Genomic DNA, 109,014 nt, shown 5'->3' on the forward strand with positions numbered 1-109,014 from the left:
ATCTGGCCGACATAGCCAAGGTCGAAGCCAGGCGCTTCGCCGGGGCGATAATCTCGCGCGTTAAAGGCAATGGTCGCTTCCAGCCCATCGATCTTGTTTCGCGCCGACAGCCAGGTGAAGAGCGTCAGAGCCGATGTGATCGTGACCTCCGCCGCCGCGGGGGCAGCGGGCAGCAATGGAGCGAACGCCTGCTGCACGGTCGCCTCGCGCCCCGGCCCGCGTTCGGTCCAGGTCGAGCGCGAACCGACCTCGCCGTCGGGACCACCATCGCGGATCGTCTGGGTGCGGTCGGCTGTCTCGAAGGTGGTCTTGCCGCCTTCGGGCGAGGTGACGGTGTGCCGCTCGTCCCAGTCGTTCCTGCGGTCGGCCTCGGCGAACTCGGAGTGGATGGTCGAGCCGTCGCGGTTGACGACGGCGCGTTCGGCCAGCAGGCCGTCGGGGCGCATGGCGTCCTGATAGAAGGCCCAGCTCTCCTCGCCGCTGGTATCGGCGACGACATCGCCGAAGTTCAGCGCACTCGACAGGGCAGCGCCAAGGTCGCTCAGAAAATCCGTTCCGGCCAACGCTGGGCCGCCCCCGCCTCCACCGCTGGTCCACTGCCCGCCATCGGCATTGCCAGCCGGCACGCGCGGCTGGTCGGGATTGTATTTGCGGGCGAGCTCATGGCGCAGCAGCCGCGTCTGGCCTTCAGCGAAACGAGCCCGCGGCGCAAAAGGACGATCTCGCGCCAGCGCGCGCTATCACTGGGTGAACGATACGGCTGATCCGGCATGGCGTGCTCCCCTGTCTTGAGCGCGCCATTCTCAGGCCGCCGGAAGCGCGGGGGATAAGATCGCCGCCCATCCCCGCCGGCACTTCGGCTACCATGCCTTCCCGCGCATGCAGGCTCTGCCCCTGCGTGGATTGCGGAACGCTCGTTCGAGGCGCTAGCCTTCCCGGCGATTCGGTTCCGGAGCCGTCATGTCCAGCGATTTCGCCTTGCCGCCCGGCCTCAGGCACCGCCAAGTTGTCGTGCGGGACACCGTTCTCCACGTCGCCGAGGTCGGCGACGGGCCAGCAGTCCTTCTGCTGCATGGCTGGCCGGAATTCTGGATGAGCTGGCTGCCGGTGATGAACCGGCTGCACGGTGAGTTCCGTCTGATCGCGCCCGATCTGCGCGGCTTCGGCGACAGCGGCAAGTCAGCGACGCCGCGCAGCGATGTCGGCGCCAACGCCCATGCCGACGACATCGCGGCGCTATTGGACGCGCTCGGCACCGGGCCGGTCGGCGTCGTCGGCCACGATGTCGGCGCCTATGTTGCGCAGGGGCTGGCGCGGCGTCATCCGCAACGGGTCGAGAAGCTCCTGTTCTTCAACTGCCCGACGCCGAGTGTAGGCTCGGCCTGGGTCCGCGATGGCCATGTCAACGAGATCTGGTACCAGTCCTTCCAGCAATTGCCGCTGGCGGAGCAGTTGATCGGCTCCAGTCGCGAGGCCTGCGCGCTCTATCTCGGGCATTTCCTGACGCATTGGTGCCATCGCAAGGATGCCTTCGCGCCGGTCTTCGACACTTACGTCGAGAACTTCATGAAGCCCGGCAATCTGCGCGGCGGCTTCGACTGGTATCGGAGCCAGAACGCGGCGCGGATCGCCGCGATCGACGGGCACCCGGCTCCCTCCGTGCCGATCCATCAGCGCACGAGGGTCCATTGGGGCCGGCACGACCCGATCCTGAAATCGGAGTGGGCGAGCTTCCTGTCGCATTATTTCGACGATGTGGAGGTGAGCTTTTGCGAGGGCGCCGGCCATTTCGTCCATGTCGAGGCGCCGGATGAGGCGGCGCAGGTCGTGGCCGATGTGTTCGCGGATTAACTGGCGGCTTATTGTCTACCGTATTCCTCGGAGTCCTCTCGCGTTCTGGCGCACAACACCTACATGAGCGAAAGCGGCCCTCGCGCGCGCAAGTCGGCGAAGGATGAAGAATGAGGGCGATTCAAAATCTTGTGGTTTTTGAATCGCTTGCCGCAATATCTCGCCGTGAACGAAACCTGATTCTGTGGGAGTCAGCGATTCGGCCCCGCTTCGTTCCGGACTCGTTCTGTTCACGGATCGGGTTGCCTTCAGGCGGCTCGACCCGGTAGGGCTTGCCCCGCCCGGGCTGCAGGAAAGCTCCAGCGTCTTGATCCAAACCCGTTCCCTTCCGCCTTCGCTCCGCGCTCGCGGCGTCACGGCGGTGCTCGGACCGACCAATACCGGCAAGACCCATCTCGCCATCGAGCGGATGGTCGCGCATCCCACGGGCATGATCGGCCTGCCGCTGCGCCTCCTGGCGCGCGAGGTCTATCAACGCGTCGTCGACAAGGTTGGGCCACACGCCGTCGCGCTCGTCACCGGCGAGGAGAAGATCAAGCCGGAGCGGCCGAGCTTCTGGGTCTGCACGGTCGAGGCGATGCCGCGCGACCTTGCGGTCGATTTCGTCGCCATCGACGAGATCCAGCTCGCCGCCGATCTTGATCGCGGCCATGTCTTCGCCGACCGGCTGCTCAATCATCGCGGCCGCGAAGAGACGATGCTGATCGGCGCCGGCACGATGAAGCCGCTGGTCGAGCAGCTCATCCCCGGCGTCAACGTCGTCTCGCGGCCGCGCCTGTCCAACCTGTCCTTTGCCGGCGACCGCAAGATCACCCGCCTGCCGCGGCGCTCGGCGATCGTCGCCTTCTCGGCCGAGGAGGTCTACGCCATCGCCGAGCTGATCCGCCGGCAGAAGGGCGGAGCGGCGGTGGTGCTGGGGGCGCTCAGCCCACGCACGCGCAATGCCCAGGTCGAGATCTACCAGTCGGGCGATGTCGACTATCTCGTCGCCACCGACGCGATCGGCATGGGGCTCAATCTCGATGTCGACCACATCGCCTTCGCCGGCGACAGCAAGTTCGACGGCCATCACTATCGCAAGCTCAACCCGGCCGAGTTCGGCCAGATCGCCGGCCGGGCCGGGCGGCATCTGCGCGACGGCACCTTCGGCACCACCGGGCGCGCGCCGCCCTTCGATCAGGACCTGGTCCAGGCGATCGAGGATCATCGCTTCGACTCGGTGCGGCAGGTGCAGTGGCGCAACTCCGATCTCGACCTGCGCTCGATCCCGGGGCTGCTCGACAGCCTCAATATCCAGCCGCAGGAGCCGGGGCTGACCCGGGCCCTGATCGCCGAGGACATGACGACGCTGGAGATCCTGGCGCGCGATCATGACGTCTCGCGGCTGGCGCAGGGCAAGCCGGCGGTGTCGCGGCTCTGGGAGGTCTGCGGCCTGCCCGATTATCGCAAGATCGCACCGATGCAGCATGCCGAACTGGCGACGACGCTCTATCTGCGCCTGATGCGCCATGGCCGGCTCGATCCGGACTGGTATGCCGGCCAATTGGCTGCGCTCGACCGGGTCGATGGCGAGATCGACACCCTCTCGGCCCGCATCGCCCAGGTGCGGACCTGGACCTATGTCGCGAACCGTCCGGACTGGTTGCCTGATCCTGAGCATTGGCAGGGGGTGGCGCGTCTTGTAGAGGACAGGCTGTCGGACGCTTTGCACGAACGGCTTGCCAGCCGATTCGTCGATCGGCGCACGAGCGTGTTGATGCGTCGCCTGCGGGAGAATGCAATGTTGGAGGCCGAAGTCACCGCGACCGGCGATGTCCTGGTCGAGGGTCAGCATGTCGGATTGCTGCAAGGCTTCCGTTTCACGGCGGACCCGAAGGCGGGTGGTCCGGAAGCGAAAGCTTTGAACGCTGCGGCGCTGAAGGCGCTGGCTGGCGAGCTCGAGGCCCGCGCCTCGCGCGTCGTACTGGCCGGCGACGATGCCTTCGTGCTCTCGCATGATGGGTTGGTGCGCTGGATCGGCGAGCCCGTGGCACGCCTGGCCGCTGGCGATAAGGTGCTTGAGCCGCGCCTGCGCCTGATGATCGACGATCACCTGCCGGCGCAGGCCCGCGAGCAGATCGAGACGAGGCTGGCCGCCTGGCTGAAGCATCACGTCACCAAGCTGCTCGGCCCACTCCAGATCCTGGAGAACGCCGAGAGCGTCAGCGGCATCGCCCGCGGCATCGCCTATCAGGCGGCCGAAGCGCTCGGCGTGCTCGAGCGCAGCAAAGTCGCCGAGGAGATGAAGACGCTCGATCAGGAAGGGCGGGCGGGCCTGCGCCAGCTCGGCATCCGCTTCGGCGCCTTCCACCTCTATGTCCCGGCGCTGCTGAAGCCGGCACCGCGGGCGCTCGCCGCCCAGCTCTGGGCGCTGAAGCACGGCAATCCGGAGACCGCCGGGCTCGACGACATCTCGCATCTCGCCTCCTCCGGCCGGACCTCGTTCCCGGCCAACAAAGAGATCCCGAAGGGACTCTATCGCGCCGCCGGCTACCGCGTCTGCGGCGAGCGGGCGGTGCGCGTCGATATCCTCGAACGCCTCGCCGACCTCATCCGTCCGGCGATCGCCTATCGACCTGGCGTGACGCTCGGCCAGCCGCCGGTTGGCGCTGCCGATCAGGACGGCTTCGTCGCCACCGGCGCGATGACCTCGCTCGTCGGCTGCGCCGGCGAGGATTTCGCTTCGATCCTGCGCTCGCTCGGTTATGTCTCGCAGAAGCGCCCGGGCCCGGCCATCACGGTGCCGCTCGCTGTTGCGCCCGCGCCGGCCGCGACCACGCCGGCAGTCCCGGTGGAGGCCGTGGCCGAGGCGACTGACGCGCTTGATGAAGCGCATTCCGTCGACGTCGAAGGTGCGGTCGAAAGCACGGAAAGCGTCGCTGCCGCGGGTGAAACCCCGGATGCTCCGATCCTGACCGATGCCGAGGTCGCTGCCGCTCCGACGGAAGACGACGTCGCCAGCCCGGCCGAGCCGGTGCCGGCCGATGCGATGTCGATCCTGGCCCTGCCGAGCGACAAGCCGGTGGCGGAAGCCGCGTCCCCGCCCCAAACCGAGACGGCCGAGCCTGTCGTTGCCGCCGAGGCGGCAGGCGAGCTTGCCGCTGCGGTCGAGGTGACTGCGCCTGCCGAGCCCGAGCTGATCGAGATCTGGCGGCCGCATCGCCATCAGGGCGGCCGTCGTCCCGAGCAGGGGCAGCGTGGACGCCGGCCCGACCGCCGCGCCGGTGCTGCCGAGGCCGCTCCCGTCACGGGAAGCGGCGAGGGCAAGCCGAGCGGGCAGCGTCCGCCGAATCGCAACCGCTGGCGCGAAGGTGGCTGGAACGGCCCGCGCCCGGCCGGCGGCGAGCCTGCAGCGCAGGAAGGTGCTGGTCGCAATGCCCAGGGGCGTGACGGGCGCCCCGAGCGTGGTCCCCGGCCCGAGTTCAAGCGCGATGGCGCCCGCCCCGGTGGTGGTCCGCGTCGCGAGGAGCGTGGCGGCAAGGAGCAGCGCTTCCAGCAGCCGGCGCGGCCGCGCCCGGCCGAGCGCCAGCCCGATCCGGATTCGCCCTTCGCCAAGCTGCTCGCCCTCAAGGCCCAGCTCGAGGGCAATGACGGGCGCAAGCGCTGACGCAGCGTAGGGAGGCTGCTTGCGGGACGATCGGCAACGCCTCGACAAATGGCTCTGGTTCGCGCGCTTCGCGCGGACCCGCCCCGCCGCTGTGCAGCTGGTGGAGGACGGCCATGTCCGCATTGCAAGTAAGCGCGTCGAGAACCCGGCGCTCGGGGTGAAGCCGGGGGATGTCCTGACGCTGGCTTTGCCGCATGCGACGCTGGTGGTGCGCGTCACTGCCTTCGCCGAGCGGCGAGGCTCCTACGAGCAGGCGCAGACGCTGTATGAGGTCCTGAGCGGCGGCGAACGCGGCGTTCCGCCGCTTGCGCCGGAGGAGCCGAAGCGATAACGCGAAGGCTGCGCGGGACGTGTCAGCGTGCCTGCGAAAAATCTTCTCGAAACGGTTGTTTCGATGGAAGTTTGATCTCGTTTCCGGTCGTGACAGGGCCTTGAAACATTCTCTCGACCGGCTCTAAAGAAGCGCCGGCCGATTGGAAGGACAGCGCCATGACCTATGTGGTCACCGAGAACTGCATCAAGTGCAAGTACATGGACTGCGTCGAAGTCTGTCCGGTCGACTGTTTCTATGAAGGCGAGAACTTCCTCGTCATTCATCCCGACGAGTGCATCGACTGCGGCGTCTGCGAGCCGGAATGCCCGGCCGAGGCGATCAAGCCGGACACCGAGCCCGGCCTCGACAGCTGGCTGCAGCTCAATGCGAAGTTCGCTGCGAGTTGGCCCAACATCACGCAGAAGAAGGACTCGCCGGCCGACGCCAAGGAGTTCGACGGCGTGCCGAACAAGCTCGAGCTTCTGTCGCCGGAGCCCGGCGAAGGCGACTGACGTTACCCTTCGTCAGAGCCTGATCGAGGTTAACCATGGCCGGCCGCAACGCGGCCCGGCGGCATTCGCATTCCGTTTACCTTTGATTCGGCGCGAATTTTGTGGTATCCACAAGCCACAGTCGAGTTCTTTCCGCCTGCCCCTGCGAGGTTACACAAACGGGGCACTCCCAGAGACGACAGCAGGCCCGACCGGTCAGAATGCCCGGCGTGTTGCTGTCTTCGTGTCTGGTGGCCAGCAAGAAACAACTGACTGAGGGAGCATGTTGTGTCGGGAGAAGAGCCAGAAGGCTTGCCCGTCACGTCAGGCAGAGTGCCGCCGGTCATCCCGGCCAGCGGCTGAAAGTCGCGTCTCCGCTCCGGCGGAGAGATGCAGGAGTCGAAACGGCATGTCCATTGCGAAGAAGACTGTTGTGCGCCAGGGCTTCAAGACGGGCGAGTTCGTCGTCTATCCGTCCCATGGCGTCGGTCAGATCACGGCGATCGAGGAGCAGGAAGTCGCGGGCTTCAAGCTCGAACTCTTCGTCGTCAGCTTCGCCAAGGACAAGATGACCCTGCGCGTCCCCACCGCCAAGGCGGCGAGCGTCGGCCTGCGCAAGCTCGCCGATGCCGACATCGTCGGCAAGGCGCTCTCGACCCTGACCGGCCGCGCCCGTGTCAAGCGCACCATGTGGTCGCGCCGCGCCCAGGAATACGAAGCCAAGATCAATTCGGGCGATCTCGTCGCCATTGCCGAGGTGGTGCGCGATCTCTATCGCTCCGAAGCCCAGCCCGAGCAGTCCTACTCCGAGCGCCAGCTCTATGAGGCGGCGATCGACCGGATGACCCGCGAGATCGCGGCCGTCGAGGAGATCACCGAGACCGAGGCGCTGAAGAAGATCGAGGGTCAGCTCGCCAAGTCGCCGCGCCGCGCCGGCAAGGGCGAGGCCGCCGAGGCGGCCGATGCCGAGGAAGGCGACGAGGACCTGCAGGAGGAGGCTGCCTGAGGCAGCTTTCCGCTATCGGATAGCAAGAGCCCGGCGGATCGCCCCGCCGGGCTTTTTCGTATCAGGCCGCACCGGTCTCTGCCGCCAGGAAAGCCACGGTCCGCTCCCAGGCGAGCTTGGCGGCCGCGGCATTGTAGCGTTCGGCGCTGGTGTCGTTGAGGAAGGCGTGGTCGACGTCCGGATAGACGATCGCCTGGTAAGTGATGCCGGCCGCCTTCAGCGCCGCCTCATAGGCCGGCAGCCCCTCGACCAGGCGCGTATCGCGAGCGGCGTGCTGGATCAGCAGCCGGGCCTTGATCTGCGGCACCTTGGAAAGATCCGGCGAGCGCCCATAGAAGACGACGCCGGCATTGAGCTCCGGCGCGCTGACGGCGAGATCGTTGACCGCGCCGCCGCCCCAGCAGAAGCCGACCGCCCCGACCTTGCCGGTCGTGTCCGGCCGGGACTTGAGGAAGGCCAGAGCCGCGCGCCCCTGCGCAACGACATCCTCGGGCTTGAGCTGCGCGAACAGGGCACGCGCCGCGTCGGCATCGGCCGGCGTGCCGCCGAGGGGAGTGAGGAAATCGACGCCGAGCGCAGTGAAGCCGGCGAGCGCGGCGCGGCGGGTGACGTCCTCGATATGCGGATTGAGGCCGCGGTTCTCATGGATGACGAGGACACCGCCCCGCTTCGCCTGGGCCTTCGGGGTGACGAGGTAGCCCTTGAGCCTGACTCCGCCGACCGTCTCATCGATGCGCCTGCTCTTGATGCGGGCGTCGTCGGCCGCGACCTGCTGGGCCTGGGCGTAGTTCGGCTCCAGCAAGGCGAGCGCAGCTTCCGCCGCGGCGGCCGAGCCGGCGATGGCGATCAGCCGGTTCATGAAGCTGCGGCGGTCGAGCGGCTTGTGGGTGTATTCGTCGTAGAGTTCGACGATGCGGCGATCGAGCGCCATGGCTGCCTCCCTGTCCTGACGACGGCCGGGAGGCTAGCACAGGGCGCGCCGAAAGCAGCCGGCGCGCTGCGCGCTATTCGCTCACGATCTTGTAACGCTGGCCGGGCGTCAGCTTGGCGTTGCGCTCCAGCCCATTGAGAATCAGGAACTGCTCCAATGGCCGATCGGTCGAGGCCATGCGCTCGGCCAGGCTGGCGGGCGTGTCGCCGGCGCCGGCCGTGACGAGCCGGATCCTCAGGGGGCTGACCGATTGCGCGTCGCTGGCACTGAGATTGCGGAAGCTGTCGAGCAGAGCGCGCATGGCGCGTTCGGGATCGTTCTGGCCCTTGGCGGCGAGGATGAAGCGGTAGACGCGCGGCCCGGCCTGGACCGCCGCGAGGCGGAAGGTCCAGTCGGCGCCCTTGCCGGAGGTCACAGCCGCCGGCAGGCCGCCGACGGTCAGCGACTGCACCTCGGCCGTGGCGACCCCGTCGATCCAGCCCGACGCCACGTAGGATTCCAGCGTCTGGCCGGCCTTCAGCGCGACCGAATCGAAGCGCAGCGCTTGCGAGCCGTCATTGCTGACGCCGACGACCATCTCGCGCGCGGCCTCCAGTTCGAAGCCATCCGGCGCGGTGAAGGCGATACGCAGGGCGCTGTTGAGGTAGCGGCGGCCCCGCACGACGCCATCGGCCGGGTCGTCGCCGAAGGCGACGCCGTCGACCACGGCGAGCCAGCGCGCGGCGTCGCGTTCGCCGAGGCCCGGTGCACCGATCTGACGCGCGCCATTGGTGACGGCAGCGACGCGCTCGGGCGTCGAGGGGTGGCTGGAGAGAATGTCGAGCTTCTTGTCGCCGCCGCCCTGCTGGCCGGCGCGGAAGCTGGTGTTGCGGCCGAGCGAGACCAGGAAGCGGCCGGCGCCATAGGGGTCGTAGCCGGCGCGGGCGATGTTGCGCACGCTGATCTGGTCGGCGGTGAGCTCCTGCTGGCGCGAGAAGCGGGCGAGCGAGAGCTTGGAGCTCTGCTGCACCGCCGCCCCCGTCGTCGGATCGTTCAGCACCTGCGCCACCACCTGGCTGACCAGCGCCGATTCCGCCTCCATCTCGGCGCGCTCGACGGCGTGGCGTGCGGTGACATGCGCGATCTCGTGCGCCATCACCGAGGCGATCTCGGAGGAATCGTTGGCCAGCGCAAGCAGCCCGCGGGTGACGTAGAGCCGCCCGGTCGGCAAAGCGAAGGCGTTGACGATCGGCGAATTCAGGATCGTCACCTCATAGGTGCCGATCTGGCCCTCGCCGGCCTTGGCGAGGCGGGCGATGATCGCTTCCAGCTCGGCCTTGACCTGAGGGGCGCGGTATTCGCCGCCGAAGGCCGCAAGCAGGCGCTGGTGCTCGCGGTCGGTGCCTCGCTGCAGGCTGGCGACGCGGGGCGCCGGCTCGCCGCCCGGCTGGTTGAGCGGTGCCAGGACGGAATTCTGGTCACCGAAGCAGGCCGCCAGCAGCAAGGCCGGCAGCACCGCGGCGACGAGACGCCCCCGGATCGGCTGACGATGTCGCTGAACGTTCCGCATCGGCCCCTAGTCGATCAATTCCAGTGCACTACGCGTCTGCGCCTCGATCAGGAGGCCATCGCGCCCCTCGACCACACCGCTGACGCGCACGCGTTTACCTGTCAGCGCCGACGCGGTCCAGCCGCTGCGCTGCAAGTCACGCCAGAGCGCGCGCGACAGAACGATGCTGCCACCCGCGCCACGCCGCCGTTCGAAGTTGAGATAGGTCCGCTGTGCCCGTTCGCCCACGGCAGCGATACGCCCCTCGACCACGACGATCCGCCCCGCCTGCGCTTTCATTGCGGAGGCATCATGGCCGTCGATGACGGGCAAGGCCACTGCGGCAAAATTGCCCTGGGTTGCGGCTGGCGCGAGGCTGCCGGCCTTGCCTGCGACCGCCGGCCGTGGCTCGGCCTTGCGCCAGAGCTCGTTGCAGGAAGCAAGGCCGGGCTCTGGCAGCCGCCGCGCCGCGCCTGCGGCGAGAAGGGCGGCGCTCAGGTCGGGCTGGCCGGCGAGCGCATCCGTCCCCTCGGCTGCGAGCAATCGGGCCGGCACACGCCCCCAGCGATCGGGGCCGCCGAGCGGTGCCAGCCGGAACTCGCGCCCATGCCAGCGTCCCAGCTGCGCGGCGAAATGCTCGCGCTCGGTCTCGTTCTGCCGTGGCGCCAGTCCGGCCAGCCTGATAGTCCGTCCATCGGCGAGCTGCGGGTCGCCATGCCGGTCGAGGCCGGCGAGGCGGACCTGCTCGGCCGTTTCCCCCGGCGCGCAAGCGTCATCTGCCGCCCGCGCCATCGAGGCGCATGCGGCCATGACAGCGAGTACGCAGATAATCACTGCAAAGGAAGGCTTCACCTGCATCGGCTTTATGCTAAACGCAAGGACGTGCGTCCCGGTAGCTCAGCAGGATAGAGCAACGGTTTCCTAAACCGTAGGTCAGGGGTTCGAATCCCTTCCGGGACGCCAAAATTAGCCTAAATCAACGACTTACAAGGTGGGTCGCCAGGGTGGTTCGCCACCGGGTTAGCCACTGGCCTTCTTGCTGGCATTGTGAAGCAGCGTGACTTTGTCGAGCCCCGCGCGCGCGAGTCGCTCCTGGTTCGCCGATTTTGTGTAGAGCTCGGCGTGCTTCAGGTTTGTGTGACCGAGCGTATCCATGATCTCGCGGGTGGTCGCGCCGCTGTCGGCGAGCATGCCGCCGAGCGTCTTGCGCAGGCCGTGCAGGGTGCAGCCTTCTGGGAGCCCGGCCGACTTCGTCCAGTCGCGCATGCGACCGGTGAGCGACTTCGGGGAGAACGGTTCGCCGTACGCGGTCTTCAGGATTGTCGGGCCCGAAAGATCGGTTTGTGCGAGAGCTTCCTGCAGCATCGGCGTGATCGACAGCCGCAGATCCCGGCCGGTCTTCACCTGGGTCAGAACGATTCGGTCGCCCCGGATCGCCGAAACCGGGAGCGCGGCGACGTCGCTGCGCCGGTTCCCCAGCCAGAGCGCTAGAGCGTAGACGAGCCGTGGCGTCGTCCCGAGGGGCCAGCGCTCCTCGAACTTGGCCCGCTCTGCGTCCGTCCAGGCGCGCCACCCCTTGGTCTCCGGCCGGTATCTGAGCCGGTAGCTCGGATCGGTATCGATCCATTCCTCGTCGAGGCCGGCGAGAATCATCTTCCGGATGACGACCAGGAGATGCCGCGCCGCGTGCGGCTTGTCGCTGCGATCGGCCAGTAGCGCCTTCAGATGCCGGCGACGCAGATCCGCGATCGGCACCTCTCCCCAAGTCGTCTTGCTGCTCTCGGCGATCTTCGAATCGAGGAAAGCCTCGGCGATCGCCGTCTGCTTCTCACGGGTGACGGTGTCGAGCTGCTTCCACTCGAAGCTGCTGGTGACGACTGTGCGCCACGCCGCCCGCATCGAGCGCGGCGCAGCAGCTGTCGGCAATGGCCGGACGTCCGCCTTGCGCGGCGCACGGCCTTCGACAGCGGCGCGATAGGCTTCCTCGAACTGCGGATGACCGGGCTGATGCGGCAACGCGACCGTCTTGCCGGCGCGCCGGAAGCGCCAGCGCTCGCGGCCGTGGCGATCGGTATAGGGGCTGGCGTTCGGGTGCTCGGTGGTCATGAGCGGAGACGCTAGCCGCCTCGGCCGCCCTTCTGCAAGGCGGCGTCGATCGCATTCTCGCTGACATGCGCGAGATCGCTGAACGCCATATCAAGCTCGACGCGATCCCAGACGAGGCGGCTGTCGATCTTTCGAGCCCGAGGCATGCGACGGCTGGCGACCAGTTCGTCAAATTTCGTAGTGCCGACGCCGACATAATAGGCGGCCTCCTCGCGGCACAGGCCACGAGGAACCCAAGCGACGGAATCGAGGCGGCCGGAGGCGCGTGGCATCAGCTGCGGGCCCCTTCCTCTTCAATAAAACGGATCGCGCGCTTGGCGGCCCATTTCATCTTGCCGCAGCTATCCGCGGCGGCGTTGTCGCGGCAGCTGCAACCGCTGTAGTGGATCGCGGCGCATATCTCGCGCGCCAGCTGTTCCTCGCGCTCAAGGACCCGCTCGGCGCTCTTGCGCGCCGCGATACGCCGTTGACGCGCTCGTCGCCAGGCTGTCACGCCGTCGTCTCCGGATCTTCGTCAAGGAACGGCGCAAGACTGCCGCCCGCGAGAATGCGGGTGAGAAGACGTGCAGCAAGGTCATGCGGGGAAACGCCCCGACTTTCCGCTTCCTGCCGGAGCTTCGTTGCGGTCTCGGGTGAGAGGTAGAGAGCTACCCTCGGAGCATCGCGGCGCTTCCCGCCTAAGCCGTGCTGTCGCTTGTATCGTTGGGCCGCCCCCCGAATCGAGTCTGGGTTCAGTTCCGGGTGCAGCGCCCGAATGGCGCCCTCGCTCAAGCCACGCTGCAGCAAGGGCTCGACCACGGCTTTTACACGCAGCTTCATGCGCCAGTCTCCATCAACGGCGACAGTTTAGCAGATGGATGATCCCGCCCTCGGGTGTGCGCCGGCAGGGCCAGATCGGGTCGCTCAGCCAGACGATGCTGAAGGCGACGCCGAAGACGGCGAGCGCGAGCAGGGTCCAGCCGGCGCGGATGGCGCGCCGCCGGAAGGCCTCGAGCGGGCAGCCTTCGCCGCCCGGGAAGGGATCGAGCGGCCGGCTCATGCCGCGGCCCTGGGCAGGCGCAGCTTGCGGCCGAGGAAGGCCTCGACCTCGTCTGCGAGGAGCCGCCAGCGGTGCTGCCCGCGGTTCAGCTGCGATCGCTGCATGCTGACGAAGGCCTCCTGCAGGTCGAAGTCGTCGAGCGCGTCGATCAGGCCCGGGTGGTCGCGCAGGTCCTGCCTGCCCTCGAACAGCCCGCAATAGGCCGAGACGACGTTGGCGCGGACCAGGCCGACGTTGCCGTCGCCGACCTGGATGATGGCTTCGAGGGCGCGCTGCAGCGTGCCCTCGCTATAGCTCTCCATCATCTTGTAGAGCGTCGCCGCGGCGAAGGTGTCGCCGCGTTTCAGCTCCGACTGCGCGCGCGGCGTGACGATCCTGCAGCCGGCCTCATCGCAGACCGCCTGTAGCTGCACCGCCTTGTGTTCGCCGGCGACGACTCGCGACTTGTGCAGCACGGCGCCGGTCACTGCGAGCTGCTGCGTGTTGATCTCGGCGAAGGCCTCGGCCTGCTCGGCCGTGTCGACGATCACCACCATGCAGGGCACGCTCTTGATGCCGCGCAGCCTGGCGGCATGGCCGCGGTGCTGGCCGTCGATCACCGCATAGAGCCCGCCCTCGATGGGAGCGACGATCAGTGGCGCGAAGCGCGACCAGCGGAAGCGCTCGGCGATGCGGCGGACCTGCATCTTGCCGCGCTGGCTGATCGGCCGCTGATAGCGGTCGTCGATGCGCAGCGATGCGACCTCGATCCACTGGACCTGTGGCGCCGGCCCGGGTTGGCCGGCCCAGCTGACGCCGGCGAAGTCGCTGACGTCGATCTCGCGAAGCGCTTCCATCAGGCGGCCTCCTCGACGCTCGAGTCGGGATCGCCATGCTGCAGGGCCAGCTCGATCAGCTGCATCTTGGTCGAGCCGAAGGGAATCGAGACGCCGCGCTCCTTCAGCAGCTCGCGCAGCTCCGGCGCTTTCATCGCGACCAGTCTGGTGCGTTCCTGGCCGAGCCAGATCTGCAGGGCGGCCTCGGCCGCGGTCGCCGGCGTCTCGGGCTCGGCCGGCTCCTCGTCGCCGCCGGCATCTTCCTCCTGATCGTCGCCTTCCGGCTCCTCGGCCGACAGCACGGCGTCGAAGATGCCGCCGCGCAGGATCTCGGGCAGCCAGTGCCGCTCAGTGGCGAGGCGGGTGGCGACGGCGCCGAGGTCGGCCTTTTTCAGCTTGGCGTGCTTGCCGGGATCGTCGCCGCAGTCGCGGATCGCGGTGATCGCCTCCTGCTTCGGCGCCTTGCTGAAATACTCGGCCGGGTCGAAGGCCTGGACCAGGGCGGCGCGATGATCGACGGCCGGAAGCGCGGCGCGGACCGCCTGGGCGGCCTCCGGCGTGAGCGCGTCCATGTTGTAGCCGTTCATCGCCTTGCTGGTGAAATCCAGCATGTGCGCCACGCACTTCGCGGTATGGACCTGCAGCTCGTCGATCGAGAGGAGCTGTGTCCGTTTGAAGACGTCGACGAAAGTCGTGGTCTTCTTGGACTCGTAGCTGCGGCCCTCCCACGGCAGGCCGGGGCCCTCGCTGCGTCCCTCGGAGCGGAACCGGACGGGGCTGCCAAGCGTGGCGGCCGACGCCACGAAGAGCGCCAGCGCGAGGCGGGGCTGGGCTGCAACGACATGCGCAGCAGCGCGGGTCGCGGTGAGCGCCAGTTCGTCCATCTGCGCGGCGGACAGGCGGGCAGGCTCCGGCGCTTCCTCGCCGGCCGGCGACGGCTTCGGCGCAGGCGTCGAGAGGGCGGTCGGCTTCGGCTCCGGCCTCGGCTTTTGATCCTTCATGAAGCCGCGGGCGATGGTGACCTTGCCCTCGCGATCGATGTCGAGCACGGCGACGGCCTTGGCGCGCTTCTCTGCCGACAGGGTCAACCAGGCCTGGCTTTCCGTAAGCTGTTCGAGCTCGGCCTCGAGCCGGTCGTACTCGTCGTCGAGCGCGTCATGCTCTTTCGAGAGGGCGTCGACGAGCCCATCAGTTTCGTCTGCACCCTCGGGCCCGTCCGGTTCGGCGCCGATGACGCCGGTATCGTTGATCTCATCGAGCCGTGTTGTAATTGCCTGCTGCCGCTGCTCGATCTCGATCACGCGCGCCGGCTTGGCGTCGTCCGGCAGAGCTGGCTTGATCATGCGATGCCAGCGATACTTGTCCGCGGCTGCCTCGCCGAAGAGGACTTCGCCCCAGCCCTCAACCTCGCGCAGGTCCTCGGCCTTCGCCTGCAAGAGTTGATCGGCGAGGAAGGTGAGAAGCTTCCCGTCGGCGAAGTCTGGCTCTTCGGCGAAGAGGTCGGGCACGAAGGTGCCGCCGGCGTTGCGATAGGCCTCGACGCCGACGAAGCGAGCCAGGCCGCTTGACGCGGGCACAGTCTCCTTTGTGAAGGATCGGCGGATATGCCCTTCCTGCAGCTCATCCGGATAGGTGACCTTGAACAGGTAAGCCGCCTGATCCGCCGGCGAGGCGATCGTGAATGCCCGCGCCGCATTGCCGTTGATGCGGCCCTCCAGCCACGCCAGCCGCACGTCTGCATGCAGCCGGCCGAGCGCGAGACGCTGCTCGACAGCGCGAAGCGGGATGCCGAAATGATCGGCGACCGCCTGCTTGTCCTTGCCCTTGTCGATCAGGGCAGCGAAGGCTTCGAACTCGGCAACCGGATGCAGCTGGCGGCGCAGGATGTTGGCGGCCAGCGAGATCTCGAACGCGTCGGCGTCGGCTTCCTGGTCGCGCAGCATGACCGGGACCTTCTCGCGCAGCTTGCCCTCGTCGAAGAGCTGCTTCAGCGCCTTCAGGCGGCGGTTGCCGTCGATGATCTCGACGGTCTCGTCTTCGCGCGTGCGGCCGACGAGCGGCTGCAGCAGGCCATGGGCGGCGATCGAGCCGAGGAGGTCGCTGACATCCTCGTCGCCCGGGCGAACATTGACGGCCTCGCCGGCGACAAGGTCGTGCGGCCAGAACTGCTGAAACTCCTGCGTCATGATGACGGGCTTCCTTCCTGGTTGAAGAGGTCGGCCGCGGCGCAGCCGTAGACGGTGACCTCGAGCGAGGCCGGATCGGGAAAGGCGAAGGCCGGATCGGGTGGATCGGGCGGCTGGCAGGCCTCGCGCAGGACGCGCCAGAGGCGGTTCGCCAGCTCCTGGTCCGAAACGTGAGCCGGCACGGCGATCGCGACGATCGCGGTGCGGGGCGTATTCACTCGACCGCCTCGCGCAGGCGGCTGGCGATCAGCGAGGTCTGGTCGGCGACGCGCTCGGCGTGGACCCGGGCGCTCCATTGGTCGAAGCGCAGAATCCACTGCTCCGACGCCACCGCCGGCTTCTGCACCTTGATGCGGTGGCGCAGGTTCAGCGGCTGCAGGCGCTCAATGCCGTCATCCCAAGGCCGCGGCGGGTGTGCGAGCAGGTGATCGCGCTCGGTCCGAAGCATGCGCCGGTCCATGACGTGCACGAGCTCGCGCACGTGCCGCGGCAGCGGCCAGGGCAGGCCGGCCAGCGCATGAACATAGCGATCGATCGGCTCGGCCAAACGCCGCTTGATCTCGCGGATCGAGATGCGTGGCACCAGGCCGGCGCCGGCGGCTTCCCGCATGGCGTCGAGCTCGACCTGCATCGCCTCGACCACCGGCTCGGTCCAGTCGCCGAGCGGGCCTTCGTGCGCCTCGTGCAGCAGGAAGGCGAGCGCGAGGCCGTAGTCGTTGTGCTGCGCCAGCAGAAGGTCGGCGCCGATGGTGCAGTGCTGCGCCACCGGATAGAGCACGCCGGTCGGCATCTGATTGGCGAAGCGCCCGGTGTTGCCGAGCGGAATCGCGATATCGCGCCGGATGTCGAGCATGCCGGGCTCGATCGCACGGCCGAGCGGCAAGGCCCGGCCGGTCGCGGTCTGGGCCCAGGGCGCCGCTCGGGCGGGCTCGGTATCGCCGGGCTTCATGACGCATCTCCCACGCGTTCGCGCCGGCGCCGGAACAGGCGATTGGCCTCGGCCTCGATCGCGTCGACCTGGGCGAGGTCGGCATGATCGAAGCCGGTGTCGCCGTTGACCCGCTTGGCGCGGTACATGGCGTCGAAAAGGATGGTGCGCGTGGTGCGCTGTGTCGCTTCCTCCTCGCTCGCCCTTTGCCGTGCCGTCTCGGCCTGCGCCTCCGCATCGTTGTCGGATGCCTCGGAAGCGCGCTGAAGGGCGCCTGACAGGCCGCGGCTGTCAGGCTGCTCGCGCGGCACGATGCCGCCGGTCTCGCGGGTGCGGATCACCGGCCGCCTCCCTGCGCAATCGCGGCCGGCATAGGCGGCTTGCCGGAGAGGCGCGCCTCGGCCGCGAGCAGGGTCGAAAGCGACAGGCTGCGCAGGCTGGCCGAGTCGACCGTGCCCGGCTCGCCAATGGCCTTGATCATGCTCGGCGAGCGCATGCCGCCCTCGGCCTGGATCAGCGCCGCCTGTGCATTCATCCAGCCGGCGCGAGCCGCGATGGCGAGCGGCGAGAGCGCGACGTTGTCGCTGCTGCTCGCCTGCCGGAGCTGGGTCCTGAGCCAGTCCATCTCGATCGCGACCCGCTCCAGGCGGCGGATCGCGGCAGTGCGCCGATCATAATCGGCGGGGCTGAGGGCGAAGGCGTCCATCTAGGCCACCTCCGCAATGTCGTCCTGGGCGTCGCGGCGATCTGCGACGCGGCGGGCCAGTAGCTTCGCCGCCTCAGGGCCGAGCACGCTGCAGGTGTCTTCGGGATAGCCGGCGCGCTTCAGGTCGTAGATCTCGGCGAAGCCGCGCTGCACGCGGGCTTCGTCCATGATCTCGACCATGTCGGCGACGATGACCTCGCGGACCTCGCCGGTCGGCGTGTCCAGCGGCATGCACTTGCGGGCAGCCAGGGCCGTGCCCGGGCAGGCAAGGCGGGTTCTCAGCAGCGCGGCGTTGAGCGGCTCGATCGGCGTCGGCCGGCCGGGCTGGGGACGTTCGTGACGCATGACGCGCCCTCCATCGTGGTTGCGATGGAGGGCAGCATTTCTACAAAATAGAAATATGTCAACTAGCTCGCGAGCGATAATGGGTATTGTCAGATCGTGTCAGCAGGCCGATTCGCGGCGAATTGACTCACCGACGACCGTGAACACAATGAGAACCAAATAACGGAGGCGACCATGAGTATCGCGTTTAAGGTCTACGTCCACTGCGCCAACTGCCAGAAGAATTACGGCACGCGGCTGGAGCCGCCCGAGGCGGAGGATGCGCCGCAGGACATCGATGAGCTGCTCGAAAGCAATTTCCTGCGCGAGCAGAAGTTCTTCTGCCGGGAGTGCGAGTCGCCGATCGGCATCATCACCGACATCAAGGAACTGCGAAACGAGCAGCTCGTCGATGTCAGAAGACTGGAACCCTGTTCTTGATCTCACGTACGAGTGCCAGGATCTTCACCTGGCGCCCGTCGTCGGCGCGCAGATCCCGCGGCACGATGATCGGCTTGTGCCGCGGGTTGCTGGAGCGAGGATGAAAGACGATGTGCTCATCCTGCAGCTCAATCTGCTTAATCGACCATTCGCGCAGATGGCCAGCATCGCGCTCCTGCTGCACGACGACGACCATGTTGTCGCGTAACGGGATGCCGATATCGTCGTAGTTGACGCCGATTACCTTCGAGCCCGGCAGGATGGGGGACGGCTCAAGCCGGTTCATCGAGTCGCCAATGACATCGAAGGCGGTCCGGCGCGCCCGCGGAAACTCAGGATCGGCCGGCTCGTAAAAGACCTCGGGCTCGCTCTGGTCGAACTCGTCGATCGGGATGAAGGCGCCCGCCTGGACCGGCCCCACAGTGGTGACTGGCAAGAGCCGGCTCTCGCGGATCTCCTCGACTTCCTGCTTCAACCTGAAGTCCATGCCCGGAATTGCGGGCGGCGGCTCCTCCAAATAGGCGGCGATTATCGGCAGCTCGTGTGTCTTGATATCGCGATCGCCCTTAAGCAGCTTGGTGACGGCCGAGGGAAATCGGCCCATGGCTGCGGCGAGGTCTTTCTTGGACTTTCCGGGCTTCTTGAGCCCCTGGTCAATCCATCTGATCAGTTCGTCGTTCATGCCGCATTTTCTGTTTTTCAGAACTGGCTGGCCACGAACAAAGTGGGTAATGGCGCTTGACAGTGAATTGCGAAAAATAGAAATTGCGCCGCTATGGAACCGGCGACGACAATCATCCTCCGCCTCGGCGGCGAACGAAAAGTCAGCGAGATCACTGGGCGGGCGTATACCGCGCCTTATCGCTGGCAGCAGCCCGTCGAAAAGGGCGGCACCGGGGGGTTGATCCCGCAGCGGCTGCATCAGCGGCTGCTCGACTATGCCCGCGCGAACGGGATTCCGCTCGTACCCGCCGACTTCCTGCCCGTCCATCAGCCTAGCCCAGAGGCTCCCCAGCCAGAGGCCACGCCGGCCTCGGTGGCTCCTTCCTAACCCGCCGGCCGCAACGGCGCTCCGAGAAAGGGGCGCGGGAATTCTCTCAGGCGAGGCGCGGACATGAACAAGCGGGATACCTGGTTCAACAGGATGAAGGCCGCGCAGCGGGACTTGATCAAGGCCTGCGGCGGCATCGAGCGGTCGGCCGAGGTCGGCGAGCAATCGACGGCCCAGATCGGCCGCTGCAACAACACCGAGACCGACGATCTCCTCAACGCCCGGACCAAGGCCAAACTCGAAGCCGATTGCGGCTATCCCTGGGTGACGCGGGCCGAGCTGCAGATGCTCGGCTACGACATCCATCAGACCGCCGTAGCCGGCGGAGATCGCGCTGGCGATGTGCACAGCACGACCTCGCGCGTGGTTGCCGAGGCCTCTGATGTGATGCGCGCTTACTCGGAGGCGCTGGCAGACGGGAAGATCACGCCCGCCGATATCGCCATCCTGCAGAAGGAACTCGGCGAGCTGGCGCATGCCGTCGAAGAGGCCCGCATGGCGGGCGCGGCGTCGATCGCGGTGCACAAGGGCCTTCGCCATGAGTGAGGGCTGGACCGACGGGAAAGTCGCCCGCCTCAAGGCCATGGTCGACGACGGGGCGACCGCGCAGGAGATTGCGGACACGCTCGGCGGCGTTACCCGTCCGGCCGTGATAGGCAAGTGCCATCGGCTCGGACTGCAGTTGAAGACGCCGCGGGGACAAAGTAGCCCCGCGGCGATCGCACGCGGCCGTGGACGTAAGCTGGTCGACGCGGGCGGTCATGCAGCTCCGACGCGACACAAGCCTGCGGCGCCGAAGGCCGCGAAGCCGGCGCCGGTACCGGCTCCACTGCCGATCGCCGTCGAGCCCGAAGTCGACCCGACGCCGAAGCGCTGGCCGAAGCCGGCCGGACCGGAAGCGGTGACGATCCAGGAGCTGAAGGCAGGCCGCTGCAGCATGCCGCTCTGGGGCGACGAGGCCAGGTCCGGCCTCTATTGCGGCAAGCCGGTGCGGAGAGAAGGTGAGAGCTGGTGCGCCGCCTGCGCCAAGCTGGTGTTCGAGCGCCGGCCGATCCGCGAGCGCGAGATGCGCGAGATGCAGCAGGCCCGCATGGCGAAGCAGAGCCGGGCGGGAGCCTTCGCATGACGGGCCGCCCGATCAGCTTCGACGAGCTCGCCGCCCGGCTCAAGACCGCGGCCGATGTCGAGCTCTTCGCGATCAACCAACTCGAGCTGCAGGCATCGCGCGCCAGCACCCGCGAACCGGCGAACCCGGCGATTTATCAGCTCACCGTCGGCGAGGCGCGGCGGCAAGCCGCAGCGCTCGGCCTCGCGCATCAGATCGCCAGGGCGCTGGCGCGCCGGCCGGACCTCGCGCTCGGCCTCGAACTGACGGTCGCCGGCGAGGTGCTGGGATGAGCGATGCCATCGACAAGGTCGTGAGATATGGCATCGACCTGTTTGTGCAGGCGCAGAGCCTGCCGCGAGGGCCGGTGCGCGAGGCCAAGATCGCCCGTGCAGCGAGCTTCCTGCGCCGCGCTGGCGATCGTCGAAAGGACCCGCGGCAAGGGCGCGATGGCTACGGTGTCCCGTTCGAAGCCGTGAACTTCTATGCCCTCGCCGACCTGGTCGCGGCCGATGAGGGCTGCTTCGGGCCGGTCCTGCTATGACGGTGCCGGCGCATAACGACGCCGTCGACGCCTGGATCGAGCGGGCCAAGGGCCACAGTACGATCAATGTGGCGCTGCGGCTCGGCTTCCGGCCGAAGGGAAACGCGAAGAGCATCGGCGCTGAGGCGACCGGGCCATGCCCGCGTTGTGGCGGGGTCGACCGCTTCTCGGTCAAGATCAAGGAAGGGCTGTGGAACTGCCGCGGCTGTGGCAAGGGCGGCGGCGACGCGATCGGGCTGGCACGGTGGGTGCCGCATGAGCGCACCTTCTATGAGGCGGTCGAGTTCATCACCGGCGAAGCGAAGCCCGATGCGGCGCCGGCGAGCGAGGAAGAGAAGGCAGCGATCGCCGCCAAGCGCGCCAAGGAAGCTGCCGAGATCGACAAGGCCCGCGCGGCCGAGGCGCAGCAGCAGAATCAGTTCCGCGAGGACGAACGCCGGCGCTGCCGCCAACTCTGGGAGCATGGCCGGCCGATCGCCGGGACGTTGGTCGAGGCGTATCTGCGCCATCGCGGCGTCGGCCGAATTCCGGAGGGGGCGAAGCTGCGCTTCCACCCGGAGATGCATCTGCGGCACCCATCGGGCCCGGGCGGCAAGGTGGTGTGGACCGGGCCGGCGATGCTCTCGCCGATCGCAGGCAATGACGGCCGCTTCATGGGGCTGCACACGACCTGGCTCGATCCGCGCCTCGGCACGCCGGCCATGCCTGCCATCGACGAGAACGGCAAGCCGACCAAGGGCAAGCTGGTCTTCGTCAGCGAGGATGGCGAGGTCCTGGACGTCAAGCGCTCGCGCGGGACGAAGGCCGGCGGCCACCTGGTGCTAGCGCCGGCGCTGGACACAATCTTCGGCGGGCCGCGCCGCCTCGTCATCGGCGAGGGGATCGAGACGGTGCTCGCGGTCTGGATCACCATGGTCGAGGCCGGCGCCGATATGCGCCTGACCGCGTTCTGGTCGGCGATCGACCTCGGCAATCTCGGCGGCAAGGCGCTGGAATCGGTGTTTCATCCGACGCTGAAGCGGCCGGATGCACGCGGCCGGATGCTGCGCGTGCGCCTGCCCGGGCCGGTGCCGGATGTCAGCCGGCCGGAACGCTCGATCGCGATCCCGGAGACCGTGCGGGAGGTCCTGGTCCTTGCCGACGGCGACAGCGATCGCACCCAGGTCGAATACACGCTCGCCCGCGCCACGGCGCGATGGGCCCGGCCGGACCTGATCGTCCGCGGCGCCTGGCCGGAAGAGGGCGGCGATTTCAGCGACATGCGGATGCGCAAGGTGCGCGAGAGGGAGGCGGCTTGATGAAAGTCCTGGTCGATATCGAATTCGGCATCATCGCCAACAACTACCGATCGGCGTGCGAGACCGCCGCTGCGATGGGCATCCCGAAGAGCGGGTGGTTTCACGCGACGCCCGAGAACCTGATGGGGCGCGGCATCGCGCTGATCATCGAGGGCAAGGGCGCTGCGGATTACGAGCGGTTTGCAGAGGTCGAGCACCTGCGCCGCGGCTGCTCGATCGTCTTCGAATGCCGTATCGCAGAGGCGATGAAGCTCACCTCGCGCGCGATGGGGATGGCGTTCCCGCCGCCGCCCGATATCGCAGCCCTGCCGAGGGGGGGCCTGATCCTGGACAAAGCACCCGCCGGCCTTCTTGCCCGTCTGCGGGCCCGCCTATCAGCGGCTTGGGCGGGGCTGCGGTCATGAGCGCGATCAGGTACGCCAACGCCGGGGCGATTGATCAAAGCCCATCCTCCGTCGGGTCCGTCCTGGATCGGTTGGACGCGCGTGCCCACGAGGGGGCGCTCTTCCGCGATGCTGCTCGCGTGATTCGCCGCCTGACGGAACAAGTCTCCACAGTCGAAGCCGAGCTGATCGAAGCAGAGCTGAGCCGTTTCGCCCACGCCGTCGAAATCGACCGCATGAACGACCATCGCCGGGCTTTTGCTGAGCGACGAGCGGCGAAGGCGGGTGCGCGATGAGGACTGACGAGCAAAAGGCAAAACACCGCGAGGAGCAGCGGCTCTATCGCGCGCGCTATCCCGAAAAGGTGAAGGAGCGAAATCGCAAGTATCTGGCGAAGCACGGCAATAGCGACGGCACTGCGTTCCGCAAGTTCGTCTGGCGCCAAGAAAATAGAGAGCACGTCGCCGCGACGCTAAAGGCATGGAAGGCGGCCAATCCTGGGCACGATGCTAATCGGGCCCGATGGAAGACGAGCGCCGCAGCACGCGAAAAGCAGAAGCAGCGCTGGCGGTGCCGGTATCTTGCGAGTGTTGTCGATCGCGAAGCCTTGGCGTCGCGCATCGCAGCCAACATTGAGGCAGTCGTACCGCGCACCCTGCCGGCGGACGCCAGGAGCGCTGTAATCGCCGCCATGGCTGAAGCCATCTACAACGGCGCGATCACGACCCGACCAACCAAAGACGACGCGAAGCATCATATCGCCTCGTATTTCCGCACGTTCACCAGGTTCGGCCCTGTCTCGCTCGACGCGCCGCGCTTCGACGACGGCCGGGGCTCCTACCACGATGTCGTCAGCGAGGGGCTCTGGCAGTGAAGCTCGCGACGCTGACGGCGCTTTCCTGGTCCGGCGATTTGCCGCGCTTCGGCGACTTCATCATGGCGCAGCGTGGCCGCACCGCTTTCCGCGTCGTCGAGATCCGCATGCCGATGAAGCCAGGCGCTCAGTATGTCGCCCGCTTCGGTTGCGAGCGCGTGGCGCGCGTCGGGCTGCCGGCCGACGCGATTGTCCACGGCTGGGAATGGGGGAAGCGAGGTTAGGGCGATGGCGACGATTCCGAAACTGGCTCCCTGCCCGGGATGCGGCGAGACCGATGGTCTCGACGTCTACAAGTACGAGAGCGGCTGGCGGTACGTCGAATGCGACCTCTGTTGGTATCACGGCCCGGGCGAAGGCAGCATCCGCGAGGCCGTGAAATCGCATAACGACCGGGTCGCGGATCTCGCCGTAAGGCGCGCTGCGCTGGCGGCCGAGTACGGACCCTTTGTCAGGCACACCCAGCCGAGGGTTAGGCGCGCATCGTGAGCTCGGCCGACGACATACCTCCAGACGATCCGATTCTCGGCGCGGTGCAGCAGGCGAAGGAAATCTCCTCCGCGCCTCCCGCCGCCGATCCAGACGAAGACCATGGCCTCGACGAGGGCGAAGGCGATGTGCCGGAGATCTCGGCCGAGGGCTGGGAGCTGCTGAAGGAATGCGTCAAGCAGGGCTGCCACGATATCGGCAACTCGCGCCGCTTCCGCCTGCGCTGCGGCGCCGCGGTGATCCACATCCAGAATGTCGGCTGGCACGTCTATGACGGGCGGCGCTGGGTCGAGGATATCGACGGCGTGCGGATCTCGCCGCTCACCCATGACACGGTCGAAGCGATCGCATTCGAGGCGCTGCTGATCAAGCCGACGCCGGCCGAGCAGGCTAAGATCGACGCGGGCGAAACGGCGGTGCTGGAGAAGGCCTCGATCAGCTTGTCGGAGGCGACGGCGTCGCAGAAGGTGCAGCTCGCCGCGCTCAATGAGGCGATCGCCGCGGCCTCGCGTGCGAAGAAGGCCGTCCAGGGCAGGCGAGCCCAGCGCCGGCGCTTCGCCAACTCCTCCTGCAACACCGGCAAGATCGATGGCATGCTGAAGCAGGCGATCGGCTTCCTGTCGCGCCCGCTGGCCGATTTCGACATTGACCCGCTGGCGCTCAATCTTGAAAACGGCACCCTGCGGATCTCGAAGCAGACGACTGAGGACGAGGAGTCGGACCCGGCCGAGCCGCGCTTTCGAACGTCCGTCAAGGTGACGCTAGATCAGCACCGGCGCGAGGACTGGATCTGCAAGCTGGCGCCGGTGGCTTTTGATCCGAAGGCGACCTGCCCGGTCTTCGACACCTTCTTCGAGCGCATCCTGCCGCACCCGCAGATCCGCGCCTATGTGCTGCGCTATTTCGGCTACGCGCTGACGGCGCTGACGACCGAGCAGGTCTTCGTGCTGCTGCATGGCGAGGGCTCGAACGGCAAATCCACGCTCGTCGACGTGATCTCGCGGCTGATGGGCGATTACGCGACATCGCTACCGATCGCGACCTTGACCGGCGAGGACCGGCGCAAGGGTGCCGAGGCGACGCCGGACCTGGTCCGCACGCCCGGCGCGCGCCTGGTCCGCTCGGCCGAGCCGAAGGAGGGCATGCCCTTCGACGAATCGCTGATCAAGTCGCTGACCTCGAGCGAGCCAATCCTGGTGCGCCGGCTCAATCACGAGTTCAACGAGGTCTATCCCAAGTTCAAGCTGGCGATCTCGGCCAACCGCAAGCCGGTGATCAAGGGCAATGACGACGGCATCTGGCGGCGCGTCGTGCTGATCCCGTTCGACGTGCAGATCCCGGATGAGGAGAAGGACAAGAGCCTTCCCGACAAGCTCTGGGCCGAGCGCGCGGGCATCCTCAACCGGCTGCTGCAGGGACTTGAAGACTTCCTGATCCTGGGTTCCCTCTCCCCTCCCACCGAGATCAGGGCGGCAAGCCAGGAGTACCGGAACGAAAGCGACCTTATGGGCGCGTTCGTGCGCGAGGCGATCGAGGTCACCCGCGACGAGAACGACAGCGAGATGGTCGGCGCGCTCTTCGAGGGCTTCCTCGTCTGGTGCCAGCGCGCGGCGCGAACGCCGGTCAAACGCGAGACCTTCACTCGGCGCCTGCCCAAGACCGCGCACGATTTCGGGTTTGTGAAGGGCAAAGCCTCCTCGTCGATCTACGTCGGCGTGCGCGTCAAATCCGAGTACCGGCCGGCGCCCTCCGAGCGCGCTCCCTCTCGCACCCACAACGACGACTGACGGGAGGCTAGGGAGGCTAGCTGTCGGGCCCGCTTGCTAGGCTCCCAAAGGGGCGCGGGGAAAAGGTACGCCAGATCAAAGTGTTGCAGCGGCAGCGGGAGGCTAGGGAGCGTAGGGAGGCAAGCCGGCGATGCCACGCGCGCGTTCCATGGGGAGCGGGGAGGTTGTGGCTGATGACGGCGAGGCGAAGATCGTTGTGGCGTCATTGCCATTTACCCTCCCTAGCCTCCCTACACTCCCATACGAGAGAGAAAGAGCAAGGATTGCAAAAGGTTAGTGAGAAGGTGGTTTTGGGCGGCAAGCGGTCTTCCGGTTTGCTTGCCTCCCTAGCCTCCCATGAAAGGGTCGAATGAATGCGGACGATCGGAATCGAGGCGTTCCTGGGCTGGGTGTACCGGGAGGAGCTGCCGAAGGCGGAAGCGCCCGGCACCGGCGCTGGCCTGTCGTCGGCCATGTTCGGCGCCGGCGGCTGGGATGCGGTGTCGCGCCAGGGCGAGCTGATGGCCGACATGGTCAGCGATGGCCGGGTCAACAGCTACGGCGTCGTGCCGCTCTCGGCCTGGTACGGCGCGCCGCCACATGAGGACGCGTTCACGGCCCATCGCTTCGTCGGTGAGCTGGCGCAGATGGATCTCGTCTTGCCTGACGACTGGTCGCCTCTGCAGGGCCTCGGCCTCTCCCCCCAGGAGGAGCGGGCCGCCGTTGCCCGCGCCATGCCGCGCATTGCGGTCGAGCATGGCGACCGCTGGCGGCTGCACTTCAAGCCGGTCGAGCTGGTGCGCCGCTACGCCATCCTCGGCGGCTGCCCGCCCTGGGAAGCGCAGGTGCCGAAGGCGCGCTTCGTCGAGCTGCACGGCAAGCCGCAATGGTTCCGCATCATCATGGTCGAGGGTGCGTTCGGGCGGCTCTATGAGCGGGAGGTGGATGGGTACAATGCCCGGTCGAAGCGGCCGTATCCGGGCGCCTATCGCAAGACCTATCTGGAGCCCGATCCTATGGGCGCGGTGATAGAGCGTGCCGAATACGAGGTCTGGCATGCGGCGCTGGCCGGCCTGACCGAGGACCTCAACGCCTCGGGCGAGCTGATCGACCACCGAATCTCCATGTCGGACAGGTCGGCCCGTCCATGGGCTCCCTGATTATTTTCAATGGGGGCTTGCAATGCGGCAGTTGCTTGACTTAGCCTGTGCATGGATAAAAAGGTTTCCAGACGCCGCCCGGTTCGCCGAGGCGGCGTTTTCGTTTGGGGTGGGCGCGGGTATCATCGAGCTGTGGCGGTTGCGCGAGTGCGGGGTTAATCCGCTAGGCAGAAATGCCGGGCTCAAGCGTGACCAATCTACAGGCTTCGCAGGGGTGATTGGACCAATGCTGCGGAGCCCATGGGTTCGAATCCCATACCGTCACTGATCATTGGGGGCATGGCTTGCCGGAGCGCGTCGGCTTCTTCCGCACCGCCCGAGAGATCGAGGCGGCAAGGGAAGCGGAGCGGGACTATGACCGCAGGCGCAACGCCGAGAGCGAGACGCGCTGGCTCTATGGGACTGCCCGGTGGAAGGCCAAGCGGGCCGATCAGCTGAGGCGGGAGCCGCTCTGCTGCCGATGCAGGGAAAACGGGCTGGTCACTCCGGCCACGATTGCCAACCATCAGTGGCGTCATGACGGCGATCCCGTCCTGTTCTGGTCGATCCCGCTCGAAAGCACCTGCCAGCCCTGCCACGACGGGCCGATCCAGGCCGAGGAGCGCGCGGCGGCCCGGGTAGGGGGGGTGGTCGAAAGTCCAGGGGGCTAACCGCCTCTACCGGTCAGGGAAGCGCGGCCGTGGCGGCGCGGTATTCCGCCGGAATTATTTTTTTTGGAGGTGTGGGGTGGGTCGCAGAAAGGACGCGCCCGCCCATCAGGCGGCGAAGGGTTATCCGGGCCGGCGGAAGTCGCGCGAGCAGAAGGCGGCGATCGAGCTCGCGGCGAAAGCGCAGCAGGCGGCCGACCAGGTTGCCGGACAGCGCGATCCGTTCGCGGCGCCGGCGATGTTTCGGCAGGCGCCGGCCTACTACGCCCGGGCGCTTGAGGTGTGGAACGACACGATCCGCGGGCTCAAGCTGATGGGCCGCCTCGATTCCCGCTACTCCCCGTCGATCGCGATCTATTGCGTCGCGGTCCAGGAGTGGGAAACCGCCTGCAAGCACATCCGGCAGCACGGCTTCGTGCAGAAGGTGAAGCGGACGACCGGCGACAGCTGGTTGCGGCAGAACCCGATGCTCGATGTGCGCGGCGCCGCCGAGAGCACGATCCGGGACAAGGCCCGGGAGTTCGGCCTGTCGCCGCTGTTCGACCAGGAGCTGCTGAAGGTACAAAGCTTCAATCGCTCCGCGGGCCAGCAGGCCGATCTCTTCGGAGAGAGTGACGAGGGCCGGCCGAGCGAGACGGTGCCGGAAGCGCAGCGCCCGCAGGCCGAGGATCCGCACGACCTGATGAACCGGGCGGATTCGCCGCCGCCGGATCTGCTGCAGTAGCATCGTGCAGGGCCAGACTTCGGCCGCCGCGCTCGCGATCGGCGCGCCGGAGGGCCTTCACCCGCTACCGACCTGGCTGCAGGAGGTCGCGGACGATCCGGCCTATCGCTGGGCCGTCTCGGGATGGCGAAGGGCCGCGTCGGTGCCCGGCGCATGGTTCGATGCGGCGAAGGCCGATCGGATCGTCGAGGCGTGGCCGAAGATCTTCCGGCTGACGGAAGACCGCTTTCACGGCAAGCCGTTCTGGCTGCTGAAATGGCAGGAGATCACGCTTCGTCTGCTCGTCGGGTGGAAGAAGCCTGTCGAGATCATCGACGCCGCAACCGGCAAGCCGGCCATGGCGTGGGTGCGGGTCTTCCGGAGGCTCGACCTCTGGATCCCTCGCAAGAACGGCAAGTCCGAGTTCCTGGCCGGTCTCGGCGTGCTGTTCTTCATCCTGGAGAAGGGGCACGGGGCGCAGGGCTTCGTGTTCGGCCGGGACGAAAATCAGGGCCGCATCCCCTTCAAGAAGATGAAGGCGATCATCGAGGCGGCCAAGGGCATCATGATCGGGCCGGACGGCACCAGGCGTGTCGTCAACCAGGCGCGCTCGATCTTCGTCCCGGAGACCAGCGGTCTCTGCGAGCTGCTCTCTGGCAAGCCAGACGGCAAGCATGGTCGCTCGCCGACGGTGATCATCGGCGACGAGATCCACGAATGGCTCTCGCGCGATCTCGCCGACACCCTGCGCGAGGGCACAGGCGCTCGTCTGCAGCCGATCGAGCTCTACGCCTCGACCGCCGGCGTGAAGACCGCAAAGGTCGGATACGACTGGTTTGAGGAGAGCATGGAGATCCTCGACGGCGTCAAACACGACCCGTACACCCTCGTCGTGTTCTTCGGCGCTGGCCAGGAGGATGACTGGCTCGACGAGCAGACTTGGCGCAAGGCCAATCCCTCGATCGGCCTGACGCCGACCTGGGATTACATGCGGATCGAGGCCGGCAAGGCCAAGGGCAAGCCGGCGCTCGAGGCGAAGTTCAAGTGTTACCACCTCAACCAGTGGGTGGATCACGTCTCGAACTGGATTCCGGCCAAGGTCTGGCGGGCGGCGACTGCCGATCCGGAGCGCTGGCGCCTCGGCATGGAGCACTTCCGCGGCCGACGCTGCGTCGGCGCCACGGACGTTTCGTCGGTGCGCGACCTCAGCGCGCTCGTCTGGATGTTCGAGCCGGTCGACGGAAGCGAGATCTGGGACCTGCTGCCGCTTTTCTGGGTGCCGGAGGCGACGCTCGCCGAGCGGCAGCAGCAGGACAAGCGGGTCAACTGGCTCGACTGGGTTGAGCAGGGCGCCCTGCGCACGACACCGGGGAGCGTGGTCGATCTGCGGCCCGTCGCCGATGCAATCTGCGACGGCATGGCGATGTTCGAGGTTTCGCGTCTCGGCTTCGACGCCTGGGGTGTCTCGCAGCTGCAGATCATGCTGCAGGACGAAGGCGTGCCACTCTGGGACGAAGCGGAGGAGCGCTTCATGGTGAACCTGCGCCAGGGGCACCGCACGCTCGGCGACGCCACCAAGGAATTCGAGCGGCTGACATTCCAGCAGCTGCTCGACCACGGCGGGCATCCGGTTCTGGACTGGATGGTTCGCCATTGCGGGGTCCGCTTCGATGCGAATCTCAACTACGTGCCGGACAAGGAAGGGTCGAAGGACAAGATCGACGGCGTCGTCGCTTCGGTCATGGCCAAGGCCCTCACCATGGGTCCGAAGGGGCCCGGGCCCTCGGTCTACGAGGAGCGCGGCATCATGGAAATCGAGGTCGAGGAATGGGCTCCATGAACGGCCTGACCCGCTGGCAGCACCTTCGTGCCGCGGTCGGCTTCTCGGCCGAGCGCTACGGCCCGCCAGACAGCGTTGGCCAGCCCGGCGGCTGGTTGATGCGCGTCATCGGCGGCGGCAAGACCAAGGCTGGCGTGTCGGTGTCGGAGCGCACTGCGCTGCACCTGCCGGTCGTGTTCGCATGCGTCAACCGCATCGCTAATCCGATCGCCGGCGTTCCGCTCGGCATCTTTCGGAAGGGGGACAAGGGGGAGGCGATCGCCGTCGACGATCATCCGATGTCGCGCTCGCTCGGCTTGCGGCCGAACCCGTTCATGTCGTCGCGTACGCTGCGCAAGACCGTGCAGGCCCATGCGCTGCTGTGGGGCGCAGGATTCGGCGAGATCGAGCGCAACCGCCGGGGCCAGGGGGTCGGCATCTGGCCTCTCCTGCCCGACGTGACGAGCGCCCGGAAGAAACAGGACCGCCTCGTCTACGACACGACGATCGCGGGCCGGCGGTACGAGCTGCCACAGGAGGATGTCGTCCACCTGATGGACCTCAGCCAGGACGGGTACACCGGGTTATCGCAGGTCGCGATCGCGCGGCAGGCCATTGGCATGGGCCTCGCCATGGAGGAGTTCGGCGCGAAGTTCTTCGCCAACGACGCCAAGTCCGGCGGCTTCCTGATGCATCCGGGCCGGCTGTCGACCAATGCGCAGAGCAATCTCGCCGGCCGCCGCGAGCGCGGCAAGGAAGGCGCCGATCGCCGCGACGACGCCGGCGCGCAGCTGCAGGCGCAGGGCGGGCTGGAGAATGCCCATCGCGTCAAGGTGCTGGAGGAGGGCGTCAAGTACATCTCGACGACGATTCCGCCCGAGGACGCGCAGTTCCTCGGCTCGCGCGAATTCCAGATCGCCGAGATTGCCCGCATCTACGACGTGCCGCTGGTGCTGCTGCAGAGCCATGAGAAGTCGACCAGCTGGGGCTCAGGCATCGAGCAGCTGATGATCGGCTTCGTCCGCCAGACGATCCAGCCATGGATCGGCGCCTGGGAGCAGGAGCTGAACTGGAAGCTCTTCACCGAGGAAGAGCAGCGCAACGGCTACTATGTGAAATTCAACCTCAACGCCCTGCTGCGCGGCGACATGGCCGCCCGGGCCGCCTTCTACAAGGCGATGTTCGAGCTCGCGGCGATGACGCCGAACACGATCGCGGCGCTGGAGGAGATCGAGGGCTTCGGGCCCGAGGGCGACACCCGCTTCGTCTCGACCAATGTCCAGTCGATCGAGCGCGCGATCAATCCGCCCGACCCGCCGCCGGCGCCCGGATCACCGGCGCCGCCTGCTGGAGACGACGACGAGAAAGAGGATGCGGCATGAGATACGCCCATATTCTGATGGCGGTCTATGAGGAGCGCTGGGCCCTGCAGGAGAGCAAGCTGCAGGCGATCCTCGACTTCATGTCGCGCCAGGCCGCAGGAGAGAAGTTCTCGGCCGAGGAGCTCGCCGCGCGCATTCCGCAGAAGACCGAGCGCGAGGTGGCGCGAAGGGTCGGCCGGGTCGCTCTGATCCCGGTTCGCGGCGTCATCGCCAACCGCATGAGTATGATGGGCGATATCTCGGGCGGCACCTCGAATGAGGCTCTCGCCTCCGCCTTCCAGTCGGCCGCCCGCGATGACGATGTGAAGGCGATCGTCTTCGACCACGACACGCCTGGAGGTGCGGTCAGCGGTACCGACGAAGTGTCGAGCATGATCTTCGCCGCGCGCGGCACCAAGCCGATCATCGCGCATGTCAATGCGACCTCGGCGAGCGCAGGCTACTGGCTCGCCTCGGCCGCGGATGAGGTCGTGATCACGCCGTCCGGCTCAGTCGGCTCGATCGGCGTCTTCGGCGTACACGACGACGTCAGCCAGGCCATGGAGAAGGTCGGCGTCAGGAAGACGCTGATCAGCGCCGGCAAGTTCAAAACGGCCGGCAATCCCTACGCGCCGCTGGATGATGAGACCAAGGCCCGCATGCAGGCGCGGGTCGATGCCTCCTATGAGCGCTTCGTCGCCGCCGTCGCCCGCAATCGGCGTGTCGCTGTGTCCCGCGTCCGCGATGGCTTCGGCCAGGGCGATATGGTGGACGCCGAAGCGGCCGTCTCCGAAGGCATGGCCGATCGCGTCGCTACGCTCGACGAGACCCTGCAGCGCTTCGGCGTCTCGCTTTATGGCGGCGCGACGCCGGCGGCCCCGAACCGGCGCGCCTCGCTTGAGCGCGCCAAGCGGGCGCTCGCCATCTGAAATACCCGCCGACCGGCGGTAACGGCCCTGCTCGCGTGCCGGCGCGAGCAGGGCTTTTTTGTACCCGGCATTCAGCCAGGAGCATCCGATGCTGAAGACGCTGCGCGCCAAGCGCACCCAGCTGGTCGCGGACATGCGCGCGATCGTCACCAAGGCCGAGGGCGAGGATCGCGACCTGACGGCCGAAGAGCAGACGAAGTTCGACGAGTTCAAGGCCGAGAAGGACGGGCTTGATACCCGCATTACCCGTCTCGAGGCGGTCGAGGCCGACGAGGCGGCGCTCGACGAGACAGTGCCGGCTCGCTCCCGCCAGGCTGGTCCGAGCCATGTGCCGGCGCGCCGGCCGAACGAAGCCAGCACGACCTTCGAGAACTTCGGCGAGTTCATGGCCTCGGTGCGCTTCCGCCCAAACGATCAGCGCCTGCATTTCGTCGAGGGCGTCGGCGCTGCCCATGACGAGAACGGCCTGCAGGCCGAGATGCGCATGGACAACGACACCACCGGCGGCTTCATGGTGCCGACGGAGTTCCGCAACCAGATCATGCAGGTCACGCCGCAGGAGGCTCTGGTCCGGCCGCGCGCCACGGTGCTGCCGTCCGGCACTGCGCCGGACGCCGGCGTGACGATGCCGACGCTCGACCAGTCCGGCGCCAACCCGGGCAACATGTTCGGCGGCGTTCAGGTGCAATGGATCGAGGAAGGCGGCGCCAAGCCCGAGACCATGCTCGGGCTCGGCGAGTTCTCGCTTGTGCCGCACGAAGTCGCCGGCTTCATGAAGATCACCGACAAGCTGCTGCGCAACTGGCCGGCGGCCGATGCGCTGATCCGCACGCAGTTCCGTGCGGCGGTCGCCGGCGCCGAGGACTGGACCTTCATTCGCGGCAACGGCGTCACCCAGCCGCTCGGCGTCCTCAACGCTCCGGCACTCAAGACCGTCAACCGCGCCGGCGCCAACAGCATCAGCTATCTCGACCTGGTCAACATGGTCGCGGTCCTGCTGATGCGCGGCGGCCTCGCTCCGGTCTGGTCGATGCCGCAGGCGGCTCTTCCCAAGATCGCGACCCTGCAGGATCCGGAGGGGCGCTACATCTGGAAGGAGAACGCCCGCGACGGATTTGCCGGCACGCTGATGGGCTATCCGCTGCGCTGGAACAACCGCATGCCGGGCCTCGGCAGCAAGGGCGACGTGCTCCTCGCCGATTGGGGCTCCTACGTCATCAAGGACGGTTCGGGTCCGTTCGTCGCGGCCTCCGAGCATGTCGAGTTCCTCAACAACAAGACGGTCATCAAGATCTTCTGGAACGTCGACGGCGCGCCCTGGATGAAGGCGCCGATCAAGGAAGAGAACGGCTACGAGGTCTCGCCCTTCGTTGCTCTCGACGTCCCGGCCTGATCGCCGGCTGCGCCCGGCATCGCCTGATGCCGTCTAGGTCCCGCGCCCAGCGGGGCCTCCGCCTCCGCCCGAAAACTCAATCCCGGAAAGGAGATCGCCATGCGCGACCTCGCCAATCACCTGCATCTCAAGCGGGCGATCAGCCCCGCCGCGGCCGTCGCGGACAATACGCCGATCGTCTCCCAGATCATCGACCGCTCCGGCTACGAAAAGCTCGTCTTCGCCATCCTGCTCGGCGCACTGGCCGATGCCGATGCGACCTTCACCGTGCTCCTCGAGCATGGCGACGCCGCCAATCTTTCCGACGCAGCGGCGGTGCCGGATGCTCAGCTCACTGGCACCGAAGCGCTCGCGAGCTTCACCTTCGCCGATGACGATAAGGTCCGGAAGATCGGCTATGTCGGACCGAGGCGCTATGTCCGCCTGACGATCACGCCCGCGGGCAATGCCGGCAACGCCTTCATCGCCGCGGTCGCGATCCTCGCCGCTGGCCGCTACGGCCCGACGCCGAATCCGCCGGTCTGATCCCAGCTCCCGCTTCTATCCCTGACAAGCGCGGCGCCGGCGGCGCCGCCCATCAAAGGACTGTCTCATGACCGACTATGTCGTGATTGCCGAGTGCGTCGACGAGCGCACCGGCCAGCGGTACCAGCGCGGGCAGAAATTCCCGAACCCGACGCCGGCGCAGGAAGATCGCCTGACTAAGGCCGGCTGCATCCGCAAGCCGACCGATGACGAGGCCAAGCTCGCGCAGGCCGAGGAGAACGCGCGCCAGCAGCAGCTGGCGACGGAGCAGGCCGAGCTGGCGCGCAAAACCAAAGAGGCTGCCGCGGCCGAGACCGAGCGCGATCGCCAGCGCCAGGAGGCTCAGGGCGAAATCGACCGTCTGGCCCAGCGTCTGGCCGAAGAGGCCCGCCAGCGCGAGGCACTCGTCGAGGAACACAAGCGCGCGCTCGGCGAGATCTCGGCCAAGCTCGACGAGGCGCTCGCCAAGCGAGCCGATGCCGAAGCGGCTGCGGTCGCGCTGCAGGGCAAGGTCGATCGGGCTGCCGTCGACCTCTCCGAGGCAAAGACGGCGCTCGCGGCCGAGGTCGATGCCCGCAAGAAGGCCGAGGACGCCCTCGCGGCGGCACAGAAGCCGAAGAAGGGCTGATCGGTGCCTCGTACCGTCGTCATCACGCCGCCGGCCGCATTGCTCACGCCGGCGGAGATCCGCGAGCAGCTGATGCTGCCGGCGAGCGTGAGCGACGGCGTGCTGTCGCGCCTGGTCAAGGTTGCCACGCAGGAGGTCGACGGGCCCGATGGCTGGCTCGGCCGCGCACTCGGCGCGCAGGTCCTGGAATGGCGAGGCGATCGCTTTCCTGCCTGCTGGGGTGACGGCCTGCGGCTGCTCTGCCAACCGATCGGGGCGATCGTCAGCGTTTCTTATGACGATGCCGATGGCCTCGCGCAGACCTTGGATTCCGCGGACTATGAGAAGCATGGCGACGAGATCTTCGCGCGCCGCGGCTTCTCCTGGCCGGCGACCAGCGGCCGGCCGGAAGCGGTGCGCGTTCGCTACAATGCCGGCCAGGCTGCAGGCGACGTGCCCGAGCTGATCAAGCATGCGATCGCGCTGCGCGTCGGCCAGCTCTATCGTTTCGCGATCTCCGACCCGACGCTGAAGAAGGAAGTTGTCGAAGGCATTGGTTCGACGGAATGGGACCTGACCGGCGCCGGCGCGCTCGTCGCGGACGAGGCAATTGCGGCGCTGCTGAAGCCGTATCGCGTATGGGTGTCCTGACGTGACGCCCGCATCTGCGATTGCGATGCTCGACCGGCAGATCGCCGCTCACGGGCGTAGCGTGACCTTGACGCGCGCCGGCGGCGTCCCGGCGAGCCTGACCTGCCGCGCATTCGTGCGCGACTTCAAGCCGGAGGAACTGATCGGCTCGATCGAGCAAGGCGACCGTCTGGCGATCTTCTCGCCGACGTCGCTGGCGCCGGACTGGATCGAACCGCGGCAGGGCGATCGGGTGCGCATCGCCGGCGCATGGCATCGCGTCCAGGCGCCGGATCGCATCGAGCTCGCCGACGTCGTCGTGCGCGTCGAGCTGCATCTGCGGGGCATGTGATGGCACGTCTGCAGCCTGTCGCGCTCCAGTTCGACGGCGCCATCACCGCGGCCCTGGCACAGACGCACCAGCAGCTCGTCGCACTCGCAAAGAGCGAGCACGGCAAGGTCATGCAGGCATCTCCGATCCCGTCGTCGTTCCGCCGCTTCGTCGACGGCCGCGAGGGCGCGCCCGAGGAGGCGGTCAAGCGCTTCGGCGTGATCGAATACCATTATCAGCGCCTGGGCGAGGTCGTGCAGGTCGCGATGGACACGCTCTTCGACCTGTCGCCTGTCCTGTCCGGCGAGTATCGGCGATCTCACACCCTGTTCGTCGGCGGCGTCGCCGTGCGCAACCTGAAGGGCTGGCAGCCGCAGAGCGGGGACGAGATCTATATCGCCAACCCGCTGCCCTATGCCCGCAAGATCGAGCTCGGCAAGATGAAGATGCGGGTGCCCGGCTCCGAGCGCGTCTATGCCCAGGCCGAGCAGATCCTGCGCCGGCGCTTCGGCAACCTGGCGGCCATCAAGTTCACCTTCATCCCGATCGCTGGCGGCGCCTTCTTCAGTGCCGGCGATACGCGCGGGCCGGTCAAGCGCTCCAGGAGCGGGCGCTTCGCCAAGGGCAGCCATGCCCGCGCCGGCGCCGCGATCGAGCAGGACCTGCGCCGGCCTGCTCTCTACATCAGGGCGTATTGAGATGGCTGACTTCGCCGGCGCAGTCGACGCCATCCTCGCGCGGCTCGAGGCGAACAAGCCTGCCGGCTTGCCGATCGCGCTGCCCAATCGGGCAAAGCCCGCGACGGTCGACGGCGACGGCAAGCCGATCGCCTGGGCCTATGCCGAGGTCCTCGGGACGACTGCGGGCATCCGCGGCGTCGGCGTGCCAGGCGATCACGTCGTCGTCGACGAAGGCCTGATCATGATCACCGTCTTCGTGCCGGACGGGGAAGGCGCCGGCCCGGGCTTCGTCCTGGCCGGACAGATCGGCGAGATCTTCCGCGCCAAGGAATTCTACGAGCCTGCGCCCGGCGTCTGCGTGCGCAGCTGGACGCCACGCATCACCGGCGGCGGCGCCGGCGACGACAGCGGCATGTGGTTCGCTGTCACTGTCACCATCCCTTTCGAGTTCTGGCGCCGAGCCTGATCTCACCCTCCCGCAAACCAGGAGCTCACCATGGCCTACCAGTCGGGGCGCAATATCCTTGTGGCCTACAAGCCGGAGGTCACCTTCGGCCTGCTGCCGGACGGCGCCGCCGGCGCCAAGGTCTTCCGCCCTAACGGCGGCGGGCTCAATCTGACGAAGGAGCCGATTCGCTCGAATGAGATCCGGCGCGATGGCCAGATGACGCGCGGCCGTCACGGCTCGCGCTCGGTCGGCGGCAGCTATACCGGCGATCTCAGTCTCGGCAGCTATGACGACTGGATTGAGGCGGCCTTCCGCGGCACCTTCGCGGCGGCGCTCGCAATCAACGAGGCGACCGCTGGTCTCACCAGCATCACGACGACCGAGAACACGATCGTCGCCGCGGCTGGCTCCTGGATCACCGCCGGCCTGCGCGTCGGCGACGTCATCCGCCTGGCGAACCATGCCACAGCCGGTAACAACGGCCGCAATCTGCGGATTGTCGGCCTGACGGCTTCGACGATCACCGTCGCGGAGGATCTGATCGAGAACGCGGTTGCCGATGCTGCCTTCACCGTCAACCGGCCGAAGAAGCTGCTGATGGGCGTGCAGCCGCGCTCCTTCTCGATCGAGGAACGCGAGATCGATATCGACGGCTCGGAGGTCTTCTCCGGCTGCCGTCTCGGCCAGATGCAGCTGCAGCTGCAGCCGAACGGCATGGCGGTGGTGACCTTCACCCTGGCCGGCCAGAACATGCAGGTGAAGCAGGGGGCGGATTCGCCCTATTTCGCCGATCCGGCCGCGACCACGTCGATCGGCATGACCTCGGTCGAGGCGATGATTCGGCTCGGCTCGGAGGACGTGCTCGACGTCACCGCCGTCGATCTCACCATCAACCTCAACGCCGCCGGCATGCCGGTGGTCGGCTCGGTGGTGACGCCCGAGGTCTTCACCAACAATGCCCTGGTCGAGGGCTCGATCACGGCGCTGAAGAAGGACGTCAACCGCGTCCAGCAGTTCCTCGACGAAGCCGAGCTCTCGCTGCACCTGCTCTTCACCGAGAACGAAAGCGAGCCGAAGGACTTCTGCTCCTTCTTCATCGGCAACCTGACGCTCGCCAATCTGCAGAAGTCGGAGCTCGGCGGAGACAATGGCCGCACGCAGCAGATCAGTCTGCTGATCGGCAAGGATGAACGCGGCGGGGCCTATGACGCCTCGACCGTGGTCTACCAGACCTCCGCCGCCTGATCGCGGCTTTTCCCGGAAAGGACATCGTCATGACGAAGCAGGACGGGAGCGCCGAGGGCGCCATCCGCACGGCGGCGGTCGCGCTCGCCGATGCCATCGCCAAGGGGCGCGAGGCCGGCCTCGCCGTCGCCTGGCCGGCGAATCCCGAGGGCCTGCGCCGCATCGCGATCAGCGAGACGGGGCCGGCCAAGGTGACGCTGACCGTGCAGGCGCCCGATCTCGATCCCGGCCTCGCCGCCAAGGCGGGCGCTGCGGCGCAGAAGGCCGCCGATCGCGTGATCGAGAAGGCCTGACCAGACCCGCCCGACAGCGGACCATCTCGCTCCGGCGAGTGTCGCGACAGGCGGGGCGGTGTGTCGGCGCCGCCCCGCCACCTTCCGACAGAGGTGCAACATGAAGACCGAAACCACCGCGGCCATCGACCTGTCCGCCTTCCAACCGGCCGATATCGGCGTGCTCGCCATTCTCCAGCCCGGGACCGGCAGGCCGACCGGCTGGGAGATCACCTTCGCCGGCCCGAGCCACGACAAGACGCTGGCGTGGGCGAATGCTAGCGCGCGCGACGAGCTGCGGCGACAAGCCCAGCTCGAAGCGCAGCTGCGCAACGGCCGCAAGGTCAAACCGGACGATATCGACGTCGACCAGGTCCGCCGCGAGAACGTCGCGCGTGTCGTGGCGCGGATCGTCGACTGGACGCCTGTCAAGCTCGACCCGAACGGGCCGACTATCGTCTTCAACGAGGCCGCGGCGACCGAGCTGCTGCTCGATCCTCGCCTCAGCTGGGTCTATCTGCAGGCGCTCGAATTCCTCAATGACGAGCGGTCTTTTACGAGAGCCTCGGCGAAGCCCTGATCGCCTACGCCGAGGCTGAATTCCGGCTGTCGGCCGTCGACAAGGATGGCTTCAGCCTTCGTGATGCGCTCGAGGCCAAGCTCGGGCGCGCCAGGACGGCGAAGGCTCGGGCTGACATCATCGAGGATCTGGCAGTGCCGCCTTTCCCTTCGGCGCTGCGCTATCTCTGGCAGGCCTTCGCCCGCATGTCGTCGCGGCGCGGATCGACGGGATGGGGACCGGCGCCGCTCAGCTGGCAGGACATCGATGCGTTCTGCCGGTTGAGCGGGTTACGATTTGCGCCTTGGGAGATTGAAACCATCGAGGCTTTGGACCGACTCGCCTTGAGTGATGCCGGCGCCAAATCCTAGGGTCGCCGGTGCTTCAGTTGGTCGCGTGACGATACGGGCCTAGCTGGTGCTAGTCGGGACGGCTTGCTCCATTCTTCGCGAGGCTGGACCGGATTTGCGCCTCGAGATGTGATTCCGGGCGCGCAAAGACCGTTTGCCAGTCCCGCATTAGCTATTTTCAACTTAGCTTCGGCTTGGTCGCAGGTTATCCACTCGTCACCTTTGCCGAGCGCATAGTCGAGCCAGTTGTAGAATAGGCGGTATGTGGCAGTCATCGAGACTGCGCCTTCGGCGGCATTGCCGTCGCTGCCGCGAGCCTTCTGATGGACTCTTAGGCTGGTATGCGTGCCTTGCGGCGATGGGGTAGCTTTAAATTCGAAGGTGTCAGTGCCGGCGACAGCTGCGAGCACCATGTAGACCGACCAGACGCGTGTGGCTGTGAATCCTTCGTTCGTATGCGCGAACGTGACGTCTCCTGGATCGGCTGAAGTCAAAACGGCTTCAGCAGCCCGGATCACCTGCTCTGGATCTCGATCGGCATAGGTGCGCTGAGATTCCGCCAACCACTGATCTCTTGTTTCGAGCTGAGGCGACGCGCAACCGCTCAATAGCGCCGTTAGAACGGCGACGCCGATCATCTTCATCCCAAATTGCCCCGCTTCCCTGCGCGAAGGACCATAATCGCATGTCTCAGGTTGTAACAACCCTGACGGTTGATGCGCGTGGCGCCGAGGCGGGCACGGCGCTCTATGTCCGCCAGATGAAGGCGGCTCAGGCGGCCTCGGATCGTGTGCTCGATGCCGAGCGGAAGGCCGCTGAGGCGCGGGAGCGCGGCACCCAGACGACACTTCGGGCGTCAGATTCTATCATGGCGATCAATCGCCGCTGGCAGACGCTGAGTGCGTCGATCGATCCGGCGGTCCGCGCCACGGTCGCCATCGAGCGGGCGCAGTTGCGGGCCGATGCCGCTTTCAGGGCGGGGCTTGCCACCGAAGCCGAGGCTGCGCGTATCGTCGACCTGGTGCGTCAGAAGCACGAGGCGGCTGCGCAGGCGGTCAACGACAACTCGGCTGCGCAGGGAACCCTGGTCCGCAGTTCCGGGCTGGCGCGGCATGAACTGATCAATCTCAGCCGCCAGGCGCAGGACGTCGTTGTGTCGCTGAGTTCCGGCCAGGATGCGCTCACCGTGCTGATGCAACAGGGCTCGCAGGTCGCTGACGTCTTCATCAGTTCTGAGGCGACGGTCGGCAGCTTCTTCCGGCAGCTTGGCGGCTGGTTGATCCGCATCGCACCATTGGCCACCGTGGCAGCGACGGCGATCACGGCTCTGTATGCGGCGATCAGCGTCGCAGGCGAGCGGCGACAGCTTGACACCTCACTGCTCGGTTCAGGCCGCAGCGTCGGGCTGACGGGCGGCCAGTACGATCAGCTCGCAAAGGCAAGCGCGGAATCGGCGCAGATCACGCTGACGAATGCGCGGCTCATCGCCGCCGAGTATGCTCGCCTCGGCCAACTCGCGGCGACCCAGCTGCCTCAGCTCACGCGGCTGACCAAGGAATATGCGCTGGTGACCGGCCAGGGCATGACGGATGCGGCGCGCGAGCTTGCAACCGCCTTTGCCGATCCCAGCCGCGGCGCTGAGATGCTGGCCGGAAAGGTCGGCGCGCTCGACAGCGTGACGGTCCGCTCGATCCGGACGGCCGAGATGTATGGCGATCGACTGCGAGCGCAGAAGCTCCTGGTCGACGGCTTGGCTCAGTCCATGGAGGGGGCGGCCGGCGCGCAGAGCAAGTGGGATCGCTTCGTCGAGCAATACTTCAGCCGTCCGGTTGATCGTGCCAAGAATGCCATTGCGGACACGGTGCTCGGTCCGGAGACTAGCGAGAGACTGGCCGCGATCGACCGGCAGCTCAAGGATGTGAGGGCCGCTGCAGCATCTGCACTGCCTGGTCCGGAAGCGCTCGGCATCAACCGTGCCCTCGCGGACCTCGAGCAGCGCAAGGCGGCGCTGCAGCAAGAGCTGAAGGTCACCCAGGATCTGGCGAAGGCGCGGGGGGATGCTGCGGACGCCAACCGCAAGATCGCCACGGCAGAGACGTCCAGCCGGGAGGCGCGGCCCTTCGGAGCCGAACTCGAGCGCCTGCAGACTGAGGCGAGCAAGCTGAAAACCGGCTATGAAGAGGCGGAGAAGGCCGCCGAAAAGCTGCTGCTCACGAAACCGGCGGACAGTCCTGAGTGGTGGGCTGCGACCAAACAGGCCGCCGAGCTGAAGGTCTCTTATGAGGCTCTCAACCGCCAGCTGACCGAGTACAAGGAGGCGCAGGCCGCCGGCTCGATCGAGGCCGACAAGGCAGCGCGGGCGCAGGAAATCCAGAAGCGCTATCTCGGCCAGGTCTCGGCGGAATCTAAGGCGGCGCTGGCGGCCGAGCTCGCCCTGAACGATGCGCGGGGCACGACGAAGACGGCGACCGAGCGGCAGGCCGAGGCCGAGCGGGCCCGCACCGACGCCTTCATCCAGACGACCCGGGCGCAGGAGGAAGCCAAGCGCGCCAGCAACGACAACATCGCTTCGCTGGATGCCCAGGCCAGGGCGGTGAAGACACTCGGCTCAGAATTCGCCGAATCCGCGAAGCTGCGGAAGGAGGCGGAGCAGTTTGCCGAGCGCAATGGCGGCAATGCCGAGGAGATCTATCAGAAGCGCCTCGCTGAGCGGCTGGCCGAGGTCAACAAGGAGATGGCGACGCGGGTGGCGCAGACGCGCGAAGCCGCGGCGGCCGAGCAGGCCGCGAACAGCCGCGGCGCCAATATCAGCGAGGCGGAGCGCGCCCAGCTGCTGCAGCGCCAGACTACCCTGATGCAGGAGCGGCAGCGCCTGGCCGCCGCCGGCATGACCGACCAGGCGGCGGTGAATGCCCAGATCGGCGAGCTCGGCCGGGCAATCGACAGAGTCAACTCGGCCCAGGCGCAGGCCAAGGCCCTGGGCATGATCTACGGCCAGCGCGAGCAGATCGCCGGCCTCGAGCAGGAAATCGCCCTGATCGGAGCGTCGACCTCCGAGCGCAATCGCCTAGTCGCGATCATGCGGGCCGAGCAGGAGCTGCGCCGGTCCGGTATCGCCCTCACCAGCGCGGAGGGGCAGGAGTATGTCGCCAACGCGCAGAAGATCGCGGCGCTGGTGACTGTCCGCGATAGCCTGACCGAGATTCGCTCGATCGGCAGCGACGCCCTCAAGGGCTTCCTCTCGGATCTGCGTCAGGGCAAGAGCGCGACCGAGGCGCTGACAAATGCCCTCGACCGTGTGGCCGACAAGCTCTTCGATATGGCCACGAACCAGATCATGAACGGCTTGTTCGGCTCGGGTGGAAGTGGGGGCGGGTGGTTCGCGAAATTCTTCCAGTCCTTCTTCAGCAGCAGCGGGAGCGGCACGCCGACGGACGCCGGCGGCACGGCCGGGTTCTGGAGCGCGCGCGGCAACGCCTTTGCCTATGGCAACGTCATCCCGTTTGCCCGCGGCGGCGCCTTCACCGACCAGATAGTGCGGCATCCGACGACATTCCCATTCGCTCGCGGCACCGGGCTGATGGGCGAAGCCGGACCGGAAGCGGTGATGCCGTTGCGCCGCGACAGCCAGGGGCGGCTCGGCGTCGCCGCTGCGGGCGGCGGGGCGCCACAGTTCAACATGCAGGTCGTCAACAACGCCGGCGCCGAAGTGAAGACCGAGAAGCGCGAGAACGACACCGGAGGCTTGGACATCGTGATGATGATCGACCAGGCAGTCGCGGAGAGCGTCAGCAAGCCGGGATCGGCGACTAACCAGGCGCTGCGCACCAATTTCGGTGCGCGTCAGCAGCTGACGAGGCGCTGAGATGGCCGTCGATCCATGGCCGGCCGAACTGCCGACCCTGCTGCTGCAGGAAGGCTATTCCGAGCAGGAGGCCGAGAACCGGCTGCGTTCGAACACCGACAAGGGCCCGGGCAAGAGCCGCCCGCGGTCGAGCTCTAACGTTCGGCCTGTCGCCGCGGCAATGATGATGACCGATGCCGAGAAGGCGCTGATGCGATCCTTCATCACCGAGACGCTGCTGCAGGGGACGCTGCCGTTCACCTTCCCCGCTCCAGATGGCAGCGGGGATTGGCTGGTGCGGTTTGCCCAGGACGGCCTGCCCGCATGGTCGCCGTCCGGAGACCTGCGTTGGCGTGTTGCCTTCCGGCTGGAGATACTGCCGTGAGGACGCTCTCGCTGACGATGCGCGAAGCGCTCAATACCGAGCACAGCGGCGAGGTGCCGGTCTTTCTGCTGCGCATCACCCACGCGCTGCTCGAGGAGCCGATCCTGATCTCGACCGACCCGACCGAGCGGCTGGAAGAGTCGCCGCTGACCTACGGCACGCGCAGCCGAGGTCAGAGCTACATCTTCCTGCCGATGAACTTCGCTCTGCCGGACGAAACCGATGGCGGCGTGCCGGCAATGCGCCTGACGATCGACAATGTCGGGCGCGAGCTGATCAACCTGCTGCGCTCGACCTCGACGCCGGCACTGGTGGCCATGGAACTGGTCCTGGCGTCAGCGCCGGATGCGGTCGAGATCGCAATGCCGCAATTCGAGCTGGTCAGCGCCGACTATGACGCCGAACAGGTCACGCTCACCCTGGCGCTCAATGGGCTGGCGACCGAGCCGTTTCCTTACGGCTCCTTCTCGCCGGCGACCTTCCCCGGATTGTTCTGACATGCGGCTGCAGGATTATGTCGGCCTGCCCTTTGCCGAGCGCGGGCGGGGCCGCGATGGCGTCGACTGCTGGGGGCTCGCCTGCCTGGTCTATGCCGAGCAGCTCGGGATCGCGCTGCCGCACCACGCCGAGGACTATGTCAGCACGGCCGATCGCGAGACGCTGCAGCGGCTGATCGCGGAGGGGCGCAGCTGCTGGCGCGAAATCCCGTGCGACGCCGTCCGCGCCTTCGATCTGGTCGAGATCAGTAATGTTGGCGTGCCGCATGTCGGCATCGTCGCCGGCGCCGGGCTGATGCTGCATATCGAAGCCGGAAGTGATGCGGTGATCGAGCGGCTTTCCAGCCCGCGCATCGCCCGCCGCCTGCGCGGCTTCTTCCGGCACGAGAGCCGCTGATGCCGCTTCCCGCTCGCAGTGCGCGGCCGGCCCAGATCCTGGCGCCGGGCGACGGCCTCGTCGACGTCATCGTGCGCAGGCATCCGCTGCGCGGCGAGCGCAGCTTCCTGAAGCTACCGGCCGGGCTCTCGATCGCCGAGCTGGTCGAGGAAGCCTGGCCCGAACGCAGCGGCAAGCCGGCAGTCGCCTATCTCGCCGACCAGGTCGTGCCGAGCGAGCTCTGGGCGCGGGTGCGGCCCAAGCCCGGCGCGACCTTGATCTTGCAGCCTTTGCTGCAGGGCAAGGGTATCTTGCGTTCGATCGCCATGATCGCGGTGGCGATCATCGCGCTGGTGGTGGCGCCCTATCTGGCGGGTGCGTTGTTCGCGGGCGCCAGTGCGGCCTTCATCGCTGGAGCGACGGCCGCGATCGGCGGTGCGATCACGATCGGCGGGTCGCTGCTCGTCAACGCGCTGTTCCCGATCAAGACGAAGCCGCCGTCAGCTAACAACGCTTTGGCGCCGAGCGAAGAGCAGGCGCGGCTGATGTCGATCTCAGGCGCGCAGAACCAGCCGCGCCCCTTCGGCACCATTCCGGTCGTGCTCGGCAAGCACCGGATCTCGCCGCCGTTTGCCGCCAAGCCCTTCACCGAATTGGTCGGCGCCGACCAGTATCTGCGCCTGCTGTTCTGCGTCGGCGCCGGGCCGCTCGCGATCAGCGAAGCCAAGATCGGCGAGACGCCGCTCGGCGAATTCGCCGGCGTCGAGATCGAAATCCGCAACGGCTATGCGGAGGACACGCCGCCGTCGCTATTCGCCGGCCAGGTCGAGCAGCTCGACCTCGCGATCGTGCTCAAGGCCAATGTCCAGAATTCGCGCTACACCGATCCGGACACTGACGAGATCTCAATCGAGATCACTGCGCCGCAAGGTATCTTCTATCTCGACACCGCGACCGGCGAGCGCAAGGCGCTCGGCGTCCACACCCGTGTTTTCTACCGCCATGTCGAGGCCGGCACCGGCTACCAACAAGTCGACGGCGAGATCATCTTCGATCGCGAACTGGCGCAGGCGCGGCGCGGGATCAGTTTTCCAGTCACCCGCGGCACCTATGAGGTCATGCTCGCCCGGCTCACACCGGACTACGATGAGGATATCTACGCCGACGAAGTCGTCTGGACGATGCTGCGCTCGATCCGCAAGAACCTTCCTGTGGTCGCTCCCTATCCGGTGGCGCTGATCGCGCTCAGGATCAAGGCGAGCGAGCAGTTGTCCTCGATCGTGGACACCTTCAACGTCGTCGCCGAGTCGCTCGGCACCACCTATAACGGCTCGGGCTACAGCTTCGCGCCTTCGCGTAACCCGGCCGATCTGTTCCGGCTGGCTCTGCAAGCGGCAGCCAACGCCCTGCCGGTCGCCAATGACCTGATCGATTACGAGGCGCTGCAAAGCTGGTGGGGCTACTGCAACCGCGAGGGCTTCACCTATGACGCCGTGGTCGAAGAGCCGACCTCGGTTTATGAGAGGATTGCGCTGATCTGCGCCGCCGGCCGGGCCGTGCCGACCTTCAAGGACGGCAAGTGGAGCGTCGTCTGGGAGCAGTTCGACACGCCGATCGTCCAGCACTTCACCCCGCGCAACTCGTCAGGCTTCACCGGCACGCGCGTCTACCAGCGCACGCCGCATGCCTTCCGGATCAAATTCATCAACGCCGCCAAGGGCTGGGCCGCCGACGAGCGCATCGTCTATGACGACGGCTACGATCCGACCAATGCGACGCTGTTCGAAGCGCTCGACGTCGATGGCGTCACCGATGCCGATCTCGCCTGGAAGTTCGGGCGCTATCACATCGCCCAGGCGCGCCTGCGGCCGGAGCGCTACTCGATCCTGGTCGACTGGGAGAACCTGCGCTGCACCCGCGGCGACAGGGTCGTGCTGGCGCATGACGTCGCTAAGATCGGGCTCTATCAGGGCCGGGTGAAGGCGGCGGCCGGCAACCTGGTCACGCTCGACGAGCGCATCATCCTCGAGGCCGGCAACAGCTATCGCATCCGCTTCCGCCTGGCCGACGGCTCTTCGCTGCTGCGCGACGTCGTCGCCATCGAGGGCGAAGCCAACACGGTGACGCTGAGCGGCGCCGGCAGTCTGCCTGCGGTCGGCGACCTCTTCATGATCGGCGAGACCGAGCGCGAGACGATCGTCTGCCGTGTGTTCGAGATCGCACATCAGGACGATCTCAAGGCGCGCCTGACGCTGGTCGACGACGCGCCGGCGCTGCAATACGCCCATAGCGGCGCGATCCCGGCCTTCGATTCCAAGATCAGCGAGCCGGCCGATCCGTTCCGGCTGCCGCCGCGCAATCTCTCGGCCAAGGAGATGATCAAGCAGGCGGGCTCCGGCGCCACCACCGTCGTGGTCCGCCTCGCTTGGCAATCGCCACGGCTCGGCCAAGTCCGCGGCTTCGAGGCGCAATGGCGCGACGAGCAGGCCGCCGGCGCCGGTACCAGCGGCTGGACCGGGTCGCAGACGGTGCTGGCGCCGCAGCAATGGGTCGATATCGACAACTTGCTGCTCGGCAATTACGGCTTCCGGGTCCGGACTCTCTTCGAAGATGGCCGGGTCTCCAACTGGTCTGTGCTGCCGGCCAGCGCGATCACCGGTGACCTGCTGCGCAACCCGCTGCCGAACATCAGGCGCCTGCGCACGACCTTCCGGGACGGCATCCGCTTCCTAGACTGGGATGAGGTCAAGGACTGGCGCGGCGGCGTCCGCTACGAGATCCGCAAGGGTCCGACCTGGGAGGGCGCGCTCCTGGTCGAGACGGTGGCGCACCCGCCGATCGCGACGCTCGGCAACGACACCTATTGGGTCGCGGCCGTGGCGAGCCCGGTCACCGGCCTCACGGTCTATTCGGCGCAGCCGCAGGCGGTCACGATCACCGGCGCCACGCTCGTCGGCAATGTCGTCGCCGAGTTCGACGAGAAGGCGAGTGGCTGGACCGGCACGACCTATGGCACTGTTGCGGTTGCCGGCGACGATCTGCGCACCGGCGGCGCCGGCGACATCCTCGAGATCCCGGACTTCCTGGCCGAGCCCTCGATCCTGGACTATGGCGGCGGCGGCTCCGGCGCCTACGAAATCCCCGGCACGCATTACATCGATGCTGGCCGGGTCGCGGCCTGCGCCGTCTCGATCGACCTGACCGCCACGGCGATCTGGAGTGACCAGAACATCCTGACCGACCCGGATTTCCTAGGGAACCAGGACATCTTCACCTCGGAGGCGGCGCGTAAGGTCGAGGTCTTCGCCGAGATCTGCCTCGGCTACAGCGACCCGTCGGACATCTATTCGGCGAGCGACGTCTACGAATCGCCCGACGTCTACAGCCAGAACATCGACTGGGGGCCGTGGCAGCGCTTCACGCCCGGCGCCTACACCGCCCGGCACTTCAAGTTCCGGGTAATCATGACGACGCTTGATCCCCGCGCCATCGCGATCGTGCAGCATTTCGCCTATCGCGTCGACGTGCCGGACCGGATCGACCACCGCCTCGGCCTCGACGTGCCCGTCGGAGGCCTGGCGATCGTCCACCGTCCGGACGGCGCCAGCGAGGATGTGCCGTTCAATGGCGGCCCAAACGGCTTGGCGGTGCCTTACGTCAACGTCACCATCCTCGACGGTGGCGACGGCGTGCCGGAGTTCACGGCGCAGGCCAAGGCCGGCTGCACGCTCAAGATCAAGTCGGGCGGCGTCGCTGTCGCCCGCAAGGTCAATCTCGACATCCAGGGCTTCTAGAGCCCGCTTTCGCCAGGACATCGCCATGATGCTTCTTCGTCGCCTGGTCGGCGCGCTCGCGCTCGCCTGCGCCCTCGCTGTGCCGGCGCTCGCCCAACAGGGCGCGCTCACCATCCCGCTCTCCGGCCCCAACCAGTTCGGCGGCCCGACCGGCGTCGCCAGCCAGATCAACGCAGCCATCCTGGCGACGGGCGCGAAGAATGCTGGCGCGACCGCACCGACCAACGCCGCCGGCGGCTCGCCCTTCACCTTCCAGGAGTGGATGGACACCTCTGGCCAGCCGCGCAGCTGGAAGATATGGGACGGCAGCCAGTGGGTGGTGCTGGCGACGCTCAACACTTCGACACATGCCCTGACGGTCCCGGTCTCGGCCGGTGGCACCGGCTGCAACGCCGCGGCCGGCGCCTGCGTCGATGCGATCAGCGGCTGGAGCGCGACCGGGCTGATCGCCCGCAGCGGCTCTGGCGCCTACCAGTTCCGGACCCTGACCGGGACGGCCAATGAAGTCACTGTCGCGAATGGCGACGGCGCCAGCGGCAACCCGACGCTGTCGCTCCCGTCGGCACTCACCTTCACGGGCAAGACGATCACGGGCGGCGCCTTCACCGGCGGCACGCTTAACAATGCTGCGATCGGCGGTACGACGCCGGCGGCCGGCGCCTTCACCACCGTCACGGCCTCGACGCCGATCGCCCTCGGCTCCGGCGGCACCGGCGCCAGCACCGCCTCGGCGGCGCGCACCGCGCTTGGCCTCGCCATCGGCAGCGACGTCCAGGCCTATGATACCAAGCTCGCGGCGCTCGCCGGGCTGACCTCGGCCGCTGACAAGATGCCCTATTTTACTGGCGCCGGCACGGCCGGCCTCGCCGACTTCTCCGCCTTCGCCCGTACCCTGCTCGACGATGCCGATGCGGCGACGGCGCGCGGCACGCTTGGCGCGGCGGCGAGCGCCCGGCAGATCGCGACCGGCGCCGGCCTGTCGGGTGGCGGCGACCTCACCGCCGACCGGACGCTGGTCGCGACCGTGCCGGTCAATGCCCAGAGCGGCACCAGCTACGCGCTGGTCGACGGCGACCGAGCCAGGCTGGTCACCGCCAGCAACGCCGCAGCGATCGCCTGGACGATCCCGCAGGCCGGTGCCTCCTCACAGTTTGTCTCCGGCTGGCATGCCGATCTGCAGAATCGCGGCGCCGGCACGCTGACCCTGACGCCAACGACGTCGACTATCGACGGCCAGGCCAATCTGGTGCTGACCAGCGGCCAGGGCGTTCGCCTGTTCTCAGACGGCACGAACTACTTCACGCAGCGCGGCTTCTCCGCCAGCGGCGCCGGCTCCGGCACGGTGACCTCGATCGTCGCCGGCACAGGCCTGTCCGGCGGCACGATCACCAGCTCGGGCACGATCGCGCTGACCGCGCCGCTCGGGCAGGTCAGGCTCGACAAAAGCGGCGCGAACCTGCGGCTCTGCCCGCGCAACGGCAACCTGCTCACCATCAACGGCGTTAACGCTACGCTCTCGACCAGCTGCATCACCCTTGCGGCGACCGGGCTTTCGGCCTCGACCACCTATTACATCTACGCCACCGCATCGGGCGGGGCGGTCACCGCGCTGGAAGCATCGGCGACGGCTCGCGCGACGCATAGCGACGGCACGCAGATCAAGAGCGGCGACGCGACGCGGGCGCTGGTCGGCCTGGCCCGCACCACCTCCGGCACGGCCTGGGCCGATACCGACGCCCAGCGCCTGGTGCGCAGCTGGTTCAACCGGCCAGCTGTCACCGGCACCGCGGCCTTCACGGCGCAGCGCTCCACCTCGAGCACCAGCTGGGCCGAGCTCAACAGCGAGATCCGGGTCGAGTTCCTGATCTGGGACGACGAGGTCGCGAGCGCGGCGCTCAACGGCTACTCGTTCAACTCGGCCAGCGCAACCACCTATGCCTCGGTCGGCTACGACGGCACGACCAATGAGGGCTCGGTCGCCAATTTCGGCACGGCCGGCGGCGCGATCGGCTACGCCCGTGCCCGAAGCGGCCTCTCCGAGGGCTATCACTACGCCACGCTGCTCGGCCGCGTCTCGTCCGGCACCGGCACCTATTCGGCGCTCTCGCCCGAATTCACCACGCTCTCGCTCCTCATCCACTGATCGTCCCGAAAGGACCGCCCCGATGCGAACCATCCTCCTGCGGATGGCGCTGGCGCTCGCGCTCGCGCTGTCGCTCTTCCCGCCGCCGGCAGCCCGCGCCGACCAGGGCTCGGCCTGCATGCCGACCACCGGCACGGTCTCGGGCCTCGCATTCGCCCAGGCGGTCAATCTCGGCTTCGCCGCCGTGATCTCGACCAATTCCGGCGCGACGGCGCCGGCGACGGGCTGTGCCGGCGTCGCGGTCAAGGGCCAGTGGTGGCTCGACACCTCGGCGACGCCAAACATTGTCAAGTTCTATGACGGCACCAACTGGCTCGCCGTCGCCTCGGTCGATCTCACCAACCATGTCTGGGTCCCGCCCGTCGGCGGCGGCACGGCGACGCTGGCGAGCGCCTCGACCGTTGATCTCGGCGCTGCGCCGGCCTCGGCCGTCACCATCTCCGGCACGACGACGATCACCAGCCTGGGCTCAAGCGCCGTCGCCGGCTCCGCGAAGTTCATCCGCTTTTCCGGCGCGCTGACGCTGACGCACAACGCCACCAGCCTGATCCTGCCGACCGGTGCCGATATCGCCACCGTCGCCGGCGACACGGCGATCGCGATCGCGCTCGGCGGCGGCAACTGGTCGCTCTGGGGCTATTCGCGCGCCACCGGCCTGCCGGTCGCCAACCAGGCCGTGCCAGTCGGCACCGTGCTCGACTATGTCGGCTTCAACCTCCCAGACAGTAATTACGAGTTCACGCTCGGCCAGTGCCTGACGCGCGCAAGCTATCCTCTGGTCGCGCCGGCGCTCGGCAAGGCGCAGCAGGGCTCGCGCTCCTCAGGCGGCACGACGATCACCGGCATCGCCGATACCAGCATGTTCGGGCTCGGCATGCAGGTCGAAGGCACCGGCATCCAGGCCGGATCGACGATCTCGAGCTTCACCTCCTCGACGATCACCCTGTCGCTGCAGGCGCTGTCGACCGGCACGGCCGACGTCATCGTCTATCCGGCCTCACCCTGCTCGAGCCCGGCGACCGAGATCCGCCTGCCGGATCTGCGCGGGCGCGTCGCCGCCGGTCGCGACAACATGGGCGGCACCGCCGCCGGCCGCATGACGAGCGGCGGTGGTGGCATCACCGGGACGGCATTGGGCAACGCCGGCGGCTCCGAGACCGGTACCCTCTCGATCGCACAGCTGCCGACCGTGACGCCGTCCGGCTCGGTGGTGACGAGCATCTCCGGCAGCGTCACGATCTACGATCCCGGTCATGCGCACGGGGTCAATGCGTCGGGCTCGAACACGGCCGTCAGCACGAGCCCGCAGAACGCGACCACGCCGCTTGCAGCCAACAATAACACCTCGACGGCTTATACCGGCATCACCGCTGCATTTTCCGGGGCTGCCTCATCAGCCTTCTTCGGCAACTCTTTCGGTTCCGGCAACGCGCATTCGCGCATGCAGCCGACGGCCGTCGTCAACAAGATCATGCGGGTGAGGTGATGGGCACGCGCAGAATCGGACCTTATTTCGGCGACGAGCTCGCGGCGGCCGGGCTGGCGGGCCTGCCGATCTCGTGGGGCGAGGATGGCATCGTCACTGGCCGCGAGCTGCTGATGGCGCCGCAGCAGGCTGCGCTCGACGCGGTGATCGCCGCGCACGACCCGCAGCGGCCCCGCCTCGGCGACTATCGCAGCGCGATCCAGGCGCATGTCGATGCGACGGCCCGGGCGCGCGACTACGACAGCGGCGTCTCCTGCGCCTCCTGGGTCGCCTCGACCAATCCGGCCTGGGCTGCCGAAGCGCAGGCCTTCGTCGCCTGGCGCGATTCCGTCTGGGCGCATGTCTTCGGCGAGCTCGCCAAGGTTGAGACCGGCCAGCGCGAGCAGCCGACGATCACGGCGCTCCTCGAGGAGCTGCCGGCGATGGCCTGGCCGGCCTGACGTCGCCGCCCTTCCCAACACGACACCCGGAACCTCCCATGACGAACGCTGAGATCCAGCGGGCGCTTATCGCGCTCGGCTTCAACCCCGGCCCGGTCGACGGCCGCCTCGGTGACAGCAGCAAGGTCGCGATCAAGGCCTTCCAGGGCAAGTTCGGCCTCGTCGCCGACGGCATCGCCGGCCGGCAGACGCAAACTGCACTGACGCAGGCGCTGGCGGCGCCCAAACCCGGGCGGCCGGAGCCGGACAAGAGCGCGATCGTCGCCCCTGTGCCAGCGTCGCAGCGGCTTGGCACCGTCACCGCGGCCCCGCCGCCGAATGTCGCCAGCTTGCAACTGCTCGACACCGCCCGCGCGATCGCCGAGATCATCTGGCACTGCACGGCGACGCCGGAAGGCAAGGACTACACGGTGGCCGACGTGCGAGCCTGGCACAAGGCGCGCGGCTGGTCGGATATCGGCTACCACTATGTGATCTATCGCGACGGCCGGATCATACTCGGCCGCCCGGTCGGGCAGATCGGCGCCCATTGCGAGGGCCATAACACCGGCACGATCGGCTGCAGCTATATCGGCGGCCTCTCCGCCGACGGGAAAACCGCCAAGGATACCCGCACGCCGGCGCAGCGCGCCTCAATGCTCTGGCTGACGCAGCAGCTCGCCGCGAAGCATCGCGGGATCACACGTGTCAGCGGCCACAACCAGTACGCCAACAAGGCCTGCCCGAGCTTCAACGTCCGTAAGGATGAATTGGCGAGGGCGGCCTGATGAACCGGCGCAGCCTCCTTCGCCTGATCGGTCTCGCGCCGGTCGCCGTGCCTGCGATCGCTTCGGCGGCTCCCGCCGCGGCCGCTTCAAACCACTCTGTCGCATACAGGCGGATGGTATTCGGCGAATGGCGTCAGTTCGCCCCTGCCGAGCTCGAGACACTGCGCGTCTACGTCGGCGAGACGATTCATCTCGACTTGCCCGTCGTCGCCGAAGGCGTCGGCTTCCAGGACGGCGACGGCATCTGATCCCGCCGGCGGCCGGGCCTGCCGCCATCCTCACCATCATGGAGATCATCATGATCCGCTTCGCGGCGCTGGGCGCCTGCTGCCTGCTGCTCATCGTCCTCGGCGCCCATGCCGAGGCGCAGACCGTCACGACCGGGGAATCCCTCTTCGGCGTGTTCAAGCCCTATCTGACCGAGCTCGCTAGCGTCTTCGTCGCGGCGCTCGCGGCCTGGCTGTTCAAGCTCATTCGCGAGAAGCTCGGCATCGACATCGAAGCCAAGCACCGCGACGCCCTGCAGGCCGCTCTGACCAATGCGGCCGGCCTGGTGATCAACCGGGCGGGTGGCCTGGCGGGGGCGCTGGCGCTGCCGAACGCCAATCCATTGGTGCAGCAGGGCGTGAGCTACGTCATCGACAGCGCGCCGGACGCACTGAGGCACTTCGGCATCACGCCTGAAGAGGCCCGCCGCATCCTCACCGAAAAGCTCGAGGCGAAGATCGGCGTGCTCATCTCCACCGGCGCCGCGGCGAAAGCCTGACCTCAAACTGCCGGCCGGAGCCTGCGCCCATGCCTCATCGCGAGGCGCCACCCCCGGCCATGCTGCCGGGCACCTACGTCATGGACCAGGCGACGGTGGATCGACTGGCTTCCACGGCGGCCCTCGCAGCGGCCAGGGCGGTCCAGGACGAATCCCTGACGAAGGACGATGTCGAAGAAATCGTCGAGGAGGGCATCAAGCGTTTCATGGAGCGTGTCGGCATCGACGACGTCCCCGAGTTCCGGAAGGACCTCACGGCCATGCGCGCGGCACGCGAGACGCGCGAAGCGCTGATCCAGCACGGGATCAAGGCCGTCCTCACCGTGCTCGTCGGCGGCATGCTGACGGCCATCTGGCTCGCGATCAAGGGAGCGAAGTGATGCTGTCAGCGAAGACGGTCGCGGCCGTCGGCGTCTGGTCGACTGCCGGCGTCGTCGGCACGACCCTGTTCCTCTATGCGACGCCGATGCTGGAGCAGCGCTTCGCGCCTGTGCTGGTCGATCAGCGCGTCGAGACGGATCTCGACGACCGCACACCAGGGCGCATGTGCTGGACCTGGCATTGGTCCAAGGTTCGCTATGCCCAGCCGATAGTGGTGTCGTGGTCGATCACCGTCGAGGGGACGGCCGTCGAATTCCCAGCCATCACCGAGCGCCAGCGCGACGGTGAGGTGCTCCGCAGCCCGCAGGCGAGCTCGCTCGGGCCCGGTCGGAACGATCTCTGCGTCGTGATCCCGGCCGATCTTGACCGCGTCTCCGGCCTTATCATCCGCGGCCAGATCAACTACCGCATGCCGCACGGGCTCTGGACCATCTGGCAGGAACTGCCCGCCGTGCGGGTGCCGCCATTGCCGGGGTGATCTCCCTGAAACGTCTCACCGCAATCGGCCGCGCTCGGCATCGACCTGCCTATAGTGCTGGTGGATGCTGCCGCGCGACATCAGGTTGCGCCCGCCGCAGAGATGACAGCTATGGCCGAGGCAGATATCGGGAATCGGCAATTCCGCCGGCAAGTCGTCAGTCGAGACCTCCCGGTACTTGACGCAGTCATGGCACCAGATCTCGGCGCGGTGCAGCCCCAGCGCCCGATGACTGCCGACCGTAGCCGGCTGGATCATCGTGCCGTCTTTCTCGTAAGCCCGCCTAGGGTTTCGCATCTCGACCTCATTCAGCCCTGCCACGGCGGGGCGAACGGCGCGCGCAGCGCCGCCCGCCGCGGGCCGACCTGGCAGAAGGTCCCGCGAAGCCTGCTCGATCCGATGAAGGCAACCCGCCGCGCGCACCGGCGCGCTCCAGAACGGTTGCATGTTCTCGGAATGTTCTCAATGGGTGAGTTCCCGTTTTCCCCGGTCCGGCAGGCTCGGCCGCCGGCGCCCTATATCGGCGGCAAGAAGCAGCTGGCGGCGAGGCTCGCCGAGCTGATCCAGCGCGTGCCGCACCACACATATGCCGAACCCTTTGTCGGCATGGGCGGCGTCTTCCTGCGGCGGACCCAGGCGCCCAAGGCCGAGGTCATCAACGACGTCTCGGCCGACGTCGCGACGCTGTTCCGCATCCTGCAGCGCCACTATGTGGCATTCATGGACATGCTGCGCTTCCAGCTCACCAGCCGGCGGGATTTCGAGCGGCTGATGCAGGTCGACCCGGCGACGCTGACGGATCTCGAGCGCGCTGCGCGCTTCCTCTACCTGCAGAGACTGGCCTTCGGCGGCAAGGTCGCCGGCCGGAATTTCGGCGTCTCTCCTGGGCTGCCCGGCCGATTCGACGTGACCAAGCTCGCGCCGGCGCTCGCCGATCTCAGTGAACGCCTGGCCGGCGTGATCATCGAGAACCTTCCCTTTGCCGATTTCATCTCGCGTTATGACGGCGCCGGCGTGCTGTTCTATCTCGATCCGCCCTATCATGGCGGAGAGGCGGACTACGGCGCCGGCGTCTTCCAGCGCCGCGACTTCTTGCGCCTGGCCGAGCAGCTCGCCGGCATCAAGGGCGCCTTCATCCTCTCGATCAACGACACGCCCGAGATCCGGCGCATCTTCTCCGCTTTTGTGCTGGAAGAGGTATCGCTCACCTATACGATATCGGAAGGCGTAGCGACCGAAGCGCATGAACTTATTATTAGGTCGAATGGTCTGCGTTTCGATTTGGAAAGCCAACTTGGCTTGTTTTAACGTGGCGGCAATTAGATTGGCCAGTAACTGAATATCACGAGCCGCATAAGGGGGTGTGTTTTGACCGAAGTCGATGGGCATGAAGTAGTCTGCTCTGGTTCATTGGTGCTCCAGCAGGGTGCAACTGCGACTATAGCTCCGTTCGATGGAGAGGATTATAGATTGCGATTTCGCTTCGAACTTAGCGACAGCGAAAGTAATTTTGATATAATACCGGATGATAACAGAATATTCCTTGAGTGTCTGATCAGGACGAATGTGAAAAAGTATGGCAAGGAGATGGGAACCAAAGAAAAAATCCTAATAGCTGAAGATGAACAGAATAAAAAAAGCTATCTTAGTTTAATTGTGAATTTCGTCGGAACCTTCGAGCAATACACATTGGCGCTCTTCTATACTATTGTGCGGGAGTTATAGTGATGACCGTTTCCACCCCGCGCAGCAGTACAACGGCTCGTAATGCTAGGAAAGTAGATGCAAATACTGACACAGACGACAAAAGGGTAGAGTATGGGCTAATCGGAAAGTTGCTCGGCGGCTTTCAGATGGCGCCGATCAGCGCGGCTTGCATCCTGGCCGTCCTTTCGCTTGTCGCGGCAGCTATAGCAGCAGTTTCCGCTTCGCCTACTGCCAACGACAACGTGCAGCGCTTTCTAGCAATTGTTGTCGCGTGTCTCAGCTTTCTTGGCGGAGTCTATGGCGGGAAGGGGCGAAGTTGAACTCGCCATATTCGGTTGTCCCGTGCTGAGTATGCCGCGGGATAGCCTTGGCGATCCGCGAGAACAGATGGGGGATATTAGATGGCGAACCCTTCCCCAAGTCGTTGATAACGGACACTGTTTGCCGTCCCTTCCGGGACGCCATAAATCCTGCCTGCTCGAAAGTGAGGGGCCGCAATCCTGCGATCGCGTCAGGATTCGTTTAACCTCGGCGTGAAGCGGCAGGGAACTGCAACCTGGCATACTTCATTGCATGCTCACCTTGCACAGGAGGCGAGCATGCAGCTGGTTTTCGCAGTCACTGTCGGCATGGCCCTGATCGCTGCCATCTCATGGGCAGCCGCCGAACGCTGGAAGCTCTGATCTGAGCACCGGGCAAAAGGGCCGATCTCTCCAGCGCTCAGTGCTTCGTGACGTGCTCAGGCTTTCCCTTGCGCTTGGTCGAGGCCAACTCGTCGAGTTGCTTCTCGGTCATCGACTTGGCCATCGACTTCGAGGCGCCCTTGAGCTCGCTCTTGGGGATGTCGCCCCGCTTGGCGGCGAGCGCGGCTCCGGCCGCCTTCTGCTGCGCCTTCGATTTGGCTGGCATCATCCATCCTCCGATGTGAGGGCTGTCGAGCCAGCAACCCGTGCATGCGGCGATGGTTCCGCAGATGAGAGCTCCGAGCCGGCTCGCCTCGCGTGGCGATCTTGCGAACACTGCAGGCTTGCCCTTGCTCGCGAGGCCCTTGCTCGCGAGGAGTGGGCGCGGCAAAGCTCGTGGCACGGCTCTTGATAGAAGCTCCCCCAAGGCCGGCCAACTCTCGCCCGTTGAGATCATCTTGCGCATCCTCGTCCTCAATCCGAACACCAGCGCCGAAATGACCGAGCTGGTGCTGCGCGTGCTGGCGCCGATGACGCCAGCCGATGTCGAACTCGTGCCGGCGACCGGCCGCTTCGGGGCGCGCTACATCTCCAGCCGCAGCGCCGGCGCCATTGCCGGGCATGCGGCGCTCGACGCCTTCGCCGAGCGGGGCGCCGGGTGCGACGCCGTCTATCTCGCCTGCTTTGGCGATCCCGGGCTGATGGCGCTGAAGGAGATCGCGGGCGTGCCGGTGGTCGGCATGGCCGAAGCCGCCTGCCGGCAGGCGGCGGCGAAAGGCGGACGTTTTTCGATCGTCACCGGTGGCGAGCGCTGGGGGCCGATCCTAACCGAGTTCGCCGTCGCGCTCGGGCTGGATGGCCGGCTTGCCGCCATCGAGACGGTGGCGCCGACCGGTGGCGACATCGCGGCCGATCCGGACGGCTCGATCGCGCTGCTGGCCGAAGCCTGCCGGCGCACGGTCGCGCGCGACGGGGCACAGGCGGTGATCCTGGGCGGCGCCGGCCTCGCCGGGCTCGCGGCCCGGGTCCAGCCTCATGTCGGCGTGCCGGTAATCTGTTCGGTCCAGGCGGGCTTCGCCGCGGTACTCGACGCGGCGCGCAATCCACCGTCCAAACCGGTTCAAGGCGATCTGGCGCTGCCGGCGCCTGTGCCGAGCATTGGGCTTTCCGCCGGCCTGTCGCGCCTGCTGGGCGAGCGCTAGCGCCGCCTGTTTCCAGAGCCGCGAGTGGGCTGCGCGGCAGTCGCGTTTCCCTTGGGGGCAGCGAGCCAGATCATGTGCTTGGCGCCGCCAGCTCCGGCACGGGCACGCACCGTCTTCTCTTCGACGGCGAAGCCGGCCTGGCGCAGGCGCTGGGTGAAGTTGCGGTCCGGCCCCGCCGACCAGACGGCGAGCACGCCGTGAGACCGTAGTGCCGCCTTCGCAGCGCCGAGGCCGGCATGGTCGTAGAGCCGGTCATTGGCCTCGACCATCAGCCCGTCAGGCCCGTTGTCGACATCGAGCAGGATGGCGTCATAACGGCCGCTTTCCTCGCGAATGACTGTGACGACATCGGCTTCGCGCACGCTGACGCGGGGATCGTCGAGGCAGCCGGCGAAGATCGGAGCGAGCGGGCCGCGAGCCCAGGCGATCACCGCCGGGATCAATTCGGCGACGATGATCTCGGCATCTTTCGGCAGCGCGGCGAGCGCCGCCCGCAGCGTGAAGCCCATGCCGAGCCCGCCGATCAGCAGGCGCGGGCCTGGGCGCGGCCCGATTCTGTCGATGGCGAGGCTCGCCAGCGCCTCCTCCGAGCCCTTGAGGCGCGAGTTCATCAGCTCGTTATGGCCGAGCGTGATCGAGAACTCGTCCTCGCCGCGGCGCATGAGCTTGAGCGTGCCGCCGCCGGGGATCGGCGCGGCGTCGAGCTGCGTCCAGGGCTTCATGCGCCGTCAGTCCAGCCGGGCGCGCTTGATGAACGTGCCGGCCTTCATGATGACGGGCATGTGCCGGCCCTGGCGGGTCAGCAGCGCAAGGTCCTGCAGCGGGTCGCCGTCGACGACGATCAGGTCGGCATAGGCGCCCGGCGCCACCGTGCCGATCTTGCCCTCGAGTTTCAGTAGCCTGGCGGCGACATGGGTGGCGGCGCCGATCACCTCATGCGCCGGCAGGGCGCGGCCGCGGATGACGAACTCCTCGGACTGGTGGCGATGCATCTCGCCGAGCAGGTCGCTGCCATAGGCCATGGCGAGCCCCGCCTGTTTCATGATTGCCAGCGATTCCATGCCGGCTGCCCGGACGAACTCGACCTTGGCGACGGAATCGGGCGGGAAGCCGAGCTTGCCGCCTTCGCTGGCGAGCTTGTCATAGGTGACGAGGGTGGGCACCGCGACGGCGCCGTTCCTGGCGGCGAGCTTGGCCGTCTCGGCCTTGATCAGGTTGCAATGCTCCAGCGAATGGACGCCCGCCTCGACGCAGCGGCGGATCGCCTCGTCGGTGTAGACGTGGGCGGAGACATAGGTCCCGGCCATGCGGGCCTCTTCGACGACCGCTTCGAGTTCGCCGACCGAGAAGCCGAGGAAATGGATCGGGTCGGTCGGCGAGGCGCAGCCGCCATTGGCCATGATCTTGATGAAATCGGCGCCGCCCTTCAGCTCCTCGCGCGCAGCGCGGCGAACCTCGGCCTCGCCGTCGCAGATGCGGCCGAGCGCGCCGAGGCGATGGCGGGTGCCGGGCGCGAGGCGGTCGTCATAGCGGCCGCGGAAATCGGCATGTCCGCCGGTCTGGCTCAGCGCCTTGCCGGAGATGACGAGGCGCGGCGTCGGGAAATCGTGTTCTTCAGTCGCCTGTTTCAGGCCGAAATCGGCGCCGCCGACATCGCGCACGGTGGTGAAACCGCGCAGCAGCATCTCGCGCATGATCACCAGCGAGCGCACCGTGACGAGCGAGTCGGGCAAGGCGGCGTTGCGGCCGAGATCGGCCACGCCAGCGATGACGTGGACATGGGCGTCGATCAGCCCGGGCATCAGCGTGCGGCCTTTGAGATCGATCACCCTGGCCTTGTCGGAGCGCACGCTCTTGCCGACCTCGCGGATCAACCCGCCCTCGACCAGGACGGAGACCGGCGCGGCGCGCTCGGGCGCGGTGCCGTCGACGATGCGGGCATTCTGGAACAGGGTCGCGGCCATGGGTTTTCCGTCCTTGCCTTTGAAAGTTCGTGAGGCGCAGTTCAGCGCGCCAGCAGCGCGGCGAGCCAGAGGCCCAGCCCGAAAACGACATGATTGATCAGTCCGATCAGCCGGACCTGGTTGGCGTTCGGCCGTTTGCTGGCGGCGAGGCCGAAGCCCATGCCCGGCTGCAGGATGAACCAGCCGCAGCCGACGGTGACGACGCCGACGATCAGGGCCGGCAGCAGCGTCGGATTGCGGGCCCAGTCGAGCCCCCAGATCAGCAGGACGATCGCGGCGAAGAGCGCACCGATCAGGTAGTGCATGATCCAGCCGATCGCGAGCTCGCTTGCGACTGGCGGCGTGTCGGCGATGGTGTCGTGCATGAAGCGGCCACGCGGCAGATAGGCGAACCAGCGCCCGACCATCGCCCAGTTCGCCAGCGGGATGCCGAAGACGCGGTTGAGGAACAGCGCCCAGAGGTCGAGCACAGCGGTGGCACCGATGCCGATCGCGAGTGAGCGGCCGATCACTTCGAGCATGTCTATCCCCCAGGCCGCGAAGCGCGCCGCCGGCTATGGAGGCGAAAGGACGCAGTGGGGTCAATCGCCAGTAGGTTGAATGTCCCGCCCGCAGCGCAGACGGGGCATGCGGCCGCGCGGCGCAGGAACCGCCAGGGGGGCGTGCTCGTTCTCCTCGCATGCATTCAATGCGGGGGGACGTGATGGCCGTGACGGCAGCAAGCAAGGCGAACGCGACCGGGCCGCATGGGGCACAGGAGCTGCCCTCGGTCATCGTCACCAGCTACAATCTCGAAATCCGCGACGGTGACGGCTTCCTCGGCGACAAGGCGAGCCGGGGCGCCTTCATGGATCATCTCGCCGAGTTGCGGAGCCATCTTGCCGAGACCAGCGAGGATCCGCTGGCGAAGGTCGGCAAGACCGTCAGCAAATCGGAGCTCGACAAGCTGCTGACGGAGGGCGAAGCTCGCGAGGCGGCGCTGGTGCTCTCGGCCGTCGAGCGCTTCGCTCAGTCGCTCGCTTTCGTCATCCGTCGCTTCCTGCGCCAGAAGGCCTGGAGCCCGGTCGAGCGCATCGTCGTCGGCGGCGGCTTCCGCCAAAGCCGGATCGGCGAGCTCGCCATCGCGCGGGCAGGGATCATCCTGCAGACAGAAGGCTTTTCGATCGAGCTCGTGCCGGTGCGCCATCACTCTGACGAAGCCGGGCTGGTCGGCAGCGCCCATCTCGCGCCGAAATGGATCTTCGAGGCCTATGACAGCCTGGTCGCGGTCGATATCGGCGGCTCGAACATTCGTGCGGGGATCGTCGAATTGCGCCAGGACAAGGCCTCCGATCTCAGCAAGGCGCGAGTCTGGGAAACCGAGCTCTGGCGCCACGCCGATGAGGAGACGAACCGCGAGCAGGCGGTGAAGCGGCTCGGCAAGATGCTGCGCGAGCAGATCGAACACGCAGCCAAGGAAGGCCTGCGCGTCGCGCCCTTCATCGGCGTCGGCTGTCCCGGCCTGATCGAGCCGGACGGCGCGATCGATCGCGGCGCCCAGAACCTGCCCGGAAACTGGTCGAGCAGCCGCTTCAATCTGGTCGAGAGCATCCGCGAGATGGCGCCGGAGATCGGCGAGCACGATACCGTCGTCACCATGCACAATGATGCCGTCGTGCAGGGCCTGAGCGAATTGCCGTTCATGCAGGATGTCGAGCACTGGGCGGTGCTGACCATCGGCACCGGGCTCGGCAATGCCAGCTTCCACAATCGGGCGAAGCCGAAGGGCCGGGACAAGGAGAAGCCGAAGGACGGCAAGAGCAAGAAGGATTGATCGTACCCCACGCAGTCGTGGTCATCCCGGGTCTCCCTGCTGTCGCCCGGGATGACCTTGTCGTGTGATTGTGCCTAATCCCGCTTCGCCGGCAGCGCCCAGAGCAGCCCGCGCGTCACGATCGCCGGGAAGACGGTGAGGTGGTCCTCGCCGGGGATGACCTCGCTCGCGAGCTTGAGGCCCGGATAATTGCGCGAACGCAGCGCCTGCTCGAACTCCCTGAGATCGGCGATCATGTCGGTCTTGCCGTTGTAGCGCGGATCGCCGGACGCTTTGTCGATCGTCTCGTAGGAGGCGATCGACATGAAGACGTTCGCCTTCAATTCCTTGTTGGCCTCGGCATAGCTCCGTTCGCGCTGGAACAGCACCTTCTGGTCGAACCAGAGCGAGGGGCTGCCGATGATGTAGTGCGAGAACAGTTTCGGCTCGGTCAGCAGCACATAGAGGCCGAACAGGCCGCCATAGGAATGCCCGGCATAGATGCTGCGAGTGGTGTCGGTACGGTAGGTCGCAGCGACGAAGGGCATCACCTCCTCCGAGAGGAAGCGGCGATAGCCCTCCGCTTCGCCGAAGACTGGCGGCTTGCCCGACGGATCGCGTGTCTTCTCGCCGTTCGGCGTCGGGGTGTAGTCGCGCCGGCGGCTGTATTCGGGGGTATCGCCGACCGAGTATGACAGGCCGACCAGGATGAACTCCTCCAGCCCCCTGGCCCGGTTGCCGACCCGGCGGGCGATCGAGCGGACCAGCGGGAAGGCATAGTCGGCATCGGTGACGAACAGCACCGGGAAGCGCCGGCGCGGCTGGCTCTGATAGGATTCGGGCAGGCTGACGAAGATCTCGTAGTCGCGCTGCAGCGCCTTGGCCCGGATCGTCCTGACCTCGGTGCCCTTGAGCACGAAGGGCGGCGGTGACGCGGTGGCCCCGGCTGCCGAGGCCGACGGCTCGGCATCGGGCTCGGCAATGGCAGCGGTGGCGATCAGGAACGCAGCGACGAAGGCAGGCAGGCGAAGCATCCACGACGTCTCCGACAGGACTGTGCCGGGATCGTGACGGCTCGCGTAGCCGTCGCCAATAGCATGTCCCCGATATCCACGAGTCGTCCCGGGCGCAGCGAAGCGAAGACCCAGGACCCATTCCGGAACCTCATTCGGAAAGGCTCAGGCATGGGTCCCGGATCGGCGCCGCTGACGCGGCTTGTCCGGGACGGCTCGAACTGGAGAGACGTCAGCGTCTCAGACCCGGTGCCTCCAGCGCGAGTCCCTTGGCGCGCACGGCGAGATAGAGTTCGAGCGCGAGGTATTCGTCCGAGCCGTAGTCGAACTGCGTCGCCCTGACGCCGAGCGAACAGGCACGCAGGCGCCGGTGCAGCGACCCCAGTCCGTTCCATTCGAGCCGGTAGGCCGGATAGCCGGTGCCGATGCCGTAGCTGATCGTGTCGCCGCGCAGCTTCTGGCCGACCAGACCGTCATGACATTGCGTGCAGGCGAGATTGAGCTGGCCCTGCCGGCGCTCGTAGAAGGCCTTGCCGGCTTCATAATATGATTTGGCCGCGCCCTCGGCCGAGACCGTCAGCGGCACGCCCTTCGAAAGCGAGGCGACATAGGCGGTGAGGCCGAGCAATTCCTGGCTCTCATAGCCGAAGGCGGGCTGCTTCTGACGGTCGACCCGGCACTGCTCGATGCGACCCTCGAGATTGATCAGCTTGCCGATGGCGGCGTCGACCTGCGGATAGCGGGCGGCGGCCCCGCGCAGGCTCTGTTTGGGATCGGTGTGGCAGGAGAGGCAGGTCGGCGCTGCACCCTCGCGGCGGCTGAACAGCTCCTCGCCCTGCTCGACCCAGAGCCAGCCGGGATTGCGGGCTTCATCCTCCTGCTGGCGCTGCATCGAGGCTGAGAGGAAGGCGCTGCCCGGCTTGATCTCCTCCGCGGTCGCGGCGGTCAGCAACAAGCTGATCAATGCGGTGGCCAGCCAAAAGGCCTTCCCGGAACCATAGCCCTCATCCTGAGGAGCGATCGCAGATCGCGTCTCGAAGGATGGTCCAGTGCGCTCTGGAGCATCCTTCGAGACGCCGCTGGCGCGGCTCCTCAGGATGAGGGCTGTGGGGATCATTGCGGGAATGTGGTCATGTCACGACGAGACGGGCGGTGCGGGTGAAGGTCGCCCCGCCATCCTCGCGCCATTCGAAGGTGAGGTCGCCGGTCTCGACGGCGCGGGTGGTGAAGCTGACGAAGGGGTTGGCGGAGACGCCGGTGTGCATGTCGTAGCGAAACACCGGCTCGCCGGCATAGGTCACGGTCAGGCGGTTCAGGATCTTGCGCGGGACGACGCGGCCTTCGGAATCGACCTGGCCGCCGCGATCCATCGGATGGCGGACGAGGACGCGAATCTCGACGATCTCGCCGGCCCTGGCCTCGGCCGGCATGGTGATGCGGGCGTTGAACGATGCCATCGGTTCAGCCTCCGTCGATGCAGGCGCTGAGCGTCACCACGATATCGGCATCGGCCATGACATAGCCGCCGCTGCTCAGCGAGGCGATCGCCACGACCTTCTGAGAAGTCGCGAGGCGCAAGGTGGCGCGGATGTCGGCCCGGCCGCTGCGAGGGGTGAGATTGAAGCGGGCGACGTCGGGAAACGGGTTCTTCTCGGCGATGACATGGATCCAGCGAACATGGTCGGCCTGCGTCATCGGGCTTTCGACCAGGATCGCGACATCGACCGAATTGCCGTTCTCGACCAGTTGCGGAATATCGAAGGTGATCCTGCCGCGCTCGGGCACCGCGCCTTCGGTGACGCGCGCGATCAGCTCGGCGAGGGCGGGAGGCGCGGCCGCCTGGGTGGAGGCGGGCACGGCGGCGACGGCGAGTCCGGCGACGCCGGCCGCCATTACCTCGCGGCGCGAGAGCGCCGGTTCAGGGCGTACGCAGGCTGGCGAGATAGGTGACGACATCCTCGATCTCCTGGGCAGTCAGCGCCGGCCGATCGCGAAAGGCCGGAGCAACGTCTCGCAATCCTTGGTTACGAAAATAGGGCGGCATCACCGTCCGCGGGTTGAGCAGGCTGGCATCGACGAGGCGCAGGCGGAGCTGGCCCATGTCGAGCCGGCTCGCGACCCCGGCGAGATCGGGGCCGATCGTGCCCTGGAAGGGCTCGTTCGGCTCCGGCAGCTGGTGACAGATCAGGCAATTGCCCTGCGTGCGATCGAGCACGAGCGCCCGCCCGCGCATGGGATCGCCGACCTTGCCGCCGAGCGGCGCGGGGATCGCGTCGCCGACGACTGTGTAGGCTTCGAGGGCATTGGCTGGACTGGCTAAGAGCAGACCGGCGAAAACAATCGCTAGTCGTCCCGGGCGACCGAAGGGAGACCCGGGACCTATTCCGGAACCTTTCCGATTGGCGTTCCGGAATGGATCCCGGCTCTTCGCTTTGCTTCGGCCGGGATGACCTTGCCCTTTCACCAATCTCACGCCTTGCGCAGATCCGTGTTCTTGAGCGGCAGGTTGCGCACGCGCTTGCCGGTGGCGGCGAAGATCGCGTTCAGCACGGCGGGGGCCGCGACCGCGATGGTCGGCTCGCCGACGCCGCCCCAGAAGCCGCCGGAGGGCACGATGATCGTCTCGACCGCCGGCATGTCCTCCATGCGCACCACCGGATAGGTGTCGAAATTCTCCTCGACCATGCGCCCGTCCTTGACCGTGCACTCGCCGAAGAGCGCGGCCGAGAGTCCATAGACGAAGGAGCCCTCGACCTGGCGCTCGATCTGCGCCGGGTTGACGGCGTGGCCGGGGTCGGTTGCGGCGGTGATCTTGTGGATCTTGAGCTTGCCGTCGGCGTCGACCGAGACCTCGGCGACCGCCGCGACATAGGAGCCGAAACCCATGGTCTGGCAGATGCCGCGATAGACGCCTTCCGGAGCCTTCGTCCCCCAGCCGGCCTTTTCGGCGACGGCGTTGAGCACGGCAAGGTGCTTGGGGTGGTTCTTCATCAGCGCCCGGCGGAACTCGAGCGGATCCTTGCCGGCGGCATGGGCGAGCTCGTCCATGAAGCATTCGAGGTAGATCGTGTTCTGGTTGAGGTTGACGCCCCGCCAGAAGCCCGGCGGCACATGCGGGTTGCGCATGGCGTGGTCGATCAGCAGGTTCGGCACACCGTAGCCGATCGAAGCCTCCGGTCCGGGCGGGTTGAGGCCCTGGAAGACGGCCGGGTCGCGGCCGTTCTGGATGTTCTGCGGGAAGATCCCGGCGACGATCGACTGGCCGGAGATGCGCAGGTGCAGGCCGGTCAGATTGCCGTCCTTGTCGAGCGCGCCGGTGAGCTTGCACTGCGTCACCGGATGGAAGCGCCCGTGCAGCATGTCCTCCTCGCGCGACCAGATCAACTTCACCGGCGTGCCGGGGATCTGCTTGGCGATGGCGACGACCTGGCGGACCCAGTCGTGGACGGCGCCGCGCCGGCCGAAGCCGCCGCCAAGATCGATCTTGTAGGCCTCGCATTTCGCCAGCGGCAGGCCGGAGGCCTCGGATGCGGCGGCGAGCGCCGCCTCACCGTTCTGCGTGGGCGTCCAGACCTCGCAGCGCTCGGGGGTGTAGAGCGCGGTCGCGTTCATCACCTCCATGCAGGCATGGTTCTGGAACGGGTAGGAATAGACCTGCTCGACGACGCGGGCGGCATTGGCGATGGCGCTCTTGACGTCGCCGTTCTGGTTGCCGACGGCGGCTTGCGGTGCGTCGAGCCCTTCCTTCAGCCAGGCGGCGATGCTCTCGCTGGAGACCTTGGCGTGCTCGCCCTCGTCCCAGACGATAGGCAGCGCATCGAGCGCGGTCTTGGCGCGCCACCAGGTGTCGGCGACGACGGCCACGGCGCTGTCGCCGACGGGCAGGACTTGCTTGACGCCCGGCATGTCCTTGATCTTGGCGGCGTCGAAGCTCTTCACCTTGCCGCCGAAGACGGGGCAGTCCTTGATCGCGGCGTTGAGCATCCCCGGCAGCTTGAAGTCCATGCCGTAGACCTTCTTGCCAGTGGTCTTGTCGGCGGTGTCGAGGCGCTTCAGCGGCTTGCCGGCAATGGTCCAGTCCTTCGGGTCCTTGAGCGGGACATCCGTTGGCGCCTTGAGCTTGGCGGCTTCGGCTGCGACCTCGCCATAGCGGATCGAGCGGCCGGAGCCCTTGTGGGTGATCACGCCCTTGGCGGCGCTGCATTCGGCGGCCGGCACCTTCCAGCCATCGGCCGCCGCCTGGACCAGCATCATCCGCGCGGCGGCGCCGCCCTTGCGGACGTACTCATGCGATTCGCGCACGCCGCGGCTGCCGCCGGTCGAGAAATTGCCCCAGACCCGGTTGCGGGCGAGGTTCTGGCCGGGCGTCGGGTATTCGGTCGTCACCTTGGCCCAGTCGCAATCGAGCTCCTCGGCGACAAGCTGGGCGAGGCCGGTCAGCGTACCCTGGCCCATTTCCGAGCGGGCGATGCGGATCACCACCTTGTCGTCGGGATGGACCACCACCCAGGCGTTGATCTCCGGCACCGCGCCTTGCGCCTGCGCCTCCTCGGAGACGGGAATGGCAAAGCCGAAGCTGAAGGCGCCCGCCGCTGCGGCAGAACCTTTCAGGATGCTGCGGCGGGAGAGCTTGGTGTCGGTCACAGAGGCTAGACTCATGGCGTCCTCCTATTGCGGATGGCGCTGCGGCGAGGCTGTGGCGCTCGAGCCGTGCGCAGAAAAATGGGTGAGGTCGGATCAGCCGCGATTCATCTGGCCGCCGGCGGCGACGTCCTTGATGGCGGCCTTGACGCGGTTATAGGTGCCGCAGCGGCAGATATTGGTGATCTCGGCGGCGATGTCGGCATCGCTCGGCTTGGGGTTGGACTGCAGCAGGGCAGCCGCGGCCATGATCATGCCGCTCTGGCAGAAGCCGCATTGCGGCACGTCATGCTCGATCCAGGCCTTCTGGATCGGATGGTTGCCGTCCGGCGAGAGGCCCTCGATGGTGACGATCTTCTGCTCGGCGGTGAGGGCGCTCACCGGCATGGTGCAGGAGCGGGTGGCGACGCCGTCGATATGCACGGTGCAGGCACCGCATTGGGCGACGCCGCAGCCATACTTCGTTCCGGTCAGGCCGATCTGCTCGCGGATCACCCAGAGCAGCGGCGTGTCGTCCTCGACCGTCACGTCTATCGTCTTGCCATTGATGCTCAGCTTAGCCACCGCAAACCTCCCGGTTTCGATCCCAAGGTCGGCGAGAGAGCCAGCGCGCCTCGCCGTTCAGTCAGGCCAGCCCGTTAGAGGCCGGATGTTCCTTGGAAGAATTCAAACCCAGAAGCGCGGCAGCCGCCAGAGGTTGCGTGCTCACCTGCGATCACGGTCGCGTTGAATCGTTTCAGCGTGCGCTCGTGGCGATCCAGGCGGCTTTCTTCGGCGCTGCCATGATGCTGTCCGGTTTTCTGTCGCAGACACGCAGCATGAGCTATGCCTGCCTCGGCGTTCTCTCACAGGAATGTGATGCCCTCACACGATCTTTGCCCGGTGGAGCCGTGAAGCCCCGATTCCGGCTGCATCGCCGTTTCGTCGGAGATGCTTGCTTTCGTCACGCGGCAACGGCGAGGCTGCGCGACCATGCGAATCAGCCCGGCAGGACCTCAATGTCGATGATATCCGGCCTCGGACGACGAGCTTTGCACCGCTCCGGCGGCGCCTTGCTGCTCGCGCTGATGCTGCTCGTCGCGCCGCTGGTGGTGCTGGCGCAGACCGCCGACAATACGACCAGCCCGCGCGCCCGCCTGGACTCGATCCGCGGCGAGCTCAGCCAGATCGAAGGTTCGCTCGCCAATCCGAATGTCTCGGACAATGAGCTTCAGCGCCAGCGTCTGCGGCTGCAGCCCTTGCTCGACCAGCTGCGCGTCCTCACCGACGAGCAGGCGCCGCGAACCGAGCAGGCCAAGCTCAGGCTCGATCAGCTTGGGGCCAAGCCCGACGCCAATGCGCCGCCCGAGACGCCGGACGTGGCGCGCGAGCGCGAGACGCGCACCAAGACTTTCGCCGAGGCGGACGAGACCCTGAAGATCGGGCGCGCGACGCTGCTCCAGGCCGAGCAGCTGCAGAGCTCGATCGGCGATCTCAGGCGCGACCGCTTCGCCAAGGCGCTTTTCGCGCCGGGTCCCTCGATCCTCAACCCGGAGGTCTGGTCGACGACGCTCACGGCTCTGCCGTCCGATCTGCGGGCCTCGCAGTTCATCTTCGGTGACTGGCTCTCTGTCTTCACGACGGCGCTGTTCAGCGCCCGCGGATTCCTGGTCGCGCTCTCCTTCCTCGGTGCGATCGCGCTCTATGTGGCGCGGGCCCGCTATATGCCGCGGCTGACGGCGCGGCTGGCGGCGAAGGTCGATTCGACCGACCGTCACATCCTCTACGGGGCACTCATCCGCATCATCGCGCGGACGGCGCCGCCGGCGCTGGCGTCCTGGCTGATCTATGCCGGCCTGAACACCGCCGGCCTGCTGCCGCCGCGAATCCAGCCGGTGATCCTCGCGGCGGTCTTCGGGCTCGCCCTGTTCGCCTTCGTCCAGGCGCTGGTCGATGCGCTGTTCGCCCCCGGTGAGCCGCAGCGGCGCCTTGCCAGCGTGATGGAATCGACCGCCAAGACGGTGGCGTGGCTTGCCGGCTCGCTCGCCATCGTCATGGCGATCGGCAAGGTCCTTGAGGCCTGGCTGCAGGCGATCGCCGCCGGCCTTACCCTGTCGATCATCGTGCGCGGCGTCGTCGCCACGGTTTTCGCGCTCGTCCTGATCGCCGGGCTCTATCGCCTGCGCGACAACCAGGAGATCGAGCAGGAGGCGTGCCTTGGCCCCTATGTGCCGGTCGACGGCGCCAGCCTCGGCCCGGTGCGCATCCTCGGCTGGGTGGTCGGCATCGCCATCATCTTGTCGCTGCTGCTCGGCTATGTCGTGCTGGGGACCTTCCTGACCGAGCAGGTGATCTGGCTCGGCATCCTCGCGGCCGTCTTCGTGCTGCTGACGCAATTGATCGACCTCGGCATCGTCAGCCAGCTGACCGGCGACGGGCGGTTCGCGCTGACCCTGCGGGCCGGTATCGGCCTTCGTGCCGCGACGCTGCAGAAGATCGCGGTGGTGCTCGCCGGCGCGCTCAAGATCGTGCTCATCGTGGTCACGATCATGCTGGTGCTGGCGCCCTGGGGCCTGGAATCGACGGATCTGACGACCTCGCTGCGGGCCGCCTTCTTCGGTTTCCAGGTCGGCGGGGTCACGGTCTCCTTGTCCTCGATCGTCGTGGCGATCCTGCTTTTCGCACTCGGGCTGGCGGCGACGCGATCGCTGCAGAATTGGCTCGACGGCAAGTTCCTGCCGACCACGGCGCTCGACACCGGTCTGCGCAACTCGATCACCACCGCGGCCGGTTATGTCGGCTACGCGGGCGCGGCCGCGATCGGCTTCTCCTCGCTGGGCCTCAGCCTGGAACGATTGACCCTCGTCGCCTCGGCGCTCTCGGTCGGCATCGGTTTCGGCCTGCAGTCGGTGGTGTCGAACTTCGTCTCGGGCCTGATCCTGCTCTGGGAGCGGCCGATCCGGGTCGGCGACCAGGTGCTGGTCGGCGACGCCGAGGGCATCGTCAAGCGCATCAATGTCCGCTCGACCGAGATCGAGACCTTCGACCGCTCCTCGGTGATCGTGCCGAACTCGAACCTGGTCTCGGGCGTGGTGCGCAACCGCGTCCGCTCCGACCGGACGGGCCGGGTGCTGATCTCGATCAGCGTGCCGCGCCGGCTCAATCCGACCGAGGTCAGGGCCATGCTGCTCGAGGCCGCCGAAGCGCATGGCGATGTGCTGAAGAAGCCGGCCCCGAACGTGCTGTTCAAGAAGCTCGGCACGGGGACGATGGATTTCGACCTGATCTGCGTGGTCGGCGATGTCGACATCGTCGGGCGCGTCACCAGCGACCTCAACTACGTCATCCACCGGCGCCTGAGCGAACTCGAGACCCCGGTCGCGACCGAACTCACCGTCAAGGGGCTGGAGGGTGTCGAGCACTCGCTGGGCGAGATCGCCGCGGCGGTGTCGAAGGAGATCGGCCGCCGCGCCAAGCCGGCAGGCGGACGCGTCACCGTCAAGCGCTCCGGTCCGGAGCCTGAGGCCGAGGCGGAGCCGGAGGAAACCCCGCCGCCGCCCGCCAAACCAGAACCGGCCGCGAATGGCGGCAAGGACGAGACCAAGGACTGATGCGATGCGCCTTACCTCCGCTCCCACCGCGCGCCAGCGGCTGCGGTCGATGAGCTGTCCCGCCGCGCTTGCGGCAGCCTTGTCGCTGCTGAACCTCGCCGGCTGCACCGAGCCGGTCCGGACCCAGCCCGCCTTCTATCGCGATCTCGGCTCGCCCTCGGCCAGGGTCGATGCCGAGGCGGCCCGCGCGACCATCTCGGCCTATCGGCTCAATGCCGGCCTCGGAACGCTCAAGCTCGATCCGGAGCTGATGCAGGCCGCCGAGCAGGAGGCCGCCGCCATGGCCGCCGCCGACAAGCCGGCGCAGGCCGAGGCGGTAAAGGCGCGGCTGGCGCGGGCGGGGCAGCCGGGCGCCGAGGCCAATCTCTCGGCCGGCTATCGTCGCCTCGCCGAAGCCTTCTCCGGCTGGCGCGACTCGCCGCAGCACGACCGGGTGATGAAGGCGCCGAACGCGACGCGCATGGGCATCGCCTCGGCCTATGCGCCGGGGTCGAAATACCAGGTCTACTGGGCGCTGGTGGTCGCGCCCTGAGCAGGCTTGGCTGACGCGGTCATTCGATCGGGAAGTCGAAGGGCGTCTTCGGGAACGGCTCTTTCGCCAGCGTGAAGTGCCACCATTCCTTGCGGTAGCCGCGGAAGCCCTCGGCTGCCATCGCAGCGGCGAGGGTTTCGCGATTGCGGCGCGCCTCGCTCGCGACGCCGGGATGGCGGAACGCGCTTTTGTCCGAGAAGCAGTCGAAGCTCGTGCCGAGATCGAGGCTGGTTTCGCGCGGACGCGTTGCAAGGGGGCCGTCGCAGGGGCCGGCATCCACGGGTGTCGGCAGAGCGGCTTCGCCGGCGCGGACGAGGCCGGCATCGACGGTGGAGCCGCGCGAATGGCTGGAATTGCCGGCGATGTAGCCCTTGGCGACGAGATCGCCCCTGGCGATGCCGGGGTGGAAGACGCGCCCGAGATCGGCGGCGTCCGGCCGCTTCACCCAGTCGTTGAACGCGGCGACGGCTTGGGCGGGCCGGTAGCAGTCGAACAGCTTCAGGCCGTAGCCCTGCCGGGCCAGGCGCTTTTCGGCGCGGACCAGCGCGTTCGCCGCCTCGCGTGTCAGCACGCATTCGGCACGGCCATAGCCGGGCACGGCCGCGCCGGTGAAATTGAACGGCGTCGCATAGCGGATGTCCTGCGCGATCGACGGTGCGAGCTCGCGCAGCCGCACGAAGCCCGCAGGCAGCGGTTCGGCATCGACCGGCCGCGAGACAAGCATGAGCAAGCTGGCGGCCAGTGCCCACCTGCCGGGTGTCGGCCCTGGCATGCCGCGGCACGAGAGCTGGCGCCAGCCGGCGGCGGATCGGCCTCGGTCACGATGCCGACGCGGCAATGCCAACCGCTCGGTGAAGGTGACGAACCCGCCCTGATCGCCATGGCCACCGCGCTTCTTTTTCGCCATCGCCCTGCCTCCGCTCGGATCGCTTCGCCCATCTCGGCGTGAGGGTGGTCGGGCAGACAGGCGAGCGGCATCTCGCGCCCCAGCAACACGCTTTGCGGAAACCATGAGGAGCTGCGGTTGCGGGAGCGTTAAGGTTTGAGGGCTTGCTCATGCCGCAGCCTCGGCTAAAGCTTTCGGCAATGTCTCTGCTTGCGATCTATGCCCGCGTCCTCGGCGAGCTCGGCCCGGAACGGCGCCTGGGGCTCCTTCTCGCCATCGCCAACGTCGCGCTGGCAGGCGCCGCCTTCGCCGAGCCGATGCTGTTCGGCGCGCTGATCGACAAATTGACCAGCCTGCAGACCGCCGGCACTCGCCCGGGCTGGGGCGACATCAACGTATTGCTGGCCGCCTGGGTCGGCTTCGGCCTGTTCAATATCGCTGCGGGCGTGTTCGTCGCGCTGTTCGCCGATCGGCTGGCGCATCGCCGCCGGCTCGCGGTGATGGCGAATTATTTCGAGCATGCGCTGACCTTGCCGCTCGCCTATCACACGCAGACCCATTCCGGCCGCGTGCTCAAGGTGATGCTGGAGGGCACCAGCGGCATGTGGGCGCTCTGGCTCTCCTTCTTCCGCGAGCATTGCGCCAGCTTCGTCGCGCTCTTCATCCTGCTGCCGTTCACGCTCTGGAAGAACTGGCAGCTCGGCCTAGTGCTGATCTTCCTCGTCGTGCTGTTCGGCACGCTCACCGCCTTCGTGCTGCGCAAGACCGACAAGCTGCAGAGCAATGTCGAGGCCTACCATTCGAGCCTCGCCGAACGAGCCTCGGATGCGCTCGGCAATGTGCCGGTGATCCAGAGCTTCACCCGGATCGAGGCCGAGGTGCGCGGGCTGCGCAACACCATCACCAGCCTGCTCGAAGCGCAGATCCCGGTGCTGACCTGGTGGGCGGTCGCGACCGTCGCGACCCGCGCCTCGGCGACGCTGACCGTGCTTTCGATCTTCGTGGTCGGCACCTGGCTCTTGATGCAGGGGCTGACCACGGTCGGCGAGATCGTCACCTTCATGGGCTTCGCCACCATGCTGGTCGGCCGGCTCGAGCAGATCGTCGCCTTCGTGAACTTCATCTTCATGCAGGCGCCGAAGATGCGCGAGTTCTTCGAGGTGCTCGACACGCTCCCGGCTGTGCGCGACCAGCCCGGCTCCCCCGATGCCGGTCGGCTCGAGGGCCGGATCACCTTCGACGACGTCTCCTTCTCCTATGACGGCAAGCGCGTCGCCGTCGCCGACGTCTCCTTCGAGGTGAAGGCCGGCGAGACCATCGCCATCGTCGGCTCGACGGGCTCGGGCAAGTCGACCACGCTCGGCCTGCTGCACCGCGCTTTCGATCCGCAATCGGGCCGCATCCTCGCCGACGGCCGCGACATCCGCGAGATCTCGCTGCTCTCGCTCCGGCGCAATATCGGCGTCGTCTTCCAGGAGCCGATGCTGTTCGCGCGCTCGATCCGCGAGAACCTGACCGTCGGCAAGCCGGACGCGACCGACGCCGAGATGATGGAAGCGCTCGACCGGGCGCAGGCGACCGAAGTCATGGCGCGCCAGACCGACGGGCTCGACACCATCGTCGGCGAGCGCGGCCGCACGCTCTCGGGCGGCGAGCGCCAGCGCCTGTCGATCGCCCGCGCCCTGCTGAAGAACCCGCCGATCCTGATCCTGGACGAGGCGACCTCGGCCCTCGATGCAGCGACCGAGGTCAAGCTGCAGAAGGCGCTCGACGAGGTGATGAAGGGCCGCACCACCTTCGTCATAGCGCACCGCCTCGCCACCATCCGAAATGCCGACCGCATCCTGGTGTTCGAGCAGGGCCGGGTGATCGAGATGGGCTCCTTCGAGGAGCTCGTCGCCAAGGGCGGGCGCTTCGCCGCTTTGGCCCGGGCCCAGTATCTGGTCACCGACAAGCCTGCGCCTGCGCTTTCGGAGGGCGAGGCCAGCCCATTGGCACAGAAGCTGCCAGGCGGCGTGTGACAACGGTGCGCCGGCTTTTGCTCCGATCTGCCTGTCCGGGAGCAAATCCAGCCGGCGCCGATCCACACGGAGACCTGTCCATGCGCCGCCTCCTGTCTGCCCTCGCGCTGGTCCTCGGCTTTTCGCCAGCCGCCTTCGCCCAGACGGTCTGGGAGATGCCAACCGAATACCCAGCGAGCGCCATTCCGGGCGAGGGCGTTGCGACCTTTGCAAAGCTGGTGAACGAGCGCTCCGGTGGGCGGCTGACGATCACCCCGAGCTTCGATGCGGCGAAGGGAATCAAGTCGGCCGGCATGGTCGCAGCGGTGCAGGAGGGAAAGGTCGCGGCCGGCGACGCCTTCGCCGGAGCGCTGGGTGCGGTGCATCCGCTGTTTGGCCTGTCGTCGCTGCCGTTCCTGGCGACCTCGATCGAGGATGCCAGGCGCCTCGCCGATCTTGCCCGGCCGGCCTATGCCAAGGTCTTCGCCGGCTATGGCCAGCGCATCCTCTACACCACGCCGTGGCCGGCCTCGGGCATCTGGTCGAAGGAGCCGGTGACCTCGGCCAGTGACCTCGCCGGCCTGTCGATCCGCACCTATGACGCGACCTCGACCACGGTGATGGGCAACGCCGGCGCCAAGGCGGTGAACCTGTCCTTCGCCGACGCCATGCCGAAGGTGAAGGACGGTTCGGTCACGGCGGTGCTGTCGTCGGGGGATGGCGGGGCCGGGCGCAATCTCTGGCAGTTCCTGCCGCATTTCAGCGAGGTGAACTATGCGCTGCCGATCTCGCTGGCGACGGTGAATCTCGCCGCCTACGATGCCCTGCCGGCGGATCTCAGGCAGGTCGTCGACGAAGCCGCAGCCGAGACCGAGCGGCGGCAATGGAGCGCGATCAGGACGCGGCTCGACGAGAACTATGCCCGCATGCGCGCCAATGGCGTCACCATCCATGCGCAGCTGCCGGCCGATCTGACCCAGCGGCTCGAGACTGCCGGCAAGGCCGCGGTCGAGGACTGGCGCGGCAAGGCCGGAGCGGAAGGCGCCGCGATCCTCGACGCCTTCGCCAAGCACTGAGGCGCTCGCGCTGCTGCGTGGCTCATCTGCCGAGGCGGCGCGGTTTCGATTACCTGAGGTGTAATCGACCCGCGGTTCCTTGGCGGGCATGGTCTCTCGCGACACCGGCCGCACCGGCCGTTTTCGACCGAGGAGAGCACCATGACCGCTTATGCCATCGCCCATCTGCGCGACGTCGACGTCAACGCCGAGATCGTCGATTACATCAAACGCATCGACGAGACCCTCGTGCCGTTCGGGGGCCGCTTCCTGATTCATGGCGTGACGCCGGAGGTCATGGAACGACCGTGGGAAGGCGATCTCGTCGTCATCGCGTTCCCGGACATCGACGCGGCACGCAACTGGTATGCCTCGCCGGCCTATCAGGCGATCCTGCCGCTCAGGACGCGCAATTCCCGGAGCGCCGCGATCATCGTCGACGGCGTGTCGGACGGGTATCGGGCGACCGACTTCCTGGCGAAGCTGGGCTGATCCTCACCTGAGCCCGCGCCTCCGAGAAAAACGGTCAACAATCACGTGTCACGGCCCTGCCGTTGTGAGATCATTTTCGGCGTATACGTGCCTGTCTTCTTTTCCCAACGACGGACCCATTGCCTGACATGATGATCGCCCGCCTCGCCTGCGCCTGGGCCTCTGTCGCAGCCTTCCAGATCTTCGGCGACACGCTGCTCGCACAGCTAGGAGCGCCCTTGCCGTCATTGCTGATCTTCGCCTGGCTGCTCGGTGTCATCGTCTGGGCGGCCTTCGGCGTGGTGCACGAGGCCGAGGAGATCGCGCATCGGCTCGGCGAGCCCTATGGCACGCTGATCCTGACGCTCTCGATCGTCATCATCGAGGTGGCGCTGATCTCGGCGGTGATGCTGGGCGCCAAGGGCGCGCCGACGCTCGGGCGCGACACCATGTTTGCGGTGCTGATGATCGTGCTCAACGGCGTCGTCGGCATCGGCTTGCTGCTGGGCGGCCTCCGCCACTTCTCGCAGGGCTACAACCTCAAGGGCGCCTCGGCCTATCTGGCGGTCATCATTCCGCTGACGCTGATCCCGCTTGTCCTGCCGAATTTCACCACCTCGACCGCGGACGGAACGCTGACCACCTTCCAGTCGATCGCGTTCTCGCTCTTCACCCTGCTGCTCTACGGCGCCTTCCTGGTCCTGCAGACCGGCAGGCACAGCGTCTTCTTCAAGGAGCCGGCCGGCGAATCGAACATGCCCTACGGGGCCGCCTACATCCGGGGCAGAATCCAATCGGAAGCCGGGCCGGCATCGCAGCCTGTACCCGACCCTGGTCCGGCCGAGGAGCCGCCGCATCCGCCCTCGGAAGGCTCGACGCGGTCGCATGTCATCCTGCTGCTCGCCAACATCCTGCCGATCGTGATCCTGGCGAAAAGCCTCGCCGTCGTGCTCGACTTCGGCATCGCGCGTCTCGGCGCGCCGGTGGCGCTGGGCGGTATCCTGATCGCCATGGTGGTGTTCACGCCCGAATGCATCGCGGCGCTGCGCGCGATCACCACCAACCAGCTGCAACGGGCGATCAATCTCTGCCTCGGCGCCGCCGCCTCGACGCTGGGGCTGACCGTCCCGGCTGTGTTGGTCATCGGGCTCATCACCGGACAGGAGGTCGTGCTCGGCCTCTCCGGCACCAACATGGTCATCCTGTCGATGACGCTGCTGCTCTCGACGCTGACGTTCACGGGGACGCGCACCACCATGCTGGAAGGGGCCGTGCATCTCTCGGTGTTCTTCGTCTTCCTGGTGCTGGTGTTCAGTCCATGAGCAGGAGGCTCGGCAGCTGGTATTGACGAGGCAGGATCCATTCTGTACCGATCGGTTCAGTCTTTACCGATTGGTACAGGAGATCAACCGTGAGCGAAGCAAGGCCGCCTTTTCCGCCGTTCAGCGAGGATACCGCGATCCTCAAGGTCAGAGCCGCCGAGGACGGCTGGAACGGGCGCAATCCCGCATGGGTCGCGCTGGCCTATACCGAGGATTCGCGTTGGCGGAACCGGGCCGAAATCTTCCAGGGGCGGGCTAAGATCGAAGCCTTCCTCACCCGCAAATGGCAGCGCGAGCTCGATTATCGGTTGATCAAGGAACTGTGGGCCTTCACCGGCAACCGCATCGCCGTGCGCTTCGCCTATGAATGGCGCGACGATTCCGGGCAGTGGTACCGTTCCTACGGCAACGAGAACTGGGAGTTCGCGCAGAACGGCCTGATGGCCCGCCGCCATGCCAGCATCAACGATCTGCCGATCGCGGAAGCGGCGCGGAAATTCCATTGGGACGCCTCCGGACCGCGCCCGGCCGATCATCCCGGCCTGAGCGATCTCGGCCTATAAGAGCTGATGGCAAGACGAATCAGCGAGCGGGCCGACCTGCTGCCGGTGCTCGGCGAGATCTTTCGCGACTACGGTTTCGAGGCGGCGAGCCTGTCGGTGATCGGCGAACGCACGGGGCTCGGCAAGGGCAGCCTCTATCACTTCTTCCCGGGCGGGAAGGAGGAGATGGCCAAGGCCGTGCTCGACGAGATCGGCAGCTGGTTCGAGAACGAGGTGTTCCGGCCTCTCCGGGAGGATGGCGACGCCGCAGCCGCGATCGAGGCGATGCTCGTCGCGGTCGACGGCTATTTCCATTCGGGCCGGCGCATCTGCCTGGTCGGAGCGCTGGCCCTGGCCGATTCGCGCGAGCGCTTCGCGGCACAGATCGCCGGCTATTTCGCGGCCTGGCAGGATGCGCTCGTCGGCGCGCTCGCCCGCAGCGGTCAGGCCGATCCGGACGGGCTGGCGGAGGAAATCCTGGCCCTGATCCAGGGAGGGCTCGTGCTGGCGCGGGCTCGCGACGAGGCCGTGATCTTTACCAGGCTGCTCGCAAGACTGCGCCTCAGGCTGCAGCCTGCAGGCTGAGCGATCCGGCGGTCATCACGTGGCGGTCGCGGGCTCGTGCCCATGGCTGCCGTTGCCGGCGGGCGCCACCCTGAGCGCGGTCAGCCGGTTGCGGCTCTTGCGCATCACCTCGAAGCGGAAGCCGTGGAAGGTGAACGCCTGGCCGGCATCGGGGATGGCGCGGGCCTCGTGGATGACGAGGCCGGCGATGGTCGTCGCCTCGTCGTCGGGCAACTGCCAGTCCATCGCCCGGTTGAGATCTCGGATCGGCACGCCGCCATCGACGATGACGCCCCCGTCCGGCTGCTGGCGCAGGCCGGGAACGGCGACGTCGTGCTCGTCGCGGATGTCGCCGACGATCTCCTCGAGGATGTCCTCGAGTGTCACCAGCCCCATCACCTCCCCGTATTCGTCGACCGCGAGGGCAAAATGCGTCTTGCGGGCGAGGAAGGCCTTGAGCTGCTCGGGCAGCGGCGTATTCACCGGCACGAACCAGGTTTCGAGCGCGATGGTCGCGACATCGAGCTTGCAGGCGTCGCCGCCGGCGGCGTCGAGCGCGCGCAGCAGGTCCTTGGCGTGCAGGACACCGACGATGTTCTCCGGCTTTTCGCGCCAGAGCGGCATGCGGGTGTAGGGCGAGGCCAGCACCTCGCGCACGATCGCCTCAGGCCCGAGATCGAGATTGATCGTGCGCATCTTGGTGCGGTGGATCATAACATCGGCGACTTCGAGCTGCTTCAGATCGAGCAGGCCGCTGACCATGTCGCCATCTGCCTTGGCGACCGTGCCTTCCTGGCGCATCAGTTCGATCTGGTCGCGCAGGATCTCGTCGATCGCCAGCACCGGGCGCTGCGAATCGATCCGCAGGCCGAACAGGCCGAGCGAGCGGCGCGCGAACCATTGCATCAGCCGGACCGGCGGACCAAGTACGGCAAGCAGGCGCGCCACCGGCCGCACCAGCTTGAGCGCCATCCGCTCGGGGTCGGCAACGGCCGCCATGCGCGGCGCGAGTTCGCCGACGACAACGACGATGAGCGCGACCGCAATCGCGAGGCAGGCCGCGCCGCCGACGCCGAAGGAGGCGAGCGCGGCATAGGCGGCAAAACTCGCCGTCGCGGTCTTCACCAGCGTCCGCGCCAGCAGGAAAACGCCGCTCAGGCGCTCGCGATCGCCGAGCACGCGCAGGACGATCGCGGCGCGGCGGCTTCCGGCCTTTTCCTGCTGGACGAGCCTGGCGCGCGAGATCGCATGCAGCGCCGCATCGGCTGCGGCCAGGAAGCCTGTCAGGAATACGCCGAGCGCGACGATGGCGATGGCGAGCCAGGGATCGAGGTGCGGGATGGCGACCATGGAGGAAGCGCTCAGGTTCCCGCTAGCGGTCTGATTCCGACATTCGCATCTTCCCAGTGCAGAGCGGCGTAGCGAATGTCGGAATCAATAAGACCACTAGCAACCCTTTGATCGTCTAGTGGAACTGATGAATTTGACATTTGCTTCCCGCTTGATGTCAGGTCAGAGGCAAATGTCAAATTCGTTCCACTAGTTCGCTCTCGATGAAGTCGTGCGCCGTCTCGGTGGCGACGCCGGGCGCGATGAAGCTCTTGCCGATGCCATGCGCCAGGATGAAGGTCAGTGCGCCGCGCTTGACCTTCTTGTCCTGGGTCATCGCCTCGACGATGTCAGACGCCGTGCCGGTTCCGCCGGGAACGTCCTGCAGCCTGGTCGGCAGGCCGACGGCAGCGAGATGGGCGGCGACGCGGCCGGCATCCTGGCCGGAACAGAGACCGAGCCGCTGCGAAAAGCGGAAAGCGAGGCAAAGCCCGATCGCGACGGCTTCGCCATGAACGAGGCGGGCGGAATCGTAGCGGGTCAGGCGCTCCAGAGCATGGGCGAAGGTGTGGCCGAGGTTGAGGAGCGCACGGTCGCCATCCTCGCGCTCGTCGCGGGCGACGACAGCGGCCTTGGCCCGGCAGGCGGTCGCGACCGCATGGTCGCGCTCGGGGCCTCCCTCCATGACGCGGCGCCAGTTGACCTCGCACCAGTCGAAGAAGGCGGCATCGTCGATCAGCCCGTACTTCACCACCTCGGCATAGCCGGCCTTGAACTCGCGCTCGCTGAGGGTGTCGAGCAAAGCGGTGTCGCAGACCACCAGCGCCGGCTGGTGGAAGGCGCCGATCAGGTTCTTGCCATGGCTCGAATTGATGCCGGTCTTGCCGCCGACCGAGGAATCGACCTGGGCGAGCAGGCTGGTCGGAATCTGGACCAGGCGCACGCCGCGGCGCAGCACCGAGGCGGCAAAACCCGAGAGATCGCCGACGACGCCGCCGCCAAGCGCGATGACGAGATCGTTGCGCTCGATCTTGGCGGCGAGCAGGCCGTCGCAGAGCTCGATGAAGCGGGCATAGGATTTGGAGGACTCGCCCGGCGGGATGGTCAGGCGCGTCGCGGTGACGCCGGCCTGCTGCAGGCAGGATTCGAGGGCGGGCGCGTGCAAGGCGGCGAGGTTCGTGTCGGTGACGATGGCGGCGCGGGCGCCGGGAAAGCGGCTGGCGATCACCTGGGCGGCCTCGCAGAGCTGGTGGCGGCCGATCAGGATGTCATAGGAGCGTTCGGCCAGCGCGACCGGCACGACGATGCGTTCTGATGCAGGGGCAGCCTCAGCCAAAGCGTTCATTCCTTGCCTTCCTGGCGCAGCCGCCGGTCGAGCGCGGCCACGGCGTCCTCGATGACGACCTCATGGGGATCGTCGCGCGAGATCAGCGTGATGTCGGCGAGCGCATAGATCGGCTCGCGCTCGGCCAGCAGGCGCCGCACGGTCGCTTCGGGATCGGCGGTCTGCAGCAGCGGGCGGTTGCTGCGCTTGCGGACGCGGCGCATCAGCACGTCCGGCTCGGCCTTCAGCCAGATCGAGATGCCGAGCTCCGCGATGCGGGCGCGGGTGTCGGCGTTCATGAAGGCGCCGCCGCCGGTCGCCAGCACGAGCGGTGCGCGCGTCGTCAGGATACGGGAGATGACGCGGCGCTCGCCATCGCGGAACTCGCTTTCGCCGCGCTGCGCGAATATCTCCGGGATCGTCATGCCGGCGGCGGTCTCGATCTCGGTATCGGCATCGACGAAGGGCAAGCCGAGCCGGGCGCTGAGGCGCTTGCCGACCGAGCTCTTGCCCGAGCCCATCATGCCTACCAGCACTACCGCCCGCGCTCCGAGCGCGGCGCGCAGGGCGATGCGATCCACCTGTTCGATCGTTTCCGCCATCGTCATCAAATGAATTCCTTGCGCCCGCTCTAGCATGAGGATCGCGGTACCGCCATGTGCGATGCAGGGGCGCTTGACCGCGGCCACGCAGTCGGGCTCGTAGCGCCGCGACGGGGGCGAAGGGCGTGATGCCGGTGGCTGGAGCAAATTGCGGGATCGCCGGTCTGCGGTCGCCTTTCGTGCTGCTGGAAGATCGCAGTGAGACAGGCAAGGCGCTGCTCTTCGCCGAGCCCGCCGAGATCGTCTCGGCCAGCGAGCCCTCCGGCATTGTCGCTGCATTCGGCCGCATCGAGGCCGGTCTGGCGCAGGGTCTGCACGCGGCCGGCTTCCTCTCCTACGAGCTCGGCTATGCCTTCGAGCCACGGCTGGCAGGGCTGTCGCCGAGCGAGCCTCGGCTGCCATTGCTCTGGTTCGGCCTGTTCGAAGAGCCCCGCCGCATCGAGCCGGCGGCGCTTGATCGAGATCTTGCGGCGCGCTGTCCGCCGCCGCTGGACAATCTGGCGTTCGATCTGGACGAAGCGGCGCATGCGGCGGCGGTGCAGCGCGTGCTCGACTATCTCCACGCCGGCGACGCCTATCAGGTCAACCTGACCTTCCCGATCCGCTTCCGCTATCCCGGCGATCCGCTCGCGCTTTACGGTGCGCTCAGGGCGAGCCAGCCGGTCGGCCATGGCGGCCTGGTCGCGACAGGCGAGGCGAGCATCGTCTCGGTCTCGCCGGAGCTGTTCATCGAGACGGCAGACGGGCGCGCGGTCACCCGGCCGATGAAGGGGACCGCAGCGCGCGGCGTCGATGCGCAGGCGGATGAGGCGGCGAAGGCAGCGCTCCGCGCCGATCCGAAGCAGCGGGCCGAGAACCTGATGATCGTCGATCTCCTGCGCAACGACCTCAGCCGGATCAGCGAGCAGGGCTCGGTCGAGGTTCCCGCGCTGTTCAGCGTCGAGACCTATCCGGGTTTTCATACGCTGACCTCGACGGTGACGAGCCGATTGCGGCCCGGCCTGTCGCTGCTTCAGCAGATGCAGGCGCTGTTTCCTTGCGGCTCGGTGACCGGAGCGCCGAAGCTGCGGGCAATGGAGATCATCCGCGAGCTCGAAGCCGCGCCGCGCGAGGTTTATACCGGTTCGCTCGGCATGATCGCGCCGAACGGCGATCTCAGCTTCAACGTCGCGATCCGGACCGCGACACTGCTGCTGGGGGGCGAGGGCGTCTACGGCGTCGGCGGCGGGATCGTCGTCGATTCCAGGCCGGCAGAGGAATATGCCGAATGCCGGCTGAAGGCGCGGGTGCTGACGGATCTCGCCGGGGATTACGGGTTGATCGAGACGCTGCGCTGGTCGGGTGGCTATGTCCGGCTGGCGTTGCATCTCGAGCGTCTGGCTGCGTCGTCCGCGGCGCTCGGCTTCCGGTTTGACCGGGAGCAGGCGCTGGGGCAGCTCGCCGAGGCTGAGACATCGTTTCCTGCCGGGGAGGAGCGCCGCGTGCGTTGCGAGTTGCGCCGCGACGGCACGCTTCAGATCACGACTGCGCCGATGCCGGTCGTGGCAGGCGGCGCGGTCCGGATCGCCATTGCGACGCAGCGGGTCGATGCCGGGGATCCCTTCCTGCGCCATAAGACGACGCGCCGGGCGATCTATGAGCGAGCTTTCACCGAGGCATCGGCACAAGGTTGCGACGATGCCCTGCTTCTGAACCGGCAGGGCTTCGTCACCGAGACCAGCCGCAGCACCATCTTCGTCGAGCACGACGGCGTGCTGCTCACGCCGCCGCTGGAGCACGGTCTGCTGCCGGGCGTGCTGCGCCGTGAACTCATGGAAAGCGGAGATGCCCGCGAAGCGCCGCTGCGGCTCGACGACCTCAGGCAGGCCGGGCGCTGGTTCGTCGGCAACAGCCTGCGCGGGTTGCAACCTGCAGAGATCGCCGGTTCCGCGCTTGCGTTCGATACCCCCGATCAGAAATAACGGGTTGGGGTGCATGGGGAATCGCCGGCCGTGCCGACGCTATTCAAGTTCGTGACGTTCCTGGCTGTGATTGCCGGGCTGGTCTATGGCGGCATGCTCGCGCTGGTCACCTTCGTGAAGCCGGAGCCGCGCGAGATCGTCGAGATCGTGCCGCCTTCGAAGCTGCAGAAATGAGCAAGCAGGCGCGCTCCTGGCTCAACGGCTTCCTCGACATGCTGGCGGCCGAGCGGGGCGCGGCCAAAAATACGCTCGAGGCTTATGAGCGCGACCTCGAGGATTATCTCGGCTTCGCCGTCAGCCAGGGTGGCCCCGCCGCGGCCACGGCCGACGATGTCCGGGCCTATCTGGTCGAATTGTCCGAGCGCGGGCTGAAGGCCTCCTCGGCCGCTCGGCGGCTTTCAGCCGTCAGGCAGTTCCATCGCTTTCTCTATACCGAGGGCCTGGTGGGAGGCGACCCGACCGCCGCGATTGAGGGCCCACGGCTCGGCCGGCCATTGCCCAAAGTGCTGAGCGTCGCCGAGGTCGACAAGCTGATTGGTACCGCCCAGCAGATGGCGGAGCAGGAGGGGCTCTCGCCCGCCGCGCGGGCGCGGGGCGTCAGGATGCGCTGCCTGATCGAGATGCTCTACGCCACCGGCCTGCGCGTTTCCGAATTAATTGCGCTGCCGCTCTCGGCGGCGACGACGCGCGAACGCTTCCTGGTGGTCCGCGGCAAGGGCGACAAGGACCGGCTGGTGCCCCTGAACGAGGCGGCGCGCGTCGCAGCCTCCGCGCATCTTGCCCTGCTGCGCGAGCAAGGCGCGGCTGACGGGCGCTGGCTGTTTCCGTCAGACGGCGAGAGCGGGCACCTGACCCGCCAGGCCTTCGGCCGCGACCTCAAGTCGCTGGCGGCGGCGGCTGGCCTGTCGCCAGCCAAGGTCTCGCCGCATGTGCTCAGGCATGCCTTCGCCAGCCATCTCCTGCAGAACGGAGCCGATCTGCGCGTCGTGCAGGAATTGCTGGGCCATGCCGACATCGCGACGACGCAGATCTACACCCACATCCTCGACGAGCGGCTGAAGAGCATGGTGCGCGACCTGCACCCGCTGATGGATGGCGAGGGGTAGTCCGGATCAGGACTGTTTCAGCTCTCGGGAAATTGGGTTTCGACATCCATCACCAAGTCATCCCGGACAAGCGGCGATAGCCGCGCCGATCCGGGATCCATTCCGGAGCCTTTCCGATCAAGGTTCCGGAATGGGTCCCGGGTCTCCCTCCGGTCGCCCGGGACGGCCCGCGCTCTTCTGGAGCAGGCTCTGCGGAATAAGACGGAGCCTGCGGGAATAGCTCACGCCGCGTTCGGCGTGCTCGGAGCAGGCTCCTCGCCCTTCCTGCCGCAGAGCGCCAGCATGGCGCGGGCGATCTCGGCCTCGCCCATGATGGTGCGGCTGGCGCCGCAACCCTTGAGGTGCTCGACCTCGGCGAGGGAATGGGCGCGGGCGACGATCGGCAGGTTCGGGTTCTGCCTGCGCGCCTGCTCACAGACCTGGCCGGCTTCGAAACTGCCGGGGATGGCGACGAAGAGGCGCTTCGCCCGCGCCAGGCCTGCGGCGCCGAGCACCTCCGGATCAGCGGCATTGCCGACCAGCACCTCGGCACCGTCGCGGCGGGCGGCAGCGACGCCGTCATCCTGGTCCTCGATCACCAGAAGCTTCTCGCCCATGGCTGCGAGCCCCGCACCGAGCAGCGAGCCGACGCGGCCATAGCCGACGACGACGATGTGGTCGGAGAGCTCGGTCGGCGCGATGTCGCGTTCGGGGGCGGGCACTGGCTCGGGCTCCGGCGTCGCGGCCGGCGCTTCCGTCTGAGGGACGGGCGCGGCCTCGGCCGGCTTCGGTTCTGCCGGCCTGGGCTTGGCCGGTGCCGGGTCGGGCGGGGCGAAGCGGTCGACCAGCTTGAACATCAGCGGGTTGAGCACGATCGAGAAGATCGCACCGGCAAGGATCAGGTCGCGGCCCTGTTCCGGCAGCAGCTTCAGGGAGACGCCGAGTCCGGCGAGGATGAAGGAGAATTCGCCGATCTGCGCCAGGCTCGCCGAAATCGTCAGCGCGACCTGATCGGGCTTGCCGAAGGCGCGCACGATCAGCCAGGCCGCCAGGGTCTTGCCGAACAGGATGATGGCGATGGTTGCGATCAGCGGCAGCGGCGCGCGCAGCAGGATGCCGGGATCGAACAGCATGCCGACGGAGACGAAGAAGAGCACGGCAAAGGCATCGCGCAGCGGCAGCGATTCCTCGGCGGCGCGATGGCTGAGCGGCGATTCGCTCAGGATCATGCCGGCGAAGAAGGCCCCGAGCGCGAAGGAGACGCCGAACAGGCTGGCGGCGAGATAGGCGACGCCGAGCGCGATCGCCAGCACGGCGAGCCGGAACAACTCGCGCGAGCCGGTATGGGCGACCCAGTGCAGGATCCAGGGGATCAGCCGGCGCCCGACGATCAGCATGAAGGCGACGAAAGCGGCGACCTTGGCGAGCGTCAGGCCGAGCACGCCCCAGAGGCCGAGATCGAAGCGCGTCGCCAGCGGGCCGCCGCCTGCGGCGGCTCCGGAGCCGCCGTTCAGCACATCGGCGACCGCCGGGATCATCACCAGCGCCAGGACCATGGCGAGGTCCTCGACGATCAGCCAGCCGACGGCGATCTTGCCCTTCTCGGTCTGGACGATGCGACGCTCCTGCAGGGCGCGCAGCAGCACGACGGTACTGGCGACCGAGAGCGCCAGGCCAAAGACGAGGCCGGCCGGTACGCTCCAGCCGAGCAGCAAAGCGAGCCCCAGGCCAAGCAGGGTCGCGGTGCCGATCTGCACCAGCGCGCCGGGCACCGCGATGGCTTTGACCGAGAGCAGGTCCTTCAGCGAGAAATGCAGGCCGACGCCGAACATCAGCAGGATGACCCCGATTTCGGCGAGGTCGTTGGCGAGCCCCTGGTCGGCGACGAAGCCAGGGGTGAACGGGCCGACCGCGACGCCGGCGAGGAGATAGCCGACGAGCGGGGAAACCCTGAACTTCTGTGCCAGCGCCCCGAACACGAAGGCGAGGCCGAGGCCCATGACGATGATGGCGATCAATGGGCCGTGATGCATGGGTCTCCGGTGGGCAGGCGGGAAGGGGCGCCTGCGACTTTGCGGATCGCGGCGGGGGAATTCAACCTTCTATGGTGAACAAAAGTCGCAACGAGGCTGCGACACGGTGTGCCGAGGCGCAGGTCACGCCTTGGTTGGCTTGTGCTCCAGCAGGATCTGGGCCTGCTTCTCGACGCCGAGCTTCAGCTTCTCGGCGAAGATGGCGAGCATCAAAGGCAGCATCACCTCGACACGCACGAGCGCATCCTCGACCTCGATCTTGCCGCTGACGGTCTGGCCGAGGGCGGCGACGCCGAACTGCAGCGTGTCGCCCTGCCAGCTCTCCTCGACGAGCTGCATGCCGAAGCCACCGAGCTTGTCGCGGACCTTGCCGACACCGCCCTGCAGCCGCTGGCGGGCCGCCTCGCGGCCGAGCGCATGCGAGATCGTGATGGTGACGGGGCGTTTCATGCGTCAGGTCCCGGAAGCGTGAGCGAGCTGGCGTAGCGCTGAGATGGGCGGCGCGGCCGGCGCTTGCAACCGCCTAATGCTCGCCGACCGCTCCGACATTGGAACGAGTCGTCCCGGGCGACCGCAGGGAGACCCGGGACCCATTCCGGAAGCTCTATCGGAAAGGCTCAGGAATGGGTCCGGATCGGCGCGGCAGCGCCGCTTGTCCGGGACGACCAGGTTGAGTGAGTGACGTGGGAGGATCAATGGCTGCGGGCTTCGAGTGCCTGCTGGCCTTCCGGCGTGACCTTCCAGAGCTCGTCGCCGGGCTCGGCCAGGCCGCGGCCCTGAAGCAGACGCAGCATCGCCTCGCCGAAGATGAAGCGGCGGGTTTCCTCGTTGATGCTTTCCAGCGCGATCCATTCCGGATCGGTCATCACGATGGTCTGCGGGTTCGTCGCGGTCTCGGCCATATCGTCCTCCTCCGTGGCGGTTGCTCCGATCAGAGGCAAAATCGCGAGCAATCTTGGAGAGTATATGGCCGGCTTCGGGTGGCGCTGCGGCAATTGCGCGGGTTTTCCGGGTTAGCCCGTGGGTTTACCGGATCAGTGCTAGCCAAAGGGCAGGCGCAGCCCCGCCTCGGTAGCGCAGGCCTTGAGTGCGAGCAGGATGGCGCTCTCGTCGGTCTCGACGCCGTGGCGTTGCAGGCAAGGCACCAGGATCGCTGCCTCGGCATGGCCGGCCGGGCCGATCACCGGGCAGGCGATATCGGTGACTGCGAGGATGTCGCGGCTCGGCGCGATGCGGTGGCCGAGCGCCCGGATCTCGGCGAGGGCGGCCTGCGTCGCCGGTTCGTCGAGGCGCTGCCTGGTCTCCGGCGGAGCCTCGCCCATCAGTCCGCGCCGGCGCGCCTCCGACTGGAAGGCGAGGATCAGCAGGCCGGAATTGGCGTCGAGCGCCGGGCGGCCATAGCCGGGGCGGACGATGACGCTGGCATCCAGATGGCCGGCTGTGGTGGCGAGCACCACGGTCTGCGCCCGGCTGAGCACCACGAGATGGGCCGCCTGGCCGCTTTCCTCGCTGAAGCGCTCCATCAGGGGCAGCACGACCGAGGTGAGCTGCTTGCCGCCGGGCGTCCTGATGCCGAGGTCGAACAGGCGGCGCGACAGGCCGAGCCGGTCGGTCCCCGGCTCGCGCTCGAGATAGCCGCGCTGCTGCAGCACGAAGACCATCCGGAAGATCTCGCTCTTCGAGCGCTGCAGCCGCTCGGCGATCACGCGGGTCGAGAGCGGCTCGCCTGTCTCGGCGAGCAGTTCGAGGATGTCGAGGCCCTTTTCCAGAGCGGGGGCGGCATAGGCCGCCTTCTCGTAAGTGTCGGCTTCGGGAAGAACGCTCATGTTGCGCCTGTTTCATATATGAAGCTTGACATCAAATAAGAAGCCAATTTAGCCTCCGGGTAAAGAGGGAGACACATGAGCGCATCGCCGCGACATCCATCCAGCGCATCCGGCCGGCGGGACCTTGGTCCGCAGGCCCTGGAAGGCTGACGGCGATGAAGTACGGGCTGCAATTTCGCGACGTCTTTGCGGCCTGGCAGTCCATTCTCGACGGCGTCTGGATCACGCTCCTGCTCTCGGGTGTCGCGATGGTCGGCGGGCTCCTGATCGGCATCCTGTGTGCCGCCGGGCGGACCTATGGCCCGGCCTGGCTGCGCGGCATCGTCGGCGCCTATGTCGAGATCATCCGCAATACGCCGCTGCTGGTGCAGCTCTTCCTGATCTTCTTCGGCCTGCCAAGCTTCGGCGTCAGGCTCGACGGGCTCACCGCGGCGATGATCGCGCTGGTGATCAATCTGGGCGCCTACACCACGGAGATCGTGCGTGCGGGCCTGGAGGCCGTCCCGAAGGCGCAGGTCGAGGCCGGGCATTCGCTCGGGCTCTCCGGCCTGCAGGTCTTCCGCTACATCATCGTCTTCCCGGCGCTCAAGGCGATGTTCCCGGCGCTCGCCAGCCAGTTCGTGCTGCTGATGCTGGCGACCAGCGTCGCCTCGCAGATCTCGGTGCAGGACCTGTTCCATGCCGCGTCGATCGTGCAATCGCGCACCTTCCGCGATTTCGAGGTCTATACGGTGATCGGTGTGCTCTATCTCGCGCTCGCCATCGGCTTCCGCGGACTGTTCGCCCTGATCTACCGCCTGGTGTTCGTGCGATGATCCGGGAATTCGGCCTCATCGACGTGATGTACCTGATCGCGGCGGCGCGCTGGACGATCGCGCTAACCGCAGTCGCCTTCGCCGGCTCTGCCGTGCTGGGGCTCGGGCTCGCGATCCTGCGGATCCTGCCGCTCGCGCCGCTGCGCTGGTTCGCGGCGACCTATATCCAGCTGGTCCAGGGCACGCCGCTCCTGGTCTGGCTGTTCCTGATCTTCTTCGGCCTGCCGCTCGCTGGCATCTCGGTCAATCCCTGGATCGCGGCGGCCGTCGCCTTCTCGGTCTACGGCTCGGCCTTCCTCGGCGAGATCTGGCGCGGCGCGCTGGTCTCGATCGCGAAAACGCAATGGGAGGCGGGGGCGTCGCTCGGGCTCTCGCTCGGCGAGCAACTGCGCTACGTCATCATCCCGCAATCGATCCGGATCGCGATACCGCCGACGGTCGGCTTCCTGGTCCAGCTGATCAAGAACACCTCGCTGGCGGCGGTGATCGGCTTCGTCGAGCTCACCCGCGAGGGCCAGCTCACCGCGGCCGGCACCTACAAGCCCTTTGCCGTCTACATCACCGTCGCCTGCATCTATTTCGCGATGTGCTTCCCTCTCACGCAATGGAGCCGCTCGCTCGAGCGGAAGCTCGATGTCGCTCGTTGAAATCCATGACGTCAGCAAGAGCTATGGCGCCAACCAGGTGCTGAAGGGCGTCTCGCTCGATATCGAGAAGGGCGAGGTCGTCGCCGTGATCGGCCGCTCGGGCTCAGGGAAAAGCACGCTGCTGCGCTGCGTCAACGGCCTGGAGCCGGTGCAGGCCGGCACGATCCGCATCGACGGCGTCAAGGTCAACGATCCCGCCACCGACCTGCGCAAGCTCCGGCAGGAGGTCGGCATCGTCTTCCAGCAGTTCAACCTGTTCCCGCATCTCTCGGTCAGCGACAACATCACGCTCGCCCCGCGCGTCGTGAAGAAGCAGCGGCCGGACGAGGCGCGTGAGGTCGCCCGCGAGGTGCTGGCCCGCGTCGGGCTGGCGGACAAGCTCGACGCCTATCCCTCGCAGCTTTCCGGCGGCCAGCAGCAGCGCGTCGCGATCGCGCGCTCGCTCGCCATGCGGCCGAAGCTGATGCTGTTCGACGAGGTCACCTCGGCGCTCGATCCGGAGCTCACCGGTGAGGTCCTCAAAGTGCTCGAATCCGTGGCGCAGGAGGGCATGACCATGATGCTCGTCACCCACGAGATGGGCTTTGCCCGACGGTTCGGCTCGCGTGTCGTCTTCATGCACGAGGGCCGCATCCACGAAGAAGGCCAGGCCGCGGCGGTGCTCGCCGAGCCAAAGACGCCCGAGCTCACGACCTTCCTCAGCGCGGTCCTGCACTGAGGCAATGACGATCCGTTCCAGTAGCGGTCAACGAGGGGAGAGACAGATGCGTAAACTGTTTGCAGGGCTCGCGGCGATGGCGATCGCCGCGTTCGGCGCGGTCGAGGCCAAGGCCGACAAGCTTCAGGACATCCTGTCCAAGGGCGTGGTGCGGATCGGCGTGCCGCTCGATGCGCCGCCCTTCGGTTCGCAGGACGCCAACCGCAAGGCTGTGGGCTTCGATATCGAGCTCGCCGAGATGGTCGCCAAGGGCCTCGGCGTGAAGCTGGAGATGCAGCAGATCACCGGCGCCAACCGCATTCCGTTCCTGCTGACCGACAAGGTCGACATCGTGATCTCGGTGATGGGCCTGTCGCCGGAGCGCGCCCGGCAGATCATGTTCACCGCGCCCTATGCCAACACCTTCCTGGCGGTCTACGGGGCGAAGTCCGCCGCCGTCAGCAGTCCGGAGACGCTGGGCTCGGCCCGCATCGCCGCCGCAAAGGGTACGACGCAGGAACTCGCCATCACCGAAGCCGCACCCAAGGCGAATGTGATGCGCACCGAGGACGACGCGACCGCGGCCGCGGCCTACATCACCGGCCAGGCCGACCTGCTCGCGACCAATTCGATCGTCGCCCAGGCGCTGGCCAAGCAGAACCCGAACAAGGAATTCGAGCGCAAATTCGTCATCCGCCGCAGCCCGGCGCATATGGGCGTGCAGATGGACCAGCATAATCTCGTGCGCTGGCTCGACAGCTTCATCTTCTACGCCTCGATGAACGGCGAGCTCGACCGGCTGCACAAGAAGTACCTGGACATGCCGATGGACCCGCTGCCGACGCTGTGAGGGATCCCCGCTGCCGTCATTCTCGAGCGAAGCGGAGCGCAGACCCGAGAATCTCCTGACCAGAAGGCTCTGACCGGAGCCTCACCTGCCTGAGATGCTCGGGGCAAGCCCGAGCATGACGACCCGTCTCGACCTTCCCTCGTTGCGGGGAAGGCTTCCCAAGCCACGTCCCATCGAGCCCCAACATGACCAGCCCTCGCCAGAAGCCGACCCCGCGCCCGTCCTCCGCCTTCCTCACCGTCGATCCCGAGAAGGACGGCAAGCAGGTCGGCTTCCTGATGATCCCGCATTCGCCGCATGACGACGCCTGGGGCGCGACGCGGATCCCGATCGCGATCATCAAGAACGGCTCGGGGCCGACCGCGATCCTCGAGGGCGGCAACCATGGCGACGAATACGAGGGGCCGATCGCGATCTGCGACCTGATCCGCGATCTCGATCCCGGCCGCGTGCAGGGCCGGCTCATCCTGATGCCGGCGAACAATGTCCATGCCGTTATCGCCGGCCAGCGGACGTCGACGGTGGACGGCCTCAATTTCAACCGGACCTTCCCCGGCGATCCGCGCGGCACCATTACCCAGCAGATCTCGGCCTTCGTCAGCGACCACATCCTGCCGCTCGGCGACGCCTTCCTCGATCTGCATTCCGGCGGTTCCTCGCTCGACATCATCCCGAGCGCGATCGTCGAGCCGACCGACGATCCCGGGCTGCACAAGCGGAATGTCGCGGCGGTGCAGGCGTTCGATGCGCCGATGACGGTGGTGATCGCCAATCTCGGCGAGCCGCGTACCGCGACGGCGACTGCCTGCCGGCAGGGCCTCGTCACGGTCGGCACCGAGATGGCGGGCGCCGGCGCGGTCTCGCTGGAGGCGTTGAAGATCTGCCGCCGCGGCGTTGCCAATGTGCTCGACCATCTCGGCATCGTCGCTCGCGACAAGCCGGAGCCGCGCCGCGGCGATGGGCAGGTGCTCGAACTGCCGGGCACCGCCGCTTACGTCTACGCCACGGCGGACGGCATCTTCGAGCCGTTCCATGCCAATGGCGAAAAGGTCAGCGCCGGGCAGCCGGCGGGCAAGATCCATTGCACCTGGGACCCGACCCGGCCACCGGAGACGCTGCATTACGCCGCCGACGGCATCCTCTATGGCAGGCGTCAGCCGGGCCGGGTCCGGCCGGGCAATTGCTGCCTGATCGTGGCGGCGCCCTATCGCGGCGTGCTCTCGTGATCGGCCTCGACGACATCCGCGCGGCGCGCTGGCGAATCCAGCCGCATATCCGCAAGACGCCGATCCTGCCCTATGGCCAGCTCAGCGCGCGCGAGGATTTCGGCGGCACGGTGACGCTGAAGCTCGAATTGCTGCAGGCGGCGGGCTCGTTCAAGGCGCGCGGCGCGATGAACCGCCTGCTGACGCTCTCGGCCGAGGAGCTGGCGCGCGGTGTCGTCACGGCATCCGGAGGCAATCACGGGCTCGCCATCGCCCGCTCGGCGCATGTGCTCGGCGTGAAGGCGAAAATCTTCCTGCCGTCCAATGTCGTGGCCGACAAGGTCGCCAAGCTGAAGAGATGGGGCGCCGAGGTCGACATCGTCGGTGCGGTCTGGGACGACGCCAATGCCGCGGCGCTCGCCTACGCCGAAAAGACCGGCGCGACCTATGCCCATCCGTTCAGCGATCCCGTGGTGGTCGCCGGCCAGGGCACGCTTGGCCTCGATATCCTCGACGAGCTTCCCGATGTCGATGTCATCCTCGTCGCGATCGGCGGCGGCGGGCTGATCACCGGCCTGTCGACGGCTGTGAAGGCGCTCAGGCCGGAGACGCGGATCATCGGCATCGAGCCCTATGGCTCGCCGACGCTGCATGCCTGCCTCGAAGCCGGCAAGCTGGTCACGCTCGACAAACTCGAGACGCGGGTCGCGACGATGTCATGCCGGCGCACCGACCAGGCGATCTACGAGGCCGTCGCGAAACATGTCGACGAGATCGTGCTGGTCAGCGACGCGGAGATGGAGCAGGCAGCCCGATCGCTCTGGTTCGAGTTCGGCATCGCCGCCGACCTTTCGGGCGCGGCGGTGGTCGCGGCGCTGCAGGCGAAGCGCTTCGTGCCTGCGCCGGGCAGCAAGGTCTGCGCGCTGGTCTGCGGCGCCGGGACGGACGGGACAGGGGCTTAAGGCGCGCCGGAGGCGAGATATCGTCATTGCGAGGAGCGTAGCGACGAAGCAATCCAGAGGACGTAGAACTCTGCCGCCCTGGATTGCTTCGCTGCGCTCGCAATGACGGGAAGCGATCTGACTCTACCGCGCGACGCTCAGCCCCTGCACGCCGTGCCTGGCGATCAGCGCCGCGACGAACCCGGATTCCTTCGCTGCGGCGACGAATTTCGCGAGATAGTCTGCCGCCTCAGCCTTGGCCTTGGGCACGCCGATCGCCTGCTGCACGGTCATGAAGTGGCCGTCGAGGATGCGTGTGCTGGGAATGACGGCAACATCCTTGAGCAGACGCGGGCGCAGGCCCGCGAGCGCGTCGAGTTCCTTCGAGACGAAATCGGCAGCGGAATCGTCGAGCGTGCCGGAGCGGACGAGCTCAGCCGTGCGGATATTGCGATCGAGCCAGAGGCCATAGGCGGCCCGGCCACTGACCGCGATACGGACGCCCTCAGCATCGACATCGGCGATCTCGCGCAGCGGCGAGGCATCGCGGACGAGAAAGGTCGCCTCGATCTCGGCATAGGCCGGCGTGAAGCTGATCGCCTCGGCCCGCTGCGGCTCGGCGCCGATCAGCCCGACATCCCATTCGTCGCAAGGCGCGGCGTCGGCGAGCAGGCCAGGATTCTCGTAAGCGACATAGCGCAGGCCGGTGCCGAGAAGATCGGCGAGGGCGCGGGCCATGTCGGGCGAGACGCCTTGCGGCTCGCCCTGCGGGCCGCGGCTCGACACTAGCAGGAAGTTCGAGAGGTTGATGCCGGCGCGCAGCAGGTTGGCCGGCGCCAGATGCTCGCGCACGGTCGGCGAGAGCTGGCCGATATCGGGGCGGAATTCCATGGCGTCGTCCTCCCTGTCGTCGGCGCTGCTTATGCCGTGCAGCTGGTGGGAAGGACAAGCGGGATCGAGATCGTCAGATTTCCAGCCAGCGCGCACCCCTGGCCGAGGAGCGCACCGCCGCCTCAATGAAGCGGACGCCGCGGACGCCGTCGGCGACGGTCGGCACCAGCGTCGAGAACGGGGCGGGCTCGCGCCCCTCGATCCGGGCCGTGATCTGCTCGGCGATATCGGTGTAGAGCTGGGCGAAGCCTTCGAGATAGCCTTCCGGGTGGCCGGCCGGGATGCGGGAGGCGGCGTTGGCGACGGGATAGGCGCCGGCGCCGTTGCGCCGGATCAGGCGCGGCGGTTCGCCGAGCGGCGAATGGATCAGGAGGTTGGGGTTTTCCTGCTGCCATTCGAGCCCGCCCTTTTCGCCATAGAGGCGGATGCGCAGGCCGTTCTCCTGGCCGGCCGCGACCTGGCTGCACCAGAGCATGCCGCGCGCCCCGCCCCTGAAACGCAGCAGCATATGGGCGTTGTCGTCGAGCCGGCGGCCCTCGACGAAGACATGGGCTTCGGCCGCGAGCGCCTCGACCTCGTCGTTCGCGATGAACTCGGCGAGGTTGAAGGCATGGCTGCCGATATCGCCGATCGACCCGGCGGGGCCTGACCTCGCCGGGTCGGTGCGCCATTCCGCCTGCTTCTGCCCGCTCTCCTCGAGCCTGGTGGCGAGCCAGTCCTGTGCGTATTCGACCTGGACGACGCGCAGCTTGCCGAGTGCGCCCTCGGCGACCATGGCGCGCGCCTGCCGGACCAGCGGGTAGCCGGTGTAGTTATGCGTGACCGCGAAGATCAGGCCGCTGTCCTTGGCCAGCTTCGCCAAGCTTTCCGCCTCGCGCAGGCTCGTCGTCAGCGGCTTGTCGCAGATCACATGGATGTCGGCCTTGAGGAAGGCTTTTGCCGCCGGCGCATGGGCATGGTTCGGCGTGACGATCGCGACCGCATCGATGCCATCCTTTCGGCGCTTCTCGCGCTTTGCCATCTCGGTGGCATCGGCATAGAGGCGGGTGGGGTCGAGCAACAGGTCCTCGCCGGAGAGGCGCCCGCGCTCCGGATCGGAGGAGAGAGCGCCGGCGACGAGCTGCCAGCGATCGTCGAGCCTTGCAGCGATGCGATGCACCGCGCCGATGAAGGCGCCGCGCCCGCCGCCGACCATGCCGAGGCGGAGACGGCGATTGAGTTTTTGCGTCGTCGAGCCCTCGATCGCCATGGCCATCCCCTTCAGCCGAGGCCCAGCATGCGCCGGTTCGCTGCCTCGTCGGTGCCCCCGGCGGCAAAGTCGTCGAAGGCACGTTCCGTCACCCGGATGATATGGGCTGCGATGAATTCCGCACCTTCGCGCGCGCCGTCCTCAGGGTGTTTCAGCGCGCATTCCCATTCGAGCACGGCCCAGGACTCGTAATCGTACTGCGCCAGCTTCGAGAAGATGCCGCCGAAATCGACCTGGCCGTCGCCGAGCGAGCGGAAGCGGCCGGCGCGGTCGATCCAGGGCTCGTAGCCGCCATAGACGCCGACACGCCCGTTCGGGTTGAACTCGGCGTCCTTCACATGGAAGGCCTTGATCCGCTCATGGTAGATGTCGATGAAGGCGAGATAGTCGAGCTGCTGCAGCAGGAAATGGCTGGGGTCGTAGTTGATGCAGGCTCTGCGATGGCCTCCGACCGCATCGACGAAGCGCTCGAAGGTCGCCCCGTCATGAACGTCCTCGCCCGGATGGATTTCGTAGCAGAGGTCGACACCGGCCTCGTCATAGGCGTCCAGGATCGGGCGCCAGCGCCTGCCGAGCTCGGCGAAGGCGGTCTCGACCAGCCCCGTCGGGCGCTGCGGCCAGGGGTAGACGAAGGGCCAGGCGAGCGTGCCGGTGAAGCTGACATTGGCTGTGAGGCCGAGCCGGCGCGAGGCTTTGGCTCCAAGCTTCATCTGCTCGACTGCCCATTCCTGCCGCGCCCTGGGATTGCCGCGCACGGCAGGCACTGCGAAGCCGTCGAAGGCCTCGTCGAAGGCCGGATGGACGGCGACGAGCTGGCCCTGGAGATGGGTCGAGAGCTCGGTGATCGACAGGCCGTACTGGGCGAGCGTGCCCTTGACCTCGTCGCAATAGGCGTCGGATTCGGCGGCCCTGGCGAGATCGAACAGGCGGACATCCCAGCTCGGAATCTGGACACCCTTGTAGCCGAGGGACGCCGCCCAGCGGCCGATCGCGTCGAGCGAGTCGAACGGCGCCTCGTCGCCAGCGAACTGGGCGAGGAAGAGCCCGGGCCCCTTCATGGTCTTCATCGCGACCCTCCCGCTGGTGCGGCCCCTTTCCGGAGCTCGCCATCGACCGCCTGATCGGATATGTAATCGATTGCAGGAATGTAGCGGGGTAGGCTTGCCTGTCAAATCCCGAGCCGGCAAGCGCAGGTTCAGGAGGCGCCGGCCACACAGCGGTCAAGCGCGCTGCCGGCAGGCCCAGGCCGGCTTGCCGAACTGCTCGCCGATCTCCTGGAAGACCGGAGCGATCTCCAGGAAGACATCGACCAGCGCCGGATCGAAATGGCGCCCGCGCTCGCTTTCGATCACCTTCACCGCCTCGGCGTGCGGGATCGCCGCTTTGTAGACGCGGTCCGACACCAGGGCGTCGTAGACGTCGGCGATCGCCATGATCCGCCCGCAGAGCGGTATCGCTTCGCCGGCCAGGCCTTCCGGATAGCCCTGGCCGTCCCAACGCTCGTGATGGGAATAAGCCATCTCCTTGGCGATCGTCAGGAAGCCTGTGGTGCCGCCGAAATAACGCTCGGCATTGGCGATGGCGTCGCGCCCAAGCCTGGCGTGGGTGCGCATGATCGCGAATTCCTCGGCATCGAGCTTGCCGGGCTTGCGCAGGATGGCGTCGGAAATGCCGACCTTGCCGATATCGTGCAGCGGCGCCGATTTGTAGATGAGCTCGATCAGCTCGGCGTCGAGCTCGGGTTGGTAGAGACCGTGCCGACGCGCCGCCTCGGCTAGCGCGCGGACATAGTGCTGGGTGCGGCGGATATGGTCGCCGGTCTCGTTGTCGCGGGTATCGGCGAGCGCGGCCATGGCGAGGATCAGCGCGTCCTTGGCGCGCACCGCCTCCTCGCGCGCGGCGTTCAGCGAGGAGAACAGCGCGACATTGGTCATCGCGACGGCGGCGCTGTTGGCGATGCGCTTGAGCATCTCGACGCTTTCGTCGGACGGCTTGTGCGGGCGCGCCCAATAGGCGCCGATCGCGGCGACGGGATCGTCGGCGTGCACGGGCACCATGACGAGGCTCTGCACGAAGGTCGGCCGGTAGGCGGCGTGCGGGATACGATCGTCGGCGTAGACGTCCTCGATGACGACAGCCTCGCCATGCAGCATCGCCCAGCCGGAGATGCAGCGGTCGAGCGGGAAACGCTGGCCCTTCCAGAGCGGACCGATCGCGTCCTCGTCGGCATAGAAGCACTTGTCGCCCTCGCGCAGGACGAAGCTGATGCCGTCGGCGCCGACGAGCCTGCGGGCGCCGCCGCGGACGACCCGCAGGATCTCTTCGACCCCGCGCGCCCTGGCGAGGCGCGTCGTCAGTTCCTCGAGGCCGGTCTTGGCCGTCACCTCGATCTGCTCATCCCCGCCCGGGGCTGGCGAGGCCAGTGCGGCCGACAGCGTCATCCCACCACCATGTCGCTTCGCTTCAGGGCAGGCAGGGCCGCACCGAATTCGATGCAATCATGGACGGCAAACCTTAAAATGCAAGGAATGCGTGCAGTCTAAAAGTATCTGATGGCACGAAACCAGCCGCCAGGGCCTTTCCCTTGCGGCGGGCCGTTCGCAGATGGGCGCGGATCAGCGCTCGATCATCTTGTTCCAGCGGCTGTTCCATTCCGGCCGCTTGGCATTGATCTGGTCCCAGTCGAGGGTGACGGCACTCTTCATGTTGGCATGGAAGGCCTCGAGCTTCTTCTCGGCCTCGGGTGTCGTAGCCTTGGCCATGGTGTTCGAGGGCACGATGTTGCCGGCGGCGAGCGCCTTGGACTGAGCCTCGGGCGAGAGCAGATAGGCGGCGAGCTTCTGTGCCAGCTCCGGCTCGGAGTTCTTGGCGATGACGCATTCGGCGACCATCAGCACGACCGAGCCTTCCTTGGGCTGAGCGTATTCGACCCCGATGCCCTTCTCCTTCAGCGTCGAGATGGCAGTCGGCGTCAGCGGGAAGATCGCGGCCTCGCCGGTCTGGGCCATCTCGGCGATCTTGGCCGAGCTCGGGATGAATTCGAGGACGTTCTTGCCGATGGTGTCGCGGAACTTGCTGAAGCCCGGCTCGACATTGGCCTCGGTGCCACCCTGGATGCGGTTGAACATCAGGAAGGCATGCAGGCCGAAGGAGGAAGCCGAGGCCGACTGGAACACGACCTTGCCCTTGTACTTGGGATCGGCGAGGTCCATCCACGAGGTCGGTGCGGGCCAGCCCTTCTCGTCGAACAGCTTCTTGTTGTAGCCGAGGCCGGTCATGCCGAGGTCGATGCCGACGGCCATGTCGTCCTTCATGCGCGAGCCGGGCGTGAGGTCGGCGAGCTCCGGGCCAGGCTTCAGCTTCTCGCAGAGGCCGGCGCCGATGGCGCGGACCATGACGCCGTCATCGAGGAACATGACGTGCATCTGCGGCTTGTCCTTGGCAGCCGTCGCCTTGGCGAGGATGTCCGAGGAGGTGCCGGGCACGACCACGACCTTGACGTCGTTGGCCTTCTCGAAGTCCGGGAAGACGGCCTGGGTAAAGGTCTTCTCGAAATTACCGCCGTTCATGCCGACATAGAGCGTCTTCGACTGGGCGAAGGCGCTGCCGGCCGCGGCGAACGCGATAGTGGCGACGCCGGCTGCCAGGATGGTGCGATAGCTGGTCATGGTCTCAACTCCCCTGCGTTGTGCGGCTCTTGGTTTTGCCCCGCACCCGAGCCAGCGTCGGTGCGGGCGGAATCCTGCTTGAACCGGCCGATCGAGAAGGCCGCGATCGGGGTCTGCGTCTCGCCGTCTCGGACGAGTTCGGCGAGCACTTCGCCGACCCCCGGAGCGATCTGGAAGCCGGCGCCGGTGAAGCCGAAGGCGTGGATCAGGCCGGACGTCGTCCCGCTCGGACCGATCACCGGGTTCCTGTCGGGCATGGCGCCTTCGGTCCCGCTCCAGAAGCGGATCGCCTGGGCATGGCGCAGGCCGGGGAACAGCGCGGCGGCGTTGTTCATGATCGCGATCGCGCCATCGCCGCGCGGTCGCGAGAAATCGGCATCAGCCAGCGGCAAGGCGCGCTCGCCGCCGACCACGACATTGCCGCGCTCGACCTGGCGGGCATAGATGCCGCCGCCCTCCATGCCGATATTGACCGACATCACCTGGTCCATCGGCTCGGTGACGATCATGGAGGGGTAGATGCGCGAGAGCGGCACCGGCTCGCCGAAGCTTTCGGCGAAGGGACCGGCCCAGGCACCGGCGCTGTTGATGACGAAGCGGGCGCGCAGCGACAGGTTGTTCGCGGCCTCGAGCGCGAAGCCCTCGCCATCGCGGGTTACGTCCTCGACCGCCGTGTTCTCCAGCACCTCGACGCCGGCCCGGCGCGCCGCAGCGGCGAAGCCGGTCGAGACCAGGCGCGGATTGGCATGGCCGTCGCCTGCACAGAACGAAGCACCGACGACGCCGTCGCCGATCCAGCCGAAGCGCTCGCGCAGGCCGTTATGGCCGATCAGCTCGAGGTCGAGGCCCTGCTCCGCGACGGCGTGCGCATAGGCTTCGAGCGCGGCCATGTCGGCTTCGCCGCGAGCGAGCTTGAGATGGCCGGAGCGCACGAACTCGCCGTCGATGCCGATCAGCGCCTTGAGCCGCGGCCAGATCGCATGCGCCCGCTGCGACAGCAACAATTGCTCGAGCGGCCGGCCCTGGCGGCGCACGCCGCCATAGTTCACGCCGGAGGCCTGCGCACCGCAACAACCCTTGTCGAGCAAGGCGACGGAAAAGCCCATGCCGCGCAGCGCCAGCGCGGCCGAGGAGCCGACGAGGCCGCCGCCGATGATCGCGACGTCGACGGACAGGCGCCGGCTCATTCCGCCGCCTCCTGCTCAGCCGCGAGCGCGAGCGTCAGCGGCACCGGCTTGACCGGTGCCTGGCCGCGCAGGCGGCCGACGGCCTCGATGCCGCGGCCTGTTTCATGCGCCAGCAATTCGGCGGCGGCGGCGCCGCAGATGCGCCCCTGGCAGCGGCCCATGCCGACGCGGCTGACAGCCTTCAGCCGGTTGAGCTCGTGCACGCCGAATTGGCTGGTGGCGGCGCGGATATCTCCGGCAGAGACCTCCTCGCAGCGGCAGAGAATGGTGGTGTCGGCGATCTCCCGCGCCCAATGCACCGGGAAGGGGAAGGCGGCTTCCAGCACGTCGCGGAAGCGGCCGATTCGGGCGAGCTCCGTCTCCAGAGTCGCGGCGCGGGTGGCGTCATGCGGCAGGCCGCGATCCTGCAGCAGAGCGAGCGCGGCCCGTTCGCCGGCGCGTTCGGCCGCATCCGCCCCGGCGATGCCGGCGCCGTCGCCGGCGAGATAGACGCCGGGCACGCTGGTGCGGCCGGCGGCGTCGCGCTCGGGCAGGACGGCGCGGTCGCGCTGATTGAAGGCGAAGCGGCAGCCGGCGAGATCGGCTGTTTGCGTTTCGGAGCGCAGGGCAAGACCGTAGCCGATGCCGTCGCAGGCGAGGCGATGCTCCATCCCGTCCTGGCGCCAGGCGATCGCTTCGACCGCATTCTTGCCCTCGATGCGGACATCGCCGACGTCGTAATGCAGGCCGACGCCGCCCAGCTTCAGCGCTGCGGTCATCCGCATGCCGCGCAGCACGATGCCCGGGAAGAGCGGCAATCCGCGCAACAGGTTGAACTTTGCGGCGAAAGGCGCGGTGTCGAGCACGGCCGCGACCTTGGCGCCGGCCTTCATGTACTGCCAGGCGACGAGATAGAGCAGCGGCCCGGAGCCGAGGAAGACGATTCTCGAGCCGATGGCGCAGCCCTGGCTCTTCAGCGCGATCTGGGCGCCGCCCAAAGTGAAGACCCCCGGCAAGGTCCAGCCGGGGATCGGCAGGATGCGGTCGGTCGCGCCGGTCGCGAGGATCAGGCCGTCATAGGCGACCTGCCGGCTCGTGCCCTCGACCATGATGTCGGCCCCGCCGTTGCGGAGGTTCCAGAGCAGCGCCTGCGGCCAGTAGTCGAGCTTGCCGTCGAGCGCGGCGAAGTCGCGATGAAGCGCCTCGGCCTTCGCCGCTTCCGAGCCGTAGAGGTCGCGGGTGGAGCGTCCGTCCGGCACCAGGCGCTGGCGATAGATCTGGCCGCCGCAAGCGGGTGCCTCGTCGACCACGAGCGGACGCAGGCCGGCCTTGACCAGCGCCTCAGCGGCCCGGATGCCGGCCGGCCCGGCGCCGACGATCAGCGGCTGCGGGCGCTCGCTGGGCGGTTGCCCGCTCATGCCGTCCTCGCGCGGCGGGTGAGGATGCGCATGCCGGCGGTCAGCGCGGTCGAGCAGGCGCGCAGGCGCTCGCCGCTCTCGAGCACGACCCAGCAATCCTGGCAGGCGCCCATCTGGCAGAAGCCTGCGCGCGGCGAGGCCGAGAACTCGGAGAGGCGCAGGCGCTCGGCCTGGGTCAGGATCGCTGTCAGCACGGTGTCGCCGGCGCGGCCCTCGCAAGGCTCGCCGTCGAGGGTGAAGGCGATGGCCGGATGGTCGGTGCGGACGAGGCGGTGCAGGAGCGGCATGTCACTTCTGCCCGACGAGAATCTTGTCGAGGCCGAAGGCGCGGTCGAGCACCAGCATGGCGACTGCGGTGAGCGCGATCATCAGCGCCGAGACGGCGGCCATCATCGGATCGATCGATTCGGTCGCGTACATGTACATCCGCACCGGCAGCGTCACGGTCTGCGGCGAGGTCACGAAGATCGACATGGTGAGTTCGTCGAAGCTGTTGATGAAGGCGAGCAGCCAGCCGCCGGTGATGCCCGGCAGGATCATCGGCGCGGTGACGCGACGAAACACCGTCCAGTGCGAGGCCCCCAGCGTCATCGCCGCCTGCTCGGCCGAGCGGTCGAGCCCGGTGAAGGCAGCCATCACGAGGCGCAGCACATAGGGTGTGATCACCACGACATGGCAGGCGACAAGCCAGGCGAAGCTGCCGGTCGCGCCGATCAGCGCGAAGAGCCGCAGGAAGGCGACGCCGAGCACGAGATGCGGGATGATCAGCGGCGAGAGGAAAAGGGCGTTCAGTGCATTGCGGCCGGGAAAGTCGTAGCGGTCGATGGCGAGCGCCGCCGGCACCGAGATCGCGACCGAGAGTGTCGCGGCGAGCGTCGCCAGCCAGAGGCTGTTGACGAAGGAGGCGACGAAGTCAGGATGCTCGAAGATCGCCCTGAACCAGCGCAGCGAGAAGCTGGTGGTCGGGATCGAGAGCGTGTTCTCCGGCGTGAAGGCGACAAGGCAGATCACCACCAGCGGCGCCAGCACGAAGGAGACGACGAGGGTGTGGAAGAGGAGCGCGACGGGGCCGTTCTTCTGCATCGGGATCACCCCAAAGCCTTGCGGGCGCGCGTCTCGATGACGCGGTTATAGGCCAGCATGATCACGAGATTGGCGGCGAGGACGATGATCGCGATCGTCGCGCCGAGCGGCCAGTTCAGTTCGTGCATGTATTCGTCATAGACCAGCGTCGCAGCCATCTTGAGCCGGCGCCCGCCGAGCAGGCCGGGGATGGCGAAAGCCGAGGCCGAAAGGCCGAAGACGATCAGGCTGCCCGACAGCATGCCGAGCGAGACCTGCGGCAGCACGACCCGGCGCAGCGCGGTGAAGTGGGAGGCGCCCAGGCTCCAGGCGGCGGCCTCGACCATCGGATCGAGCTTCTGCAGCGCGGTCCAGACCGGGATCACCATGAAAGGCAGCATGACGTGGACGAGCGCGATCACGATCGCGGTCTCGGTATAGAGCAGGCGCACGCTTTCGAAGCCGAGCCCCTGCAGGGACTGGTTCACGAGTCCGGTCGAGCCCAGCAGCATGCTCCAGCCGAAAGCGCGGACGACCACCGAGACCAAGAGCGGCCCGATGATCACCAGGAGGAAGACCGAGCGCCAGGGATCGCGCATCCGCGACAGGATATAGGCCTCGGGCGCGCCGATGACGGCGCAGATCAGCGTGGTCAGCGCGGCGAGGCGGAGCGTGCGCCAGAAGATGCCGAGATAGTAGTCGTCCGAGAATACGGCCGCGTAGTGGGCGAGGGTGAACTCGTTCTTGATGCCGGTGGTGTGGTCATAGGCGTGGAAGGACAGGATCATCGTCAGTACGAGCGGCAGGACGATGAGCCCGAGGAAGACCAGCGCGCCCGGCCCGGCGAGCCAGAACGGTGTCGCCGCTGAGCGCCCGACACTCATGCCGCCGCTCCCTGCGCGAGCGGCTCGATGCGCAGGCTGGCCGGAGCCCAGTCGAGCGCGACCCTGGCGCCTTCGCGGGCCGGCTCCTCGCCGTCGTTCGGCGCCGAGACCAGGATGGCACCCGCCGGCGTCTCGACCGTGAACAGCCAGGAGCCACCGAGGAAGAAGCGGTTTGCGATGGTGCCGTCGAGCCGGCCTTGCCCTGGCGGCTTCAGCGCGATCTTCTCCGGCCGAATCGAGAGCGCGATCACCTGTCCTTCCTGAAGACCGCTGGCCTCAGCCGGCATGGCGATGCCGGCAACCTCCGCCGCGCCCTTGCGCCAGACGCCTTCCAGCCGGTTCATCTTGCCGACGAAGGTGGAGATGAACGGCGTCGCCGGGTTCTCGTAGAGCCTGTAGGGCGCGTCGACCTGCGTCATCCGGCCCTGCTCCATCACCACGACGCGGTCGCTGATCGAGAGCGCCTCGGCCTGGTCGTGCGTCACCATGATCGTGGTGGTGCCGACGCGCTGCTGGATGCGGCGCAATTCGAACTGCATCTCCTCGCGCAATTTGGCGTCGAGATTGGACAGCGGCTCGTCGAGCAGCAGCACCGGCGGCTGGATGACGAGGGCGCGGGCGATGGCGACGCGCTGGCGCTGGCCGCCGGAGAGCTGGCGCGGATAGCGCTCGGAAAAGCCGCCGAGATGGACCAGGCCGAGCATGGTCGCAACGCGCTCGTCGCGCTCGGCCTTGGCGACCTTGCGCATCTCCAGGCCGAAGGCGACATTCTCGGCCACCGTCATGTGCGGGAACAGCGCATAGCTCTGGAAGACGATGCCGAGGCCGCGCTTGTTCGGGGTCTCGCGGGTGATGTCGCGGCCGTCCAGCATGATCGTGCCGGTGGTCGGCTCGACCAGCCCGGCGATCATCTGCAGCGTCGTGGTCTTGCCGCAGCCGGAGGGACCGAGCAGCGAGACGAACTCGCCCTTGGCGACGCTGAGATCGATGTCGCGCGCTGCGGCGAAATCGCCGTAGACCTTGCTCAGCTTGTCCAGCGTCAGGAAGCCCATGACCTCTCCCGCTCGGCTTGCCCCGCCCACTCATCGGGGTCTTTTGCCCTCATGCGTTCCAGAAGCCGGAGCGGTGGAATTTCGTCAACGCATAATTCCATATGAGAGAATTTTTATCTTATGAATTCCTGTATATGAAATTTATTGCGAGCATGTGCTGGAATGATTAGCGTGGGTGAATGACTGATTCCGCCGAGCCCCTTTCCAGCCTACGACGCGCCCTCGGCCTGCTGCGCCTGGTCGGGGCGGCGGATGCCGGCGGCATCCGTCTGAAGGATCTCGCCGAGCAGGCTGGCTGCAGCCAGCCGACCGCGCATCGCGCCCTGCAGGACCTCGCCGCCGAAGGCTTCGTCGAGCAGATCGGCAAGCGCTACCGGCTGGCGCTCGACTTTTTCGTGCTGGCGGCCCGGGCCGGCCATGCCGACGGCCTGCGCGATCTCGCCAAGCCGGTGCTGCTGCGCCTCTCGGCGACGCTGACCGACACGATCTTCCTGCTGGTGCGCAACGGCTATGAAGCCGTCTGTCTCGACCGGATCGAGGGGCCGTTCCCGATCCGCTCCTTCACCGGCGACATCGGCGGCAAGGTGCCGCTCGGGCTGGGGCAGGGGAGCCTTGCCATCCTCGCCCATCTGCCCAAGGCCGAGCGCGAAGCGGTGATCCGCTTCAACGTGCCGCGCCTGCTGGATCGCGGCTTCCTCGACGAGGCGGCGCTGCGCGTCGAACTGGAGAAGGCACGCGCGCAAGGCTGGGTCAATCTCAACACCGGGCTGATCCCGGGGATGGCAGGTCTCGGCGTGCCGGTTTTCGATGCGCAGGGGCGCGCCGTCGCGGCCCTCAGCGTCGGCACGTTGGCGGATCGCTTGCGGCCCGAGCGACTGCCCGGCGTCGTCGCCATCCTCAAGGCGGAGGCAGCGACCTTGGGCGCGATGCTCAACCCGTTCGACACGGCGCTTCGCCACCCCTCGCGCAGCCTGAGCGCGGTGGCATGATCCTGGTCTGCGGCGAGGCGCTGGTCGATCTCTTCCTCGATCCGCCCGAGGGAGCCGAAATGGCCGGGCGCGCCGTGGCCGGCGGTTCGCCCTTCAATGTCGCGATCGGGCTGGCGCGGCTGGGCGTGCCCGCCGGCTTCCTAGGTGCGATTTCCCGCGACGGCATCGGCGCGATGCTGGCGGGGCGGCTGAGGCAGGAAGGCGTCGATCCCCGCTTCATCGTCCGCACCGACCGGCTCTCGACGATATCGGCCGTCACGACAGGGACGGACGGGCAGCCCAGCTACGGTTTTCACGGCGAGGGCGCGGCCGACCGTTTCCTGATGCCGGCCGATCTGCCGTCCGCATTGCCGCCTGAGATACGGGCGCTGACCTTCGGTTCCTACAGCATGGTGGTCGAGCCGACCGGTGCGACGCTGGCTTCGCTGGCCGCGCGCGAGCATGGCCGGCTCGTGATCAGCGTCGATCCGAACCTGCGACCGAGCGTGGTGCCGGACATGGCGTTGTGGGCGCGCGCTGCCGAGCGCTTCTACCGCACCGCGACGATCATCAAGGCGAGCGAGGAGGATGTCCGCATCGCCTGGGGCGGGAAGCTGTCGCTGCAGGAGGCTGCCGCCTATTGGCTGGGGCTCGGCGCGAAGCTGGTGGCGATCACGCGCGGCGCGGATGGCGCGATCGGCTTCTGCGCCGGGGGAAGCGTCGAGGTGCCGGCCAAAATGGTCAGCGTCCGCGATACTGTCGGCGCCGGCGACAGTTTCCATGCCGCCTTGCTGGGGCGGCTGTCGCAAACGGATCGATTGAGCATCGAAGGTGTCGCCGGGCTCGACCTGGCAATATTGGGCGATCTGCTGAACTACGCCGCGACTGCTGCGTCCATCACGGTCGGTCGCCGCGGCGCCGATCTGCCGAAAGCGGTAGAGCTGGAAGCGCAGCTCGCCCGTTCGGGCTGACGATCCTCCCTCTGCATATCCGTCCTGCCCGGCTCCTGCCGTGACCTTGCCGCCATCGATATGCTACTTCGAATTGTCGCTGCGGCGGCCGGTCGCAATCGCCACGGAGAATGATCGTGCTGGAGAAGGCCTGGGCGGATCTTGCCGCGCATCGCACTCGAACCGTCTCGCAGCATCTGCGCGAGCTCTTTGCCGCCGACATCAATCGCTTCCAGACCTTGTCGGCCCGGCTCGAAGACCTCCTGCTCGACTATTCCAAGACGGCGGTGACGGCCGAGACGATCGAGCTGCTGCTGGCGCTCGCAAAGGCGGCCGATGTCGAAGCCAAGCGCGACGCGATGTTCGCCGGCGAGCCGATCAACACGACGGAAGGGCGGGCCGTGCTGCACACAGCGCTGCGCAACCAGTCCGGAAAACCGGTCATGGTCGATGGCGTCGACGTCATGCCAGAGGTGAACGCCGTTCTGGAGCGGATGTCCGCCTTCGCCGATGGTATCCGCAGCGGCAAGATCGCGGCTGCCGATGGCGAGCGCTTCACCGATGTCGTCAATATCGGCATCGGTGGTTCCGATCTCGGGCCGGTGATGGCGACGCTGGCGCTGGCGCCCTACCATGACGGGCCGCGCCTGCATTACGTCTCCAATGTCGACGGCGCCCATATCGCCGACACACTGGCGAAGCTCGATCCAGCCCGAACGCTGGTGATCGTGGCATCAAAAACCTTCACCACGATCGAGACCATGACCAATGCCGCGACGGCGCGGCGCTGGATCGCAGAGGCGCTCGGCGAAGACGCCGTGGCCAGGCATTTCGCCGCTGTCTCGACCGCGCTCGACAAGGTCGCAGCCTTCGGCATCCAGCCGGAGCGGATCTTCGGCTTCTGGGACTGGGTCGGCGGGCGCTATTCGGTCTGGTCGGCGATCGGCCTACCGGTGATGATCGCGATCGGGCCCGAGAACTTTCGTGCCTTCCTCGCCGGTGGGCATGCGATGGACGAGCATTTCCGCACCGCGCCGCTGGCGCAGAACCTGCCGGTGCTGTTCGGCCTGATCGGGCTCTGGCATCGCGAGACCTGCGGCTACCCGGCCCGCGCGGTCCTGCCTTACGACCAGCGCCTCGCAAGGCTGCCGGCCTATCTGCAGCAGCTCGACATGGAGTCGAACGGCAAGCGCGTGCACAAGGCGGGCGGGGCGGTGACGCGGCCGACCGGGCCGCTGGTCTGGGGCGAGCCCGGCACCAACGGCCAGCACGCCTTCTTCCAGTTGCTGCACCAGGGCACCGACATCGTCCCCTGCGAGTTCCTCGTCGCGGCCGAGGGGCACGAGCCGGAACTTGCCCATCAGCACCGCCTGCTGCTCGCCAATTGCCTTGCCCAGAGCGAAGCGATGATGAAGGGCCGCACGCTGGAGGAGGCGAGAGCGCAACTCGCAAAGCAGGGGCTGTCGCCGGAGGCGGTCGAGCAGCTCGCGCCGCACAAGGTCTTCCCCGGCAACCGGCCGAGCGTGACCATCGCCTATCGCAAGCTCGACCCGTTCACGCTCGGGCGGCTGATCGCGCTCTATGAGCACC

At 67.4% G+C, this 109,014-nt stretch carries 120 protein-coding genes and 1 tRNA gene (2 of these 121 cut by a window edge); 73 read left to right on the forward strand and 48 right to left on the reverse strand.

The genetic code is table 11. The features are described from left to right. Window positions 1-563, reverse strand: partial view of a hypothetical protein gene (locus CXY91_RS17925; RefSeq protein WP_158673468.1) — the 5' portion only. 427 nt of this gene lie to the left of the window's left edge; only the first 563 of its 990 coding nucleotides appear in the window; its start codon is at window positions 561-563; its stop codon lies beyond the left edge, outside the window. Between the two features lie 397 nt (window positions 564-960). On the opposite strand from CXY91_RS17925, the gene CXY91_RS17930 reads away from it, so the two are divergent. The 5 genes from CXY91_RS17930 (at window position 961) to CXY91_RS17950 (ending at window position 7,307) form a co-directional block, all read left to right on the forward strand. Beyond that, a complete protein-coding gene (locus CXY91_RS17930) occupies window positions 961-1,851 on the forward strand; it encodes an alpha/beta fold hydrolase (RefSeq protein ID WP_091838023.1) in 891 nt (296 codons plus the stop codon). 310 nt (window positions 1,852-2,161) lie between these two features. Continuing rightward, a complete protein-coding gene (locus tag CXY91_RS17935) occupies window positions 2,162-5,497 on the forward strand; it encodes a helicase-related protein (RefSeq protein WP_100962750.1) in 3,336 nt (1,111 codons plus the stop codon). Window positions 5,498-5,516: 19 nt separating this feature from the next. Next, window positions 5,517-5,828 carry an RNA-binding S4 domain-containing protein gene (locus CXY91_RS17940; protein WP_100962590.1) on the forward strand — a complete coding sequence of 104 codons (312 nt, stop codon included), beginning with the start codon at window positions 5,517-5,519 and terminating at the stop codon, window positions 5,826-5,828. A gap of 158 nt (window positions 5,829-5,986) precedes the next feature. After that, window positions 5,987-6,322, forward strand: a complete 336-nt coding sequence (fdxA, locus tag CXY91_RS17945) for a ferredoxin FdxA (protein ID WP_091838018.1) — start codon at window positions 5,987-5,989, stop codon at window positions 6,320-6,322. Window positions 6,323-6,710: 388 nt separating this feature from the next. Next, window positions 6,711-7,307 carry a CarD family transcriptional regulator gene (locus CXY91_RS17950; RefSeq protein WP_100962591.1) on the forward strand — a complete coding sequence of 199 codons (597 nt, stop codon included), beginning with the start codon at window positions 6,711-6,713 and terminating at the stop codon, window positions 7,305-7,307. 61 nt (window positions 7,308-7,368) lie between these two features. Here the strand turns inward: CXY91_RS17950 and CXY91_RS17955 are convergent, their stop codons facing one another. The 3 genes from CXY91_RS17955 to CXY91_RS17965 all read right to left on the reverse strand — a co-directional run bounded on the left by CXY91_RS17955 (window position 7,369) and on the right by CXY91_RS17965 (window position 10,624). Continuing rightward, window positions 7,369-8,238 (reverse strand): dienelactone hydrolase family protein, encoded by an 870-nt coding sequence (locus tag CXY91_RS17955; RefSeq protein WP_100962592.1) that lies wholly within the window; start codon window positions 8,236-8,238, stop codon window positions 7,369-7,371. A gap of 73 nt (window positions 8,239-8,311) precedes the next feature. Continuing rightward, the gene (locus CXY91_RS17960; RefSeq protein ID WP_100962593.1) at window positions 8,312-9,787 is read right to left on the reverse strand and encodes a M48 family metalloprotease; all 1,476 of its coding nucleotides are present in this window, start codon (window positions 9,785-9,787) and stop codon (window positions 8,312-8,314) included. A gap of 6 nt (window positions 9,788-9,793) precedes the next feature. Continuing rightward, window positions 9,794-10,624: a hypothetical protein gene (locus CXY91_RS17965; RefSeq protein ID WP_100962594.1), complete on the reverse strand. Its 831-nt coding sequence runs from the start codon at window positions 10,622-10,624 to the stop codon at window positions 9,794-9,796. Window positions 10,625-10,652: 28 nt separating this feature from the next. Between CXY91_RS17965 and CXY91_RS17970 the strand changes: the two genes are divergently transcribed. Further along, a tRNA-Arg gene (locus CXY91_RS17970) sits at window positions 10,653-10,729 on the forward strand. Between the two features lie 57 nt (window positions 10,730-10,786). On the opposite strand, the gene CXY91_RS17975 is transcribed toward CXY91_RS17970, so the two are convergent. From CXY91_RS17975 to CXY91_RS18030, 12 genes are read right to left on the reverse strand one after another with little or no spacing between them, the layout of a single operon-like run. After that, window positions 10,787-11,872 carry a tyrosine-type recombinase/integrase gene (locus tag CXY91_RS17975; RefSeq protein WP_100962595.1) on the reverse strand — a complete coding sequence of 362 codons (1,086 nt, stop codon included), beginning with the start codon at window positions 11,870-11,872 and terminating at the stop codon, window positions 10,787-10,789. A gap of 11 nt (window positions 11,873-11,883) precedes the next feature. Further along, a complete protein-coding gene (locus CXY91_RS17980) occupies window positions 11,884-12,144 on the reverse strand; it encodes a hypothetical protein (protein ID WP_100962596.1) in 261 nt (86 codons plus the stop codon). After that, complete coding sequence (locus CXY91_RS17985) at window positions 12,144-12,365, reverse strand: hypothetical protein (RefSeq protein ID WP_100962597.1); 222 nt, start codon at window positions 12,363-12,365, stop codon at window positions 12,144-12,146. The genes CXY91_RS17980 and CXY91_RS17985 overlap by 1 nt, the downstream gene beginning before the upstream one ends. Next, complete coding sequence (locus tag CXY91_RS17990; RefSeq protein WP_100962598.1) at window positions 12,362-12,691, reverse strand: hypothetical protein; 330 nt, start codon at window positions 12,689-12,691, stop codon at window positions 12,362-12,364. Before CXY91_RS17990 ends, CXY91_RS17985 begins: the two co-directional genes overlap by 4 nt. Before the next feature lie 13 nt (window positions 12,692-12,704). Beyond that, entirely contained in the window at window positions 12,705-12,911 is a 207-nt protein-coding gene (locus CXY91_RS17995; protein ID WP_100962599.1) for a hypothetical protein, read from the reverse strand. After that, window positions 12,908-13,747 (reverse strand): DUF6551 family protein, encoded by an 840-nt coding sequence (locus tag CXY91_RS18000; protein ID WP_100962600.1) that lies wholly within the window; start codon window positions 13,745-13,747, stop codon window positions 12,908-12,910. Before CXY91_RS18000 ends, CXY91_RS17995 begins: the two co-directional genes overlap by 4 nt. Continuing rightward, window positions 13,747-15,912 carry a ParB/RepB/Spo0J family partition protein gene (locus CXY91_RS18005; RefSeq protein WP_100962601.1) on the reverse strand — a complete coding sequence of 722 codons (2,166 nt, stop codon included), beginning with the start codon at window positions 15,910-15,912 and terminating at the stop codon, window positions 13,747-13,749. The genes CXY91_RS18000 and CXY91_RS18005 overlap by 1 nt, the downstream gene beginning before the upstream one ends. Further along, on the reverse strand, window positions 15,909-16,130 hold the full coding sequence (locus tag CXY91_RS18010) for a hypothetical protein (protein ID WP_100962602.1): 222 nt from the start codon (window positions 16,128-16,130) through the stop codon (window positions 15,909-15,911). Before CXY91_RS18010 ends, CXY91_RS18005 begins: the two co-directional genes overlap by 4 nt. Continuing rightward, complete coding sequence (locus tag CXY91_RS18015) at window positions 16,127-16,861, reverse strand: hypothetical protein (protein ID WP_100962603.1); 735 nt, start codon at window positions 16,859-16,861, stop codon at window positions 16,127-16,129. Before CXY91_RS18015 ends, CXY91_RS18010 begins: the two co-directional genes overlap by 4 nt. Continuing rightward, window positions 16,858-17,181 carry a hypothetical protein gene (locus tag CXY91_RS18020; protein ID WP_100962604.1) on the reverse strand — a complete coding sequence of 108 codons (324 nt, stop codon included), beginning with the start codon at window positions 17,179-17,181 and terminating at the stop codon, window positions 16,858-16,860. Before CXY91_RS18020 ends, CXY91_RS18015 begins: the two co-directional genes overlap by 4 nt. Then, entirely contained in the window at window positions 17,178-17,546 is a 369-nt protein-coding gene (locus CXY91_RS18025; protein WP_100962605.1) for a hypothetical protein, read from the reverse strand. Before CXY91_RS18025 ends, CXY91_RS18020 begins: the two co-directional genes overlap by 4 nt. Further along, window positions 17,547-17,891 carry a hypothetical protein gene (locus CXY91_RS18030; RefSeq protein ID WP_100962606.1) on the reverse strand — a complete coding sequence of 115 codons (345 nt, stop codon included), beginning with the start codon at window positions 17,889-17,891 and terminating at the stop codon, window positions 17,547-17,549. Between the two features lie 174 nt (window positions 17,892-18,065). Between CXY91_RS18030 and CXY91_RS18035 the strand changes: the two genes are divergently transcribed. Then, window positions 18,066-18,311 carry a hypothetical protein gene (locus CXY91_RS18035; RefSeq protein ID WP_100962607.1) on the forward strand — a complete coding sequence of 82 codons (246 nt, stop codon included), beginning with the start codon at window positions 18,066-18,068 and terminating at the stop codon, window positions 18,309-18,311. On the opposite strand, the gene CXY91_RS18040 is transcribed toward CXY91_RS18035, so the two are convergent. Further along, the gene (locus tag CXY91_RS18040; RefSeq protein WP_248307541.1) at window positions 18,286-19,302 is read right to left on the reverse strand and encodes a LexA family protein; all 1,017 of its coding nucleotides are present in this window, start codon (window positions 19,300-19,302) and stop codon (window positions 18,286-18,288) included. The genes CXY91_RS18035 and CXY91_RS18040 overlap by 26 nt on opposite strands. Before the next feature lie 123 nt (window positions 19,303-19,425). Between CXY91_RS18040 and CXY91_RS18050 the strand changes: the two genes are divergently transcribed. The 28 genes from CXY91_RS18050 (at window position 19,426) to CXY91_RS30255 (ending at window position 39,501) form a co-directional block, all read left to right on the forward strand. After that, window positions 19,426-19,908: a hypothetical protein gene (locus tag CXY91_RS18050; RefSeq protein ID WP_100962609.1), complete on the forward strand. Its 483-nt coding sequence runs from the start codon at window positions 19,426-19,428 to the stop codon at window positions 19,906-19,908. Then, on the forward strand, window positions 19,901-20,488 hold the full coding sequence (locus tag CXY91_RS18055) for a GcrA family cell cycle regulator (protein WP_158673470.1): 588 nt from the start codon (window positions 19,901-19,903) through the stop codon (window positions 20,486-20,488). Before CXY91_RS18050 ends, CXY91_RS18055 begins: the two co-directional genes overlap by 8 nt. Next, window positions 20,485-20,760 (forward strand): hypothetical protein, encoded by a 276-nt coding sequence (locus CXY91_RS18060; protein WP_100962611.1) that lies wholly within the window; start codon window positions 20,485-20,487, stop codon window positions 20,758-20,760. The genes CXY91_RS18055 and CXY91_RS18060 overlap by 4 nt, the downstream gene beginning before the upstream one ends. Next, complete coding sequence (locus tag CXY91_RS18065; protein ID WP_100962612.1) at window positions 20,757-21,011, forward strand: hypothetical protein; 255 nt, start codon at window positions 20,757-20,759, stop codon at window positions 21,009-21,011. Before CXY91_RS18060 ends, CXY91_RS18065 begins: the two co-directional genes overlap by 4 nt. Continuing rightward, window positions 21,008-22,309: a DUF7146 domain-containing protein gene (locus CXY91_RS18070; RefSeq protein ID WP_100962613.1), complete on the forward strand. Its 1,302-nt coding sequence runs from the start codon at window positions 21,008-21,010 to the stop codon at window positions 22,307-22,309. The genes CXY91_RS18065 and CXY91_RS18070 overlap by 4 nt, the downstream gene beginning before the upstream one ends. Next, window positions 22,309-22,713 (forward strand): hypothetical protein, encoded by a 405-nt coding sequence (locus tag CXY91_RS18075; protein ID WP_100962614.1) that lies wholly within the window; start codon window positions 22,309-22,311, stop codon window positions 22,711-22,713. The genes CXY91_RS18070 and CXY91_RS18075 overlap by 1 nt, the downstream gene beginning before the upstream one ends. Further along, window positions 22,710-22,988 carry a hypothetical protein gene (locus tag CXY91_RS18080; protein WP_100962615.1) on the forward strand — a complete coding sequence of 93 codons (279 nt, stop codon included), beginning with the start codon at window positions 22,710-22,712 and terminating at the stop codon, window positions 22,986-22,988. Before CXY91_RS18075 ends, CXY91_RS18080 begins: the two co-directional genes overlap by 4 nt. Further along, window positions 22,985-23,566, forward strand: a complete 582-nt coding sequence (locus tag CXY91_RS18085) for a hypothetical protein (RefSeq protein WP_100962616.1) — start codon at window positions 22,985-22,987, stop codon at window positions 23,564-23,566. Before CXY91_RS18080 ends, CXY91_RS18085 begins: the two co-directional genes overlap by 4 nt. Beyond that, on the forward strand, window positions 23,563-23,790 hold the full coding sequence (locus tag CXY91_RS18090; RefSeq protein ID WP_100962617.1) for a hypothetical protein: 228 nt from the start codon (window positions 23,563-23,565) through the stop codon (window positions 23,788-23,790). Before CXY91_RS18085 ends, CXY91_RS18090 begins: the two co-directional genes overlap by 4 nt. Before the next feature lie 4 nt (window positions 23,791-23,794). Then, a complete protein-coding gene (locus CXY91_RS18095) occupies window positions 23,795-24,055 on the forward strand; it encodes a hypothetical protein (protein ID WP_100962618.1) in 261 nt (86 codons plus the stop codon). Further along, window positions 24,052-25,842: a DNA primase family protein gene (locus CXY91_RS18100; protein ID WP_158673471.1), complete on the forward strand. Its 1,791-nt coding sequence runs from the start codon at window positions 24,052-24,054 to the stop codon at window positions 25,840-25,842. The genes CXY91_RS18095 and CXY91_RS18100 overlap by 4 nt, the downstream gene beginning before the upstream one ends. Window positions 25,843-26,195: 353 nt before the next feature. Beyond that, window positions 26,196-26,981: a hypothetical protein gene (locus CXY91_RS18105; RefSeq protein ID WP_100962620.1), complete on the forward strand. Its 786-nt coding sequence runs from the start codon at window positions 26,196-26,198 to the stop codon at window positions 26,979-26,981. 284 nt (window positions 26,982-27,265) lie between these two features. Next, window positions 27,266-27,631, forward strand: coding sequence for a hypothetical protein (locus CXY91_RS18110; RefSeq protein ID WP_100962621.1), 366 nt, complete (start codon window positions 27,266-27,268; stop codon window positions 27,629-27,631). Between the two features lie 76 nt (window positions 27,632-27,707). Beyond that, window positions 27,708-28,352 carry a P27 family phage terminase small subunit gene (locus CXY91_RS18115; protein ID WP_100962622.1) on the forward strand — a complete coding sequence of 215 codons (645 nt, stop codon included), beginning with the start codon at window positions 27,708-27,710 and terminating at the stop codon, window positions 28,350-28,352. Window positions 28,353-28,356: 4 nt separating this feature from the next. Further along, window positions 28,357-30,171: a terminase large subunit gene (locus CXY91_RS18120; RefSeq protein WP_248307542.1), complete on the forward strand. Its 1,815-nt coding sequence runs from the start codon at window positions 28,357-28,359 to the stop codon at window positions 30,169-30,171. After that, a complete protein-coding gene (locus CXY91_RS18125; protein ID WP_100962752.1) occupies window positions 30,168-31,532 on the forward strand; it encodes a phage portal protein in 1,365 nt (454 codons plus the stop codon). The genes CXY91_RS18120 and CXY91_RS18125 overlap by 4 nt, the downstream gene beginning before the upstream one ends. Further along, a complete protein-coding gene (locus tag CXY91_RS18130; RefSeq protein WP_100962623.1) occupies window positions 31,529-32,440 on the forward strand; it encodes a S49 family peptidase in 912 nt (303 codons plus the stop codon). The genes CXY91_RS18125 and CXY91_RS18130 overlap by 4 nt, the downstream gene beginning before the upstream one ends. An 88-nt stretch (window positions 32,441-32,528) precedes the next feature. Further along, entirely contained in the window at window positions 32,529-33,833 is a 1,305-nt protein-coding gene (locus CXY91_RS18135) for a phage major capsid protein (RefSeq protein WP_100962624.1), read from the forward strand. Window positions 33,834-33,932: 99 nt separating this feature from the next. Then, the gene (locus tag CXY91_RS18140; protein WP_100962625.1) at window positions 33,933-34,358 is read left to right on the forward strand and encodes a hypothetical protein; all 426 of its coding nucleotides are present in this window, start codon (window positions 33,933-33,935) and stop codon (window positions 34,356-34,358) included. 67 nt (window positions 34,359-34,425) lie between these two features. Further along, window positions 34,426-34,986, forward strand: coding sequence for a hypothetical protein (locus tag CXY91_RS18145; protein WP_100962626.1), 561 nt, complete (start codon window positions 34,426-34,428; stop codon window positions 34,984-34,986). 3 nt (window positions 34,987-34,989) lie between these two features. Beyond that, on the forward strand, window positions 34,990-35,616 hold the full coding sequence (locus tag CXY91_RS18150) for a head-tail connector protein (RefSeq protein ID WP_100962627.1): 627 nt from the start codon (window positions 34,990-34,992) through the stop codon (window positions 35,614-35,616). Between the two features lies 1 nt (window position 35,617). After that, window positions 35,618-35,947 carry a head-tail joining protein gene (locus tag CXY91_RS18155; protein ID WP_158673472.1) on the forward strand — a complete coding sequence of 110 codons (330 nt, stop codon included), beginning with the start codon at window positions 35,618-35,620 and terminating at the stop codon, window positions 35,945-35,947. Further along, complete coding sequence (locus CXY91_RS30250; RefSeq protein ID WP_158673473.1) at window positions 35,947-36,624, forward strand: hypothetical protein; 678 nt, start codon at window positions 35,947-35,949, stop codon at window positions 36,622-36,624. Before CXY91_RS18155 ends, CXY91_RS30250 begins: the two co-directional genes overlap by 1 nt. A gap of 1 nt (window position 36,625) precedes the next feature. After that, window positions 36,626-37,072 carry a phage tail terminator-like protein gene (locus tag CXY91_RS18160; RefSeq protein WP_158673474.1) on the forward strand — a complete coding sequence of 149 codons (447 nt, stop codon included), beginning with the start codon at window positions 36,626-36,628 and terminating at the stop codon, window positions 37,070-37,072. Between the two features lie 30 nt (window positions 37,073-37,102). Continuing rightward, window positions 37,103-38,299: a phage tail tube protein gene (locus CXY91_RS18165; protein ID WP_100962630.1), complete on the forward strand. Its 1,197-nt coding sequence runs from the start codon at window positions 37,103-37,105 to the stop codon at window positions 38,297-38,299. Between the two features lie 29 nt (window positions 38,300-38,328). Further along, window positions 38,329-38,592, forward strand: coding sequence for a hypothetical protein (locus CXY91_RS18170; protein WP_100962631.1), 264 nt, complete (start codon window positions 38,329-38,331; stop codon window positions 38,590-38,592). Window positions 38,593-38,692: 100 nt separating this feature from the next. Then, a complete protein-coding gene (locus CXY91_RS18175; RefSeq protein WP_100962632.1) occupies window positions 38,693-39,151 on the forward strand; it encodes a branched-chain amino acid ABC transporter in 459 nt (152 codons plus the stop codon). A 119-nt stretch (window positions 39,152-39,270) separates the two neighbouring features. Further along, window positions 39,271-39,501, forward strand: coding sequence for a phage tail assembly chaperone (locus CXY91_RS30255; protein ID WP_465246878.1), 231 nt, complete (start codon window positions 39,271-39,273; stop codon window positions 39,499-39,501). On the opposite strand, the gene CXY91_RS30260 is transcribed toward CXY91_RS30255, so the two are convergent. Next, window positions 39,498-40,124, reverse strand: a complete 627-nt coding sequence (locus CXY91_RS30260; RefSeq protein WP_158673476.1) for a hypothetical protein — start codon at window positions 40,122-40,124, stop codon at window positions 39,498-39,500. The two genes, CXY91_RS30255 and CXY91_RS30260, sit on opposite strands and share 4 nt — an antisense overlap. A 41-nt stretch (window positions 40,125-40,165) precedes the next feature. On the opposite strand from CXY91_RS30260, the gene CXY91_RS18180 reads away from it, so the two are divergent. From CXY91_RS18180 to CXY91_RS30275, 16 genes are read left to right on the forward strand one after another with little or no spacing between them, the layout of a single operon-like run. Further along, a complete protein-coding gene (locus CXY91_RS18180) occupies window positions 40,166-43,345 on the forward strand; it encodes a phage tail length tape measure family protein (RefSeq protein ID WP_100962633.1) in 3,180 nt (1,059 codons plus the stop codon). Window position 43,346: 1 nt separating this feature from the next. After that, window positions 43,347-43,709 (forward strand): hypothetical protein, encoded by a 363-nt coding sequence (locus CXY91_RS18185; protein ID WP_100962634.1) that lies wholly within the window; start codon window positions 43,347-43,349, stop codon window positions 43,707-43,709. After that, complete coding sequence (locus CXY91_RS18190) at window positions 43,706-44,206, forward strand: DUF1833 family protein (protein ID WP_100962635.1); 501 nt, start codon at window positions 43,706-43,708, stop codon at window positions 44,204-44,206. The genes CXY91_RS18185 and CXY91_RS18190 overlap by 4 nt, the downstream gene beginning before the upstream one ends. 1 nt (window position 44,207) lies before the next feature. Continuing rightward, window positions 44,208-44,603 carry a C40 family peptidase gene (locus CXY91_RS18195; protein ID WP_100962636.1) on the forward strand — a complete coding sequence of 132 codons (396 nt, stop codon included), beginning with the start codon at window positions 44,208-44,210 and terminating at the stop codon, window positions 44,601-44,603. After that, complete coding sequence (locus tag CXY91_RS18200; RefSeq protein ID WP_100962637.1) at window positions 44,603-48,376, forward strand: host specificity factor TipJ family phage tail protein; 3,774 nt, start codon at window positions 44,603-44,605, stop codon at window positions 48,374-48,376. Before CXY91_RS18195 ends, CXY91_RS18200 begins: the two co-directional genes overlap by 1 nt. Window positions 48,377-48,401: 25 nt before the next feature. After that, window positions 48,402-50,519: a hypothetical protein gene (locus CXY91_RS18205; RefSeq protein ID WP_100962638.1), complete on the forward strand. Its 2,118-nt coding sequence runs from the start codon at window positions 48,402-48,404 to the stop codon at window positions 50,517-50,519. A gap of 22 nt (window positions 50,520-50,541) precedes the next feature. After that, a complete protein-coding gene (locus tag CXY91_RS18210) occupies window positions 50,542-52,005 on the forward strand; it encodes a hypothetical protein (RefSeq protein ID WP_100962639.1) in 1,464 nt (487 codons plus the stop codon). After that, window positions 52,005-52,445 (forward strand): hypothetical protein, encoded by a 441-nt coding sequence (locus CXY91_RS18215; protein WP_100962640.1) that lies wholly within the window; start codon window positions 52,005-52,007, stop codon window positions 52,443-52,445. The genes CXY91_RS18210 and CXY91_RS18215 overlap by 1 nt, the downstream gene beginning before the upstream one ends. Window positions 52,446-52,483: 38 nt before the next feature. Next, on the forward strand, window positions 52,484-53,212 hold the full coding sequence (locus CXY91_RS18220; RefSeq protein WP_100962641.1) for a peptidoglycan recognition protein family protein: 729 nt from the start codon (window positions 52,484-52,486) through the stop codon (window positions 53,210-53,212). Further along, window positions 53,212-53,460, forward strand: a complete 249-nt coding sequence (locus tag CXY91_RS18225) for a hypothetical protein (RefSeq protein WP_100962642.1) — start codon at window positions 53,212-53,214, stop codon at window positions 53,458-53,460. The genes CXY91_RS18220 and CXY91_RS18225 overlap by 1 nt, the downstream gene beginning before the upstream one ends. A gap of 50 nt (window positions 53,461-53,510) precedes the next feature. Next, window positions 53,511-53,978, forward strand: coding sequence for a hypothetical protein (locus CXY91_RS18230; RefSeq protein ID WP_158673477.1), 468 nt, complete (start codon window positions 53,511-53,513; stop codon window positions 53,976-53,978). Between the two features lie 59 nt (window positions 53,979-54,037). Then, the gene (locus CXY91_RS18235) at window positions 54,038-54,358 is read left to right on the forward strand and encodes a hypothetical protein (protein ID WP_100962644.1); all 321 of its coding nucleotides are present in this window, start codon (window positions 54,038-54,040) and stop codon (window positions 54,356-54,358) included. Next, complete coding sequence (locus CXY91_RS18240; RefSeq protein WP_100962645.1) at window positions 54,358-54,837, forward strand: hypothetical protein; 480 nt, start codon at window positions 54,358-54,360, stop codon at window positions 54,835-54,837. The genes CXY91_RS18235 and CXY91_RS18240 overlap by 1 nt, the downstream gene beginning before the upstream one ends. A 54-nt stretch (window positions 54,838-54,891) precedes the next feature. Beyond that, complete coding sequence (locus CXY91_RS18250; protein ID WP_349236599.1) at window positions 54,892-56,145, forward strand: DNA adenine methylase; 1,254 nt, start codon at window positions 54,892-54,894, stop codon at window positions 56,143-56,145. 60 nt (window positions 56,146-56,205) lie between these two features. After that, window positions 56,206-56,562 (forward strand): hypothetical protein, encoded by a 357-nt coding sequence (locus CXY91_RS30270; protein WP_158673479.1) that lies wholly within the window; start codon window positions 56,206-56,208, stop codon window positions 56,560-56,562. A 2-nt stretch (window positions 56,563-56,564) separates the two neighbouring features. Then, window positions 56,565-56,864 carry a hypothetical protein gene (locus CXY91_RS30275; protein WP_158673480.1) on the forward strand — a complete coding sequence of 100 codons (300 nt, stop codon included), beginning with the start codon at window positions 56,565-56,567 and terminating at the stop codon, window positions 56,862-56,864. Window positions 56,865-57,264: 400 nt separating this feature from the next. Here CXY91_RS30275 and CXY91_RS18255 read toward each other — a convergent pair whose 3' ends face one another. Then, window positions 57,265-57,453: a DUF3008 family protein gene (locus tag CXY91_RS18255; RefSeq protein ID WP_100962753.1), complete on the reverse strand. Its 189-nt coding sequence runs from the start codon at window positions 57,451-57,453 to the stop codon at window positions 57,265-57,267. 232 nt (window positions 57,454-57,685) lie between these two features. Here CXY91_RS18255 and CXY91_RS18260 point away from each other — a divergent pair, with 232 nt between their 5' ends. Next, complete coding sequence (locus tag CXY91_RS18260; protein WP_100962648.1) at window positions 57,686-58,429, forward strand: aspartate/glutamate racemase family protein; 744 nt, start codon at window positions 57,686-57,688, stop codon at window positions 58,427-58,429. On the opposite strand, the gene CXY91_RS18265 is transcribed toward CXY91_RS18260, so the two are convergent. Genes CXY91_RS18265 through CXY91_RS18275 form a run of 3 tightly spaced genes read right to left on the reverse strand, consistent with a single transcriptional unit; the run spans window position 58,426 to window position 60,914 of the window. Beyond that, window positions 58,426-59,151 (reverse strand): polyamine aminopropyltransferase, encoded by a 726-nt coding sequence (locus CXY91_RS18265; protein WP_100962649.1) that lies wholly within the window; start codon window positions 59,149-59,151, stop codon window positions 58,426-58,428. The genes CXY91_RS18260 and CXY91_RS18265 overlap by 4 nt on opposite strands. 6 nt (window positions 59,152-59,157) lie before the next feature. Further along, window positions 59,158-60,393 carry a metal-dependent hydrolase family protein gene (locus CXY91_RS18270; RefSeq protein WP_100962650.1) on the reverse strand — a complete coding sequence of 412 codons (1,236 nt, stop codon included), beginning with the start codon at window positions 60,391-60,393 and terminating at the stop codon, window positions 59,158-59,160. 41 nt (window positions 60,394-60,434) lie between these two features. Next, the gene (locus CXY91_RS18275; protein WP_100962651.1) at window positions 60,435-60,914 is read right to left on the reverse strand and encodes a DUF2938 domain-containing protein; all 480 of its coding nucleotides are present in this window, start codon (window positions 60,912-60,914) and stop codon (window positions 60,435-60,437) included. Between the two features lie 182 nt (window positions 60,915-61,096). Between CXY91_RS18275 and CXY91_RS18280 the strand changes: the two genes are divergently transcribed. Continuing rightward, entirely contained in the window at window positions 61,097-62,206 is a 1,110-nt protein-coding gene (locus CXY91_RS18280; RefSeq protein WP_100962652.1) for an ROK family protein, read from the forward strand. A 74-nt stretch (window positions 62,207-62,280) separates the two neighbouring features. Here CXY91_RS18280 and CXY91_RS18285 read toward each other — a convergent pair whose 3' ends face one another. From CXY91_RS18285 to CXY91_RS18315, 7 genes are all read right to left on the reverse strand, one after another. Beyond that, complete coding sequence (locus CXY91_RS18285; protein WP_100962653.1) at window positions 62,281-63,219, reverse strand: alpha/beta hydrolase; 939 nt, start codon at window positions 63,217-63,219, stop codon at window positions 62,281-62,283. 211 nt (window positions 63,220-63,430) lie between these two features. After that, window positions 63,431-64,150, reverse strand: coding sequence for a sulfur oxidation c-type cytochrome SoxA (gene soxA / locus CXY91_RS18290; protein ID WP_199777490.1), 720 nt, complete (start codon window positions 64,148-64,150; stop codon window positions 63,431-63,433). A 178-nt stretch (window positions 64,151-64,328) separates the two neighbouring features. After that, the gene (soxZ, locus tag CXY91_RS18295; protein ID WP_091837998.1) at window positions 64,329-64,655 is read right to left on the reverse strand and encodes a thiosulfate oxidation carrier complex protein SoxZ; all 327 of its coding nucleotides are present in this window, start codon (window positions 64,653-64,655) and stop codon (window positions 64,329-64,331) included. 4 nt (window positions 64,656-64,659) lie between these two features. After that, a complete protein-coding gene (locus CXY91_RS18300) occupies window positions 64,660-65,154 on the reverse strand; it encodes a thiosulfate oxidation carrier protein SoxY (protein ID WP_100962654.1) in 495 nt (164 codons plus the stop codon). After that, on the reverse strand, window positions 65,117-65,431 hold the full coding sequence (gene soxX / locus CXY91_RS18305; RefSeq protein ID WP_208862325.1) for a sulfur oxidation c-type cytochrome SoxX: 315 nt from the start codon (window positions 65,429-65,431) through the stop codon (window positions 65,117-65,119). Before soxX ends, CXY91_RS18300 begins: the two co-directional genes overlap by 38 nt. Before the next feature lie 236 nt (window positions 65,432-65,667). After that, a complete protein-coding gene (locus tag CXY91_RS18310; RefSeq protein ID WP_100962655.1) occupies window positions 65,668-67,857 on the reverse strand; it encodes a xanthine dehydrogenase family protein molybdopterin-binding subunit in 2,190 nt (729 codons plus the stop codon). 78 nt (window positions 67,858-67,935) lie between these two features. Continuing rightward, a complete protein-coding gene (locus CXY91_RS18315) occupies window positions 67,936-68,403 on the reverse strand; it encodes a (2Fe-2S)-binding protein (RefSeq protein WP_091837991.1) in 468 nt (155 codons plus the stop codon). 434 nt (window positions 68,404-68,837) lie between these two features. Between CXY91_RS18315 and CXY91_RS18320 the strand changes: the two genes are divergently transcribed. Then, complete coding sequence (locus tag CXY91_RS18320; protein ID WP_158673481.1) at window positions 68,838-71,429, forward strand: DUF3772 domain-containing protein; 2,592 nt, start codon at window positions 68,838-68,840, stop codon at window positions 71,427-71,429. 49 nt (window positions 71,430-71,478) lie between these two features. Further along, window positions 71,479-71,961 carry a CAP domain-containing protein gene (locus CXY91_RS18325; RefSeq protein WP_100962756.1) on the forward strand — a complete coding sequence of 161 codons (483 nt, stop codon included), beginning with the start codon at window positions 71,479-71,481 and terminating at the stop codon, window positions 71,959-71,961. Between the two features lie 19 nt (window positions 71,962-71,980). Here the strand turns inward: CXY91_RS18325 and CXY91_RS18330 are convergent, their stop codons facing one another. Continuing rightward, the gene (locus CXY91_RS18330; RefSeq protein ID WP_248307544.1) at window positions 71,981-72,868 is read right to left on the reverse strand and encodes a M15 family metallopeptidase; all 888 of its coding nucleotides are present in this window, start codon (window positions 72,866-72,868) and stop codon (window positions 71,981-71,983) included. A gap of 179 nt (window positions 72,869-73,047) precedes the next feature. Here CXY91_RS18330 and CXY91_RS18335 point away from each other — a divergent pair, with 179 nt between their 5' ends. The 6 genes from CXY91_RS18335 to CXY91_RS18360 all read left to right on the forward strand — a co-directional run bounded on the left by CXY91_RS18335 (window position 73,048) and on the right by CXY91_RS18360 (window position 78,822). Then, on the forward strand, window positions 73,048-74,868 hold the full coding sequence (locus CXY91_RS18335; protein WP_100962657.1) for a glucan ABC transporter ATP-binding protein/ permease: 1,821 nt from the start codon (window positions 73,048-73,050) through the stop codon (window positions 74,866-74,868). Window positions 74,869-74,948: 80 nt separating this feature from the next. Beyond that, a complete protein-coding gene (locus CXY91_RS18340) occupies window positions 74,949-75,923 on the forward strand; it encodes a TRAP transporter substrate-binding protein (protein WP_100962658.1) in 975 nt (324 codons plus the stop codon). 141 nt (window positions 75,924-76,064) lie between these two features. Then, on the forward strand, window positions 76,065-76,394 hold the full coding sequence (locus tag CXY91_RS18345; RefSeq protein WP_091837980.1) for a DUF1330 domain-containing protein: 330 nt from the start codon (window positions 76,065-76,067) through the stop codon (window positions 76,392-76,394). Between the two features lie 128 nt (window positions 76,395-76,522). Further along, entirely contained in the window at window positions 76,523-77,695 is a 1,173-nt protein-coding gene (locus CXY91_RS18350; RefSeq protein ID WP_091837977.1) for a calcium:cation antiporter, read from the forward strand. 89 nt (window positions 77,696-77,784) lie between these two features. Beyond that, window positions 77,785-78,258 carry a nuclear transport factor 2 family protein gene (locus CXY91_RS18355; RefSeq protein ID WP_100962659.1) on the forward strand — a complete coding sequence of 158 codons (474 nt, stop codon included), beginning with the start codon at window positions 77,785-77,787 and terminating at the stop codon, window positions 78,256-78,258. 6 nt (window positions 78,259-78,264) lie between these two features. Continuing rightward, window positions 78,265-78,822: a TetR/AcrR family transcriptional regulator gene (locus CXY91_RS18360; RefSeq protein WP_100962660.1), complete on the forward strand. Its 558-nt coding sequence runs from the start codon at window positions 78,265-78,267 to the stop codon at window positions 78,820-78,822. A 15-nt stretch (window positions 78,823-78,837) separates the two neighbouring features. On the opposite strand, the gene CXY91_RS18365 is transcribed toward CXY91_RS18360, so the two are convergent. The 3 genes from CXY91_RS18365 to CXY91_RS18375 form a co-directional block, all read right to left on the reverse strand. Beyond that, a complete protein-coding gene (locus CXY91_RS18365) occupies window positions 78,838-80,151 on the reverse strand; it encodes an HlyC/CorC family transporter (RefSeq protein WP_100962661.1) in 1,314 nt (437 codons plus the stop codon). A gap of 175 nt (window positions 80,152-80,326) precedes the next feature. Beyond that, complete coding sequence (gene aroB / locus CXY91_RS18370) at window positions 80,327-81,475, reverse strand: 3-dehydroquinate synthase (RefSeq protein WP_100962662.1); 1,149 nt, start codon at window positions 81,473-81,475, stop codon at window positions 80,327-80,329. Then, a complete protein-coding gene (locus CXY91_RS18375) occupies window positions 81,472-82,062 on the reverse strand; it encodes a shikimate kinase (protein WP_100962663.1) in 591 nt (196 codons plus the stop codon). Before CXY91_RS18375 ends, aroB begins: the two co-directional genes overlap by 4 nt. Before the next feature lie 122 nt (window positions 82,063-82,184). On the opposite strand from CXY91_RS18375, the gene CXY91_RS18380 reads away from it, so the two are divergent. The 3 genes from CXY91_RS18380 to CXY91_RS18390 are packed head-to-tail and all read left to right on the forward strand — an operon-like array spanning window position 82,185 to window position 85,123. Beyond that, window positions 82,185-84,017, forward strand: a complete 1,833-nt coding sequence (locus CXY91_RS18380) for an aminodeoxychorismate synthase component I (RefSeq protein WP_100962664.1) — start codon at window positions 82,185-82,187, stop codon at window positions 84,015-84,017. Between the two features lie 30 nt (window positions 84,018-84,047). Further along, complete coding sequence (locus CXY91_RS18385) at window positions 84,048-84,191, forward strand: histidine kinase (RefSeq protein ID WP_100962758.1); 144 nt, start codon at window positions 84,048-84,050, stop codon at window positions 84,189-84,191. Then, window positions 84,188-85,123, forward strand: coding sequence for a site-specific tyrosine recombinase XerD (locus CXY91_RS18390; protein WP_100962665.1), 936 nt, complete (start codon window positions 84,188-84,190; stop codon window positions 85,121-85,123). Before CXY91_RS18385 ends, CXY91_RS18390 begins: the two co-directional genes overlap by 4 nt. A 221-nt stretch (window positions 85,124-85,344) precedes the next feature. Here CXY91_RS18390 and CXY91_RS18395 read toward each other — a convergent pair whose 3' ends face one another. From CXY91_RS18395 to CXY91_RS18410, 4 genes are all read right to left on the reverse strand, one after another. Continuing rightward, window positions 85,345-87,135, reverse strand: a complete 1,791-nt coding sequence (locus tag CXY91_RS18395) for a cation:proton antiporter domain-containing protein (RefSeq protein WP_100962666.1) — start codon at window positions 87,133-87,135, stop codon at window positions 85,345-85,347. Window positions 87,136-87,258: 123 nt separating this feature from the next. Next, complete coding sequence (locus tag CXY91_RS18400) at window positions 87,259-87,585, reverse strand: polyhydroxyalkanoic acid system family protein (protein WP_100962667.1); 327 nt, start codon at window positions 87,583-87,585, stop codon at window positions 87,259-87,261. Between the two features lie 242 nt (window positions 87,586-87,827). Beyond that, the gene (locus CXY91_RS18405; protein ID WP_100962668.1) at window positions 87,828-88,037 is read right to left on the reverse strand and encodes a hypothetical protein; all 210 of its coding nucleotides are present in this window, start codon (window positions 88,035-88,037) and stop codon (window positions 87,828-87,830) included. Window positions 88,038-88,175: 138 nt separating this feature from the next. Next, window positions 88,176-88,961 (reverse strand): IclR family transcriptional regulator, encoded by a 786-nt coding sequence (locus CXY91_RS18410; protein WP_100962669.1) that lies wholly within the window; start codon window positions 88,959-88,961, stop codon window positions 88,176-88,178. A gap of 155 nt (window positions 88,962-89,116) precedes the next feature. Here CXY91_RS18410 and CXY91_RS18415 point away from each other — a divergent pair, with 155 nt between their 5' ends. From CXY91_RS18415 to CXY91_RS18440, 6 genes are all read left to right on the forward strand, one after another. After that, window positions 89,117-89,776 carry an amino acid ABC transporter permease gene (locus CXY91_RS18415; RefSeq protein ID WP_100962670.1) on the forward strand — a complete coding sequence of 220 codons (660 nt, stop codon included), beginning with the start codon at window positions 89,117-89,119 and terminating at the stop codon, window positions 89,774-89,776. Continuing rightward, a complete protein-coding gene (locus tag CXY91_RS18420; protein WP_091837943.1) occupies window positions 89,773-90,423 on the forward strand; it encodes an amino acid ABC transporter permease in 651 nt (216 codons plus the stop codon). The genes CXY91_RS18415 and CXY91_RS18420 overlap by 4 nt, the downstream gene beginning before the upstream one ends. After that, window positions 90,410-91,141: an amino acid ABC transporter ATP-binding protein gene (locus CXY91_RS18425; RefSeq protein ID WP_100962671.1), complete on the forward strand. Its 732-nt coding sequence runs from the start codon at window positions 90,410-90,412 to the stop codon at window positions 91,139-91,141. The genes CXY91_RS18420 and CXY91_RS18425 overlap by 14 nt, the downstream gene beginning before the upstream one ends. A gap of 46 nt (window positions 91,142-91,187) precedes the next feature. Then, window positions 91,188-91,970, forward strand: a complete 783-nt coding sequence (locus CXY91_RS18430) for a transporter substrate-binding domain-containing protein (RefSeq protein ID WP_158673482.1) — start codon at window positions 91,188-91,190, stop codon at window positions 91,968-91,970. Window positions 91,971-92,155: 185 nt separating this feature from the next. After that, a complete protein-coding gene (locus CXY91_RS18435) occupies window positions 92,156-93,196 on the forward strand; it encodes a succinylglutamate desuccinylase/aspartoacylase family protein (RefSeq protein ID WP_100962673.1) in 1,041 nt (346 codons plus the stop codon). Continuing rightward, window positions 93,193-94,137 carry a threonine ammonia-lyase gene (locus tag CXY91_RS18440; RefSeq protein WP_100962674.1) on the forward strand — a complete coding sequence of 315 codons (945 nt, stop codon included), beginning with the start codon at window positions 93,193-93,195 and terminating at the stop codon, window positions 94,135-94,137. The genes CXY91_RS18435 and CXY91_RS18440 overlap by 4 nt, the downstream gene beginning before the upstream one ends. A gap of 123 nt (window positions 94,138-94,260) precedes the next feature. Here CXY91_RS18440 and CXY91_RS18445 read toward each other — a convergent pair whose 3' ends face one another. The 11 genes from CXY91_RS18445 to CXY91_RS18495 form a co-directional block, all read right to left on the reverse strand. After that, a complete protein-coding gene (locus CXY91_RS18445; RefSeq protein WP_100962675.1) occupies window positions 94,261-95,007 on the reverse strand; it encodes a transporter substrate-binding domain-containing protein in 747 nt (248 codons plus the stop codon). A 73-nt stretch (window positions 95,008-95,080) separates the two neighbouring features. Continuing rightward, window positions 95,081-96,256, reverse strand: coding sequence for a Gfo/Idh/MocA family protein (locus tag CXY91_RS18450; protein ID WP_100962759.1), 1,176 nt, complete (start codon window positions 96,254-96,256; stop codon window positions 95,081-95,083). A gap of 11 nt (window positions 96,257-96,267) precedes the next feature. Next, entirely contained in the window at window positions 96,268-97,323 is a 1,056-nt protein-coding gene (locus CXY91_RS18455; RefSeq protein ID WP_100962676.1) for a sugar phosphate isomerase/epimerase family protein, read from the reverse strand. 153 nt (window positions 97,324-97,476) lie between these two features. Then, entirely contained in the window at window positions 97,477-98,697 is a 1,221-nt protein-coding gene (locus tag CXY91_RS30280; protein WP_158673483.1) for an HD-GYP domain-containing protein, read from the reverse strand. Window positions 98,698-98,871: 174 nt separating this feature from the next. After that, on the reverse strand, window positions 98,872-99,924 hold the full coding sequence (locus CXY91_RS18465) for a polyamine ABC transporter substrate-binding protein (RefSeq protein WP_100962677.1): 1,053 nt from the start codon (window positions 99,922-99,924) through the stop codon (window positions 98,872-98,874). Continuing rightward, a complete protein-coding gene (locus tag CXY91_RS18470; protein ID WP_100962678.1) occupies window positions 99,921-101,111 on the reverse strand; it encodes an NAD(P)/FAD-dependent oxidoreductase in 1,191 nt (396 codons plus the stop codon). The genes CXY91_RS18465 and CXY91_RS18470 overlap by 4 nt, the downstream gene beginning before the upstream one ends. Continuing rightward, window positions 101,108-102,508, reverse strand: a complete 1,401-nt coding sequence (locus tag CXY91_RS18475) for an FAD/NAD(P)-dependent oxidoreductase (protein WP_100962679.1) — start codon at window positions 102,506-102,508, stop codon at window positions 101,108-101,110. The genes CXY91_RS18470 and CXY91_RS18475 overlap by 4 nt, the downstream gene beginning before the upstream one ends. Beyond that, a complete protein-coding gene (locus tag CXY91_RS18480) occupies window positions 102,505-102,795 on the reverse strand; it encodes a (2Fe-2S)-binding protein (RefSeq protein ID WP_100962680.1) in 291 nt (96 codons plus the stop codon). The genes CXY91_RS18475 and CXY91_RS18480 overlap by 4 nt, the downstream gene beginning before the upstream one ends. A gap of 1 nt (window position 102,796) precedes the next feature. Beyond that, a complete protein-coding gene (locus tag CXY91_RS18485) occupies window positions 102,797-103,591 on the reverse strand; it encodes an ABC transporter permease (RefSeq protein ID WP_100962761.1) in 795 nt (264 codons plus the stop codon). Between the two features lie 5 nt (window positions 103,592-103,596). Beyond that, window positions 103,597-104,454: an ABC transporter permease gene (locus CXY91_RS18490; protein WP_100962681.1), complete on the reverse strand. Its 858-nt coding sequence runs from the start codon at window positions 104,452-104,454 to the stop codon at window positions 103,597-103,599. Next, entirely contained in the window at window positions 104,451-105,506 is a 1,056-nt protein-coding gene (locus tag CXY91_RS18495) for an ABC transporter ATP-binding protein (protein WP_100962682.1), read from the reverse strand. Before CXY91_RS18495 ends, CXY91_RS18490 begins: the two co-directional genes overlap by 4 nt. 179 nt (window positions 105,507-105,685) lie before the next feature. On the opposite strand from CXY91_RS18495, the gene CXY91_RS18500 reads away from it, so the two are divergent. The 3 genes from CXY91_RS18500 to pgi all read left to right on the forward strand — a co-directional run. Further along, window positions 105,686-106,495: an IclR family transcriptional regulator gene (locus CXY91_RS18500; protein WP_100962683.1), complete on the forward strand. Its 810-nt coding sequence runs from the start codon at window positions 105,686-105,688 to the stop codon at window positions 106,493-106,495. Continuing rightward, entirely contained in the window at window positions 106,492-107,445 is a 954-nt protein-coding gene (locus tag CXY91_RS18505) for a carbohydrate kinase family protein (RefSeq protein ID WP_100962684.1), read from the forward strand. The genes CXY91_RS18500 and CXY91_RS18505 overlap by 4 nt, the downstream gene beginning before the upstream one ends. 110 nt (window positions 107,446-107,555) lie before the next feature. Beyond that, window positions 107,556-109,014 carry the 5' portion of a glucose-6-phosphate isomerase gene (gene pgi, locus CXY91_RS18510; protein WP_100962685.1) on the forward strand. It continues 170 nt past the right edge of the window, so the window shows 1,459 of its 1,629 coding nt (coding positions 1-1,459); it begins with the start codon at window positions 107,556-107,558; its stop codon lies beyond the right edge, outside the window.

This window comes from Allobosea sp. FBZP-16 (assembly GCF_002831785.1).
In the GTDB taxonomy this organism is placed as follows: domain Bacteria; phylum Pseudomonadota; class Alphaproteobacteria; order Rhizobiales; family Beijerinckiaceae; genus Allobosea; species Allobosea lupini.

Excerpts from the sequence above, each read along its gene's own strand:
- CXY91_RS17930 (WP_091838023.1), top strand. The coding sequence starts at position 961 with ATGTCCAGCGATTTCGCCTTGCCGCCCGGCCTCAGGCACCGCCAAGTT.
- fdxA (WP_091838018.1), top strand. The coding sequence starts at position 5,987 with ATGACCTATGTGGTCACCGAGAACTGCATCAAGTGCAAGTACATGGAC.
- CXY91_RS17950 (WP_100962591.1), top strand. The coding sequence starts at position 6,711 with ATGTCCATTGCGAAGAAGACTGTTGTGCGCCAGGGCTTCAAGACGGGC.
- CXY91_RS17955 (WP_100962592.1), bottom strand. The coding sequence starts at position 8,238 with ATGGCGCTCGATCGCCGCATCGTCGAACTCTACGACGAATACACCCAC.
- CXY91_RS17960 (WP_100962593.1), bottom strand. The coding sequence starts at position 9,787 with ATGCGGAACGTTCAGCGACATCGTCAGCCGATCCGGGGGCGTCTCGTC.
- CXY91_RS17965 (WP_100962594.1), bottom strand. The coding sequence starts at position 10,624 with ATGCAGGTGAAGCCTTCCTTTGCAGTGATTATCTGCGTACTCGCTGTC.
- CXY91_RS17975 (WP_100962595.1), bottom strand. The coding sequence starts at position 11,872 with ATGACCACCGAGCACCCGAACGCCAGCCCCTATACCGATCGCCACGGC.
- CXY91_RS17980 (WP_100962596.1), bottom strand. The coding sequence starts at position 12,144 with ATGCCACGCGCCTCCGGCCGCCTCGATTCCGTCGCTTGGGTTCCTCGT.
- CXY91_RS17990 (WP_100962598.1), bottom strand. The coding sequence starts at position 12,691 with ATGAAGCTGCGTGTAAAAGCCGTGGTCGAGCCCTTGCTGCAGCGTGGC.
- CXY91_RS17995 (WP_100962599.1), bottom strand. The coding sequence starts at position 12,911 with ATGAGCCGGCCGCTCGATCCCTTCCCGGGCGGCGAAGGCTGCCCGCTC.
- CXY91_RS18000 (WP_100962600.1), bottom strand. The coding sequence starts at position 13,747 with ATGGAAGCGCTTCGCGAGATCGACGTCAGCGACTTCGCCGGCGTCAGC.
- CXY91_RS18005 (WP_100962601.1), bottom strand. The coding sequence starts at position 15,912 with ATGACGCAGGAGTTTCAGCAGTTCTGGCCGCACGACCTTGTCGCCGGC.
- CXY91_RS18015 (WP_100962603.1), bottom strand. The coding sequence starts at position 16,861 with ATGAAGCCCGGCGATACCGAGCCCGCCCGAGCGGCGCCCTGGGCCCAG.
- CXY91_RS18025 (WP_100962605.1), bottom strand. The coding sequence starts at position 17,546 with ATGGACGCCTTCGCCCTCAGCCCCGCCGATTATGATCGGCGCACTGCC.
- CXY91_RS18030 (WP_100962606.1), bottom strand. The coding sequence starts at position 17,891 with ATGCGTCACGAACGTCCCCAGCCCGGCCGGCCGACGCCGATCGAGCCG.
- CXY91_RS18035 (WP_100962607.1), top strand. The coding sequence starts at position 18,066 with ATGAGTATCGCGTTTAAGGTCTACGTCCACTGCGCCAACTGCCAGAAG.
- CXY91_RS18040 (WP_248307541.1), bottom strand. The coding sequence starts at position 19,302 with ATGGACGGGCAGGAAGTCGGCGGGTACGAGCGGAATCCCGTTCGCGCG.
- CXY91_RS18050 (WP_100962609.1), top strand. The coding sequence starts at position 19,426 with ATGAACAAGCGGGATACCTGGTTCAACAGGATGAAGGCCGCGCAGCGG.
- CXY91_RS18055 (WP_158673470.1), top strand. The coding sequence starts at position 19,901 with ATGAGTGAGGGCTGGACCGACGGGAAAGTCGCCCGCCTCAAGGCCATG.
- CXY91_RS18060 (WP_100962611.1), top strand. The coding sequence starts at position 20,485 with ATGACGGGCCGCCCGATCAGCTTCGACGAGCTCGCCGCCCGGCTCAAG.
- CXY91_RS18065 (WP_100962612.1), top strand. The coding sequence starts at position 20,757 with ATGAGCGATGCCATCGACAAGGTCGTGAGATATGGCATCGACCTGTTT.
- CXY91_RS18070 (WP_100962613.1), top strand. The coding sequence starts at position 21,008 with ATGACGGTGCCGGCGCATAACGACGCCGTCGACGCCTGGATCGAGCGG.
- CXY91_RS18075 (WP_100962614.1), top strand. The coding sequence starts at position 22,309 with ATGAAAGTCCTGGTCGATATCGAATTCGGCATCATCGCCAACAACTAC.
- CXY91_RS18080 (WP_100962615.1), top strand. The coding sequence starts at position 22,710 with ATGAGCGCGATCAGGTACGCCAACGCCGGGGCGATTGATCAAAGCCCA.
- CXY91_RS18085 (WP_100962616.1), top strand. The coding sequence starts at position 22,985 with ATGAGGACTGACGAGCAAAAGGCAAAACACCGCGAGGAGCAGCGGCTC.
- CXY91_RS18095 (WP_100962618.1), top strand. The coding sequence starts at position 23,795 with ATGGCGACGATTCCGAAACTGGCTCCCTGCCCGGGATGCGGCGAGACC.
- CXY91_RS18105 (WP_100962620.1), top strand. The coding sequence starts at position 26,196 with ATGCGGACGATCGGAATCGAGGCGTTCCTGGGCTGGGTGTACCGGGAG.
- CXY91_RS18125 (WP_100962752.1), top strand. The coding sequence starts at position 30,168 with ATGAACGGCCTGACCCGCTGGCAGCACCTTCGTGCCGCGGTCGGCTTC.
- CXY91_RS18130 (WP_100962623.1), top strand. The coding sequence starts at position 31,529 with ATGAGATACGCCCATATTCTGATGGCGGTCTATGAGGAGCGCTGGGCC.
- CXY91_RS18135 (WP_100962624.1), top strand. The coding sequence starts at position 32,529 with ATGCTGAAGACGCTGCGCGCCAAGCGCACCCAGCTGGTCGCGGACATG.
- CXY91_RS18140 (WP_100962625.1), top strand. The coding sequence starts at position 33,933 with ATGCGCGACCTCGCCAATCACCTGCATCTCAAGCGGGCGATCAGCCCC.
- CXY91_RS18145 (WP_100962626.1), top strand. The coding sequence starts at position 34,426 with ATGACCGACTATGTCGTGATTGCCGAGTGCGTCGACGAGCGCACCGGC.
- CXY91_RS30250 (WP_158673473.1), top strand. The coding sequence starts at position 35,947 with ATGGCACGTCTGCAGCCTGTCGCGCTCCAGTTCGACGGCGCCATCACC.
- CXY91_RS18160 (WP_158673474.1), top strand. The coding sequence starts at position 36,626 with ATGGCTGACTTCGCCGGCGCAGTCGACGCCATCCTCGCGCGGCTCGAG.
- CXY91_RS18165 (WP_100962630.1), top strand. The coding sequence starts at position 37,103 with ATGGCCTACCAGTCGGGGCGCAATATCCTTGTGGCCTACAAGCCGGAG.
- CXY91_RS18170 (WP_100962631.1), top strand. The coding sequence starts at position 38,329 with ATGACGAAGCAGGACGGGAGCGCCGAGGGCGCCATCCGCACGGCGGCG.
- CXY91_RS18175 (WP_100962632.1), top strand. The coding sequence starts at position 38,693 with ATGAAGACCGAAACCACCGCGGCCATCGACCTGTCCGCCTTCCAACCG.
- CXY91_RS30260 (WP_158673476.1), bottom strand. The coding sequence starts at position 40,124 with ATGAAGATGATCGGCGTCGCCGTTCTAACGGCGCTATTGAGCGGTTGC.
- CXY91_RS18180 (WP_100962633.1), top strand. The coding sequence starts at position 40,166 with ATGTCTCAGGTTGTAACAACCCTGACGGTTGATGCGCGTGGCGCCGAG.
- CXY91_RS18185 (WP_100962634.1), top strand. The coding sequence starts at position 43,347 with ATGGCCGTCGATCCATGGCCGGCCGAACTGCCGACCCTGCTGCTGCAG.
- CXY91_RS18195 (WP_100962636.1), top strand. The coding sequence starts at position 44,208 with ATGCGGCTGCAGGATTATGTCGGCCTGCCCTTTGCCGAGCGCGGGCGG.
- CXY91_RS18200 (WP_100962637.1), top strand. The coding sequence starts at position 44,603 with ATGCCGCTTCCCGCTCGCAGTGCGCGGCCGGCCCAGATCCTGGCGCCG.
- CXY91_RS18205 (WP_100962638.1), top strand. The coding sequence starts at position 48,402 with ATGATGCTTCTTCGTCGCCTGGTCGGCGCGCTCGCGCTCGCCTGCGCC.
- CXY91_RS18210 (WP_100962639.1), top strand. The coding sequence starts at position 50,542 with ATGCGAACCATCCTCCTGCGGATGGCGCTGGCGCTCGCGCTCGCGCTG.
- CXY91_RS18215 (WP_100962640.1), top strand. The coding sequence starts at position 52,005 with ATGGGCACGCGCAGAATCGGACCTTATTTCGGCGACGAGCTCGCGGCG.
- CXY91_RS18220 (WP_100962641.1), top strand. The coding sequence starts at position 52,484 with ATGACGAACGCTGAGATCCAGCGGGCGCTTATCGCGCTCGGCTTCAAC.
- CXY91_RS18225 (WP_100962642.1), top strand. The coding sequence starts at position 53,212 with ATGAACCGGCGCAGCCTCCTTCGCCTGATCGGTCTCGCGCCGGTCGCC.
- CXY91_RS18230 (WP_158673477.1), top strand. The coding sequence starts at position 53,511 with ATGATCCGCTTCGCGGCGCTGGGCGCCTGCTGCCTGCTGCTCATCGTC.
- CXY91_RS18235 (WP_100962644.1), top strand. The coding sequence starts at position 54,038 with ATGCTGCCGGGCACCTACGTCATGGACCAGGCGACGGTGGATCGACTG.
- CXY91_RS18240 (WP_100962645.1), top strand. The coding sequence starts at position 54,358 with ATGCTGTCAGCGAAGACGGTCGCGGCCGTCGGCGTCTGGTCGACTGCC.
- CXY91_RS30275 (WP_158673480.1), top strand. The coding sequence starts at position 56,565 with ATGACCGTTTCCACCCCGCGCAGCAGTACAACGGCTCGTAATGCTAGG.
- CXY91_RS18255 (WP_100962753.1), bottom strand. The coding sequence starts at position 57,453 with ATGCCAGCCAAATCGAAGGCGCAGCAGAAGGCGGCCGGAGCCGCGCTC.
- CXY91_RS18265 (WP_100962649.1), bottom strand. The coding sequence starts at position 59,151 with ATGAAGCCCTGGACGCAGCTCGACGCCGCGCCGATCCCCGGCGGCGGC.
- CXY91_RS18270 (WP_100962650.1), bottom strand. The coding sequence starts at position 60,393 with ATGGCCGCGACCCTGTTCCAGAATGCCCGCATCGTCGACGGCACCGCG.
- CXY91_RS18275 (WP_100962651.1), bottom strand. The coding sequence starts at position 60,914 with ATGCTCGAAGTGATCGGCCGCTCACTCGCGATCGGCATCGGTGCCACC.
- CXY91_RS18280 (WP_100962652.1), top strand. The coding sequence starts at position 61,097 with ATGGCCGTGACGGCAGCAAGCAAGGCGAACGCGACCGGGCCGCATGGG.
- CXY91_RS18285 (WP_100962653.1), bottom strand. The coding sequence starts at position 63,219 with ATGCTTCGCCTGCCTGCCTTCGTCGCTGCGTTCCTGATCGCCACCGCT.
- soxZ (WP_091837998.1), bottom strand. The coding sequence starts at position 64,655 with ATGGCATCGTTCAACGCCCGCATCACCATGCCGGCCGAGGCCAGGGCC.
- CXY91_RS18300 (WP_100962654.1), bottom strand. The coding sequence starts at position 65,154 with ATGTCGTCACCTATCTCGCCAGCCTGCGTACGCCCTGAACCGGCGCTC.
- soxX (WP_208862325.1), bottom strand. The coding sequence starts at position 65,431 with ATGCGCGGGCGGGCGCTCGTGCTCGATCGCACGCAGGGCAATTGCCTG.
- CXY91_RS18310 (WP_100962655.1), bottom strand. The coding sequence starts at position 67,857 with ATGAGTCTAGCCTCTGTGACCGACACCAAGCTCTCCCGCCGCAGCATC.
- CXY91_RS18320 (WP_158673481.1), top strand. The coding sequence starts at position 68,838 with ATGTCGATGATATCCGGCCTCGGACGACGAGCTTTGCACCGCTCCGGC.
- CXY91_RS18325 (WP_100962756.1), top strand. The coding sequence starts at position 71,479 with ATGAGCTGTCCCGCCGCGCTTGCGGCAGCCTTGTCGCTGCTGAACCTC.
- CXY91_RS18330 (WP_248307544.1), bottom strand. The coding sequence starts at position 72,868 with ATGGCGAAAAAGAAGCGCGGTGGCCATGGCGATCAGGGCGGGTTCGTC.
- CXY91_RS18335 (WP_100962657.1), top strand. The coding sequence starts at position 73,048 with ATGTCTCTGCTTGCGATCTATGCCCGCGTCCTCGGCGAGCTCGGCCCG.
- CXY91_RS18340 (WP_100962658.1), top strand. The coding sequence starts at position 74,949 with ATGCGCCGCCTCCTGTCTGCCCTCGCGCTGGTCCTCGGCTTTTCGCCA.
- CXY91_RS18345 (WP_091837980.1), top strand. The coding sequence starts at position 76,065 with ATGACCGCTTATGCCATCGCCCATCTGCGCGACGTCGACGTCAACGCC.
- CXY91_RS18350 (WP_091837977.1), top strand. The coding sequence starts at position 76,523 with ATGATGATCGCCCGCCTCGCCTGCGCCTGGGCCTCTGTCGCAGCCTTC.
- CXY91_RS18360 (WP_100962660.1), top strand. The coding sequence starts at position 78,265 with ATGGCAAGACGAATCAGCGAGCGGGCCGACCTGCTGCCGGTGCTCGGC.
- CXY91_RS18365 (WP_100962661.1), bottom strand. The coding sequence starts at position 80,151 with ATGGTCGCCATCCCGCACCTCGATCCCTGGCTCGCCATCGCCATCGTC.
- aroB (WP_100962662.1), bottom strand. The coding sequence starts at position 81,475 with ATGAACGCTTTGGCTGAGGCTGCCCCTGCATCAGAACGCATCGTCGTG.
- CXY91_RS18375 (WP_100962663.1), bottom strand. The coding sequence starts at position 82,062 with ATGACGATGGCGGAAACGATCGAACAGGTGGATCGCATCGCCCTGCGC.
- CXY91_RS18380 (WP_100962664.1), top strand. The coding sequence starts at position 82,185 with ATGCCGGTGGCTGGAGCAAATTGCGGGATCGCCGGTCTGCGGTCGCCT.
- CXY91_RS18390 (WP_100962665.1), top strand. The coding sequence starts at position 84,188 with ATGAGCAAGCAGGCGCGCTCCTGGCTCAACGGCTTCCTCGACATGCTG.
- CXY91_RS18395 (WP_100962666.1), bottom strand. The coding sequence starts at position 87,135 with ATGCATCACGGCCCATTGATCGCCATCATCGTCATGGGCCTCGGCCTC.
- CXY91_RS18400 (WP_100962667.1), bottom strand. The coding sequence starts at position 87,585 with ATGAAACGCCCCGTCACCATCACGATCTCGCATGCGCTCGGCCGCGAG.
- CXY91_RS18405 (WP_100962668.1), bottom strand. The coding sequence starts at position 88,037 with ATGGCCGAGACCGCGACGAACCCGCAGACCATCGTGATGACCGATCCG.
- CXY91_RS18410 (WP_100962669.1), bottom strand. The coding sequence starts at position 88,961 with ATGAGCGTTCTTCCCGAAGCCGACACTTACGAGAAGGCGGCCTATGCC.
- CXY91_RS18415 (WP_100962670.1), top strand. The coding sequence starts at position 89,117 with ATGAAGTACGGGCTGCAATTTCGCGACGTCTTTGCGGCCTGGCAGTCC.
- CXY91_RS18420 (WP_091837943.1), top strand. The coding sequence starts at position 89,773 with ATGATCCGGGAATTCGGCCTCATCGACGTGATGTACCTGATCGCGGCG.
- CXY91_RS18425 (WP_100962671.1), top strand. The coding sequence starts at position 90,410 with ATGTCGCTCGTTGAAATCCATGACGTCAGCAAGAGCTATGGCGCCAAC.
- CXY91_RS18430 (WP_158673482.1), top strand. The coding sequence starts at position 91,188 with ATGCGTAAACTGTTTGCAGGGCTCGCGGCGATGGCGATCGCCGCGTTC.
- CXY91_RS18435 (WP_100962673.1), top strand. The coding sequence starts at position 92,156 with ATGACCAGCCCTCGCCAGAAGCCGACCCCGCGCCCGTCCTCCGCCTTC.
- CXY91_RS18445 (WP_100962675.1), bottom strand. The coding sequence starts at position 95,007 with ATGGAATTCCGCCCCGATATCGGCCAGCTCTCGCCGACCGTGCGCGAG.
- CXY91_RS18450 (WP_100962759.1), bottom strand. The coding sequence starts at position 96,256 with ATGGCGATCGAGGGCTCGACGACGCAAAAACTCAATCGCCGTCTCCGC.
- CXY91_RS18455 (WP_100962676.1), bottom strand. The coding sequence starts at position 97,323 with ATGAAGACCATGAAGGGGCCCGGGCTCTTCCTCGCCCAGTTCGCTGGC.
- CXY91_RS30280 (WP_158673483.1), bottom strand. The coding sequence starts at position 98,697 with ATGACGCTGTCGGCCGCACTGGCCTCGCCAGCCCCGGGCGGGGATGAG.
- CXY91_RS18465 (WP_100962677.1), bottom strand. The coding sequence starts at position 99,924 with ATGACCAGCTATCGCACCATCCTGGCAGCCGGCGTCGCCACTATCGCG.
- CXY91_RS18470 (WP_100962678.1), bottom strand. The coding sequence starts at position 101,111 with ATGAGCCGGCGCCTGTCCGTCGACGTCGCGATCATCGGCGGCGGCCTC.
- CXY91_RS18475 (WP_100962679.1), bottom strand. The coding sequence starts at position 102,508 with ATGAGCGGGCAACCGCCCAGCGAGCGCCCGCAGCCGCTGATCGTCGGC.
- CXY91_RS18480 (WP_100962680.1), bottom strand. The coding sequence starts at position 102,795 with ATGCCGCTCCTGCACCGCCTCGTCCGCACCGACCATCCGGCCATCGCC.
- CXY91_RS18485 (WP_100962761.1), bottom strand. The coding sequence starts at position 103,591 with ATGCAGAAGAACGGCCCCGTCGCGCTCCTCTTCCACACCCTCGTCGTC.
- CXY91_RS18490 (WP_100962681.1), bottom strand. The coding sequence starts at position 104,454 with ATGAGTGTCGGGCGCTCAGCGGCGACACCGTTCTGGCTCGCCGGGCCG.
- CXY91_RS18495 (WP_100962682.1), bottom strand. The coding sequence starts at position 105,506 with ATGGGCTTCCTGACGCTGGACAAGCTGAGCAAGGTCTACGGCGATTTC.
- CXY91_RS18500 (WP_100962683.1), top strand. The coding sequence starts at position 105,686 with ATGACTGATTCCGCCGAGCCCCTTTCCAGCCTACGACGCGCCCTCGGC.
- CXY91_RS18505 (WP_100962684.1), top strand. The coding sequence starts at position 106,492 with ATGATCCTGGTCTGCGGCGAGGCGCTGGTCGATCTCTTCCTCGATCCG.